Here is a 115,343-nt window from a genome sequence, read left to right on the forward strand (position 1 = left end):
TATAGAGGGTATCAAAATATTGGTTTTGTATTAGGTAATTGGCTTGGTGGCGAACTCCAAGAATTAGAAGCTTACCAAGATGTTGATGTGGTAATCCCGGTGCCATTACATAAAAAGAAATTGAGATCTAGAGGTTTTAATCAAGTTGAGAAGTTTGGGCAGCAAATAGCAGAAGCTTTAAATGCAGAATATTTGGATCAGGTTTTGGTGAAAATTTCTAATAATAAATCGCAAACCACAAAAGGGCGTATTGCACGCTTAGTTAATAGTGATGAGTTGTTTGCTCTAGAGCATAGCGAAGAGATAGAAAATAAGCATATTTTAATAGTTGATGATCTTATTACCACTGGCGCAACTTTAGAAGCTTGTATTTTAATTTTAAATCAAGCAAAAAATATAAAAATAAGTATTGCTACTATGGCAATTGCTTAGGGTTTTAAGCGTTATATCTTTAAAATTATGTAGGTTTGTGAAAATTTTTAATAGGTAATGAATAAAACACTTTCAAATTTTATTTTAGCTGCGGTTATTGGTCTTATTTTTATCAATTGTGCCAATCGAGGAACTCCAGATGGTGGTCCCAAAGACGTGACACCACCTGTTATTGTTAAAACAGAGCCTGCAAACTTAACAACTAATTTTAAGGGCAACGAAATAAAAATTTATTTTGATGAGTACGTCAAAATGAAAGATTTAAATAAACAGCTTATTATTTCGCCACCCATGAAAAACCAGCCGGAAATTACACCTATGGGAACGGCTAGTAAATACATTACTATTAAAATTCATGATACACTAAAGCCTAATACCACTTACGCTTTTAATTTCGGTAACAGTATTCAGGATAATAATGAAGGAAATCCATATCCTTATTATCGCTACGTGTTTTCTACAGGAAGCTATATTGATTCATTAAATGTAAAAGGAAGCGTTGTAGATGCTATAAAACCAAAACCGGACACCTTTGTGTCGGTTATGTTGTATGAGGTCGATTCTACTTTTACAGATTCTATTGTGTATAAGGAAACTCCAAAATATATCACCAATACTTTAGATAGTGTTACTACATTTTCTGTAGATAATATTAAGGCAGGTAAATACATGCTGTTGGCTTTAAAGGATGGTAATTCTGATAATAAATTTCAACAAAAAGTAGATCAAATTGCTTTTCATAAAAGCTTTATTACCGTGCCAAACGATTCGCTTTATACATTGAAATTATTTAATGAAGAGTTAGATTACAAAGCAACACGACCGATGATTGTTGCTGGAGAAAAAATTGCTTTTGGTTATGAGGGTAATTATGAAGGTATGAAGATTACCTTAAATTCCGATGTGCCGGAAGATTTTGAATATCGTATTTTGAAAGATACAAAAACCGATACGCTTAACTATTGGTATAAGCCGAAATTAGAAGTAGATTCTTTACTTTTTACAGTTTCGAATACGGACTACGAAAAAGATTACACCGTTAGAATAAGAAAGCTAGAGCGTGATAGTTTAGTAATACAATCAGCGCCTTCGGGAGCAGTTGGGTTTACCGAATCTTTTTATATTACTGGAAGTACGCCGTTTGTTGATTTCAATGCTGAAAAAATGACGGTTTTAGATAAAGATTCTACCAAGGTGGCATTTACAACTAAGTTTGATACTATAAACAATATGTATCAATTCGATTTTGAAAAAACAGCAGATAATAGTTATCAAATTCAAATACTACCAGAAGCATTTGTCGATTTATATGATGAGAAAAATGATACTTTAAATTACTCGTTTAAAACTAAAAAAGAGTCTGAATTCGGGTATGCCCGTTTTACTTTAATTAATGCAACCTACCCACTAATTATACAATTAACCGATGATAAAGGTGAGGTAAAAAGAGAGAAGTTGGCTAAAACCGAAGGTGTTGTCGACTTTTTTAACGTAGCGCCAGCAACGTATAAAATACGTGTAATTCATGATGCCAATGGTAACGGAAAATATGACTCGGGTAATTATTTAAAAAAGATACAACCGGAAAAAGTAAGTCATTTTAAAGCAATAGAAATTCGTGCCGATTGGGGTTATCCAGAAACGTTATCGTTTAAGGATTAATTGCTTCTTGTAGAGTGTTAACATCTGAATAATAAGCAAGAAAACTCAGGTGAAATAGCGTGACTTCGAATGCAATGAGAAGTCACATAATAAAAGTAACGCAAAATAAGCTTCTTTCTGCGGTTTCTCGCTTCGTTCGATATGACAGAACCAAACAGAACTAGCAACAAAAGAACGATATAAAAAAGTCTCTGATTAATTTTAATCAGAGACTTTTTTGTTTTTATAATTTACAATACGCTGGTTTTTTAAACCACACGCAATACAAAATAGTTCTTTTTACCACGTTGAAGTAGTACAAACTTATTGTTAATTAAATCGTCTTTAGTAATGCTGTAATCGTCTTTTACTTTCTCTTTGTTTACAGCAATAGAGTTTTCTTTTAAAGCACGGCGGGCTTCACCGTTCGATTTTAAAAAACCTCCTTTTTCTGCTAGAGCAGCTATAATGTCTAAACCATTATCAATATCGGCTTGAGATATTTCAGTTAATGGAACCCCATCAAAAACATCTAAAAATGTTTGTTCGTTTAAAGCTTTTAAATCGTCTCCAGTAGATTTTCCGAAAAGAATGTTACTTGCTTTCATAGCATTGTCTAAATCTTCTTTAGAATGCACCATAGTGGTTATTTCTTCAGCTAAGCGTTTTTGTAACACACGTAAATGTGGTGCTTCTTGATGCTCTTCTATTAGAGCTGCAATATCTTCTTTAGATAAAAATGTAAAAATCTTGATATATTTTTCTGCATCAATATCACTAGTGTTTAGCCAATATTGGTAGAATTTATAAGGTGAAGTTCTTTCGCTATCTAACCAAATATTTCCGCCTTCGGTTTTACCAAATTTAGTGCCATCTGCTTTTGTTATTAATGGCCAAGTTAAGGCATAACCTTTTCCTGCATCAACACGACGAATTAATTCTGTTCCCGTTGTAATGTTTCCCCATTGGTCGCTTCCGCCCATTTGAAGTGTACATTGCTTTTCTCTATATAAATGTAAAAAATCGTAACCTTGAACCAATTGATAAGTGAACTCTGTAAAGCTCATTCCTACAGAAGACTCTGAAGACAAACGTTTCTTTACAGAATCTTTCGCCATCATATAGTTTACGGTAATGTGTTTACCAACGTCTCTAATAAATTCTAAGAATGAAAACTCTTTCATCCAATCGTAATTATTTACAATAATAGCAGCGTTTGCTTCATCGCTGTCAAAATCTAAAAAGCGAGACAATTGTTCTTTTATAGCGTTTTGGTTATGTAGAAGAATATCTTCTGTAAGTAAATTACGTTCAGCAGATTTTCCAGAAGGATCACCAATCATTCCTGTTGCTCCACCTACTAAAGCAACTGGTTTATGTCCTGATAATTGAAAATGTTTTAATCCCATAACACCAACAAGATGACCAATATGTAAGGAATCTGCTGTAGGGTCAATACCTACATACGCCTTACGCATGGCTTCTAATAAATGTTCTTCCGTTCCTGGCATACTATCTTGTATCATGCCTCTCCACGTTAATTCTTCAACAAAATTCTTTATCATTATAATGTGTATTTAGTAATCTTAGGCAAATATAAAAATACGCTTAGAATTTGTTGGGTTTTATGTGGAATTCTTTGTTTGGGATTGTTTTTACTTTTTTTGTCTTTTTGGTGTGAGGAGAAATTGCATCCCGTTTGCATGAGATGAGCTTGATTATGTGATGTCTCTCTTCGATCGACATGACTGCCGAGAATAAAAAAAACGTTGCTTTTAGTCATTTCGACGTTAGGAGAAATCGCATCCTGATTGCGTGTGCTTAGTTTGATTATGTGATGTCTCTCTCCGATCGACATGACTACCGAGAATAAAAAACAAATGTTACTTTTTGTCATTTCGACGTGAGGAGAAATCGCATCCTGATTGCGTGTGCTTAGTTTGATTATGTGATGTCTCTCTCCGGTCGACATGACTGCCGAGAATAAAAAAATGTTGCTTTTAGTCATTTCGACGTTAGGAGAAATCACATCCTGTTTGCGTATGCTACATTTATTTATCCGTTTAGTTATACCGTTGTGGGATGGTAATTTCGCGATAGGGATTGCAGCGGCATCCTTTTTGTAAAGCTTTTAAATAGACTATGCTTTTATTTTTAACTGAAATTTCTTTGGAATTGAACAGATTCTGAAACAAGTTCAGGATTGCTTTGCAAAAAGATATAGCGGAAAGCCCGGTTTGTTTTGGGTTTTTCTCCCAAAACAAAATTGCCCAAATAAAAAAATCCCAAACATTGCTGCTTGGGATTTAATTTATTATTGAGATACTGAAACAAGTTCAGCATAAAAAAAACTATCGTTTTTTTAGTATCTGTAATGTTCTGGTTTGTATGGTCCGTCTACAGTTACACCAATATAGCTAGCTTGATCTTCACGAAGTTCAGTAAGCTCTACACCAATTTTTGCAAGGTGTAATTTAGCTACTTTTTCATCTAAAGCTTTTGGTAACATGTACACATCGTTTCCGTATGCTTCTGCGTTTGTCCAAAGTTCAATTTGAGCTAAAGTTTGGTTTGTGAATGAGTTAGACATTACGAAACTTGGGTGACCTGTAGCACAACCTAAGTTTACTAAACGACCTTCTGCAAGAACGATAATATCTTTACCGTTGATAGTATATTTATCAACTTGTGGTTTAATTGTGTTTTTAGTGTTACCGTGGTTTTTGTTTAACCAAGCCATATCGATTTCGTTATCGAAATGCCCAATGTTACACACGATAATTTTATCTTTCATAGCTTCGAAATGACGCCCTTGGATAATATCTTTATTTCCTGTAGTTGTAATAACGATGTCGGTATTTGCAATTACAGTTTCTAGTTTTTTAACTTCAAAACCGTCCATTGCTGCTTGAAGCGCACAAATTGGATCGATTTCTGTTACTGTTACAATAGATCCTGCACCTTTAAAAGAGGCAGCGGTACCTTTACCAACATCACCATAACCACAAACAGTTACACGTTTACCAGCAAGCATAAGGTCTGTTGCGCGACGAATGGCATCTACTGCAGATTCTTTACAACCGTATTTGTTATCGAATTTAGATTTTGTTACCGAATCGTTAACATTGATTGCAGGCATTGGTAATGTTCCGTTTTTTACACGCTCGTAAAGACGGTGAACACCTGTTGTAGTTTCTTCTGAAAGTCCGTTAATTCCTGCTGCTAATTCTGGGTATTTATCTAAAACCATGTTAGTTAAATCACCACCATCATCAAGAATCATGTTTAATGGTTTTCTGTCTTCACCAAAGAAAAGTGTTTGTTCGATACACCAATCAAATTCTTCTTCAGTCATATCTTTCCAAGCGTAAACTGCTGTTCCTGCTTCTGCAATGGCAGCTGCTGCTTGATCTTGCGTAGAAAAAATGTTACAAGAACTCCAAGTTACTTCTGCACCTAAAGATTGTAGCGTTTCAATTAAAACGGCTGTTTGTATCGTCATGTGTAAACATCCTGCAATACGCGCGCCTTTTAAAGGTTGCGAGTTACCGTATTCTTCACGAAGACTCATTAAACCTGGCATTTCGGCTTCGGCTAATTCTATTTCTTTTCGTCCCCATGCTGCAAGAGAAATATCTTTTACTTTGCTAGCTACGTAAGGAATTGTTTTTGTGCTCATATCAATATTCTTTTTTATTTAATAACTTAAACAGGATTGCGATTCGTGTTAAAATGGTTAAATTCGCTCGTCGAAATCGTATAATTTGCCTAAGATTGTGCAAAGATAATCAATAACATTCAGAATATTAAATGCCTCTTTATAAAACCATAACGCCAAATTCACAAACTGTTGTTAAAATGTGGAAGATTACTGAGTCTTTCGATGATTTAATGGCTGCCGTAACTTTAAAGCCAGAGACGTTAAAACGTGTGCTAGGCATGAAAAGTGAGCTGCACCAACGTGGGTTTTTAAGTGTGCGTAAATTATTAGCTGAGTTTGGTTATGCCGATGCCGATTTGATTTATGATGACAATGGAAAGCCCCATTTAAAAGATGGGAAACAGATTTCGATAACCCATTCTTTTAATTTTTCGGCTGTTATTGTTAGTGACCAAGTTATTGGTATTGATATTGAAAAGCAGCGCGATAAAATTACAATAATTGCTCATAAATTTATTGGTTACGAAGCCGATTACCTCGATAAAGAACAAAACGATTACATAAAAAAGTTAACAACCATTTGGTGTGTAAAAGAATCGCTTTACAAGCTTTTTGCAACGCCAGGCACTAGTTTTAAACAGTGTTTTTTAGTAATTCCTTTTGAATTGCAAGATGAAGAAACCATGGCTTGGATAGATTATGAAACTAAAAAACACCGCTACTTAGTGCAGTTTTTTGAGTTTGAAGGTTTTGTTTGTGCGTATGCCATAGGAGAATGAGACATGTTTATCAAAACATACAAAACAATACCAAGCAACTAGCGGTTTTAATCGATCCGGATAAATTTTTAGTTGAAAATACAGCGGAGTTTATAGAAAAGGTCAATCAATCTATTGCTACACATATTTTTGTAGGCGGTAGTATTGTAGATCTAGATGTTACCGATATTTTGGTTGAAGAGATTAAAAAACACACCCAACTGCCTATTGTTTTATTTCCAGGCGATGTTACTCAAATTACCGAAAAAGCAGATGCTATTTTGTTTCTATCTTTAATTTCGGGTAGAAATCCAGAGTATTTAATAGGAAAACATGTAGAAGCTGTTTCTAAATTAAGAAACACAACGTTAGAAGTAATTTCAACTGGTTATATTTTAATTGAAAGCGGCAAAGAAACAGCTGTGCAACAAGTTACCAAAACGTTGCCTATAGAGCGAAGCGATATCCAACAAATAGTAGATACAGCCAAGGCAGCAGAGTTGTTAGGTATGAAACTTATATATTTAGAAGCGGGCAGTGGCGCACGTTTTCCTGTTTCGAAAACTGTAATTTCAAAAGTGAAACAAGAAACAGAGTTGCCTTTAATAGTTGGCGGAGGTATTCGCAATTTGGAACAATTGGAAAACGCCTATACATCGGGAGCAGATTTAGTTGTTATTGGAACTGCTTTTGAGGAGGACGAACTGTTTTTTGAGGCGTTAAAAAAATAAACTTAAGCACAAATTTATTGTTATGGACAGCATTTTCGATTTTTTCTTCAAGCAATATTCCGAATACGAAGCTATTGATGTTTCTTTAGAGATTATCGCAACTATTTTTGGGTTGTTATCTGTATGGTATTCAAAACAAAATAAAATTTTAGTGTTTCCAACCGGTATGATAAGTACTGTTATTTTTGTGTACCTATTGTATAAATGGGAGCTTTTAGGAGATATGATGATTAATGCTTACTATTTTATAATGAGTGTTTATGGTTGGTATATTTGGACACGTAAAGTGGACGAAAGCGATGTGACTCCTATATCTAAAACAACGTTTAACGAGAAAAAACTTAGTTTGGCTATATTTTTAGCCACCTTGGTTTTTGTTTATTTAGTTTACCATGCATTTGGAAAATGGACCAGTTGGGTTGCTTATGTCGATACGCTTACAACCGGTATATTTTTTGTAGGAATGTGGCTTATGGCAAAGCGAAAAGTTGAAAACTGGTTATTTTGGATTGTTGGAGATATTATTTCGGTGCCGCTATATTTTTATAAAGGGTTTACGTTTACTAGTCTGCAATATTTTGTGTTTACAATAATAGCAGTTTATGGCTATTTAGCATGGAAGAAAAATATAAAAGAGTCGCTTCAAACAGCATAAACATGTTTTGTTTGCTTGAAGAATAAATGTAGTACAGAAGTGTTGAATTTAAGATGAAAAATTTGCTAGAGAAAATACTTGCGAATTGTGTTTTTTGACTTATCTTGAAATGCCTTAAAAAGCAAATGGTTAACATGAAAAATCAGAGAAAAGGTATGAAGTGTTTAACGCTTTTTAAAATAAAAAAATAATTAATAAACGACCATATGTGTTGTTGAAAGACGATAAATAAAACGTCTCGAAATAGCCATTTAAGCATATAGATCAATATTAAAAAAGAAATGATGTTTTCTGAACAAGATATTATACAGATTAAAAATAAAGGCATAACCGAAAAACAAGTTGAAGGACAGGTTTCTCGAATAAAAAACGGGATGTCTTATTCCAACTTAATTGCGGCAGCAAACATTGGAACAGGTATTGAAAGTTATTCCGCTGAAGAAACTCGTGATTTTATTGCTGGTTTTGAAGCGAAGAAAAACGATTTAAATATCGTAAAATTTGTTCCTGCTTCTGGTGCGGCAACACGAATGTTTAAATTCTTATTTCAGTTTTTAAAAAAATACGATCCTAATAGAGAATCTATTGAAGCTTATATCGAAAACACGAATGATACTTTAATTCATACGTTTGTTGCCGGTATTAGGCAATTTCCTTTTTATAATGAGGTTTTAGGGCAAATTAAATCTGTAAAAGCGAATGTAGAAAGTTTATCTACCGGAGAGCTTTGTTTAGAGTTTGTAAAAGCAATGCTTGATGAGTCTGGCTTAAATTACAGCTTTTTTCCAAAAGGTTTATTGCCATTTCATACTTATGAAACCGGTGTTGTAACAGCTTTTGAGGAGCATTTAATGGAGTCTACGCTATATGCATCGTCTAATAATAAAGCTAATTTACATTTTACGGTTTCTGAGAAGCATCATAAATATTTCAATACAGAGCTCGATAAAATTAAGAGTGCTTTAGAAGAAAAAACAAATACATCTTTTAATGTTTCCTTTTCATATCAAAAAGAAGAAACAGAAACATTAGCCTTAACAACAGCTAATGAAATTTATAGAAATGATGATGGTTCTATATTGTTTAGACCAGCAGGTCATGGTGCATTATTAGAAAACTTAAATGATTTAGATAGTGATATCCTTTTTATAAAAAACATCGATAATATTGTTGTTTTTGAGAAGAATAAAGAAGTTTCGGAATATAAAAAAATGCTTGCGGGTGTTTTAGTTGAAGTGCAAGAGCGTGCTTTTAAATTCTTAGAAGAGTTAGATAAAGATGAAGTTTCAGAAGCAGATTTGCTTGCTATAGCAATGTATGTTTCTAAAAAGATGAATGTGTCTTTAGTTGATGATTTTGATGATTTAGCTTCCGAAGAAAAGAAAAATTACTTAAAGAGTAAGTTAAATAGACCTATTCGTGTTTGCGGTATGGTTAAAAATGAAGGCGAACCTGGTGGTGGCCCGTTTTGGGTAAAAGATTATAATGGTGAAGTGTCTTTACAAATTGTAGAGTTTGCTCAAATTGATATAGCTAATGAGGCGCAAGCTAAAATTGTAGAAAACGCTACACATTTTAATCCAACCGACTTGGTTTGTGGTGTTAAAGACTATAAAGGTGAAAAATTTGATTTATTAGATTTTGTAGATCCTGAAGCTGCTTTTATTACCATGAAAACACAAAACGGAACCGATATTCAGGCGTTAGAACTTCCTGGTTTATGGAATGGAAGTATGGCCGATTGGGTTACTATTTTTGTAGAGGTGCCATTGCATACGTTTAGCCCTGTTAAAACGGTTAACGATTTATTAAAGCTGGAACACCAGGGGTAATATGTTTAGTGAAGCCGCGTTAATTCAAGAATTACAATTTAAAGCAGTAAGAAGTTCGGGTGCGGGCGGGCAACATGTAAATAAGGTGTCTTCTAAAATTGAACTTAGTTTCGATTTGGCGAATTCGTTGGTGTTTACCGAAAACCAAAAAGAGCGTTTGTTAGTTAAATTAAAGCATCGATTAACTAATAACGGGGTGCTTTTAATGCAATGTGGTGAAAGTAGAAGTCAGCATAAAAATAAAGACCTTATTATAAAACGGTTTTTTGCGCTTATAAAAGCATCGCTTGCGGTTCCTAAAAAACGTATTCGAACCAAAATTCCAAAATCAGTAATTAGAAAACGATTAAAAAACAAAAAGAACCTTTCTGATAAAAAAGCGAATAGACGTAAGCCAAATTTAGATTAGAAAAAGAATTATTTCATTCTGCACGGTTAATTCTAAATTCTTAATTACTTTTGCAGCGTTCTCAAAAAAGGGGTGCCTAATATCGGCTGAGATCATACCCATTGAACCTAGAACAGGTAATGCTGTTTAGGAAATGTTACATCATGCAAATGTTGTAAATAGTTATGCTAAGCTTGGCTTAGTATTTCGAAAACTAATTAATTTTTAAAGAATAATGACCTCTTTTTATTCGATTATAAATATAGTCGTAATGAAAAATATGTTTCTTTTTTTAGCACTTTTTGTGTTATCAATTTGTGCTAATGCGCAACAAAATCCAGTACAACAAGATTCTACTAAAACAGAAACTCTCGATGAGGTTTTGGTAAATGCAGTGCGTGTAAATGCCGATTCGCCAATTACACACTCTAATCTTTCTAAAGAGCAACTTGCAAAACGTAATTTGGGGCAAGATATCCCTACGCTTCTTAATTTTTTACCATCTGTAGTTACTACAAGTGATGCTGGTGCTGGCGTAGGTTACACGAGTATTCGTGTGCGTGGTACCGATGGAACACGCGTTAATGTTACTATTAACGGGATTCCTTATAATGATCCTGAAAGTCAAGGCACATTTTTTGTAAATCTAGGCGATTTTGCATCGTCTACAGAGAGTTTACAGTTGCAGCGTGGTGTTGGTACATCAACTAATGGTTCTGGTGCTTTTGGAGCGAGTTTAAACCTTTTAACTGATGCGTATTCTGATGAAGCTTCAGGTGAAATTTCTAATAGTTTTGGGAGTTTTGGGACCCGAAAGCATACCGTGAAATTAAGTACAGGATTGTTAAATGATCATTTTGAGATTTCTGGTCGTTTTTCAAAATTAAATTCTGATGGTTATGTAGATCGTGCTTTTACTGATCTAAAATCTTACTTTTTACAAGGAATTTATAAAGACGGCAATACATTAATAAAAGCGTTAACTTTTGGGAATGAAGAGCGTACTTACCAAGCTTGGTATGGTTTATCTGCCGATGAGCTTAAAGAAAATCGAAGACAAAACCCATATACTTACGATAATGAAACCGATAATTACTGGCAAGATCATTACCAGTTGCACTGGAATGAGCGCTTTGATAATAACTGGTCTACAAACTTAGGTTTAAACTACACCAAAGGAAAAGGGTATTTTGAGCAGTATAAAACAGAAGAATCTGCGGCCGATTTTAATAATTTAATTGAAGAAGATTCCGATGTTATTGTGCGTCGTTGGTTAGATAATAATTTTTATGTTGTTAATGCCAATGTTACTTACAAGAATAATGCAGTTGAGGTGATTACAGGATTGTCATACAGTTCTTATGATGGTGATCATTTTGGAGAAGTTATTTGGGGTAGTGATTTAGCTGCAAACGCAAATATTAGAGATCATTACTATGATGGTGATGCTACTAAAAACGATTTTAGTGTTTTCTCTAAAGCAACCGTTAAGTTAAGTGAACAACTTATTGGTTTTGTTGATTTACAAGGTCGTTTTGTTGATTATAAAACAAACGGATTAAATTCTGATAGAGTTGACTTTACTACCGATGCTAATTTTAGTTTTTTCAATCCTAAAGTTGGGTTAACCTATAAGAATTCTCAGTTTAGCAGTTTTTATACCTCTTTTGCTGTAGCGAATAGAGAACCAAATCGCGATGATTTTGAAGCAGGAGTTACCAAAAACGAAACACTTAGAGATATTGAGTTAGGGTGGCGTTTTAATAAAAATAAAGTAAGTGTAAATTCTAATTTATACTACATGTTTTATAAAAACCAATTGGTTTTAACAGGTGAGTTGGATGATGTTGGAAGCCCAATAAGAGCAACTAGCGGAAAAAGTTACCGTTTAGGTTTGGAGGTTGATGCGAATATTCAATTTAATAAAATGTTTAGTATAGCTACTAATTTTGCATTGAGTACAAATAAAAACAAGAATTTCAATTCGTCTATAAATGGTGAAGTTGTAGATTTAGGAAGCACAAATATTTCGTTTTCACCGGAAGTTGTTATTGGGAACGCTATTAATTTTTCACCTGTAGAAAATTTACAATTATCACTTTTAAGTAAGTTTGTTGGTGAACAGTATATGGGAAATATTGATAATGAAGATTCTGTTTTAGGCGATTATTTTGTAAACGACATTAGTATAAACTATCTTATAAAAACGAACAAAATATTTAAGTCGATTACTTTATCTGCTTTAGCAAACAACGTACTAAATAGAAAATATGTATCTAACGGCTATTTTGGCTCTTATGATTATGATGATTCTGGAAGCCAAACAGGGACAAGTACAGGTTATTACGCTGGATACTATCCGCAAGCAACGTCGAACTTTTTAGTAGGCGCTACATTAAAATTTTAAATATTCTTTATTTGAAATAGCATAAAAAAAAGCGACTCCTTCGAGTCGCTTTTTTTTAGTTGTTATATATTCTGATTAAAGATCCTGAAACCTCTACACGGTATCGGATTAATGGATAAGTGCCCGTAGTGCCTTCCATTTTAATACCATTCAGTAAATCATAGGAGTTGCCGTCGTCGCAATCACAAGTAGCAATAATGCCGTTAACACTTAAAGTGGAACAACTGCTTAATTGGTGGTTTGGGTCGGTAAGTTCAAAGGCGTTATAGTTGTCTCCACCGGCATAATAAAGTACCACACCATTAATGCCATATGGGCTTTGTAAAATAATGGAATTTGCCGCAAATTTTAGTTGGCTGTATTCGGGTAAGTTGGTGTTTATTAAGCTTCCAGTGTTAAAGCTGTAGTTAGGTAAGTACGGGTTTTCGGTTACCGTATCCGAGCTACAACATGTTAAAAAAATAATGCAAAAAAGTGATAATAATAATTTCATTTTTTAACTAAAAATTTGATTTGCAATTTACAACAAAAAGCAAATTGAGTTATTTATTTTGTATATTTGTTTTCGAATCTCGTGTGAACGGGATTTTTTTATTCCGAATGCTTTAATAAATGTTATTAAATCGTATTTCGGAATCTTTTTTTATTAAGTAAACGACGAAGTTATGAGTAAAGTATCTTACTATACACCTGAAGGACTAAAAAGATTAAGAGGAGAGCTTAAGCAATTAAAAGATGTAGAACGTGTAAAAGCTTCTAGAGCTATTGCAGAGGCTAGAGATAAAGGCGATTTAAGTGAAAATGCCGAATATGATGCAGCGAAAGAAGCTCAAGGGATGTTAGAAATGCGAATTTCTAAGCTTGAGGATGCTTTGGCTGGTGCACGTGTTATTGACGAATCGCAGATGGATAATACTAAAATTTTGGTGTTATCTAAGGTGAAAATAAAAAATCAAACCAATGGTATGGAAATGAATTATACTTTGGTTGCAGATGGTGAAGCAGATTTAGCTACCGGAAAAATATCGGTAAACTCACCTATTGGAAAAGGTTTATTAGGTAAATCGGTTGGAGATGTTGCCGAAATTCAAGTACCAAATGGTGTTATGAAGTTCGATATTATTGAAATTTCTAGATAGAAAATCCTCATGTTCTATTTCCGCGAAAGCGAGAATCTAAAAAAAATAAAGACACATATAAAAAATACAAACTATGGTATCTATTTTTACTAAAATTATAAACGGAGATATTCCATGTTACAAAGTAGCAGAGACCGAAGATTTTTTAGCGTTTTTAGATGTTAATCCAAATGCAAAAGGGCATACGCTTTGTATACCTAAGCAAGAGGTTGATAAAATTTTTGATTTAGATGAAGCGACTTATAATGGTTTAATGTCTTTTTCAAGAAAGGTAGCCTTAGCTCTTGAAAAGTCGGTGCCATGTAAACGTATTGGTGTTTCTGTAATTGGTTTAGAAGTGCCACATGCACATGTGCATTTAATTCCGTTACAATCTATGGAAGATGCCCGTTTTATTCAGAAACAAAAGTTATCTACAGAAGAATTTGTTGCTTTAGCCGAAGCTATTAAGGCAAATTTATAATCTTATTGTAAATTAGAAGTGTAACAATTACCGCTACAATCGCCACACCAAGTAGTGCGAAAATAAGGTAAGCTGGTTTTTTAAATTGACGTGATGTTTTTTTTGGAATAAAAGCTCTTTTTTGATATTCGAAAACACGCTCAATATGCTCATCCCATTGTACAGGGTAAATTATAGAATCGCAAGTTTTGCAGAATAGCACATGTTTAATGTCGTCGGTAATACGTTTGTAAAATGTGGTTTCAATAAAGCGCTGTTTAAAGGTGAGTTGCATGCCGTCGTTACTATAACATTCAGGACAGTAGTTTTTTAAAACAACTTCTTTTACGGTAATAAGCTTATCTTGTTTCGTCATGAGAAGCGCGTTTTAGGGTGATTAGAAACGTAGTGCCTACACCTTTTTCCGATTGTAATACTTTTATTTTTCCGTTATGGAAATCTTCAATAATACGTTTGGTAAGCGATAGCCCTAAACCCCAACCGCGTTTTTTTGTAGTGTAACCAGGTTCAAAAACTTTATTATAGTCTTTTTTAGCAATACCCTTTCCGGTATCGGTTATGCTTATTTTAACTTGCAGTTCTAATTGGGAAATTTCAATTTTAAGTTTACCACGGCCCTTCATGGCATCAATGGCATTTTTAACTAGATTTTCTATGGTCCAGCTGTAAAGTTGTTTGTTTAAGTTTACAGGAATTGGGTCTACAGGTGTTTTTATTTCGAACTCTATTAATTTGGATGATCGTGATTTTAAATAATCAAAAGATTCTAAGGTTTCTTTAATTATATCTGCTGGTTCTAAAGTTGGTAAAGAGCCAATTTTACTAAAACGCTCGGTTATGGTTTGTAATCTGTCTATATCTTTTTCAATTTCAAGAATATAATCGGGATCTACATTTTCAGTTTTTAAAATTTCAGTCCAACCAATTAAAGAGGATAGGGGTGTGCCAATTTGATGTGCGGTTTCTTTAGCCATGCCAGACCACAATTTGTTTTGTACAGCATTTTTATTACTGCTGTAAAAAAAGTAAATCACTGCCGAAAACAGAAAAATAATAAGCAATAATGCTAGTGGATAATATTTTAGTTTATTCAGTAAAGGCGAATTGCCGTAGTAAATGGTGCTAACAATAGTGCTGCCCATTTTTACGTGTTTTGGCGTGTTTTCTTCTTTAAATTTAGCTATTAATTTTTGAACATAAATGGAGTCGGTAATCTTTGTTTCGTCAATATTATTATAACTGCCAAGGCTGCCATCTTCATTAATAACAAGCATTGGTGTGGTTTTGTTACTGCTTAAAATTTTAAGGGTAAGTTCTAAATCGCCATTGGTTTCATCGTTTATAAAATCGGTTTGAGCAAACGACCAATTTTCCATTTTTATACTTTCCTCCTTTTTAAAATGCTGGAAAAACTCGTAGGTGTTCCACAGAATTAGGGAGACAATAATGAATGATGTCGCTATCATTACCCAACGGAATGCGGCATTATATTTGGTGAAAATCATGTTATTATTAATTATCAAGTAATATAATGCAAATCTGTTAATATTATTGTTCAAAGTTGTTAGTAAATCTGTTTTTAGTTCCAAAAGAGAATAGTTACCTTTGTCGAAATTAAAAACTTAATGGTATCTATAGACCCTAAAAGTGTTCCAACAAGTAAATTGCATAGCTATTTGTTAAGTGCCGTAGCGCCCAGACCAATAGCATTTGCAAGCACTCTGGATGCAGAAGGGAAGCCTAATTTGTCACCATTTAGTTTTTTTAATGTGTTTAGCGCAAAGCCGCCAATATTAATTTTTTCGCCTGCCAGACGTGTTAGAGATAATACAGAAAAGCATACGTTGCTAAATATTGAGGCAACAAAAGAGGTGGTAATTAATGTGGTTAATTTTGATTTAGTACATCAAATGTCATTATCGAGTACGGAGTATGCCGATGGTGTTAACGAATTTGATAAAGCTGGGTTAACCATGTTGAAATCTGATATTGTGAAGCCATTTCGAGTAGCCGAATCGCCTATACAGATAGAATGTAAGGTGAATGAGGTTATTAGGTTAGGGCATGAAGGTGGAGCTGGTAATTTGGTGATTTGTGAGGTTGTTAAATTGCATATTGATGATGCTGTTTTAAATGAAGATGATACCATAAACCAAGAAAAACTAGATTTAGTTGCCAGAGCAGGTGGTAGTTATTATAGCCGAGCTAAAGCTGGTTTTTTTGAAATACCAAAACCTATTGCAACTAAAGGGATTGGAGTGGATAGTTTTCCTGATGCGATTAAAAAAAGTATGATTTTAACAGGAAACGATTTAGGTATGTTGGGTAATGTGGAAGCTTTGCCAACAGCTGAAAGTGTTGATGCTTTTATTAGTAATTTAGAGACGAGTGCTCTAAATATTAATGCAGCAACAGACGAGCAAAAACATAAACTAGCTCAAGATTATTTGGGTTTAGGTGATGTTGAAAATGCTTGGAAAATATTACTGTCTTAAATAAAGGCATTTTAATTTTACGAATACTAATAAATTATATAAAATGGAAGTTCAAGGAAGAGTAAAAATGGTTGGAGAAACTCAAACGTTCGGTGGAAATGGGTTTAGAAAAAGAGAGATTGTAGTGACAACAGAAGAGCAATATCCACAACACATTATGGTGGAATTTGTACAAGATAAAACAGATTTATTAAATAGTTATAAAGAAGGCCAACAAGTTAAAATTAGCATTAACTTACGTGGTAGAGAATGGGTTAATCCACAAGGAGAAACTAAATATTTTAACTCAATTCAAGGTTGGAGAATTGAAGCAGTACAAGCAGAAGCTTCTGGAGCAGGTATGCCAGCTGTACCACCAGCAGATGCTTTTGAACCAGCAGGAGATTTAAAAGAAGAAGATCACGACGATTTACCTTTCTAAATAAAAATTTTTGCATATCCACGTTGTTGGATTTCAAATAAAAAAACCTCAATATTTTACTTAAAATGTTGAGGTTTTTTATTTTTACAATTAATAGAATCTCTTTTGGTTTGTTTAAAGAGGTTTGTGTTTTATAACAATTATTAAATGTATTATTTAAACGAAAACATACAATTTCCCGATGTCTCGGAAGCGTCTCCCGAAGGTGTACTTGCTATTGGTGGCGATTTATCTGCAGAGCGCTTAATATTGGCTTATAAGACGGGTGTATTTCCTTGGTTTGATGATGCCGAGCCTATTGTATGGTGGTCTCCAGATCCGCGTTTTGTTTTGTTTCCAGAGAAACTTAAAGTTTCTAAAAGTATGCGGCAGGTTTTAAGAAATTCCGATTTTGAAGTTACCGTAAATAAAGACTTTAAAGCCGTAATTACCGAATGTGCCAAAATGAAACGAGATGGCCAAGCTGGCACTTGGATTACACAACACATGATTGATGCTTACATAGAACTGCATAATCAAGGTTACGCAAAATCTATTGAGGTTTGGCAGAATGATAAACTTGTAGCCGGACTTTATGGTGTTGATTTAAAAAATGGCGTGTTTTGTGGAGAAAGTATGTTTACCAAAGTTAGCAATGCTAGTAAAGTTGGTTTTATTACGTTTATACAGCACACTAATTACAAATTAATAGATTGCCAAGTATATACTAACCATTTAGAAAGTTTAGGTGCAGAAGAAGTTGATCGAGAGGTTTTTCTATCATTTTTATAATTAGTAAGAAATCTTAATAACCGATTTTGAGAGGTTAACTAAATTTGGATTTGGATATTTAACTGGTAAAATATTTTTGTTTCTGGTGTTTGCTCTAGTTGCCTATTTCATCCGGAAAAAGAATGTTAAGGCTACTGCTTAAAAAACGAATAGCTTTTTTTATTCAGTGTTATACAAAAAAAAAGGCAGTAAATTAAATTACTACCTTTTATTGTGGAAAAACGTTTTGAGGATTCACATCCTTAAAACACTAACTAATTTACACCTTGAGCATCGCTAATAACACGATCTATAAAATCGGTGTTAATATATAATAGCCTTGCCAAATTGTGTAAAACATTAATTTCGCTATCATCTATTTCTCCATCGGCATACGATATAATAGATAAATCTCTAAGAATATTTAGTTTTTGCATTACAGATAGTACAATATCCAAATCTTTGGTAAGTTGTTTTACCTCGTCTATCATTTCATCTTCTGTAAGACCTTTGATAGTCATCATACAATTGGCGAAAATTTTAGGAGCAACAATACTACTTAATGCTTGTATTTCAGAATCGTCTACAACGCCATCTGCATTCGAAATTAAGTAACCACTTAAGAACATTAATCGTTGAATTTTTTCAGAATGTTCGCTTTCATCATCTAGGTTTTCAGGTTCCATTAACGACATAATACGTTTAATTTCAACCTCCATGGCTTCCTCTGTAATTTCACCGGTAATGTTCGGGTTAAATTTAGCATAGGTTTCACTTTTGTTAAAAAGCTCCAAAGCCTTAATTCGTAAAGGACTAAATGGATGACTGCTATACCAATCGGAAGGATCGTGATTGGCATCGTTTAAAACTTCTTCGAGATCTAAAAATTGTTCGATGTAAGCATTAAGTTGAAAATCTAAAGAATCTGTAGTAACTCCAGAAGATAACTTGAAGAATGTACGACCTACAGCTTCAAAATCTTGACAGCATAATAACCCGGCTCTATCTGCGCTTATTTCTGCATTTCTATTCCATGCATATAATTTCATGGCGTGTATTGGCGCTAAGTGGTTCTCACCTTCATCTAAAATTTGACGTACTGGATAATCAAAATGTTCGAAAAGTACATGTCCGATTTCGTGACCAACAACAAAAATTAATTCTTCTTTAGAAAAACGTTCTAAAATACCTGAAGATAAAATAATGTATAATTTATTATCGTCTGGCGGATAGCACGATGCGTTAAAGATGTCGCTTTGGTATACAAAAAACTCAATGTCAGCTTTTAATTTTAGAGTGTTTTTACAATGCTCTCCTATTTCGTGAAGCATTGGTGCCAAGGTTTTTGTAAGCCTTAAACTCGATTTTAATAAATGTTTTCTAGACTTAAACTTACCACTGTTTTCGTTTACACGTTTTAAAGTGTCTTGTATTAATTCGTCTTTTTGAAATTCAATAACAAAGTCTCTATCTCCATCATAAACCAGTAAGTTTAAATCGATGTTCGCACGGTTGTTAGTATAGATTTGTGGCTCGTTATCTGCCACAGCTTTATGGTTTAAAGCATTAATTTCTTCAATGCGTTTGGTGTATTCTTGAGCTAGCTCTGTTGTTATATTTTGAAATTCAACACTGGCTTCTTGTATTTTACTGTGATCTCCTGAAGTTTGTGCTTCATTTAAATCTGCCATCATTTTTTCTTGAGCTGTATTTAAAGCTGCTTGATGTTCTTTTTCTAGATCCGAAATAGTTTCTGATGTATAAGTCATAATATATTAAGCTTGAACTGTTATTTTAGAATTAGAAATTTTCATGAGTCTTCCTTTTAAATCAAAAATCCCAAGAATTTGATCAGCATCTTTTTTAGCAACAATATTATTTCCTGGTAGTTCTACTTCGTAACCTTTTGCTTTTAAGTAAAAGTATAAGCTGTATTTATGTGGAAACTTATAGCTTGCTGCAACTTGTGTAAAGTGAGAACAAATTAAAGCAGGTGCAGTTCTGGCCTTGTCATCGGCTTCTTTAGAGGTAATAGTAACATAAACGGTTAAGCCTTTAAAAGTTAATGGTACGTAGCAACTCTCTTTTAGCATAGAAGACGCTATAGTTGAAAAATAAGCACCTGGATCGGAGTCTAATTCTGTTTTAGGATTTATTAAATCGTCTATTTGGTAAGCTTCACCTATAGCTTTCATGGCTAAAGCTGTTTGTGTAAATTTTTCAGGAATGCCACTTTGCGTATTTGCCCATGCCCATAACCAGCTTTTTTCGTTTTCAGCATAAGTTCCTATTACTTGAATGTCAAAAACCTGATTGTCTCCATAAGTTAATTTGCCTTCAAGCATATCGCAGCTCCAGCCTAAACCTTCTACCATTTCACTAAAAATTTCTTGTTTTTCTAGAGAAAGCACAAGCGACTGGTTGTACAATTCTTGTATTGTCATTTTGTTAGGAGCTTCTGTTGCTTCTTGTTTCTTTTCGGTTGCAGGAGGAGAAGTTTCTGTAGTTGTTGCTTCAGGAGTTCCTTCTGCAAATTCTTCTAGTTTATCTTCTAATAAAGAGATAATACGTGCTGTTCTATCTTCAACCTTATCGGCATTAATAACTGGGCTGTGGTTTATTCTTAGAATACCATCTTCAAAAGTAATGGCACGTTCTATATTATGCTCGTCGTTTTCGTTTACAATAACCACTTCTTTTAACCCGGCTTGTAAAAGTTCTACACCCATCGTGTCTACGCAAATAGCTTTAAAAGCTTCTATTAATGGTAGAAAATATATTTTTGGAAATGTATCGTTGTATATATGAGAAAAGCGATCTTCCATAAGGGTGTTCCATGAAATATTTAAAGGTACAGTGTAACCTGCAGCTGTGTTAATTTCAGTTTCTAATGCTGGAAAAAGGTCGTTTTGAAAGGCTTGGATAATTCTTTTTTCTTTAAGTCCCATAATTTTATTTTTTAAGAGTGTATTTAATTTTTTTATAATATTTGAAGAAGCTTTTCTTCTAAAGTGTCGGCTAGATTTTCAGGCAAAGCCTTATCTATAGCTAGAGATATGGTTAATGTTTTAGATTGTATTTTAAGCTGAAGTGTTTCTGTTTGTTCGAATACAATGGTATCGAGTACTTGATAAGCTTCCTCGCCTAGAGCATCTGTGGTGATGTTGTTTACAGCCTTTTGCAATGCGGTAAATACATCTTGAACATTCAATCTATTATTTAATTCTTTTAAATTTAGCGTGTCTATTTTTAAATCATTTATTTGATTTCCTAACAACAATTTTTCATTGTTCAACCAGCGTTTAAGTTGTAAAACAGTCAATTCTTGATTGGCAGATGATAAAGGCCTACTGATAGCGCCTTTAGATAATTCTACAACCATTTTTTTAGGTTGTTTTACCGTTACAACAGTAATGTCGTGTATGTTGAAAAATGATACGTTATCGTTTTCTGAAAGTATACAAACCGATTTTTGATGCTTGTTTTCTTCTGAAATATCTAGAAGCGTACCTTCCATGTAACTGCCGTTGGTTAAAGAAATAGCTATTAAAATTGGTTCTTCTTTTTTTAAAATAGATTGCAGGATATCCTCGGGCGTTTGGGCTACAAACGCTTTATAATAAGATGGTTTTTCCATGATGTAAGTTGGTGTTATGGGTGTTCTATAAGAAATTGATAATCTTCTGGTAATTGATCCATAAGCGAATAGAAGATACCGTCTCTAGGAGTGGTTTTGTAGTCGTAATATTTTAAGGTTTTCATGTCTAGGTTTGGGTAGTTCATTTTTACCATGTACACGCCTACTGCTTCCGTTATGTGTCTGTTTCCTTCAGCTTCTTTTAAGGGCTCGTGTTTTTCAAAAGCGATATAGAAACTGTTTAATTTAGATTGGTTTACCCATATGCGATTTAAATAAATAGGAGAATCTGGTTTAGCGAATTCTTGTTTTATCACACGGTCAATATGTTCTGCCTTTTTAGATCCAGCATTATTTGCAACAATAGCATTGGAGTAATACCTGTACGTTAGGTTGCTGTCGTTATAAGTATTTGGCTTTACTATAAGTTCATAAAAACCTTTCTTTTCGTCTTTCAATTTGAAATCTACATGTGCTTCTTGAGTCCATGTGTTTGGGTAATCTTGCAAAACGTAACGTATTTTTCTTGAAAAAGCATCAAAATCCCTTTGCGTTGGTTCCTTTTCTAAAGTGATGCTAATGGTATGGTTAAACACATTTACTTCCATGTCTACAACATCAGCATCCAAAGTTTCGTGCATTTCTTCTCTTAAAACAATTTCTTGTTGTTGATACCGTGTTAACGATTCGATACTTAAGTCGTGTCTGTTGTGTGATGCTATGTATAATGCTTTGTTCTTCGCATTCCAATCAAAGTTTATAACAATATCCGGATTTTCTTTAAGCTTTAATTCTACCCAAAATAAATCGGGATTCATGCTAGCCGCATTAAAATCTCTTTTAAAAGTAAGTACCTCATACTTATCTTTATGGTGCATTTTTAAATAGGCTATTAGCCCTCTTTTTGCTTCAATTCCTGAAACACCGCAACTAACAAGCGATAAAAACAATCCGATTAAAAAAATATAAAAAATAGATTTAGACATATCAATAACTTTTACCAATTAAACAACAGATTAAAACGCTTACTTATAAATTGTTTTCTAATAAATCAACGAGCACTTTAGTGCGTCTATCCACATCGTCCGCATTAATAATTGGGCTATGGTCTAGAGTCAAAATTCCGTTAGAAAAACTAAAGGCGTTACTTGGATTGTGATGATCTTGAGTATTTGTAATGTGTATTTCTTTTAAGCTTTCAGCAAGTGCTTCTTTGCCCATATCGTCGGCAGTGATAGACGTTAAGGCTTCAATAAATGGTAAGAAATAAATTTTTGGGTAAGAGTCGTTGTAAAGGTGTAAAAAACGATCTTCGAATAAGTTTGCCCACTCAATATTTAAAGGTACATCGAAACCTGCCGCTTCAATTATTTGAGCTTTTAATTGTGGAAATTGTTCCTCTTGAAAAGTTTTAGTAAATCGGTTTTCTTTTAATCCCATGATTTTAAATTTTAAGGTTATTTGTTTATTTACCTCAAAACTAAGACTTGGATAGGATGATTTTAAAACCGTTTTACATTTGCCACTTTTCGTTTTGTATTTGCACTTATAGAGTGTCTAAAAGTTGTTTTAGATAAGATTTTTTTCGAGTAGCAACTGGTATTTTTTCGTCGTTTGTTAGGGACACTGTGTTGTTCGCGCTAATTGTTTTTATGTATTTAACGTTTACTAAATGCGATTGGTGTACTCTAACAAAAGTGTGTTCACTTAAAATGTTTTCGTAGTATTTAAGGTTGCGTGCACTCATTATTTTTTTATCGACTGTATGGAAAATGGTGTAACTACCATCGGACTGGCAACGGATAATATCTTTTATTTGAAGAAAATATTGCGCGTCGGCTGTTTTAATTAATAGGGTTTTTTGGTTTTCTTTTTCGTTAATTTCCGAAACCTTATCGATGGCACTTTTATAAACTTGTTCTTTTTTAAAGGCGACCCTAAAACGGTCAATACATTCTGATAATTCCTCAGAATCGATAGGTTTTAATAAGTAATCTATAGTGTCGAATTTAATGGCTTTTATTGCAAACTCATCATAAGCTGTTGTGAAAATTATTTTGAAAGCAATACTATCTAAAGCTTCTAAAATTTGAAACGCATTACCACCAATAAGCTCAATATCCATAAAAACCAAGTCTGGAGTTTGGCTTTTTAAAAAGGCGGTTGCTTCTGTGATGTTATCTATTTTTGCAATAACCTCAATATCTTTTTGAGTGTATTTAATAAGTTTGTCTAATGTATTTAGAGCATTAAACTCATCTTCTATTATAACGGCTTTTATCATTAGAATTTTAATTTAAAAAACACTTTTGTACCAATTGGAGTGTTGTTATTATCAAATAAATCTTCGATAGTAAATGTTTTCTCTTCGCCCTTTTTTCTCATTTTTAATCGTTCTATAAAAATGGATGTAGCGTGTAGCTCTTCGGTTATCTTTTCTTGTTTAGCTTTTGCCGATCGACCTATGCCATTGTCTTGAATTATAAACAATAAGCCTTGCTGTTCTTTTTCAATCTTTAAAAGTAGATTTCCGCCTTCCTTTTTCTCTTTTAAGCCGTATTCTATAGCGTTTTCAACAAAAGGTTGCAGTAACATTGGCGGTACTTTTATTTCAGAAGCATGTATAGAATCTTCAATGTCGATGGTATAGGTAAATATATTATTAAAGCGTAATTGTTGTGTTTCGATATAGTTAGAAATCATGGCGATTTCTTTATCTAGTGTAATAGATTCTTTTCTAACATAGTCGAAATTTTGACGAATAAGTTTAGAAAACTTCGCAATATGATTAGAAGATTTTACGGGATTACCCTCTAAAGTTATATTTTGAATCGCGGCTAAGGTGTTGAATATAAAATGCGGATTCATTTGCACACGCAACAAGCTTTGCTCTAATTTCGAGGCTTTGTTAGCAGCGCGCAACTTGGTGTTGTAAACATAAAATGCGGTTGCTATAAGTAGCATTACAGCCAATAATACAGTACTGATTAAAAGCCATTGGTTTCTAGAGTTTATTTCTTTTTGATGATTAATTTCTGTTTCCTTTTGTTTGACTTCATAATTAACATTAGCAAAATCTAAAAGGCGGTTTTTTTCTAAACGACTTACATCTAATTGTAAACTATCTCTAACTATTTGATTATCGAGAGCCTTTACATAATCGCCAGACATTATAGCTATTGCTATAAGTTTATCGCGTACTTCTATTTCTTCTTTTGCATTATTATTGGTTGCGTAGATCTTTAAAGCCTTGATGTAGTTAACTTCGGCCGAATCGTTCTTTTTAGATAATAAAAACATAGAACCAAGCCCTTTGTAAGGAGCGGCGTTAATTACTTTTATGTTTTTATTTAACTGAATGGCACCTCTCAAAAATGTTTCGGCCATATTATATTCTCCGGCTTCTATATAAGTGTAGCCAATATTATTTAAAACGCTAACTAATGTTTTTGGGTTTCTATTAGACTGGCTTAAGGACATAGCCTCAGAGTAGCTCGTTAGCGCCTTATTGTATTGTTTAAGTTGTAGATAAACACTAGCAACGTTACTCTTTATGGCAATAATAGATGTGGTATCTGTGGTTTTAGAATACAGGCTATCGGTTGCTTTTATATAAGTTAAAGCCTTATCGTAATCTTTCAATTTAAAATGTAAACTAAAAAGCTGATTATAAGCTTTTCCTTCTACACGTTTGTCTCCAATTAATTGCGCTAAATGCAGTGCTTTTAAGGCGTATGCTTGAGATGTTTCTATATCTCCCATGTGCAAAGCAGCACCACTTAGGGTAATTAATGATCGGCTTTCGTTGTACTTATCTTTTAATTCAGAAAATAATGCATATGCTTTTAAGTGCACATTAAATGCTTCGTGGTATTTATCGTTTAGGTATAAGGCTTCTCCTTTTTTAAACAATAACATGGCGCGTTCTAAGGTTGTTAAATCATCATTTATTAATAAGTGATCTAAATCTAAGAGTGATTGTTCAGGCTGTGTTAAAGTTAGCGTGTCGAATGCTGCTAACTGAGTTTTGATATTAGGACGAAGCGTATCTTGCCTAGAACAGGTAGAGAAAAGCATTAAAAAAGAAATGACAAAGCCAAGTTGCCAAAGGCTTTTGTTTTTTACAGTCATAAAAGCAAAAAGGGATATTATTTGGAAAGGTAAAAATAAGCAATCATCAATATTTAATGAAGAAATTCAGTAATATGTTTACCGCTTTAACATATACCTACTCAAACTCGATATGCTGTATTCTAAATGTTTATAACAGCTGTTGTTAAAACAAAAACGTAGTGTTGAGGTTCTATATTAAAAGTTTCCAATCGATGCTCTAAACCTGCTTGTAGTTTTAAAGTATCACTTAGTAGCCAACCAAGTTGGGCTGTAGAGCGTTCGTCTAATTCCAAAGTTGTTTGTTTAGTTAAACTTAATAAACCTTCTAGTGCTCCAATAAAATAAGTATCATTATTTATGGGTAGGTTTAACGAAAAGCGATAGCGTTCTCTAAAAATAGTTTTATTTTTAAAAAAGCGTTGTTCGGCTCTAAGTCTATGACTAAACCGCATATTGGGCTTTTTCTTTTTGTAAGTGAATTGCTGAGTAAAGCGTAACTCGTTGCTACCACTATCAAAGGGGTTTCTTGTTCTGTAGTAAATACCTAAACTTAAATCGTGACGTTTATCTAGTCTTAATTTTGAAAAGTGATAGAGGTCGACTTGTTGTTGGTTGTATTTTAATTGTTCCTCTTTATAAAGAAAATATCGAGATCTTAGCGTAAAATTGATTCCGTAAGTATCGGAAACCTTTTTATTTAAGCCAAAACTTGTTTCTCCTAAAGCGCTAAAATGTTCTTGAGAAAAAGCTTCAAAATTTATAAATATGAAAGTTAAAAGGAGGAGTGTTTTAATATGGGGCATGCTTAAAATTTGGAGATTCTTTTCTTAATAAAAATAATAAAAACGATGTTTAAAATTAAACTTCCGAGTACCTAAAACATTTTGTTTCGTGGTCGTTAACCATTCCTGTAGCCTGCATATGTGCATAAACAACCGTACTACCCACAAATTTAAAACCACGCTTTTTTAAATCTTTACTTAAGGCATCACTAAGTGGTGTGTTTGGTGGTGCATTTTTGTAAATATCAATACTGTTTTTAATAGGTTTACCATCTACAAATTCCCAAATGTATTTACTAAAACTCCCAAATTCTTCCTGAATTTTTAAAAAGGCTTGAGCATTTGTAACGGTAGCTTTAACTTTTAATTTATTACGAATTATGCCAGCATCTAAAAGTAAATCGTCCATTTTATCTTGACTGTATGTTGCAATTTTTTTATAGTCGAAATTATCAAAAGCTTTCCTGAAGTTTTCTCTTTTTCGTAATATGGTAATCCAACTTAATCCTGCTTGGAAAGTTTCTAAAATTAAAAATTCAAAAAGTGTAGCATCATCATAAACGGGAACACCCCATTCTTCGTCGTGGTAAGATTCATATAAAGCATCGCCCTCGCACCATCCGCATCGGTGTTTTGTCATTATTATTGTAATTTTAAAGGTTTAAGTTTTTCATCATTCTGCCTTATCCGCATCCTTAAAATTTTAAACCTATTTAAAATAGTGTAAGTTTTGTAATTAAAACATGACAAAAGTCAGCATAAATCAAGGTACAAGATACTAATTTTGTATAAGTTAAAAAAGAATATTATGAGTAACTCAATTATAAATTCCGGATTAAAAAACAGTGTAACTTACCAAGCTTACAGAGATTTGGTTAAAAACCTGGTAGAAGAAAATGCAAGTACAGGCCCTGTGCAAAATGAAGATTTGGCTAACTATACAAGGCTTAATGATAAGCGTATGAAACGTTGGGACAAAACGATAAAAATTACTGAAGACGATAGAAAACAAATAGAAGCTTTTGATAAAAAATCGACTTGGTTAGTTATTACCGAAAGTTGGTGTGGCGATGCTGCCCATGTTTTACCTGCTATTAATAAAATGGCAGAGTTGAATGATAATATTGATATGAAAGTGGTGCTTCGTGATGAAAATCCAGAGCTTATCGATGCGTTTTTAACTAATGGTGGACGTGCTATTCCTAAAGTTATCATGATTGATGATGCTACAGGTGAAGTTTTAAACACCTTTGGACCAAGACCAAGTGAAGCAACTAATTTAGTGAATAGATTTAAAGCTGAAAATGGTGGCTTAACACCAGAGTTTAAAGAAGATTTACAACACTGGTATAATAAAGATAAAGGACAAAATATTATTAAGGATGTCGCTAAAATACTTACGGAAGTAAGCTCAATTACTGTTGCTTAATGCTTCCCTACGAAATTAAAAGTAATACTTCCAATTTGAGATGCCTTGGAACCATCGCTACTAAATCTCGATTTTTTAGCGTATTCCAAGGCATGTTTGATTAAACAATCGTTCGATGAGTTGGACGATCTGTTTAAATATGCATCGGTAACATTTCCGCTAGAATTTACTTTAATATTTACAACTACCTTACCATCAACTTCACATAGATAAACAGGAATAGGGATGTAGATTTTTTCGCGATTAGAAAGTGAAAAACTTATGGTGCTTTTTGAGTTATTAGCTTCGTCTTTTTGTTTTTTAAGTAAGTCGTTTACTTTATTGAAAGATGATAGCTGGTCTTTATCAAGTTTAGAGTCTATAGCTTCATATTTTTTAATGTATGATTCATCAGCACTTTCCTCGTTACTTTGGCTTTGCGGTACATAATCTTCGGGTGGTGCAACCGTTGTATAAGCTTGCGCAAAATGTTTGCTCTTTTGCGTTTCATTAAAGGCGGAATTAGTCTCTGCTTTAGTTTTATTAAGCTTTTCGAGCGCTTCAAGTGTTTTAACGTCTTCTATAGTAAGTTCTTTTTCGGGTTCTAGTTCGTAGTAACTTTCGGCAGCTAATTCATTCTGTAGTTTAAGGCCCATATTGAATATAGTAAGCACTACGGTTCCTGAAATTAGGAGCGTAATAAGTAGGGCTTTATGTTGATCTGTTAGGTTCAAATCGATGGGTTTAATAGCAAATGTTTAATAAATATACGCAAAAGTATTGATACTAGACTTTTAAGGATGCAATGAAGTCTTCGATAGATTCTCCCTTTGCAACATTGAAGTCACCAATTTTGGTTCTGCGCAATGCCGATAAATGAGCGCCAGATTGCAATGCTTTTCCAAAGTCGTGAGCCAGAGAGCGTATATAAGTTCCTTTGCTGCAAACAATTCTGAAATCAATATTTAAACCATCAATTTTTGTAATTTCAAATTCAGAAACTTGCACTTTTCTCGATTTAATTTCAACCGTTTCTCCTGCACGAGCGTACTCGTATAGGCGTTTTCCGTCTTTTTTTAATGCTGAAAATATAGGAGGGAATTGCTCAATATCACCTGTAAATTGTGCAGTAGTACTGTGTATTAAATCTTCGGTAATATGTGTGGTTTCAAAGGTTTCGTTTATCTCGGTTTCTAAATCGTAAGATGGCGTAGTGCCACCTAAAACAAATGTACCTGTGTATTCTTTTATTTGACCTTGAAAGGTGTCAATTTGTTTAGTCATCTTTCCGGTGCAAATCACCAATAAACCTGTGGCCAAAGGATCTAAAGTGCCGGCATGACCAACTTTTATTTTTTTTATGTTGAAAGCTTGACGTATTTCCCAACGTAGTTTATTCACCACCTGAAAAGAAGTCCAGTTTAGAGGTTTATCAATTAATAGTACTTCTCCCGCTTGGTAATCGTCAACAGTTTTCATCTTAATTTAATAAAGCGTAAATAATAGCAATAACTCCTACCGCTAAGCAATAGATAGCAAAATATGATAATTTACTTTTCTTCACTAAAGAAATCATCCAAGTACAAGCAAATAACCCAGCAACAAATGCAGCTACAAAACCAATGGAAAGCGCAGTGAAGTTTCCGCTATCATAAGTTAAATCACCACTTAAAAGGTCTTTTGCTATTTTTCCAAAAATTAAAGGCACAACCATTAAAAATGAAAAACGAGCCGCTTTTGTTTTATCGTTTCCTAATAAAACCGATGTGGAAATTGTTGCTCCAGAACGTGAAATACCTGGTAACATGGCAATAGCTTGAGATATACCAATAATAAATGCGTTTTTAAAAGTTACGTTTTTGTCGGTGTCTTTAGCTTTATCGGCTAAGTATAATAAAATAGCGGTTACAATAAGCATGCAACCTACTAGTAAAATATTGCCTCCAAAAAGAGATTCTAATTGTTTTTCAAAAAACAAACCAACAATAACCGCTGGAATCATGGAAACTGCAATTTTAGAAATAAACTGTAAATCTTCGTTCCATTCAAATTTTAGAGCGCCTTTTATCAAGCTTAGAATATCTTTTCTAAAAATAACAATAGTACTTAGTGCTGTTGCAAAGTGAAGTACTACGGTAAAAAGTAAACTTTCTTCTGGAACCGAATGATCGCCCAAAATGGCCTTTCCTAGTTCTAAATGTCCACTTGACGAAACGGGTAAAAATTCGGTAAGTCCCTGAATAATACCGAGTATAATTGCATCTATTATTTCCATGGCGCAAAAATATTAAAATTGAGGTACTAAAGGGGTAATCTTTTATAAATTTTAAACTTTAAAAGTGGAAATACCAGGTTGGGTCATTATTTCGTATCTTTTATACTTCTATCTTTTTAGTAAAAGTAAAGGTTATGAAAATTGTACTCGCACCCGATAAATTTAAAAATTCTTTAACCGGTATGTAGTTTTGTCAAGCTGTTGAGGCTGGTATTCATGCTGTAAATCCAGGCATTGATATTTTAAAATTGCCACTTGCCGACGGTGGAGATGGTACTATTGAGGTGGTTAATTTTTATTTAAATGGACAGGTTGTTGAGGTGGATGTTAGTAATCCGTTTTTTGAACATATAAAAGCGAATTATCTCTATGCTGAAGCGTCTAAAACAGCTTTTATTGAAATGGCTGAAGCTTCGGGTTTAAAACTTCTAAAACGTAAAGATTTCGATTGTAAAAATGCCACCACACTCGGTACAGGAGATATGATTTTGGATGCTTTAAATAAAGGCGCTAGAACTATTATTTTAGGTATTGGAGGTAGTGCAACCAATGATTGTGGTATTGGTATGGCAACAGCTTTAGGCTATCGTTTTTTAGATGAAAAAGGAAAGGAAGTTGTACCAACAGGATTTAATTTATTAAATATTACGTCTATTGATGCTACCAATGTGCATCCTAATATTAGCGAAGTTAATTTTAAAATAGCCTGCGATGTTACCAATCCGTTGTACGGAGAAGATGGTGCGGCTTATATTTATGCAACTCAAAAAGGAGCCAAGGCGCGCGATGTTATTTTATTGGACGATGGCTTAAAATCTTTTGCTAAAATATTACAATCTGTTTTTGGTGTAGATGTTCAAAGCATTCAAGGTGCAGGTGCTGCCGGCGGCATGGGTATTGCTTCAAAAGTGTTTTTGAATGGTACTTTAGAGCGTGGTATTGAGCTTATAAAAGACTTGGCTCAGTTTGATGAGCAATTGCATGATGCCGATTGGATTATTACAGGAGAAGGCAAGCTAGATACACAAACCATGTCTGGAAAAACAATACAAGGCGTGCTATCTTCCGCGAAAGCGAAACAAATAAAAGTCGCTGCCTTTTGTGGATCTATAGATTTAGAAAATGAGAACGCTAAAGATTTCGGAATAGAATATACCGATGCCGTTATTAAGTATTCTAAAAATTTAAATGATGCTATGAAAAATAGCTATGGCTATGTAGAAAAAATAGCGACTACATTTGCTAAACAATTATAAAAGTGTGTTTGCTTTCGAAGGGCTAGTCATTTCGACGCAAGAAGAAATTGCATAAGAGTAAGTTAATCTAACTCGTCTTACTTTTTATTCGGATTTAATAAAATGGCATAAACCTGAAAACCAAACCCAATAAGAATAAGCATTGGTGCCAAACGGATACGTCTCCAGCTAAAAATTTCTGGATTAAAAACTGCAGGATCGTCACTGCCACCACCAGACATTAAAATAAAACCAAGAGCAATAATTGCTAAACCAATAAACATGAATTTATAGTTTTTCTTGCCAAATACAAAGGTGGCTTTTGTTGCTTCTTTTTGTTTTTTATTTTCCATAGTGTTTGTAAGTCATGCAAATTAACAGAATTAATTCAGAATTTCTGTTAATGTTGTTTTAAATTTCGTTCGCCTAATAATACAGCTCGTCTGTTTTTAAATTCAAGAAACGTTGTGTTGCAAAATGTGTGCTTATCCAAGTTATTAAAATACCTAGCGCGAAAATAACGCCAAATAAAATAGCGATTAAAATCGGGTTGCTTAGTAGTTCTAATTCGGCAAACGTTTTGTTTAAATAATACAATACAACAGCCATGCCTATTAAAGCTAATATAGCACCAATAATACCTAAACGTACGCTTTTCCAAACAAACGGACGACGAATAAAACGTTTTGTAGCGCCTACCATTTGCATGGTTTTTATTGTAAATCGTTTAGAATATACCGCCAAGCGAATGGAACTGTTTATTAATAATACCGCAATAAGTGTAAAAATACCACTGATAACTAAAACCCAAAAACTGATTTTTTTAACATTATCATTCATCAAGTTTACCAAGTCGTTATCGTAGGTAACTTCTTCTACAAAGTTTTTGTTTAACGCTTCCGCGGAAATTTTTTCAAGATGTTCTGATGTTACAAAGTCTGCTTTTAAGTGTACATCAATCGAGTTCTGTAATGGGTTATAGCCCACGAAATCCATAAAATCTTCACCATTTTCTGCTTTCATAAATTCGGCAGCTTGTTCTTTAGAAACGTATTCGGTAGATTTTACATAATCGGCCATAGCCAAACTCTTTTCAAGTTGTTTGGTTTCAACCTCTTTAGCCGAATCTTTCAAGTAAATAGTAAGTACTACTTGTTCCTTAAAATGATCGGATACTTTTTTAGCATTTAAAACCAACATACCCAACAGGCCTAGTAAAAATAAAACTAAGGCAATACTTAAAACCACCGAAAAGTACGATGATATTAGTCTGCGTTTTTGATGTTTTTCAAAAGATGAACTCATAAAGGGTGTCGATTAATGCTGTAAAAATAATAAAGAATAAGCAATCTTCATTTATATAAACAGAAACATATTGAAATTGTTATTTTTCAACCTAAAAATATTTCAAAGATTACTAAAAACAACTTGGTCCAATTTTACTATTATGCTAGTTTTTTAGGCGGTTTGCTAATAATGTAAACGCCAACAACAACCATAAAGCAACTTAGTATTTTAACCAGGTTAATATCTTGTGCGTATTCCTCTTTCATTAATACAAAAGCATAAATACTTACCATAGCAAAACTAATTACGGGTTGTAAATAAATATAGCTACTTGTTACCGATGGCATAACGTGGTTTAGCGCATACAAATTAAGCAAATAGGTAGTGAACGTGGTAAACAATACCACAAAACCAATAACTAAATACGTGTTGGTTGTAAAACCTGCAAAATCGGTTTCCATAATGGGGTGAATAGAAAACGGTGTAACAAAAAGTAAACCAAACAAAAACATCCAACAAATAACGGTTAGGGCATTATATTTTCGCATTAGGGTTTTTGCAACAACTAAGTAAAGGCCGTAAGAGGCAGCATTACAAAACACCAAAAAATTACCGAGTAGTGAGCTTGTGCCTTCCGATTTATTACCATAGGCAATAAGAAAAATGGCAGCAATACCAGCAATTACGGTACCTATAAATTTATTCTTCGTCATGCGTTCCTTCAAAATGAAAAAACTAAAAATAAAAACCAAAACAGGCGTAACCGTCATAATAATAGAGGCATCTATCGGCGAGGTTTTATTAATGCCATGAAAGAAAAACAGCATATTGGCTGCTGCACCAAGTAAACCACAAAGTGCCAAACGTAATAAATCTTTACGTTCAACTTTCTCTTTTACAAACATAAATTTAAGCGCCCAAAACAGCACAACACAGCAAGCCAAACGTATAAATACAAAAGCCGTTGGGCTAATTTTATGAGGCATAATGCCTTTGGCAATAATATAATTGAGGCCGTAAATAACATTTGCGCCAAAAAGTGCAAAATGGGCCTTGTAGATGTTCGCGTTCAAGGAGTCTTGTTTTAAGCGTGCAAAAGTAAAAGTATCTCGTTAAAACAGCATGTTTTTTAACGGTTTTAACTTATGAAAATAAAAGATTTTTAAGTTGATTTATAAAACGTAAATTTGCGCCGAATATGGCCGTTTTAAAAACGACCTTATAGTAATACGAAAACAAGATATAGGATGATATACGATTTCAATAAAATCGAAGAAAAGTGGCAGAAATATTGGGCAACAAACCAAACTTTTAAAGCCGAAAACCAAAGCGAAAAACCAAAATATTATGTGTTAGATATGTTTCCTTACCCAAGTGGAGCAGGCTTACACGTTGGGCATCCGTTAGGGTATATCGCATCCGATATTTATGCGCGTTACAAACGTCACCAAGGTTTTAATGTATTGCATCCGCAAGGGTATGATAGTTTTGGTTTGCCTGCCGAGCAATACGCGATCCAAACTGGGCAACATCCTGCAGTTACTACGGCTGATAATATTAAAACATACCGTCGCCAATTGGATCAAATCGGATTTTCTTTCGATTGGTCTCGTGAGGTACGTACGTCAGATCCGCAATATTACAAGTGGACCCAATGGGTTTTTATTCAATTATTCAACTCTTGGTACAATAACGATACTAATAAAGCTGAAGATATTTCTACTTTAGAAAACATTTTTGCAACAGAAGGTAATGCGAATGTAAATGCCGTTTGCGATGATAACATTGCGCCTTTTACAGCAGAAGCTTGGCAAGGATTTTCTTCGGAAGACAAACAAAAAGTATTACTACAATATAGATTAACCTATTTGGCCGAAACGGAAGTAAACTGGTGTCCAGCATTAGGAACCGTTTTAGCAAACGATGAAATAGTAAATGGCGTTTCTGAACGTGGTGGACATCCTGTGTTACGTAAAAAAATGACACAATGGAGTATGCGAATTTCTGCTTATGCAGAACGTTTACTTCAAGGTTTAGATACTATTGATTGGACCGATTCTTTAAAAGAAAGCCAACGTAACTGGATTGGAAAATCGGTTGGAGCCTCTGTTACTTTTAATGTGAAGGATAGCGATGCCGTTATTGATGTGTTTACAACAAGACCAGATACTATTTTTGGCGTAAGTTTCATGACGCTAGCTCCAGAACACGAACTAGTAGCACAATTAACAACGCCAGAGCAAAAAGCAGAGGTAGAGGCTTATATTTTAGCAACTGCCAAACGTAGCGAACGCGATAGAATGGCCGATGTAAAAACTATTTCTGGTGCATTTACTGGTGCGTATGCCGAGCATCCGTTTACAAAAGAGCCAATTCCGGTTTGGATTGGCGATTACGTTTTAGCGGGTTACGGTACAGGAGCTGTAATGTCTGTACCTTGTGGAGATGAGAGAGATTACGCTTTCGCGAATCATTTCAACATTCCAATTATTAATATTTTTGATGGTGCCGATATTTCGGAAGCAGCCTTTACAGATAAAGAAAAAACCGTTATTGGGAACAGTGATTTCCTTAACGGCATGAACTATAAAAAAGCAACCAAACGTGCTATTTTCGAATTAGAGAAAATTGGGCAAGGTGAAGGGAAAACCAATTACCGTTTGCGCGATGCTGTATTTAGCCGTCAACGTTATTGGGGAGAGCCATTCCCGGTGTATTATGTAAAAGGGATGCCTCAAATGATTGATGCTGCACATTTACCTATTAAATTACCAGAAGTAGAAAAATATTTACCAACCGAAACCGGAGAGCCACCATTAGGTAATGCTACCGTTTGGGCTTGGGATACTAATAAAAATGAAGTGGTTTCTAACGATTTAATCGATAATGAAACCATCCATCCGTTAGAATTAAACACCATGCCAGGTTGGGCGGGTAGTTCTTGGTATTTTAACCGCTACATGGATTCTACAAACACCGAAGAATTCGCGAGTAAAGAAGCAATGGATTACTGGAAAGATGTGGATTTATACATTGGAGGAAGCGAGCATGCTACAGGACATTTACTGTATTCTCGTTTTTGGCAAAAATTCTTATTCGACAAAGGTGTTGTACCTGTTGATGAGTTTGCTAAAAAACTGATTAACCAAGGAATGATATTGGGGACTAGTGCTTTTGTTTATTATACCTTTTATTCTCTGGTTGAAAAGCAAGAGGCTGGAGGAAATGTAATTATTAATAAGAAGAAGGTTTTTATTTCAAAGAAATTATATGAAGAAGCATGTGTTTCTGGTGAGAATAAGTCTATAATTAATTTGATAAAGTCTGATTTAGATAAAGAATTGTTAGGTAAGCTAGAGAATGAAGAATTAATTTTAATGTCTCCCGTTAGTAGATCTCATGTTCCTGTTAAGTATGTTGATTCTTCAGATAAGTTGGATTTAAACGGATTAAAGAATGATTCAGAATTTGGAAAGGAATATACAAACGCTGTCTTATCTGATGATAAAGAGATAATAACAGAAGGATATGTTGTTGCTCGCGAAGTAGAAAAAATGTCTAAATCGAAATACAACGTCGTAAATCCAGACGATATTGTTTCAGATTACGGTGCAGACAGTCTTCGTTTATACGAAATGTTCCTTGGGCCATTAGAGCAATACAAACCATGGAATACCGCTGGGATTACAGGTGTACACAACTTCCTTAAAAAACTTTGGAAATTGTATGTCGATGATAACGGATTAAAAGTTTCAGACCAAGCAGCAACAAAAGATGCTTTAAAAACACTTCATAAAACCATTAAAAAGGTTCAAGAAGATATTGAGAATTTTTCATTCAACACATCGGTTTCAACGTTTATGATTGCTGTAAACGAGTTAACAACTCAAAAATGTACATCTAAAGATATTTTAGAACCATTATTAGTTTTATTGTCTCCTTACGCGCCACATATAGCAGAAGAGTTATGGAACCAATTGGGGAATAGCGAATCTATTTCTACAGCGGCTTTTCCAGAATTCGATGCAAGCCACTTGGTAGAAAGCAGTAAAAACTATCCAATTTCCTTTAACGGAAAAATGCGTTTTACTTTAGAGTTACCAATGGATATGAGCAAAGACGAGATAGAAAAAACTGTTTTAGCTCACGAAAAAACACAAGAGCAACTTGCAGGCCGTACCCCTAAAAAGGTTATTGTTGTGCCAGGTAAAATTGTAAACATTGTTGGTTAAGGCCAAATAACATATAGAAATAAGCCATCTTATTTTATAAGGTGGCTTTTTTAGTTTAACCCCAATTTATATTATCAAATAAAATTATGTTCGAAATTCAACCCATGGAAATAGTAGGTTTGGTTGCAGCCACTTTAACTACAACATCGTTTGTTCCGCAGGTCTATAAAGCCTATAAAACTAAAGATGTAGAAGGTGTATCATTAACCATGTTTTTAGCCATGTTTGTTGGTGTATTGCTTTGGTTGGTTTACGGGTTTTACTTAAAAAGCTTGTCGATGGTTATCGCTAATATAATTACCTCGGTACTTTGTTTAATGATTTTAGTTCTTAAAATAAAACACAGAAAAAAATCATAACAAAAATAGGTCAAAAATAGCTGTAAATTACACTTTTAAAAACCTCGAAAAATTCCTATATTTTCATAAAAACAAGTGGTTTTTTATCAATACCAATTAAAAACCCGTGTTTTTCGAGCTGTTTTAACCAAAAAAGCGTTTTCCTATTAAATTGATGTGAATTATAGATTGTTTGGTGATATTGGGTTTTAGGTGAAAATAAATTAACAAAATCGCAATATTGGTTATAATGTTCAAATTTTTGTATTAATTTTGTTTCGATTTAAATCTATAAAAAAGCTTAATACATGAAAATTGGAGTTCCTATTGAGATAAAAAATAGCGAAAATAGAGTAGGTATGATACCTTCTGGAGTTTTCGAATTAACCAAAAGAAACCATGAGGTTTACGTACAAACAAACGCAGGTTTTAATAGTGGTTTTCTTGATGAAGAATATATAGAGGCAGGAGCAACTATTTTAGACAGCATAGAAGCTGTTTACGAAATTGCAGACATGATAGTGAAGGTAAAAGAACCTATCGAGGCAGAGTACGAATTAATTAGGGAAGACCAAGTGGTATTTACCTATTTCCACTTTGCATCTAGCGAGCCATTAACTATGGCTATGATTAAGAGTAAATCTATCTGTATCGCTTACGAAACCGTAGAAGATAACGACGGATCTTTACCGCTTTTAATTCCAATGTCTGAGGTTGCAGGTCGTATGTCTGTACAACAAGGTGCAAAATTCTTAGAGAAGCCAATTAAAGGTCGTGGTATTTTATTAGGTGGTATTCCAGGAGTTCCTCCAGCAAAAGTACTTATTCTAGGTGCTGGTATTGTAGGTTACCAAGCTGCAAAAATGGCATCAGGTTTAGGCGCACAAGTTACTATTATGGATATTAACATGAAGGCTTTACGTTATGTAAGTGATTCTATGCCAAACAATGTAATTAGTGAGTTTTCTAGTGAATATAACATACGTAAACATATTGTAGATGCCGATTTAATTATTGGTGGAGTATTATTAAAAGGAGCAAAAGCGCCAAAATTAATAACACGCGATATGTTAAAAGAAATGCGCCCAGGTACCGTTATGGTAGATGTTGCTGTAGATCAAGGCGGATGTTTTGAAACTACACACCCAACAACGCATCAAGATCCAACATACATTATAGACGAGGTTGTACATTACACCGTAGCAAATATGCCGGGTGCTGTACCATATACATCTACAATGGGTTTAACTAACGTAACCTTACCATACGTTATTAAATTAGCAAACGAAGGTTGGGAGCAAGCTTGTCAAAACAGCGCGCCACTAGCAAGAGGTTTAAATATTATAAAAGGAAAAATTGTGTACAAAGAAATAGCCGAAGCTTTCGATATGTCTTTAGAAACAGCTTAGTTTCTTAAAACACACAAACTATATATTAAATCTGGTTTTAGGCATTATGTCTAGAACCAGATTTTTTTTGTTTTAAATAATCATTTGGGCGTTACCCGAAAAGGGTCGGGCTATCACTACTCGCTCCCTTCCAAAAGGTCGGGGAGCTCAAACAGGCCGTTCTATCCCTAACGCGAGCTTTCGGCTGTGGTTGGTTTTTTATTAGAAAACAAGTGGTTTAGGCTACGTTATCAGACTTCTGTTTTATAATTTCTAGTATTTGGTTTCTATCATTTTCAGAAAGGACCTCAAGAAAAACTCTGTGACTTTCAGTTTCTCTAGATGTACTATTAACGATATCCAAATAATACCCTTTGTTAGTAAATGTGTCTTTCTGGTACACTCTAGAAATATCTCTATAATTAAACTCCAACATTCCTAACTGGTTCGAAGCTATTCTAATCAGGATCATTATTCTAAACATTCCAAAATTAACGGTAGGGTATTTAGGTAAAATAATTTTGGTTGGGTGTACTTCGGCTATTTTTCCAAAGTTCATTTTCTTAAGTATAAGCTTTATTAAAATAGATGCAATTATTGTCCATAGTATTAATTTAACACCACCACCAAATTGCGATTTAAATAAAAACAGAACAAGAAGTACTGCCAGTAAAATCGAAAAAATTGTAGTAATATCTCCTTTAACGTAATATGCTTTTCCGTTTTTTAAAATATGAGGTATTTCAAAAGAATTCATGAATGCAATATTCTCCTTTGTGAAAATTTTGTCTTCCTTTTTCTTTTTGGTGTTGGGTTCAGTATTAGATTTTACGTTTGTTTTTTCTTGTGCATCTGCTAATGAAATATTTCTTTTAAGTAATTCAGCCTCTAATATTGGTATTACTTCTTTTCTTAAAGATTGGATGTCTTTAGTAGCTATTTCAATTAACTTTTCATCATCAAAATTTTCGTAATTTCTTTTTATATCCTCTAAGTTCATGTTATAAAAATAATTTCTTTTATTGAGTAGGGGTTTGGGGTGTGTTATTCTGCTAAAGCCTTCAGCATACCTTTAAAAATAAAACCATGGAAAGGTAATACCGAATACCAATACAGCCTGCCGGCTAAACCAAGCGGTCTAAAAGTTGCGGTTTGAGTTAGTTTATTGTCAACCACTTTAAACTCCAACCAAGCTTCACCCGGAAGTTTCATTTCAGCAAATAAAAGTAAACGTCCTTCTTCTTTATCGGCATACAATACACGCCAAAAATCAATAGAATCACCAACATTAATGGTTGCCGGATTGGTGCGTCCGCGCCTCAAGCCAACACCGCCAAAAAGCTTGTCCATGTAGCCTCTAATTTTCCAAAGCCATGTGCCGTAATACCAACCGGTGTTTCCGCCAATAGCCCAAATTTTGTTTATAGAAGCTTCGCGGTTTTCAATAGCTTTCGTTCTACTATCTTTAAAACAACCAAAAGAGGGGACTTGTATAAATTCGGATATATTAAAGTTTAATCCGCTACTGGAGTAAGCATCTTTCCAACTCGACAGAATTTCGTTATTTTCAATTTTACTAAAAGCGCGTTTTAAGGCTTCTTCATAACTTAAAGGTGTAATGCCTAAAATGGTGTTTATTCTGTTATCACGGCAAACTACTTCAACCTTCATGCTATGTACTAGAGACGATGCTAATTTGTACGATGTTGAGGTTACAAAATAAAGCCAGTACGATGATAGTTTGGGTGTCATTACCGGAACCGTATAAATTCTACGTTTTAAGTTTCTGGCTTTACCAAAATTTAAAAGCATCTCTTTATAGGTTAAAACATCAGGACCTCCAATATCAAAATTCTCATTATAAGTTTCGGGGTTAAACATCGATTTAGAAAGAAAAGCCATAACATCGGAAATGCCGATAGGTTGGCATTTGGTGTTTAACCATCTTGGTGTAATCATAATCGGGAGTTTTTCAACTAAATCCCTAATAATTTCAAAAGAAGCACTTCCGGAGCCAATAATAATTCCGGCGCGTAAAGCTGTAAAGTTGTAATCGCCTTTCGCTAGTTCTATTTCTACATTTTTTCTTGAGCTTAAATGTTTAGAGAGTTCGGTTTCGTTAACAATACCACTTAAGTAAACCACATGATTTACGTTGGTGTTTTTTAGAGCGTTCCTAAAGTTTTTGGCAGATGTTTCTTCTAAAGATTTATAATCACCATCCGAAGACATGGAGTGTACCAAATAATAAGCACCATCAATATCTTTTGGAATATGTTCTAAAGAAGCCTGATCTAAAAGGTCTAATTGAAGCACCGTAATGCTTTTCGCTAAAGATTCTGGCGGATTAAACCGTTTGGGGTCTCGCACGCAGCAAATCACTTCGTGTCCGGCTTCAACTAAAACCGGAATTAAACGTTTGCCAATATAACCTGTGGAACCTGTTAGTAGTATTTTCATTATTTAGAATCAGAATGTCGCGATATTAAATCGTTTCATTAATTAATATGTGGGGTTAAACGAAGTTAACCATTTTTTTATAAAGCGCTATGCATCTAAAAATTAACTGACAAACTAGCACAATATGCAATTGGCTTTATTTTTGATATATTTACATTAGAAATTAAAAACTAAACAAAATGATTGGATATTATATATTATTAGGTGCCATAGCGCTTTTAAGTTGGATTGCGAGTAGTACCTTAAAGAAAAAGTTTGCCAAATACTCTAAAATACAACTGAGAAATGGCATGAGTGGCGCCGAAATTGCTACAAAAATGTTAGCAGATAACGGTATTACCGATGTTGAGGTTATTTCTACACCTGGGCAATTAACCGACCACTATAACCCAACAAATAAAACAGTAAACTTAAGTGAGTCTGTTTATAATCAAAGAAACGCAGCAGCTGCGGCTGTGGCAGCACACGAGTGTGGTCATGCCGTGCAACATGCGCAAGCGTATCAATGGTTAGGGTTGCGGTCTAAATTAGTGCCTGTTGTTAGTGTAACGTCAAATATGTCACAATGGGTTGTTATTGGTGGTTTAATGTTAGGTGCCGCTGCAGGTTTAGGTTTTGGATACTGGGTAGCTGTTGCCGGATTAGTGATGATGGGTTTTGCAACTCTATTCAGTTTTGTAACTTTACCGGTAGAATACGATGCTAGTAACCGTGCTTTGGCATGGTTGAAAAATAAAAACATGTTGTCTCAAGAAGAATATGCAGGATCGGAAGATGCCTTAAAATGGGCGGCTAGAACATATTTAGTTGCTGCAATTGGTTCTTTAGCATCTTTAGTATATTGGGCTTTTCAAGTATTTGGTGGCTCTAGAAATTAATACCTATTAATAATTTAAAAATCAATTAAATCCCAAATTATGAATCAAACATTTAATGGTAAGCTTATGGTAAGTCAACTATCTGAAGTTGATAGAGTGGCTTTTTATAAAAAAACATATTCGCATGTTGCGGGTGGTGTTTTGGTATTTATTCTTTTTGAATACCTATTATTACAAAGTGATACAGTTGTAGAGTTCGCTTTATCCATGACGCAAGGTTGGCGTTGGCTTATTATGCTTGGTGGTTTTATGTTTATTACAAACTATGCCGAAGGTATGGCACTTAAAACGCCAGACAAAAACAAACAATATTTAGCTTACGGACTTTACATTTTAGCCGAAGCTTTTATTTTTGTACCACTTATTTACATTGCAGCTTATGCCATGGAAACAGGGCCAGATATTTTAAAACAAGCCGGTATTGTTACATTGGCTTTATTTAGCGGGTTATCGGCTATTGTTTTTGTCACTAAAAAAGATTTTTCATTCTTAAAAGCAGGATTAACCGTTGGCTTTTTTATTGCTATTGGGTTAATTATCGCTGGAAGTATTTTTGGTTTCAATTTAGGGCTTTGGTTCTCGGTTGGTATGTGTCTTTTAGCTGCTGGTTCTATTTTATATCAAACATCAAATTTGGTAAATAAATATGGTGTTGAAGATTATATTCCTGCTGCTTTAGGCTTGTTTGCTTCGCTAATGCTGCTGTTTTGGTATGTGTTACGTATTTTTATGTCTAGAGATTAAGCATTATAAATAAATACCTTTTGAAGTTTAACATTCTAAGCCATGTTAAATTCAATGTAAAACTTAGTTAAAAACAAAGCTCTGAAAAACAGATTTCAGAGCTTTTTCGTTTCTTTACCATTTCAAATAAACAAAATGAGTGCACCTATAGATTATTACCAAGAACATCAAGCAACATACACTGCAGAAGCACAAAAGTTGCATAAGCAAATGATAACCTTAAGCATGCTAAGGTTGTTGGTTTTTGTTGCTACAGGCTTTGGTATATACTTCACTTTTCAAAACTGGCAAATTGCTTTAGGTATTGGTGTTTTGGGTATTGCAGGTTTTCTGTTTTTATTATCAAAATATAACGATATTAAACGTGAACGTCAGTTTAAAAAAGCACTGGTTGTTATAAATGAAGAGGAGATTAAAATTGCTTCGGGTAATTTTCATGATCGCGATCAAGGACTTAAATTTCAAGACCCAAATCATTTTTATAGTTTAGATATTGATTTATTTGGTAGAGGTTCATTTTTTCAATTTATAAATAGAACAACGATTACTGAAGGACAAGAACGATTGGCAGATTTACTAAAAGCGAACAATACTGAAAACATTGTTTCACGACAAAAAGCCATTGAAGAATTAAGTAGTAAGCCCGAATGGAGGCAGCATTATGATGCTAATTCGAGTTTGATTGAAACAGAAACGTCTGCAAAGCAAATTGTAACATGGTTAAAAAACTATAAAACCTTTTTGCCAAAAATGATGCAATGGTTACCAATAGGGTTTACTGTTATTTCGGTAGCATTATTTGGATTAACTATTTTGAATTTAATTAACTCTGAAATTGTTGGCTATTGGTTGCTTATTGGCTTAGGTTTTTCTGGTGTTTATGTCAAGCGTATCAATCAACTTTCAACAGGAGCCGATCAGGTTAAAGATACATTTCGTCAGTATGCTTTATTGTTAAATTTAATTGAAAATGAAAATTTTACTTCGGAATTGCTTCAGAAGAAACAAGAAAAAATTCAATCGGAACATAAAAAGGCGTCACTTATTTTTAAAGAGTTATCCAAAGGTTTGGATGCATTAGATAATCGCAATAATATTATCTCGGCTATATTTGGTAACGGCTTGTTCTTGTCGGATATTAAAAATAGCTACCGTATTGAAAAATGGATTAATCAATATGCTGATAAAGTTGAAGATTGGTTTGAGGTGGTTTCTTTTTTCGATGCGTATAACTCCTTAGGTGGTTTTAATTTTAATCATCCTGATTTTGTGTTTCCTAAAATAGTAAACAACGGTTCGGTTATAAAAGCTACAAATTTAGGGCATCCTTTGTTAAACGAGTCTAAGCGTGTAGATAGTAATGTCTCTATGGGTAACGAGGAGTTCTTTATTGTTACTGGGGCAAATATGGCAGGAAAAAGCACCTTTTTACGTACTATGTCTCTGCATATTGTTATGGCCAATGTTGGTTTGCCTATTTGTGCTGAAACGAGTGAATATTCGCCTGTAAAATTGATTACAAGTATGAGAACCACAGATTCGTTAACCGATGATAGCTCGTACTTCTTTTCTGAGTTAACACGATTAAAATACATTGTAGATGCTATTCAAAAAGAACCTTATTTTATTATTCTAGATGAAATTTTAAAAGGGACAAATAGTACCGATAAGGCTATTGGTTCTCGTAAGTTTGTTGAAAAATTAGTGGCTTCTAAGGCTACAGGAATTATTGCAACGCACGATTTAAGTTTGTGCGAAATTGAAAAAGAACTACCGCAAGTAAAAAACTATTACTTCGATGCCGAAATTATTAATGATGAACTTCATTTTGATTACACTCTTAAAACCGGAGTTTGTAAAAACATGAATGCATCTTTTCTATTGAAGAAAATGGAAATTGTATAATTAAGAGCTTTTTTTAAGGTGTTCTGAAGAAAAAATAATCGCCACTCTTTGATTATTGTGTCATTTTTCAGCTCTAATTTTAACATACGCGTTTTTCAATTAAATGGCTAATACGTTGTTTAACTTAGTTTTACGTTAATTTGAAGAGGTTGCGAACTTAGGCCTTTGTTAAAAGCGTGTTAAGCTAGTGACTAACCCTTAATTTTGTGTCTAAATAAATAGTGAATCTTAAAAAAAGATAAAGAATATGAAGATGATAAAAATATTACCCATAGCATTAATTGGTTTATGCATGTCTTGCGGAAGTGGAGAGCGTGTTATAATGGAAGAAGGTGCTGTGTATAAAGTGAAAAACGATAACTTTTATAGTAAAGGTAAAGATATTACAGAGCTGTTGTCCGAAAACGAGAAGAAAGACATTAAGGCCGTTTTAAATAAGCGCCTGGAAGCCGAGCGTCTTGCTGAAGATGAAAAAGAAAAGCTAGAAAAGGAGCAGGAAAAAGTTGAGAAAACCATAGAGAAAGCTAAGGAAAAACAAGAAGCCTTAGAGGAAAGTCAAAAACAATTAGAGGAAAAACAAGAAGCAATAGAAGATGCTCGAGACGATTTTTTAAAGGCTAAAGAAAAACTAGAGGGTAAAAAAGAGAAGTATAATAAACTAAAAGAAAAAGGTAAGCTATCGCCTAGTGATGAAGAGAAGTGGCAAGGCCGTTTTGAAGATTTAGAAGCTAAAATAAAAGAGTATAACACTATTTATAAAAACTTAAAATAAAATAATTATGAAAAATATATTTGCAACCCTAGTCTTATTTGTATTCTGTTTTGCAGTTAATGCACAAGAGGTAGTATTTAAAGAAGCGACATACCAAGTTAAAGGTAGTAAAATTCTTAAAGATGGAGCCGATGTTACAAAAACATTATCTATTGAAGATCAACAACAAATAAAGGATGCTTTTAGTGTTAAAAAAGCAGAATTAGACAAAGCTAAAGCAGCTGAAAAGGCAGAGCTTGAAAAGGTAAAAGCCAAAGAAAAGGCTGTTAAGAAAGAAGAGAAAGCGAAAAAGGATCAGGAGAAAGCATTAAAAAAAGCTCAGAAAGAACAAAAGAAGGCCGAAAAAGCATTGAAAGCTAAAGAGAAGGCTAAATCTAATTTTGAAAAAGCTGAAAAAAAACATAAAGATGCTATTTCGAAATACGAAAAGTTAAAAAATAAAGGTAAATTGTCTCCTGTGGATGAAAAGAAGTCACTAGAGAATATTGAGAAGCTAAAAGAAAAGCTAGATAAAGCAAAAAGTAAACTATAAAATAAAATCACGGTATGGAAAAAGAGCTTAAGGTTGCATTAATTCAGGCGAATTTAGTTTGGGAAAATCCTCAAAAAAACCGTGAACAGTTTACAGAAAAGATAGAACAAATTTCAGGCAGTATAAATCTAATTATACTGCCTGAAATGTTTACAAGTGGTTTTACCATGAATGCTGAAAAGGTAGCCGAAACCATGAATGGGGAAACTATTACATGGCTAAAAGATATGGCTGCTAAAAAAAATGCGGCTATTGTTGGTAGTTTGGTGATAACAGAAGCGGGTAAGTATTACAATCGCTTAGTATTTGTAGAACCTTCGGGTAAAATTACTATTTATAATAAACGCCATGCTTTTACCTTAGTTGGTGAAGAGAAAACATTTACGGCAGGTAATGAAAAGGTAATTATTGATTATCTAGGTTGGAAAATCTGTCCGTTAATTTGTTACGATTTACGTTTCCCGGTATGGGCAAGAAATACTGAAGATTACGAAGTCTTGATTTATGTGGCCAACTGGCCAAAACCACGAGTTACGGCTTGGGATACGCTTTTAAAAGCACGAGCTATCGAGAATATGAGTTATTGTATTGGGGTGAATAGAGTAGGTGTAGATGGTGTGAATAGTGAATATTCTGGTCACTCTGCTGTTTACGATGTTTTAGGAAATCAGTTATCTAATTTCGAACCGGATGAAGAAGGGACGCAAATAATTACTTTAGAGAAGCGCCATGTGGAAGCTTATAGAAATAAATTGAAGTTTTTAAACGATCGAGACACTTTTATAATTCATTAATAAAAAACAAAAAGCCCGACTTTTACATCGGGCCTAATAAATTAACCAAAATTTATTACTAATCATTCTTTTTCTTAGCAATGGTTTGGTCGTATATAGTTTCAATTACTTACATAATATTTTTTGCTATTATAGTACCATTAGGTTGCAACCTCGAATATCAGAGTTGTCAAAACGACCAATAACTTCAAAAGATCCATCTGGATTTACACGGCCTAAATCTTGAGTTGCAATAAAGGAGCAAGAGTTTATGTTTGCTAAATCAATAACATTAATTCCTCCTGCTTTTTTGCTGGTGTTTATGGTTAAAGCATCTTCGGTGTCACGAGTTAAAACTTTCATCCAACTTGGGCACTTAAAAACACCATGACCTTGCGAGTAGGCTTGGCTTAATAATTCCGTCATGCCATATTCACTATGGATTTCTTTTGTACCAAAACCAGTTTTTAATTGTTTGTGTAGTTCTTCGCGAATCAATTCTTTTCGGCGGCCCTTCATGCCTCCTGTTTCCATGATTACGGTGTTTTTTAAGTTGAATTGATGCATTTCAACTAAATCTAACAATGCAAAAGAAACACCTATAAGTAATATTTTTTTGCCTTCAGCATCTAGCTTTATTAAGGTGTCTTTTAATTCGGAGATGTTATCGAGATAAAAACCACTTTCAGCATGTTTCGATTTCGAAATCATGGCATCGACCATATATATTAATGATGAGCCTTCACGTTCTAGGTAAGACGGTAACAATCCAAGAATAACATAATCTTCAATCTTGCCATAAAAGTGTTCAAAACCTTTGTTAAAACTCTGTTCGTAGATCTTTAAATTGGTAACATGGTGTTTGCTCGTAGCGCTTCCAGTAGTTCCAGAACTGGTAAAGGTTGTTTCAACGGGATCTTTAGTACTTAAAACATCTCGCGTTTTAAAAAACTGAATAGGTAAAAAAGGAATATCACTACTTGTTTTTACATCTGTTGGATGGATGTAAAGTAGGTCGCAAAATGAACGATACACCCTATTGTTTTCAAACTGAAATTTAAAAACTTCTAATGCTAAGTTTTCAAATTCCGCGGGTGTTTTTATTTTGAAAATGGCGTTTTTATCGATCATAAATAGATTTCAATAGTCATTAAAGGCTTAAAAACGTTTTGCTGGTTTTTAGTGACCTTTATATTATAGTACAAAAGTAGATAAAATAAAAAAGCACTACCAATTGGCAGCGCTATTATATTTATAGATTCAAAAAAAATTATTTTATAATTAGTTTTCTAGTTTCACTTACTTGGTTTTCGGTAATATGTAAAATATAAACGCCTTTACTTAATTTTGAAATATTGAGTGTTTTACCAATAAGTCTTGTAAATAATACTTGTTTGCCTAATACATTAAAAACCTTAACTGTTTTGGTTAAGTTGCTTTTTGATGCTATAGAAACTTCATTATCATATGCGCTTACCGGGTTTGGGTAAATGGTTAGGCCTTCAATTTTGGGCATAGTCCGGCTAGGATTTTGCGCATCCATAGTCTGGACGGCAAAAAAAGAAATAATGGTAAAAAAGATTAAAAAGTATTGTTTCTTCATATCTACTCGTTTGTTATTTCAAAGTTAGATGAATACTACAATTTTAATGCCAAAAAATAGTTAACATTATTATAATTTGTTCTAAAGTTTATCAATTTGTTTCGCGATTGTTACCTTAGTGTTATTAATTTTTTAATTTTAATAAAATTATGTTATTAGCTTTATCTTTACTTCAAGAAACAGATTTTCTTTACAAATGAAAAAAAAAGACATTAAAATATTGTTGGTTGATGATGAGCCAGACATTTTAGAAATTGTAGGTTATAATTTATCAAGTGAAGGTTATCAGGTACTTAAAGCCGAGAATGGCGCCGAAGGTGTTAAAATAGCAAAGAAAGAATTACCTCAATTAATTATTCTAGATGTTATGATGCCAGAAATGGATGGTATTGAAGCTTGTGAATTAATTAGAAAGCATCCAGATTTATCCAACACCATCGTAACTTTTTTAACAGCTCGTGGTGAAGACTATTCTCAAGTAGCAGGATTTGATGCTGGTGCGGACGATTATATTACAAAGCCTATAAAACCAAAAGTTTTAGTGAGTAAAGTAAAAGCGCTTCTTCGTCGTTTTAAGGAAGAAGATGTTGCTGACACTTTGAAAATTGGGTCTTTAGTTATTAATAGAGATGAGTATAAAATTACTTCTAAAGGGAAAGAAATTATTTTACCAAGAAAGGAGTTTGAATTACTTTCTTTATTAGCTTCTAAACCCGGAAAAGTTTTTAAACGCGACGAAATATTAGATACCGTTTGGGGCAACGAAGTGGTTGTTGGCGGGCGTACTATTGATGTGCACATTAGAAAATTACGTGAAAAATTAGGAGATAAAAGCTTTAAAACCGTAAAAGGTGTAGGTTATAAGTTTGTAGATTAATTTGTAATGAAACAGACTAAATTTAAAAAATCGTATCGATTCGCGAGAGTTACTTCGTTTTATATTACCTTATATATAACGCTCTTATTGAGCGTTTTTTTATTTTACTTCTCTAATATCGAGTTATGGGAAATCCCCGTGCTTGCTATTAGTACCTATGTTTTCTGTTTTATTGTTATTCAATATCGAGTAGAGCGCTTTATATATCGTCGTGTTAAAAAAATATACGACGATCTAACTTTACTAGAATCGGCAAAGCTTACCAAAGGTGCTATTACTACCGATATGCACACGCTTACTCAAGAAATAGATAAATTTGCACGCGATAAAAAGTTAGAAATAGAAACTCTTAAAGTTAGAGAGCAATACCGAAAGGAGTTTTTGGGAAACGTGTCTCACGAGTTAAAAACGCCATTGTTTACAGTACAAGGTTACATTTTAACCTTACTCGATGGTGCAATGGACAACAAAGAAATTCGCGAAAAATACTTAGAGCGTGCCAGTAAAGGTATTGAACGCTTAAGTTATATTGTGGAAGATTTGGATATGATTACCAAATTGGAAGTTGGAGATTTAAGACTTAAAATAGAAACTTTTAATATTGTAGAGTTGGTAGAAACAATTTTCGATATGCTGGAAATGAAAGCCGCAAAGAAGAAAATTACGTTAACCTTCGATATGAATTACAAGAAGCCAATATTTGTTAAGGCAGATAAAGAGCGTATTCAGCAGGTTTTAATTAATCTTATTGTGAATTCTATTAAATACGGAAGTGAAAAAGGTACTACCGAAATTAGTATCGAAAATTTAATAAAAAATAAAGTTATTGTTCGGGTAACCGATAATGGCGAGGGCATTGCATCTGCACATTTACCACGATTGTTCGAGCGTTTTTATAGAGTTGATAAAACAGGGTCTAGAAAAGAAGGTGGTTCTGGGCTTGGGTTATCTATAGTAAAACATATTATTGAGGCACACCAAGAAAAAATATATGTTGAAAGTGAATACAGTGTGGGTAGCGAATTCTCATTCACCCTCGAAAAAGCTGAATAATTTTTTAAAGTCGACTTCAAAATCAAAAGCTTTTAACCCAGCATAACCGGTAATATTCTCTAACATTTTTATACTAAAATCGTCCTGGCTACAAGTTGGCACTAAGCGCATATCACTAAGGCGTTCTGCTAAGTACTCTTGTTCAAACTGGCCAGGTGTAGGTATAAAAAAAGCTTTTTTATTCAGTTTAGCTAAATCCATTACGGTGGTGTAACCCGATCTAGAAACAATCAATTCGCTTTCATTTATTGTTTTTTCTAGTAATGCGGATGTCATAAAATTATAAATGGTCATGTTGCCCTTTACCTCCTTGGTTTGCTCATCTTCCATAACACCTTTTACAAAAACTACTCGACCATTAAAAACTTCCAATTCATTTAAAAGACGTTCTTCTAGCATGGTGCGTTGCGGCTCTGGACCAGAGATTAGCACCATAACATCATTTTTAATTTCGGTCTCTCGTTTAGTAAAACGGCTTAATGGCCCAATGTAAGTAGTAGGAAGTTCAAAACGTTTCACATGGCCTAGTTTTCCGCTTAAATTAATATCGCCAGGTGTATCCGGAACCCAACAGGCATCAAATTTATTAATAATTTTCTGATGCATTTTAGTGCTTAGCCAAGTCGTGCTGCCACTCAAGACATTTAATTGATGTGTAATAAAAACAGATGGCACTTTTTTACTTCTAACACCCAATCGGTTGTCCGATATAATGCCGGAAATTTCTTCAGAAACTACAATGTCTTTAATTGCCTTTTTTTCAGCCTTAATAGCTTGCATCAATTTTGGCGAATCTTTAATAAGTTTCAACTTAAAATGCTTTCCATTTTTAGCATACGTTACGTTGTATACAGGTAATTCAATACATTTTAAGTCAGGGAATTCTTTTCTTAACAAAGCTAACGCCACGCCATCACTAGCAATTATAGGTTCGAAGTTGTTTAAAATTAATGCATTAATAATAGGTATACATCGCGTAGCATGCCCTAAACCCCAATTTAACGGCGCAACTAAAATTCGTTTTTTCATCAATTAAAATTCTAAATAAAAGCTTTTATTATGGCGTTACCGCAAGGGTCGGGCTTTCCGCTATATCTTTTTTTATGCAACTTTATAAAGTTGGTTTTATTAAATTATAGACAAACCAAGTGGTTATTGTCTGTTTTTTTAGTTTAATCTAGCAAAAAAAAGGATGCCGCATCAATCCCTAACGCACTTTTCGGCAAATTCAAAGGTAAGCATATAAACACTTGGGTATATTTCCGTAATTTTACCAATTCAAAACAAATAATAACAAATAGTTAATATACTGTGGGTAGTAAAAATAAACTGAAACGATTTAGAGAAAACGAAACTTTTTCCAACGTGTTTCAACCATCAAGAGAAGAATTGGTAGAGTCAACTTTTAGTCTAAAAGGTGAATGGCGTTCTAAGGTTTTTAAAAACGATAATCCGTTAGTTCTAGAATTAGGCTGTGGAAAAGGAGAATATTCGGTTGCATTAGCACAAAAATATCCAAACAAAAACTTTATTGGTGTCGATATAAAAGGTGCTAGATTCTGGAGAGGGGCAAAAACAGCCGTAGAAGAAAATATACCTAACGTGGCTTTTCTGCGTACGCAAATAGAACTTATCGATCATGCTTTTGCTAATAATGAAGTAGACGAAATTTGGATTACTTTCCCAGACCCACAAATAAAATATAAGCGAACCAAACACCGCATGACTAATGCTGTTTTCTTGGAACGTTACAAGCAAATTCTAAAACCAGATGGTGTTATGAATTTAAAAACCGATAGCGAATTTATGCACGGTTACACACTTGGTTTATTACATGGTGCAGGTCACGAAGTGTTGTATGCCAACCATAATGTTTACAAGCAAGAAGGTAGCCCAGAAGAGGTAACAAGTATTCAAACCTTTTACGAGTCGCAATACTTAGAGAAAAATAAGCCTATCACTTATATTAAATTTAAAATCAAATAGTTTTGAACATTACATTTATCTTCTTTTTAGGGTTGGTTTTTGCGCTTGTAGGTGTTATTCCGCCAGGATTACTAAACATGACGGCCGCAAAAATTAGTCTAAAAGAAGGTCATGTGCGCGGCATTATGTTTTCTATTGGTGCCTGTGTTGTTGTAATTATTCAGACTTCTATAGCAGCTATTTTTGCGCGCTATTTAAGTAAAAACCATGATGTAATAGATGTATTGCAGCGTGTAGCATTCGTTATTTTTGTTTTAATTACTATTTATTTCTTGTTTATAGCTAAGTCTGAACCTAAAGAACAAGTAGAGCCAAAAATTAGAAGTAAGGGAAGTCGTTTTTTTCAAGGTTTGTTTCTATCGGGTATAAATGTATTCCCGATACCTTACCAAGCTTACATGACTATTACTTTGGCATCTTTTGGATGGTTAGATTTTAGTCAAACAAGTATTATCTCTTATGTTGCTGGTGCAGCTATGGGTACTTTTGTTACCCTTTACATGTACATTTTCTTTTTTGATAAAATAAAGAGTAAAACATTAACGTCTCAAAAAAACATGAACCGCATTATCGGTAGTATTACCGGTATTATTGCGGTAGTAACTTTAATAAATATTATTAGAGAAATATAATCATGAAAGCGGAAACATTAAATTTTTTCGATAAAGTTTACCAAGTGGCTAAGCAAATTCCATTTGGTCGTGTTACTAGTTATGGAGCTATTGCCAAATATTTGGGAGCTGCAAGAAGTGCTAGAATGGTTGGTTATGCCATGAATGGCTCTCACGGAAAAGATGTTCCTGCCCACCGCGTGGTAAATAGAAAAGGTTTACTAACCGGTAAACATCATTTTGATGGAACCAACCTGATGCAACAACTTTTAGAAAGTGAGGGCATAAAGGTTGTCGAGAATCAAATTCAAGATTTAGATAAGGTTTATTGGGATCCTTCCGAACATTTGTAAAAGATTACTTCTTGTTATTTAAGTTCAATTATTCAAAAAAATCATTCTATTAATAACAGAAAACCAAGCAAATCAACTTTTAAGGATTTGGAATTGGCTTCATTTTATTCTATTTTTATCGGCAGAGAGTTTTATGGATACGTATCCATATGTAAATTATGCTATTAAATTTGTAGTGATTTCAATTTTAGTGTCTTCAAATGTTAAATTGTTGAAGTGCTTTAAAATCAATTGAAAAACATCAAAACTCAACTTATTCCAATATTTTTTTAGATTTGTTACACATTGTGTTTTTATAGAAAAACTTGGCATAGTTATGCTGTTTATGTAAGTAGTTAGGTTTTGTTGAGACTAGTTATAGTACAAGTTATTTTATTTAAACTCCGTAGAACCAGACCAATTTCACGTTAATAAAATTTATGACTATAAACGAAAGGTATCAAAGTATTAGACGGCAAACTATAGATTTTTGCAGTTATTTACAACCGGAAGATTATGCTATTCAGGTCGTTAAATTTGCGAGTCCAGCAAAATGGCATTTAGCACATACCACTTGGTTTTTCGAAACTTTTATTTTAAAAGCAGAATTGGATGGCTATGTGGAATATGATTCAAACTTCAATTTTTTATTCAATAGTTATTATAATAATGTTGGTAGTCGAGTATTGCAATCTAACCGAGGAAATATGTCTCGCCCAAGTACCGATGCTATTTTTGCCTACAGAGATTATGTAGATAAGCATATGTTGGATTTCTTTGAAACCAACCCCAAACAGAAACTATTAAATTTAGTGATTTTAGGTTTAAATCACGAACAGCAACATCAAGAATTATTAATAACCGATGTAAAATATATGCTTGGGCATAATGCATTGTTTCCTGTTTTTAATGCTGATTTCAATTTAATAAAAGATGAAAATACCACTACCGATAATGTGAAAATATCAGCTGGTGTTTATGAAATAGGGCATCAAGATTCCAAGTTTTGTTATGATAATGAATTAGGTGTGCATAAGGTGTATGTACGCGATTTTGAAATAAATAACTTTTTAGTAACCAATGGAGATTACATAGCTTTTATGGAAGCTGGTGGTTATTCCGATTTTAATCTTTGGTTAGATGAAGGTTGGGCTTGGGTAAATGCAGAGCAAATTAAAGCACCCCTGTATTGGCATAAAATAGATGGAGAGTGGCATGTTTATACCCTTGCCGGATTACAAAAAGTAGATAAAAATGCTATTTTAAGCCACATTAACTTTTACGAAGCTAATGCTTATGCTGAGTGGAAAGGTATGCGATTACCAACCGAGTTTGAGTGGGAAGTTGCTGCCCAAAAGTTAGATTGGGGTAAACGTTGGGAGTGGACTAGTAGTGCTTATTTACCATACCCTAATTTTATAAAGGAAAATGGAGCGGTTGGTGAGTATAATGGCAAGTTTATGAGTAATAAAATGGTATTAAGAGGTGCTTCGGTTGCGACATCTCAAAACCATAGTCGAAAGACGTATCGCAATTTTTTTCATCCTTCGGAACGCTGGCAGTTTACCGGAATAAGATTAGTAAAGTAATATGATAGAAGTTTTTAAGAATGAAGTTGATAAAGGGTTACAAGCAGATAGCAAAACGTTACCATCAAAGTATTTTTATGATAAAATAGGCGATGCCCTTTTTGTAGAAATCATGAATTTGCCTGAATACTATTTAACCCGTTGCGAGTTGGATATTTTTCAGAATAAAACCGAAGAACTTATTGAGGCTTTTGGAGTTTCTCCAGATTCTTATTTTGAATTGATAGAGTTGGGTGCCGGAGATGGTACAAAAACAAAAGAGTTATTGAGATCGTTAGATATTCAAAGTTATAATTTTGATTATTTTCCTATCGATATTTCTTCTAATGCATTGAATTTATTGGAAAAAGATTTAAAAAATGAGCTTCCAAATTTGTCTGTGCAAATTCAAGAAGGCGATTATTTTAAAGTTTTAGCGTCCTTAAAGGAGAGTAAGAAACCTAAAATAGTATTGTTTTTAGGGTCTAACATTGGTAATATGTCTGATGATATGGCTGCCGATTTTATATATAGTTTGGGGTCTAACTTACAGGCTGGAGATAAACTCTTGTTGGGTGTAGATTTAATAAAGGCGAGCCATGTTGTGCTTCCCGCGTATAATGATAGCCAGGGTGTCACAGAAAAGTTCAATCTTAATTTATTGGATAGAATTAACAATGAGTTAGGCGGGAATTTTAACCTTAATCAGTTTAAACATCAGCCAGAGTATGATGAGCATGAAGGCGTCGCTAAAAGCTATATAGTAAGTACGGCGAATCAGGCTGTTGAGATTAATGCCACCGGAAAAACCTATAAATTTACAGAAGGAGAAAAAATTCATACTGAAATATCTAGAAAGTATAACGATGCGTTAATTGAGAAAATTATCGAGAAAACCGATTTTAATCTTGAAACTAAAATACTTGATAGTAAAGCCTATTTTGCAGATTATATACTTAGAAGAGATTAAAATACTATGTTTTGAATAATAGAATTTAACAACTAAACCGATAACTATGAGCGAGAAAAGATTTAAAGACCTGAAAGCAATTTATGTAAATTGTACACTGAAGAAATCTCCAATGGAGAGTCATACATCTAAACTCATAGAGGTTTCAAAATCTATTATGAAGAGCGAAGGTGTTTCTGTAGAAGATATTAGATTTATTGATCATGATGTTGCAACTGGTGTTTATCCAGATATGACGGAGCATGGTTGGGAAAAAGATGAATGGCCTGAGCTATTTAAAAAAATTTTTGATGCCGACATTCTTATAGTTGGTACACCTATTTGGTTAGGAGAAAAATCGTCTATTGCTCAAAAATTAATTGAAAGACTGTATGGAATGAGCGGGCAAACAAACGATAAAGGACAATACAGCTTTTATGGGAAAGTTGGCGGATGCATGGTAACAGGTAATGAAGATGGTGTAAAACATTGCGCTATGGGTATATTGTACTCGCTTCAACATGTTGGGTATTCTATACCTCCACAAGCGGATTGTGGCTGGATTGGAGAAGTTGGGCCTGGCCCTAGCTATGGCGATACGGAATGGCAGGGTAAGAAGTTGGAAAAGCCATTAGGTTTCGATTCAGATTTTACTAATCGAAATACTACATTTATGACCTATAACTTATTGCATTTAGCGTCCATGTTAAAAAAACAAGGTGGATATCCTAGTTATGGAAATTCTAGAGAAGACTGGGACGATGGAACAAGATGGAATTTTGATAATCCTGAATACCGTTAAAAACTAGTTCGTTAAATCTATGTTTTTCAGAAGAAAACTAATTTTAATTCCTTTTAAATAAACTTAATATGGATAGTGTGAAACTTGCTGTTTTAGGTCTTGGAAGCCAAACGACCACGTTTTATATTAGTGAGTTGAATAGGCTATATAATGAAAAATATGGTGGTTATAGTACATGTCCATTTATTATGTGGAATGCGAATTTCGATGCTATAAATTCACTTTTACCAAATATATCAGACGAACTCAATGCACTAACTCAAGGTTGTATTAACGAAATAGAAAAATTAGATATATCACATATTTTGGTTCCTAATATCACCTTGCACGAAAGTATAGATCAAATAGAGGTTCAGAAAAATATTTTGCATCCGGTCTATTTAACGGTTACAAAAATTAAATCGCTAAAGCTTTCAAAAATTGTTTTAATGGCTTCGGAATACACCATGAATTCAGCATATATTCGTTCCGTGTTTACCGCAAATGGAATAGAAATAGAGATTCCTTCGGAAGAAGATCGAGTTCAAATTGATACATTTCGAAAAGAAGTTTATGCTAAACAAGAAAGCCAAGCCGGTATAGTCCGTTTTCAGAAAATTATTGAAAAATATACAATTAAAAACTCCGTTTTGTTGGCTTGTACGGAATTGTCTATTTTTAAACCGAAGAATAATACACGCCTTTTAGATATGGTGGAAATTCAAATAAGAGAATCAATAAGCCTTGTGTGAAATTTTAAAATATAATATTAATATGAAAATAGCAGTCACTTCGGCAAACGGAAAATTAGGTTCTACTATTGTGGAAAATTTAATTGAACTTTTAGGTAAAGAGAACGTTATAGGTATTGCCCGTTCACCAGAAAAGGCAAAACACCTTGGTATTGAAATACGAAAAGGCGATTATAATAGTCGTGCGGAATTTGATACGGCATTGCAAGGTATAGATGTTGTTATGTTGCTTTCAGGAATGGATGAGCCTGATAAAAGAATTCAGCAACATCGCAATGTTATTGATGCAGCGGTGAGTAATGGCGTTAAGAAAATAGTGTACACCAGTATTGTTGGCGATGAAAAAAACACGGCGTTTAGCCCCGTGGTGCAGAGTAATAGGCAAACAGAAAAGGATGTTCAGAACTCAGGTCTTGATTATGTTATTGGTAGAAATGGCATATATATTGAACCCGATTTAGAATATTTGGATACTTATATCGAAGAAGGTGAAATTAGAAATTGCGCAGGCACTGGTAAATGTGCTTATACAAGTAGAGCGGAGTTGGGGTTTGCTTATGCTAAAATGTTGATAGAAGATAAACATAGCGGAAAAACCTATAATCTAGTTGGTTATGCTATTTCACAGAGTGAATTAGCAGATTATATAAATCTAGTCTTTAATACTAAGCTTAAGTTTAATCCAGTATCGGTAGCTGCGTACTTATATGAAAGAAAAACGGCATTGGGTGATTTTCTTGGAACCGTAATTGCCGGAATATACGAAGGGATAAAAAACGGTTCTAATAATGTGCTTTCAGATTTTGAATTGGCTGCAGGTCGACCACATAAATCTGTTGAAGATATTATGAGAGCTTACAAGGAGGAGTAACCAACGTGGGCTGTTCCCTTTTTATCAGACTTTGGTAGATTTCAAAATAAAAAATGGTGGTTACAAGGCGTTTTAGTGTAAATAGCTATTTTCAATCCTAACATAAGTAAAACTTCTAACTTAGGTATTAAGACTTCCGTCGATATTATTTATCTTTGTAAATTATAATTATTCTCAATTAAGCGGTGGTCAAATATGCTGGCTGCCAATATTATTACACAAGCAATGAAATTAAATAAACAAGATATATTAAAAGCGCTTGAAACTATTACTGTTCCTGGCGAAGGACAAAATATGGTTGAAAGTGGTGCTGTAAAAAATGTAATGACTTTTGGAGACGAAGTTATTGTAGATATTACAATTAACAACCCCAGTTTACAAGCAAAAAAACGTACGGAAGTTGATGTATTAAAAACAATACACGAGCAAGTTTACGAAAAAGCGAAAATTACAGTTAATGTAAAAGTAGACGCACCTGCTAAGCCAAAGGCTAATGTAATTAAAGGGAAACCTGTTGCAGGAATTCAAAATATAGTTGCAATCGCATCTGGTAAAGGTGGTGTAGGGAAATCTACAGTAACCGCTAACTTAGCTGTTACTTTAGCTAAAATGGGATTCAATGTTGGTATTTTAGATGCTGATATTTACGGGCCATCTATTCCAATTATGTTCGATGTGGCTGATGCAAAACCTTTGGCCGTAAACATTGAGGGTAAATCTAAAATGAAACCTGTTGAAAACTACGGAGTTAAAGTGTTGTCTATTGGCTTTTTCACACAACCAGACCAAGCTGTTGTTTGGCGTGGACCTATGGCTGCAAAAGCACTGAATCAAATGATTTTTGATGCACATTGGGGTGAGTTAGATTTCTTACTATTAGACTTGCCTCCAGGAACTGGAGATATTCATTTAAGTTTAATGCAATCGCTACCTATTACAGGAGCTGTTGTTGTTAGTACACCACAAAACGTGGCTTTGGCCGATGCTAAAAAGGGTGTGGCTATGTTTCAACAAGAAAGCATTAATGTGCCTGTTTTAGGTATTATTGAAAATATGGCGTACTTTACTCCAGCAGAATTACCAGATCATAAATATTTTATCTTCGGAAAAGAAGGAGCTAAAAACTTGGCAGAAGATTTAAAAGTGCCATTTTTAGGAGAAATTCCTTTAGTACAAAGTATTCGTGAAGCCGGTGATGTTGGTCGTCCAGCAGCTATGCAAAAAGGAACACCTTTAGAGCAAGCTTTTGAAAAAATAACGCAAAATGTAGTGCAAGAGGTTGTTAGAAGAAATGACGATTTACCACCTACAGAAGCAATTAAAATTACAACAATGGCTGGATGTTCTGCCGTAAAAAAATAAGATATGACCAGCGAAGAAGTAAGATTGAATGTTGAAAAAGCATTAGAAGAAATTCGTCCGTTTTTACAAAGTGATGGCGGCGATATTTCGTTAATGTCGATTGAGGAGAACGATACTCTAGTAAAAGTACAATTGCAAGGTGCTTGTGTAGGGTGTTCGGTAAATCAAATGACATTGAAATCGGGTGTTGAAATGACTATTAAAAAGTATGCACCACAAATTGAAAAGGTGGTTAATATTGAAATTTAATAGATTAATATCATTATAATTTATAAATAAAGAATCTTCAATTTGAAATAAACGAAGATTCTTTATTTTTTTATAAAGGTTTCTATTTTCTGTTAGAAAAGTATTAAAATTAAAGCGACAAAACTTAAATTTGTGGCACGGCTTATGACGTATCACTAATTGAATTACAAAACAGTACTATGCAAGATATAAATATTAAAATTACCGATAGAGACGGTGTAAAACACGAAATTGTTGCCCCTACAGATATGGCAATGAATTTAATGGAAGTTGTTCGTTCTTACGAGTTGGCTCCAGAAGGAACTATTGGTATTTGCGGAGGTATGGCTATGTGTGCATCATGCCAATGTTATGTAACTAGCGATACAGAGTTGCCAGAGATGGGAGATGATGAAGAAGCAATGCTGTCTGAGGCTTTTGATGTTAAAGATAACAGTCGTTTAGGTTGTCAAATTCAAATGACGCCAGAAATGGAAGGTCTAGAAGTAGAATTAGCTCCAGAAAGTTAATATTTGGCACAGTTGTGCTTTAGTTTAAAAAAATAATATTACATACAGCATTCCTAATAATGGATAGTGAATACAATTTGAAATTTAATTTCTTAATGGGTTTGTTTCTTCTTTATTAGGAATGCTTTTTTTTGTTTTAAAAATTAGAGATGTAACGCAATTATCAACTTGTAATTACTCAAATTGAAACATGATTTTAGTTGTTTAAAGAAATGTATGTTTCAAAAATATTCAGTTTAAGTATGCTTTTTATAGCTATAGTGAATTGTAAACATCAGGTCTTCTTTACGTTTTATTCTAAAAAGAAGTTATTCCTATATTTAAATTCAAAAAAAGGTTTTCTCAAGAATTTGTTGGGTTGGGAGATTTGTTTTGAATTAGAAAGTGGGGATTTGAAAATTAGGTAAAATAAAAAAAGTTGTCGTATTCGTTAAAATAGACAACTTAGCTTATAGGGTTAAAAGCCAGAAATGGCTTTAGTTTTTTTCTTTCTTCGGCTTAAAAATGAAAGCACTAGGAAATTTTTTCTTAATTTTTTTAAGTGCACGATCGGCTTCTAAACGGGTGCTAAAATTCCCAGCCCAAATTTTAAAATTTGGTGTTTCATATTCTATAGATGGATTCCACTCAGAAAACGATTGGTTGAAATCTGCTTTCGCATTTTGTGCAGCAGAACGGTTTCCAGAGTAAATTTGGATTTTATAACGATCAGAATCATGTTCGTTTTTATTCATTTCCTTTTTCAAATCTAGCAAAACTGCTATGTTTTGATCTTGATTTAAAGAAACATGGCCTTCTTGCGAGAAACTTATTGTTGATGTTAACAATAGAGTTAATAGGGGTAACAAAGTTAATTTTGTTTTCAATGAGTTCATTTTCAAATTATTTTGTGCAAAGATATACGATGCAATTAAATTATTAGTTCTTTTATTTATTTAGAATCTCTCTAAATTACCAATTATACCTGTGCTATCATTTCTAAAATCGACTTTTAATATTACTTTTGCGAGAGATTTTTTTAACTGTATTTTTTTCAATTATTAGTAATGAAAAAATCATACCAAAGTTTAGAAGTTAATTTAACCAACAATATGAGACAGGTGATTCACCGTATATTAAGTAAAAACACTCTTAGTTTCAGCTTAATTATTTTATTAGCGTTTACATCAGTCCTTTCTGCACAGGAAGGCGATCCAGCGAAAGGAAAATCTTTATTCAATGCCAATTGTGCGGCTTGTCATCAATTAGACAAGAAAATGACCGGGCCGGCTTTACGTAATGTAGAGGCGCGTTTGTCTGACGAGCAAGGCTTAGATCGTGATTGGATTCACGCTTGGGTACGTAACAGTTCAGGACTTATTAAATCTGGCGATTCTTATGCCAATAAGGTTTACAATGAGTACGGTGGTGCTGCCATGACGGCTTTTCCTCAATTATCTGATGATGATATTAGCAATATTTTAGCATATACTGCTGAAGAAAAGAAAGCGCCAGTTGCACCTGCAGGTGGAGCGGTTGTTGCTCAAACATCTGAAACCTCAGGAGGAATTTCAAACGAAATTATTTTAGGAGCCTTAGCAATCTTGTTTATGCTTTTAGCTGCCGGATTGTATTTAGTAAATAAAACACTACGTCGTTTTGCAACAGCTCAAAATATAGAATTACCTGAAGATTCAAAAAGAACTCCAATTTGGAAAGCATTTGTACAAAACCAATTTTTAGTAATGGTTCTTACAATATTCTTTTTACTATCGAGTGCGTATTTTGTTTACGGGTATTTATCTCAAATTGGGGTAGATCAAGGTTATCAACCAGTACAGCCAATTCACTTTTCGCATAAAATACATGCTGGTGATAATGGAATAGATTGTAAATACTGTCACTCTTCTGCAAGAGTTAGTAAAACATCTGGTGTGCCGTCGTTAAATGTTTGTATGAACTGTCACAAATCAATTTACGAATACAACGGTGAAACATCTCCTGAGTACTCTAAAGATTTCTACGATGGTGAAATTAAAAAATTATATGCTGCTGCAGGATGGGATGATGCCGAGCAAAAATATACAGGTGAATCTAGTCCGGTAAAATGGGTTCGTATTCATAACTTGCCAGATTTTGCATACTTTAACCACTCGCAACACGTAACTGTTGCAGGAGTAGAGTGTCAAACATGTCACGGTCCTGTGCAAGAAATGGAAATTGCTTATCAACATGCTCCATTAACAATGGGATGGTGTATTAACTGTCACAGAGAAACAGATGTTAACGTAAAAGATAATGCTTACTATACTAAAATTCATGACGAATTATCTAAAAAGTATGGTGTAGATAAGTTGACAGCTGCTCAAATGGGTGGATTAGAATGTGGTAAGTGTCACTACTAAAAAAAATAGTTTTTCTTTTCTGCGAAAGCAGGGAACTTTTAAAAATTAATAAGAAGTAATTCAATTATATAATATGTCATCAAACAAGAAATACTGGAAAAGTGTTGAAGAGCTAAACGAAAATAGCTCTATTGTTGAGACGCTTAAACAAAACGAGTTTGTAGCTGAGATTCCTACCGATGAATTTTTAGGAGATAAAGATACATTAGAAGAAAGCTCTACAACGCGTCGCGATTTCTTAAAGTATGTTGGGTTTAGTACCGCTGCAGCCTCTTTAGCTGCTTGTGAGGGTCCTGTTAAAAAAGCGATTCCTTATGTAGTACAACCAACAGAAATTATTCCTGGTGTTGCTAACTATTACGCAACTACTATAGCGAATGGTTTTGATTTTGCTAGTGTTTTAGTAAAAACCCGTGAAGGTCGTCCAATTAAAATTCAGAACAATGTGATGGCAGCTACCAATGGTAGTGCTAACGCAAGAGTTAATGCTTCTGTATTAGGATTGTATGATAGTTTAAGAGTTCAAGGTCCAAAAAAGGCTGGAGATTCTATTACTTGGGATACTTTTGATAGTGAAACAACTAAGAAATTAACTGATTTAGCAGCAGCAAACAAGAGTATTGTGTTATTAACACAAACTTTTGCAAGTCCTTCTACTGATAAGTTAATTACTGAATTTAAAAATAAATATGGTAATGTAAGCCACGTGGTTTACGATGCTATATCAGAGTCTGCTGCTTTAGATGCTTACCAAGCTAAATATGGTGAGCGCGGATTAGCAAACTACGATTTCTCTAAAGCGATGACAATCGTTTCTATTGGAGCTGATTTCTTAGGGGATTGGCAAGGTGGCGGTTTCGATTCAGGATATGCGAAAAACAAAGTGCCTAACCATGGTAAAATGTCTCGTCATATTCAGTTTGAATCTAATATGTCCCTTACTGGTGCAAACGCTGATAAGCGTGTGCCTTTAACTCCATCAGAACAAAAAATAGCTTTAGCTAAATTATATAGCTACGTTGTAAATGGTTCTGTTTCTGGAACATTATCACCTAAAGTTGATGAAGCTGTTAAAAATGCAGCATCTCAAATTAAAAAAGCGGGAAGTAATGCAGTTATAGTTACTGGTATTCAAGATGTGAATGCTCAAACTATTGTTTTAGAAATAAATGCAGCATTACAAAGTAAAGCTTTCGATCCTAGTACTCCAATAAAGACTAGACAAGGTAGCGATAAAGCAGTGACTAAATTAGTTGCTGATATGAAAGCTGGGAAAGTTGGTGCGGTTATCATGAGCGGTGTTAATCCGGTTTATAGCTTAGCAAACGCTTCAGAGTTTTCAGAAGGATTAAAGAACGTTGAATTGTCGATCGCTTTTTCTTTAAAAGAAGATGAGACTTCAACTCAAACAGAATATATAGCAGCAGCACCACATTACTTAGAGTCTTGGGGTGATGTTGAAATCAAAAAAGGTCATTATTCTTTAATGCAACCTACTATCCGCCCATTATTTGATACGCGTCAGTTTCAAGATGCATTATTAAAATGGACAGGTAATGAAGATACTTTTCACGATTATATTAAGAACAATTGGAATTCTAGCGTATTAGGTGGGAATTCATTCAATCAAGCATTACACGATGGTGTTTATGTTTATGGTTCTTCGATTGGTGGATTAAATGCTACTTCAACTAAAACAGTAACAACTTCGACTACAGAATTAAAAGATAAGAAAGACCGAACTTTAGTGGGCGGACTTCTTCACGATGTTGCTGTAGGTGTTGGTATTAAGAAAGAAGATGAAGATGAGTTTACTACAAGCACATCTACTTCAACAGTAAGCGCTAGTAACGCAGTTGATGGTGCTTCTGTAATAGGAGGTGTTGCTGCAGCGAAAGCTTTGGTTTCGTCTGCTACTTCAAACGGATTAGAATTATCATTATATACCAAAGTAGGTATGGGAGATGGGCAACAAGCCAATAACCCATGGTTACAAGAGTTTCCAGATCCAATTACTAGAACATCTTGGGATAACTATTTAACAGTTTCTAAAGCTGATGCAGAAGCATTAGGTTTAATGAACAAGCACGTTGCAAACGGCGCATTAAATGGTAGTTATGCAAATGTTACTGTAAATGGTGTTAGTTTAACTATACCAGTTTTAATACAACCAGGACAAGCTAAAGGTTCTGTAGGATTATCTTTTGGTTACGGTAAAACAGAGGGATTAAAAGAAGAGATGCAAACAGGTGTAAATGCCTTTGCTTTCTACCATAACTTTAATACAGTACAGAACGTAACTGTTGAGGCTGCAGCTGGTGAGCATGAATTTGCTTCAGTACAATTGCACAATACCTTAATGGGACGTGGAGATATCATTAAAGAAACATCTTTAGAGATATTCAATACTAAAGATAAACAAGAGTGGAACCCTATGGCTATGGTTTCTTTAAATCATAAAGAAACTCCGGTTACAGATCCTAGTGTTGATTTATGGGATGAGTTTGATCGTTCTATTGGACATCACTTTAACTTATCTATCGACTTAAATTCTTGTACAGGTTGTGGGGCATGTGTTATAGCTTGTCATGCTGAAAATAATGTACCAGTAGTTGGTAAATCTGAAGTACGTAGAAGTCGCGATATGCACTGGTTACGTATTGACAGATATTATTCTTCGGAAGAATCTTTCGATGGTGATAATGAAAAGAAAGATAACATTTCTGGTTTAGGAAGTTCATTAAGTGAGTTTGGTGAAATGGAGCATGCTTCAGAAAATCCTCAAGTAGCGTTCCAACCAATCATGTGTCAACATTGTAACCACGCACCTTGTGAAACTGTATGTCCTGTGGCAGCAACATCACACGGTCGTCAAGGTCAAAACCACATGGCTTATAACCGCTGTGTAGGTACAAGATATTGTGCTAACAACTGTCCTTATAAGGTACGTCGTTTTAACTGGTTCTTATATAATGGAAACGATGAGTTCGATTATCATATGAATGATGATTTAGGACGTATGGTATTAAACCCAGACGTTGTAGTACGTTCTCGTGGTGTTATGGAAAAATGTTCTATGTGTATTCAAATGACACAAAAAACAATTCTTGATGCTAAACGTGATGGACGTGTTATTAAAGATGGTGAATTCCAAACAGCATGTTCTGCAGCTTGTAGCAGTGGCGCAATGGTATTTGGAGATATCAATGATGAAGAAAGTAAAGTTGCGAAACTTAAAGAAGATAACCGTATGTATCACTTGTTAGAACACGTGGGAACAAAACCCAACGTACAGTATCAAACAAAAGTGAGAAATACAACAGAAGCATAAATCTAATTAAAGAATCAATTATATAATTATGGCGTCTCATTACGAAGCACCTATTAGAAGACCTTTAGTTACAGGCGAAAAATCATACCACGATGTTACTGTGGATGTGGCCAAACCTGTAGAAGGAAAAGCGAATAAGCAATGGTGGATAGTTTTTTCTATAGCATTAGCAGCTTTCCTTTGGGGTATAGGATGTATTATTTATACCATTTCAACAGGTATTGGAACTTGGGGTTTGAACAAAACCGTAGGTTGGGCTTGGGATATTACTAACTTCGTTTGGTGGGTTGGTATTGGTCACGCAGGAACACTTATTTCTGCAGTACTATTATTATTCCGTCAAAAATGGAGAATGGCTATTAACCGTTCTGCGGAAGCCATGACAATTTTCTCTGTTGTTCAAGCTGGTTTATTCCCTGTAATTCACATGGGTCGTCCATGGTTAGGATATTGGGTATTACCTATTCCGAATCAATTTGGTTCACTATGGGTAAACTTTAACTCTCCATTACTTTGGGATGTATTTGCAATCTCAACGTATTTATCAGTATCATTAGTTTTCTGGTGGACAGGTTTACTTCCTGATTTCGCTATGCTAAGAGATCGTGCTGTAAAGCCTTTTCAAAAGAAAATTTATGCTTTATTAAGTTTCGGTTGGTCTGGTCGTGCTAAAGATTGGCAACGTTTTGAAGAAGTATCTTTGGTACTTGCTGGTTTAGCAACACCATTAGTACTTTCTGTACACACGATCGTATCTTTCGATTTCGCCACATCGGTTATACCAGGATGGCATACCACGATTTTCCCTCCATACTTTGTTGCTGGTGCGGTATTCTCAGGGTTTGCTATGGTAAACACGCTTCTTATCATTATGAGAAAAGTGTGTAACCTTGAAGATTATATTACAGTACAACATATCGAATTAATGAACATTGTAATCATGATTACGGGTTCTATAGTTGGTGTAGCATATATTACTGAGTTATTTATTGCATGGTATTCTGGTGTAGAGTACGAACAATATGCGTTCTTAAACAGAGCAACTGGTCCTTATTGGTGGGCATATTGGGCAATGATGTCTTGTAACGTATTTTCTCCTCAGTTTATGTGGTTCAAGAAACTAAGAACAAGTATCATGTTCTCTTTCTTTATCTCTATTGTTGTAAACATAGGAATGTGGTTCGAGCGTTTTGTAATTATTGTAACATCGTTACATCGAGATTACTTACCTTCATCATGGACAATGTTTTCACCTACATTTGTCGATATTGGAATATTTGTTGGAACTATTGGATTCTTCTTTGTATTATTCTTATTATATTCAAGAACGTTCCCAGTAATTGCGCAAGCAGAGGTTAAAACTATTTTGAAATCTTCTGGTCAACGTTACAAAAATATCAGAGAAAGAGGAGATAGTTTAGCAGGTACAGGAGCAGACGCAAGAACGACTGTAGATAAAGTAACTAACAAAAAAAACGAAGCGTAGATAATGGAAGCATCTAAAGTAATTCACGCTATTTATACGGATGATGACGTTTTAATGTCGGCTGTTAAAAAGGTTAAGGCAGAACGATTTCATATCGAAGAAATATATACACCATTTCCAGTTCACGGACTAGACAAAGCGATGGGTTTAGCACCTACTCGTATTGCTATTACGGCGTTCATTTATGGTTTAATAGGTTTAACTGTAGCAACTGTTATGATGAATTTCATAATGATTGAAGACTGGCCGCAAAACATCGGTGGTAAGCCAAGTTTTAGTTATATTGAAAACATGCCTGCCTTCGTTCCAATTATGTTCGAGCTTACGGTATTTTTCTCAGCTCACTTAATGGTTCTTACTTTTTACTTAAGAAGTAGAATGTGGCCATTTAAAAATGCTGAAAATCCAGATCCAAGAACAACGGATGATCATTTCTTAATGGAAATTGCTGTTAATGGAAATGAAAAGGAACTAGAGGAGTTATTAGCAGGAACAGGAGCAGTAGAAATTAATTTAGTTGATAAAGCACATTAATTTAAAGTATGAAAAGCTTAATTAAAATATTAGTAATTGCAGTTGTTTTAGTAGCTGTTTCTTGTAAAAAGGATACAGCACCTAACTACCAGTTTATGCCTAACATGTATGAGTCTGCTGGTTATGAAACTTACGGTGAAGCAGCTTTCAAAGATGGAGTAGAGGCTCAAATACCTGCTGAAGGTTCTGTAGCAAGAGGTCATGTGCCTTTTGATATTGAAAACTCTACTGCAGGATATGAATTAGCAAAGGCCACTTTAATGAGTCCGCTTAGCGCCGATGATATTGATACTGAAAGAGGAAAGGAGTTATACAATATTTACTGTGGAATCTGTCACGGGACTAAAGGTAACGGACAAGGAAACTTAGTAAAGCGTGAAAAGATCTTGGGTATTCCAAGTTACGATGACGCTGGTAGAGCTATTACCGCTGGAAGTATTTATCATACTATTTACTATGGTAAGAATGCTATGGGATCGTATGCTAACCAAATAAACGAAGAAGAACGCTGGCAAGTTGTTAGTTATGTTTTAACGTTGAAGGCAGATTTAGAAAAGTAAGATTGATAAGATTATTATAGATATGTACACATTTTCAAATAAATTAAAGACATTCTCTTTCATTCTAATGCTTTTAGGAGCAATAGGCGTTGGTTATGGTTTTTTTACATCTCATTTATCTTTTGAAGAGGTTGAAACCTTACTTGCAGAAGAAGCGCATCACGGTGGTGGTCATGGTGAAGATGTAGCTCATGCGGCACCGGCTCATGATGCACATGCAGAAGAAAACGCTCATGGCGACACAGCTCATGCTAAATCTGGAGAACATCATGTAGATGCTCATAAAGAACACGTTGAGCACGTACAACATCAAATAGCGAATAGACCTTGGTCGGCGTTATATGTTGCGGCATTTTTCTTTATGATGATAGCTTTAGGGGTTTTAGCATTTTATGCTATTCAGATTGCTGCTCAAGCAGGATGGTCACCAGTGTTATTTAGAGTAATGGAAGGTATTACAGCTTACTTATTACCTGGAGCATTAATTGTTCTTGCAATTGCAGTAGCTTCTGGTACAATAGGGCATTATAATATTTTTATGTGGATGAATCCTGAGGTAACTAACCCAGAAAGTCATCACTACGATAAATTAATTGATGGTAAATCTAGCTGGTTAAATATTGGTTGGTTTGCTGTAAGAGGTTTAATTTTCATTGCTGGATGGAGTTTATACCGTCACTTTGCACGTAAATTTTCTATCGCGCAAGATACAGCCGAAGATAACAGTAACTTTAAAAAGTCTTTCCGTATTTCTGCGGCATTCTTAGTATTCTTTATTTATTCAGAATCTATTATGTCTTGGGATTGGATTATGAGTGTAGATCCACACTGGTTCTCTACTTTATTTGGATGGTATGTATTCGCAAGTATGTTTGTAAGTGGAATTACAGTAATTGCTTTAGTTACTATTTATTTAAAGTCTAAAAATTATTTAGAGTTTGTTAATGAAAACCACTTGCATGATGTAGCTAAGTTTATGTTTGCAATTAGTATTTTCTGGACATACTTATGGTTCTCACAGTTCATGCTTATATGGTACTCTAATATACCAGAAGAGGTAACTTACTTCGTAACACGTTTCCAAGATTATCAATTACCTTTCTTAGGAATGGTTGTTATGAACTTTGTATTCCCACTGTTATTATTAATGAACGCTGAATACAAACGTATTCCTTGGTTTGTGGTTATGGCTGGATTGGTTATTTTATTCGGACATTACGTAGATATTTTTAACATGATCATGCCAGCAACCGTTGGAGATAGATGGTTTATTGGAATTCCTGAAATAGCTTCTGTTTTACTTTTCGCAGGCTTATTCATATTTGTAGTGTTCACCGCTTTAACAAAAGCACCACTATTAGTAAAAGGTTATCCTTTTAGAAAAGAAAGTGAAGATTTTCATTATTAATTAAGATATAAATAAAGACGAACGATACCAATGACTGCTTTATTAACAATTATAGTTTTAGTATTTATTTTAGTTGCCATATGGCAAATGGTTAAAATTTTCGATTTAGCTCAGGCTAAAGGAGAAAACAGTGCTGTTGCTACAGACAAAGACAACACAATGAATGCATATTTAATGATGGGCTTCTTAGCCTTCATTTATATCATTACCATTGTATGTTTTGTTAAATGGGGAGATTTGCCATTAATGTCAAATTCTGCTTCTGCTCATGGCCCAATCATTGATAACTTAATGGTTATCTCAATGGTGCTTATTTTCTTTGTACAGACTGTAACTCAGTTTTTACTACATTATTTCGCTTTTAAATATAAAGGTGAAAAAGGTAAGAAAGCATTGTTCTTCGCTGATAATAACAAGTTAGAGTTCATTTGGACTATTATACCTGTAATTGTATTAGCTGGTTTAATTATATACGGTTTAAGTACTTGGATTAACATTACTAGTGTTGACGAAAGTGATGATCCGTTAGTAATTGAATTGTATGCACAACAGTTTAACTGGAAAGCTAGATATTCTGGAGCAGATAATACTTTAGGAAAAGCTAACGTACGTTTAATTGATATAGACCGAGCTAATATTTTAGGTTTAGATGAAGCTGATCCTAATGCTCAAGATGATATCATTACTACAGAATTACACCTACCTGTTGGGAAGCCAGTATTATTCAAAATGCGTTCTCAAGATGTATTACACTCAGCTTATATGCCTCATTTTAGAGCGCAAATGAACTGTGTACCTGGTATGATTACTCAATTTGGATTTACGCCTACTGTAACTACAGTAGATATGCGCCAAACGCAACAAATGCAAGAGAAGGTTACAAATATTAATGAGATAAGAGTTGAAAAAAGTAAGGCGTTAGTTGCTAAAGGTGAAGAGGCTTTAGAACGTTACGAATTTGACTACTTGTTACTTTGTAATAAAATTTGTGGAAAATCGCACTACAATATGCAAATGAAGATTATTGTAGAAACACAAGAAGAATATGATGCTTGGATTAAGGAGCAAAAAGAATTCAAAAACTCTCTAATTAACTAATTAAAAAGATAAAAACGATATAAGATTATGTCAGCACACGCAGATACTCACGCTCACGACGACGACCACGGACATCATCATAAAGAAACGTTTGTAACTAAATATATATTTAGTCAAGACCATAAAATGATCGCTAAGCAGTACCTTGTAACTGGTACGTTTATGGGGATTATTGGAATTCTGATGTCTTTAATGTTTCGTATGCAAATTGCATGGCCAGAAGAGCCTAATGTATTATTTGAAGCGTTATTAGGTAAATGGGCTCCAGGAGGCGTTATGGATGCAGATATTTATTTAGCATTAGTAACTATTCACGGTACCATTATGGTATTCTTTGTACTAACGGCCGGATTAAGTGGTACGTTTAGTAACTTGCTAATTCCATTGCAAATTGGTGCACGTGATATGGCATCTGGTTTCTTAAATATGGTTTCTTATTGGTTATTCTTTTTATCAAGTGTAATCATGGTAATTTCATTATTTGTTGAAGCAGGACCTGCAGCAGCTGGTTGGACAATTTATCCTCCATTAAGTGCTTTACCAATGGCTCAAGGTGGTTCTGGTATGGGAATGACACTTTGGTTAGTTGCCATGGCGATATTCATCGCTTCTTCATTGTTAGGATCTCTTAACTATGTTGTAACGGTTATTAACTTACGTACAAAAGGAATGTCAATGACAAGATTGCCATTAACAATTTGGGCGTTCTTTATTACGGCGGTAATCGGGATTATTTCTTTCCCTGTATTATTATCTGCAGCGTTATTATTGATCATGGATAGAAGTTTTGGAACATCATTCTTCTTATCAGATATATTTATTCAAGGTGAAGTATTACACTATCAAGGTGGATCACCTGTATTATTCGAACATTTATTTTGGTTCTTAGGTCACCCAGAGGTATATATTGTAATTTTACCTGCAATGGGATTAGTATCTGAAATTATGGCGTCTAACTCACGTAAACCTATTTTTGGATACCGTGCCATGATTGCTTCAATTTTAGCTATTGCTTTCCTTTCAACAATTGTATGGGGTCACCATATGTTTATCTCAGGTATGAATCCTTTCTTAGGTTCTGTGTTTACTTTCACAACCTTATTAATTGCAATTCCATCTGCGGTAAAAGCATTCAACTGGATTACAACTCTATGGAAAGGTAATTTACAGATGAATCCTGCCATGTTATTCTCAATCGGTTTTGTATCAACATTCATCACTGGTGGTTTAACAGGAATTATTTTAGGAGATAGTGCTTTAGATATTAACGTTCACGATACATATTTTGTAGTAGCTCACTTCCACTTAGTAATGGGTATATCTGCTCTTTATGGTATGTTTGCTGGTATCTACCATTGGTACCCAAAAATGTACGGTCGTATGTTAAACAAGAACTTAGGTTATATTCACTTCTGGATAACAGCAGTTTGTGCTTATGGAGTATTTTTTCCAATGCACTTTATTGGTATGGCAGGTTTACCTCGTCGTTACTATACAAACTCTAACTTTCCGTTATTTGATGATTTAGCTAATGTTAACGTTATCATTACTATTTTCGCTTTAGTTGGTGGTGTTGTTCAGTTAATTTACTTATACAACTTCTTCGCAAGTATGTACTATGGTAAGAAAGCAACACAAAACCCATGGAGATCTACTACTTTAGAATGGACTACTCCTGTAGAGCATATCCACGGTAACTGGCCAGGAGAGATTCCTCACGTACACCGTTGGGCTTACGATTACAGTAAACCAGGTCACGATGTAGATTTTGTACCTCAAGATGTTCCTTTAATGGAAGGTGAAGAGGAATTACAACACTAATAATTGAGGCCTTATTAAAAGGCATCTTGTAAAAGAGAAATTGATATAAATAAAAGCCTTTCCATTTTGGAGAGGCTTTTTATTTATATTTGCTATATAGTTTAATCACGTTTGAATGCTTTAAGTAGCTTTAAAATATATTTGTTGAATGAATGAAAATTTAGATCCTAGCGACGAGCATTTTTCACCTGAAGAATTAGATGTTGAAAAACAATTAAGACCCCTATCATTTGATGATTTTACGGGACAGGATCAGGTTTTAGAAAATCTCCAAATATTTGTTCAAGCAGCAAATCAACGAGGTGAAGCTCTAGACCATGCTTTATTTCATGGACCTCCAGGACTTGGTAAAACAACCTTAGCAAATATTTTAGCTAATGAATTAAACGTTGGCATTAAAATCACTTCAGGTCCCGTATTAGATAAACCAGGGGATTTGGCTGGATTACTTACTAATCTGGACGAACGTGATGTTTTATTTATAGATGAAATTCACAGGTTAAGCCCAATAGTCGAAGAATATTTGTACTCGGCTATGGAAGATTACAAAATTGATATCATGATTGAAACTGGGCCCAATGCGCGCTCGGTTCAAATTAATCTAAACCCATTTACTTTGGTTGGTGCTACAACGCGCTCAGGGCTTCTTACAGCACCAATGAGAGCACGTTTTGGTATACAAAGTAGATTACAGTATTATAAAACAGACTTACTTACCAATATAGTGCAAAGAAGTGCTACTATTTTAGACGTTCCAATCTCCATGGAGGCTGCCATTGAAATAGCAGGTCGTAGTCGTGGTACACCTAGAATCGCTAACGCATTGTTACGTCGTGTTCGAGATTTTGCTCAGATAAAGGGTAACGGTAGTATTGATATCTCCATTGCTAAATATGCGTTAGAAGCATTACATGTCGATGCACATGGTTTAGATGAAATGGATAATAAAATACTTACTACCATTATTGATAAATTTAAAGGTGGCCCAGTTGGAATTTCTACAATTGCAACGGCAGTAAGTGAAAGTTCTGAAACAATTGAAGAAGTTTATGAACCTTTTCTAATTCAGCAAGGTTTTATTATGCGTACACCTCGTGGTAGAGAAGTTACAGAACAAGCTTATAAACATTTAGGTCGTGTAAAAGGCCCAACTCAAGGCGGACTTTTTTAAGAAATAACGTGAACAAAGAAGATTATACCCTTTTAATTAAAACCGAAGCCAAACGCCTCGGTTTTTTGTCTTGTGGTATAAGCAAAGCTCAATTTCTAGAAGAAGAAGCGCCACGTTTAGAAAACTATCTGAACAAAAACATGAATGGGCAAATGCGCTACATGGAAAATCACTTTGATAAGCGCTTAAACCCAACTTTACTCGTAGAAGATTCTAAAAGTGTGGTATCATTATTATTAAATTATTTTCCTTCGGAAGTACAACAAGACTCTAACGCACCTAAATTAAGTAAGTATGCCTACGGACATGATTATCATCATATCATAAAGGATAAATTAAAACACCTGTTACATTTTATTCAAGATGAAATTGGCGAGGTTAGTGGTAGAGCATTTGTAGATTCAGCACCTGTTTTAGATAAGGCATGGGCGGCTAAGTCGGGTTTAGGTTGGGTAGGTAAGCACAGTAATTTAATAACGCAGCAAGTTGGATCATTTTATTTTATAGCCGAACTTATTATTGATTTAGAGTTGGAATACGATTCGGCCACTACCGACCATTGTGGTAGTTGCACAGCCTGTATTGATGCTTGCCCTACAGAAGCTATTGTAGAACCTTATGTTGTAGATGGGAGTAAGTGTATTTCTTATTTAACTATTGAGTTAAAGGAAAATTTGCCAAGTTCATTTAAAGGGAAAATGGACGATTGGATGTTTGGTTGTGATGTTTGTCAAGATGTTTGTCCTTGGAATAGATTTTCCAAAGCACATAGTGAGCCGTTATTCAATCCGCATCCCGAATTACTTTCAATGAATAAAAAAGATTGGGAAGAAATTACTGAAGACACTTTCAAAAAAGTGTTTCAGAAATCGGCAGTTAAACGCACTAAATTTGCTGGTTTAAAAAGAAATATTAATTTCTTAAAATAACTTATTAATAATAGATAACTCTCACTAATTATGCGTTTTAAGATTTGTTAACTAAAGAATTTTAATTACCATTGCAGATGGTTTTGTGGTTAAATTTAACAATTCATTGTGGGATTATTTCATCAATATAAAGTAATTTGCTATAATATTAAATTTAATTATTATGGTTACCCCAGATATACCAGAAAATGAAGCTGAAAGGCTTAAAAACCTAGAGTCTTATAATATACTAGATACGCTTCCAGAAACAGATTATGATAATATTACGGCCATTGCTGCCGAAATATGCGGTACCCCAATTGCTTTAATTAGCCTATTGGATAATAAACGCCAATGGTTTAAATCGCACCATGGTGTAGATACTACCGAAACTCCTAAAGAACAGTCTTTCTGTGCTCATGCTATAAATAATACCGATGGTGTTTTTATTGTTCCCGATACCCGAGAAGATTTTCGTTTTCATGATAACCCTCTAGTAACTGGGGATTCTAATGCTATTTTCTATGCAGGTGCGCAACTTACAAGTAAAAACGGATTACCATTGGGTACTTTGTGCGTTATGGACCATAAACCAAATGTTTTAAATGAAGGACAAATAAAGTCTTTGTCTGCGCTTTCAAATCAGGTTATGAATTTGTTAGAACTCCGTAAAAATAAATTTTTATTAGAGAAAACACTAACGGATTTAGAAGAGAAAAATAATGAGTTAGAGCGTTTCGCATACATTGCGGCTCACGATTTAAAATCACCTTTAATCAATATTTCTAGTTTAGCAGAAATATTTATTGAAGATTATAAGCTAAATATTGATGAAGAAGGTTTAAAACTTTTAGAGTTAATAATAAGTTCTGCAGATAGTCTTCGAGATTTAGTTGATGGATTGCTTAGTTATAGTAAAAGTGACGGGCTTTTAAAAGAAGGTAAATCAAATATTAATTTGCAGGAATTAATTACTGAAATTGCTCAGCTATTTAATTCAGATCACCATGTAAAAATGATTTTAAAGTCATCTTTAGAGTCTGTACGTGTTTATAAAACAGCTATTCATCATATTCTAATGAATTTAGTAAGTAACGCTATTAAGTATAGTGATAAGGATGATGTACTTATTGAAATGGATGTACAAGAAACCAATACACATTATAAGTTTTTTATAAAAGATAATGGACCAGGTATCGAGCTTAGTGATCAAACTAAAATATTTAAATTATTTACAAAGGTTGCCGATCAGGATAAATTTGGTCAAGTAGGTCATGGTATAGGCTTAGCTACAGTAAAAAAGATCGTTGAAAAACTAGGAGGGAAAATAAGTGTAACTTCGGAATTAGGACAAGGTGCTACATTTAATTTTTCGATTAAAAAGTAGTAGTAACCAGTAATATTTCCTTTAGAAATAATGTTTTTTTGAAATGTTCGAGGTTTAGTCTCGACTAAGATAGATTAATCAATAAAAGAAAATAATACAATGAGAACATCTTATAAACTTCTAGGTTTATTTTTAGTATTAACTATTGTTGCTTGTAAGCAAACAAATAAAGTAGAAGCTGTTGCTAACGCAGAGGTTGAAAGTGTCGAAGCAAAATATGATATTCCAGCCTCTTGGATAGAAAAAAGAGTAGAGGCTGCACATAAAAAACTGAATGCTACGGAAGCAGGTAAAGTGCTTTGGAGCGCTATGGAAGCTCATGGCGGATTAGATAAATGGTTTTCAAACGGGTACCTTTCATTTCATTTTAACTACCAACCATTAAATGGAAAAGGTATTAGAGATTCTTATCAAACTATTGATACTTGGAGTAATAAAGCAAGGCATAATAGCATTGAAGATCCAACATCTATCTATGGTTGGGATGGTGAAGAAGCTTGGTTAAAAGCTAAGGATAGTACTTCGTTTGCTTACGATACTCAGTTTTGGGCCTTAACACCATTATATTTTTCTGGTCAGCCGTTTGTTTTAGATGGTGAAGGTGTAAATCTTGAATTATTACCAGAACAAGAATTTCAAGGCGCTACTCAAAAAGTTTTAAAAGCAACTTACGATGCTGGTATTGGAGCTGCGCCAGATGATTATTACATTTTATATATAAATGCAGAAACAAACTTGGTAGATGCTTTTAAATATATTGTGTCTTATCCGCAGTATTTTCCAAACGGAGGGCATGCACCAGAGAAAATTACAGTAACTCAAGGTACCACTACTGTGGATGGTATTGTATTTGCAACTGGATTTAAAACATACTGGTCTACAACAGATAAAGAAGATGGGTTAGGTGAGTATATCACTAAAATAGATGTTAGTGATATTAGTTTTTCTCCAACGGTAGAAGATAATTTCTTTTCTAAACCAGAAGGAGCAGAAGTATTGAATAAATAATTGAACAATAAATAATATTAAAAAGCCTTAGTTGTCACTAGTTGATAATTAAGGCTTTTTTGTTTTTTGTAATCAACTTAAAAGAAGATTAAATAGCAAGAGTAAAATAAAAATCAATTTTTTAAAAGAATAGCAGTTTGCTTGGCAGGATTATTATATTTGTAAGTTAGAAGCAAATCCTTTTAAGTTATTAAAATACTTCGTCTAAAACGGAGGGTTTTTAAACCTTAAAAGGCTAACAATAAATAAAATATCCATCTATATGAGTGAAGAAAGCAAGCGTAGAGAAGCCCTTATTTATCACGCAAAACCAACTCCAGGTAAAATAGCAGTTGTTCCAACTAAAAAATATGCCACCCAACGCGATTTGTCTTTAGCCTATTCGCCAGGCGTTGCTGCACCATGTCTAGAAATTGAAAAAGATAAAGAAGCAGCTTATAAATATACAGCTAAAGGAAATTTAGTTGCCGTAATATCTAACGGAACGGCCGTTTTAGGTTTAGGAAATATTGGTCCTGAAGCCTCGAAACCCGTAATGGAAGGTAAAGGTTTATTATTTAAAATTTTCGCAGATATTGATGTATTCGATATTGAAGTTGATACAGAAGATGTTGATGCTTTTATTGAAACCGTAAAAAATATAGCGCCAACTTTTGGAGGTATTAACCTTGAAGATATAAAAGCTCCTGAGGCTTTTGAAATTGAACGTCGTTTAAAGGAGGAATTAGATATTCCTGTAATGCACGATGATCAGCACGGAACTGCAATTATTTCGGCAGCAGCTTTGTTAAATGCAGTTGAAATTGCAGGTAAAAAGCTAGAAGAAGTTAAAATAGTAATTAGTGGTGCCGGAGCAGCAGCTATTTCATGTTCACGTTTGTACCAAGCTTGTGGTGCAAAGCGCGAAAACATGGTAATGCTAGATAGTAAAGGTGTTATTCGTGATGATAGAGAAGTGCTTTCTGATGAAAAGGCAGAATTTGCAACACACAGAAAAATTGATACTTTACTAGAGGCTATGGAAAATGCCGATGTATTTATCGGTTTATCTATGGCAGATATTGTAACGCCAGAGATGCTATTGGTAATGGCAGAAAACCCTATTGTTTTTGCTATGGCAAACCCTAATCCGGAAATAAAATACCAATTAGCGGTAGATACTAGAAAAGATATTATAATGGCAACCGGTCGTAGCGATCATCCTAACCAAGTTAATAATGTACTTGGTTTTCCTTTTATTTTTAGAGGCGCTTTAGATGTACGCGCAACTAAAATTAACGAAGCCATGAAAATGGCAGCGGTAAGAGCTTTAGCTAAATTGGCTAAAGAACCAGTGCCAGAACAAGTAAATATTGCTTACGGAGAAACACGATTAACTTTTGGTAAAAATTATATTATTCCAAAACCATTCGATCCAAGGTTAATTGCAGAAGTACCACCAGCAGTAGCAAAAGCAGCTATGGAAAGTGGTGTAGCAAAACAACCTATTACAGATTGGGAACGTTATAAAGATAGTTTACTACAACGTTTAGGATCTGATAATAAATTAGTTCGTTTATTATTAAACAGAGCTAAATTAGCGCCAAAACGTATTGTTTTTGCAGAAGCAGATCAATTAGATGTTTTAAAAGCAGCTCAAATTGTATATGATGAAGGTATTGCTATTCCTATTTTATTAGGAAGGAAAGAAACTATTTTATCTTTAATGAAAGATATTGAGTTCGATGCAGATATTTTAATTGTAGACCCAAAAGAAGAAGAAGAAAATGAGCGTAAAAATAAATACGCAAAAGTATATTGGGAGCAACGCAAACGTCGTGGTGTAACGTATTATGCTGCGCAACGTTTAATGCGCGAGCGTAATTATTTTGCTGCCATGATGGTGAACGAAGGTGATGCCGATGGATTAATTTCTGGATATTCTAGAAACTACCCATCTGTTGTAAAACCGATGTTAGAATTAATTGGTTTAGCAAAAGGTATCTCACGTGCTGCAACAACCAACTTAATGATGACTAAACGTGGTCCTTTATTTTTAAGTGATACCTCAATAAACATCGATCCAACGGCGAAAGATTTGGCTAAAATTACTCAAATGACCTCGAAAGTGGTTCAAATGTTTGGTTTAGAGCCTGTAATGGCTATGGTGTCTTATTCAAACTTTGGTTCGTCTATAAACGATCGTGCTTCGAAAGTAAGAGAAGCAGTATCTTTTTTACATAGACATTATCCAGAAATGATTGTTGATGGTGAGTTACAAACAGATTTTGCTTTAAACGATGAAATGCTTCGTGAAAAGTTTCCGTTCTCTAAATTAGTAGGTAAAAAAGTAAACACTTTAATTTTTCCGAATTTAGATTCAGCAAACATTACTTATAAGTTATTAAAAGAATTAAATGAAGCCGAGTCTATAGGGCCGATTATGATGGGGATGCGCAAACCAGTGCATATTCTTCAGCTTGGTGCTAATGTTGACGAGATTGTAAATATGGCTGCTATTGCTGTAATTGACGCTCAACATAAAGAGAAGTGGGAAGTAGAACATGCCGAGCTAAAATAATTTTATTACATTTGGAAGGGACCAATATCCGGTTATGATAACACACATTCAAGGTAAATTAGTAGAAAAAAACCCAACACATGTTGTAATAGACTGCAACGGTGTTGGTTATATGTTAAATATATCATTACATACATTTTCAAACATACCAGATGCGGAACAATTAAAATTGTTTACGCATCTTCAGGTTAAAGAGGATTCGCATACATTGTATGGGTTTTCGTCTGTGGCCGAGCGAGAAATGTTTAGATTGTTATTATCTGTTAGTGGTATTGGAGCAAGCATTGCTCGTACCATGTTGTCTTCGTTAACACCAAAGCAGGTGCGAGAAGGTATTGCAACTGGCGATGTGGCACTTATTCAATCTATAAAAGGGATTGGAGCTAAAACAGCACAGCGCGTTATACTCGATTTGAAAGATAAAGTATTGAAAATTTATGATATAGATGAAGTTTCTGTTTCTCAAGGCAATACCAATAAGGATGAAGCGTTATCTGCTTTAGAAGTGCTTGGTTTTGTTAAAAAACAAGCCGAACGTGTTGTGGAAAAAATTGTAATGGCCGAACCCGATGCATCGGTAGAATCTATTATAAAACAAGCTCTAAAAAAATTATAGTCCATTTTGAGAAGAACTAACCTCTATTTTTATAAATCAATAAAACACGTGGCTTTTTTATTGGCCATGCTGTGTTTTTCAGTAATATCTTGGGGACAAGAAAAAGAGCAAGATTCTGTAAAAAAAGGGTATCAGCAAGGTGAAATAAAAACATCGAGACCAAATAGTATTGAGTCTAAATACACTTATGATGCTTTAACTGATAGGTATATTTACACCGAAAAAATAGGTAAATTCAATATTAATTATCCTGTAATTTTAACACCAAAGGAGTACTATGCTTTGGTTTCAAAACAAAATTTAAGTAGTTATTATAAAGAAAAAGTCGATGCGTTTTCTGGTAAAAAAGAGGGAGCAGACGAAGCTCAAAAAAACCTATTACCAGAGTTTTATGTAAAGTCCGATTTTTTTGAATCTATTTTTGGAGGTAGTACCATCGAGGTTATTCCGCAAGGTTCTGTAGAAATGGATTTGGGTGTTTTATTCTCAAAACAAGATAATCCATCATTTTCACCAAGAAATAGAAGTAATTTTACATTCGATTTCGATCAACGTATCAGTTTAAGTTTATTAGGAAAAGTGGGAACACGTCTTCAAATAAATGCGAATTATGATACACAATCTACTTTCGATTTTCAAAATCTTATAAAATTAGAGTACACGCCAACCGAGGATGATATCCTTCAAAAAATAGAAGTTGGTAACGTAAGTATGCCATTAAATAGTTCTTTAATAACGGGAGCACAAAGTTTATTTGGTGTAAAAGCACAATTGCAATTTGGTAAAACTACTATTACAGGTGTGTTTTCTGAACAGCGTTCTGAATCTAATACCGTTGTAGCGCAAAGTGGTGGAACACTTGAGGATTTCGAATTGTTTATTAGAGATTATGACGAAAATAGACACTTTTTCTTAGCGCAGTATTTTAGAGATAATTATGATAAGGCCTTAAAAACTTACCCATATTTAGATACAAGAGGTTTACAAATTACTAGAATTGAAGTTTGGATTACTAACAGAAGTAATAGAACAGATAATGTTAGAAATATTGTGGCACTTCAGGATTTAGGTGAAAGTGATAAAGTATATTCTGGAGTTAATGTTTTTGGCGGGCCGGGCGCGCTTCCTAAAAATAGTAACAATGCATTCGATCCAACTAAAATAACGCAGTCTGGGCCAACATCTCAATTAAATGCTAGCATTAGAGATGTGGCAACCATTAAGTCGGGTATAGAAGTATCGGGAACTAATGAGGGTTTCGATTATTCAACTTTAGAAAATGCAAGAAAATTAACTGAAAGTTCGGAATATAATTTAAATACAGAGTTAGGTTATATTTCATTAAACCAACGTTTAAACAGTGATGAAGTATTAGCCGTTGCCTTCCAATATACTATAGGTGGCGAGGTGTATCAGGTTGGTGAATTTGCCAACGATGGTGTTTCTGCTACCGATGTTACTACAAATACAAATGGCGATGTTACTCAGGTTGTAAATAGTAATTTAGTAGTAAAATTATTAAAAAGTAGTATTACCAATGTCGATCTTCCTATCTGGGATTTAATGATGAAAAACATCTACGACACGGGTGCTTATAATTTAAGTTCGGAAGATTTTAAATTGAATATTTTCTATAATGAAGCTTCTCCTTTAAACTATATTACACCAGTTGGAACAACAGATTTTCCTGATCCATTACCTGGAGAGAAACCTTTAAATGAACAACCACTTTTACGTGTGTTCAATTTAGATAAATTAAACTACAACAACGATCCACAAACAAGTGGTGATGGTTTTTTCGACTTTGTTGAAGGTATTACGGTACTATCGCAAAACGGACAAATTATTTTTCCGAATGCAGAACCTTTTGGAGAGTATTTATTTGATGTTTTAGGTGGTGGTGATTATGAAAATGACGGATCATACAACGAAAATCAAGAAAAATATGTTTACGATGTGCTGTATAAAAGTACAAAAACAAAAGCTTTAGACGAAAACGAAAAGAATAAATTCAAACTAAAAGGACGTTATAAATCATCGGGTGGCGATGGTATTTCGATTGGTGGTTTTAATCTTTCACCAGGGTCTGTGAGAGTTACTGCTGGCGGACGTGTTTTGGTTGAAGGTATAGATTATACTGTAAATTATCAGTTAGGTCAGGTTCAAATTTTAGATGAATCTTTAAAAGCTTCGAATACACCAATTGAAGTTTCAACAGAAAATAATGCTGTTTTTGGTCAGCAAACTAAACGTTTTACAGGTATAAATGTAGAACATAAGTTTAATGAGAATTTTGTTTTAGGCGGAACGTTTTTAAATTTAAATGAACGGCCAATTACTCAAAAAGCAAATTATGGTACCGAGCCTATAAACAATACTATTGTAGGGTTTAATGGAAATTACGCAACGCAAGTTCCGTTTTTAACACGTTTGGTTAATAAGTTGCCAAATATAGATACCGATGCCGAATCTAATTTTTCTGTTCGAGGAGAGGTGGCCTATTTACTGCCGGGTTCTCCAAGCGGAACTAACTTAAATGGCGAGGCTACATCTTATATAGACGATTTTGAAGGATCGCAAAATTCAATAGATTTACGTTCGCAACAATCTTGGTTTTTATCTAGTAGACCTGTTGGTTTAAATACGCCTACCAATGGTAATGAGGATGATAATGGTATCCAAAATGGTTATCAACGTGCCATGTTAAACTGGTATTCTATAGATCCTGTTTTTTATACAAGCCAAAGACCAGAGGATATTACAGATGAGGATATGTCTAGCCTTTATACAAGTCGTGTTTTTATAAACGAGTTGTTTCCAGATCGAGATTTAGTTCAAGGACAAAATTCTGTAATTTACACGTTAGATTTAGCATATTATCCACAAGAGCGTGGACCTTATAATTACGATCCTGCTGCTGCCGATGGTATTGATAATGTAGAAGCTAGAGATAGTTGGGCGGGTATTACGCGCCAGTTAACTTCAACAGATTTTGAACAGCAAAACGTGGAGTATATCGAGTTTTGGTTACAAGATCCTTTTCAAGAAAACCAAGCTAATCCCGGTGGTAAACTAGTTTTTAACCTGGGGAATATCTCGGAAGATATTATAAAAGATGGTAGAAAGTTATATGAAAACGGATTACCTGATGATGGTAATATCGATTTGCTTCAAAAAACAGCTTGGGGAACGGTAGTGCCTCAAAACCAATCTTTAATTTATGCATTCGATTCTACGGGAGATGAGCGCACCAATCAAGATGTTGGTTACGATGGATATCCAGATTCTGGAGAAACACCGGTAATTGCCGACGATCCAGAGCTTACCGCAATTTATAATAACTACAGTGGTTTAGATGATCCTGCAAATGACAACTACGAGTATTTTTTAAACGCCGAAGGAGATATTTTTGATCGTTATAAAAAATATAATGGGGTTGAAGGCAACACACCAGATACATTTAGTGATACCGACCGTGGTGCTAACACTCAACCTGATGTAGAAGATATTAATCGTGATAATACCATGAACACGATTGATAGTTATTATGAATATGAATTAGATATTCAGCCACAATATTTGCCAAAATCAATTGCGGAATTTGATAATATTTCAGATGCCAATCCTTTAAAAGAATATTTAAGAGATTTTAAAGATCAACCTAGAACGTTGCCAAACGGAGAAAGTGTTAATGTAAGATGGTACCAAATTAGAATTCCTGTTGAAGGGAATGATAGAGTTGCTGTTGGAGGTATTAGTGATTTACGTTCTGTACGTTTTTCAAGAATATATCTAAAAGACTTTGTTCAGCCTACTATTTTTCGTTTTGGAACTTTAGATTTAGTGAGAAGCGATTGGCGTCGATACGCACAGACTTTGAACGATGATATACCTTATGACTCGGGTGTTGATTTTTCTGTTGAAATTATTGGCACCATTGATAACGATGAAAGTTACGAAAGTCCTCCAGGAATTGAACCTGAAGAACTTTATAATAACAATACGGTAGTTGAGCAAAATGAACAGTCGTTGGTGCTTAAGGCTTGTGGTTTAGAAGCAGAAGACTCAAGGGGAGTTTATAAAAATGTTAGTTTCGATATGCGTCAGTATAAACGTTTAAGAATGTTTATGCATGCGGATAACGATGATTCTGGTAATTTAGATGATGAAGAGCTAGTCGGGTTTATTAGAATGGGTAATGATTTAACAGAGAATTACTATCAAATAGAAATACCATTACAAGTTTCTCAATCTACAACAAGAGATGGCTTGTGGCCAGATGTGAATGAAATTAATATTCCTATTGAAATTTTAGGGAAAGTTAAAGCTCAGGGAATTTCAGATATGTCTTTGGCTAACGAAGATCCAACATTCTATGATGTTATTGGAGATGATATTCAAATAGTGTCCGATGAATTTAGTGGTTATACACTAGGGCAACATCGTGTAGGTATTAAAGGAAATCCAAATTTTGGAGACATTAGAACCCTTATGGTTGGTGTTAAAAATATTTCTAGTGATAAAGGTGATGTTTGTGGAGCTGTTTGGTTTAACGAAATGCGATTATCTGATATGGATAATGAAGGTGGTTGGGCTGCTGTAGTAAGTATGGATACCAACTTTGCAGATTTTGCTAGTATTAGTGCTACAGGAAGTCAAAGTACCTCTGGTTTTGGTGCATTAGAGCAAGGACCAAGTCAACGTAGTTTAGAAGACGTTAAGCAATACGATGTTGTTACTAATGTTAACGTGGGGCAGTTGTTACCTAAAAAATGGGGCATTCAAATACCATTTAATTACGGGCAAAGTGAAGAATTAATTACGCCAAAATACGATCAATTCTACGAAGATTTAACTTTAGATTCTAGATTAGACGCTGCTGAAACAGAAGTGGATAAAGATAAAATTAAAAAACAATCTGAAGATTATACCAAACGCCAAAGTATTAATTTAATTGGTGTTCGAAAGAATAGAACAGGTGAAGCAAAACCACGTTTTTACGATGTAGAGAATGTTACTTTAAATTATTCTTACAATAAAGTAGAACATCGCGATTTCGAAATAGAAAATTCAGTTAGTAAAACAGTTCGTGTTGGTGCAAATTATGCGCATAACTTCAACCCGGTAACTATTCAACCCTTTAAAAAGAACGATTCTTTATTTACCGGAAAATATTGGAAGATTTTAAAAGATTTCAACTTAAACCTGTTGCCTTCTAGTTTTACAATTAATACAGATTTAAATCGTCAGTTTAATAGACAAAAATTTAGAGATGCCGATTTATCAGGAGGTTCAAATATTGAAATTGAAGAATTGTTTAGAAGAAATTATACTTTCGATTTTCAGTATACTGTAAATTACAATTTAACCGAGTCGCTTCAGTTTAACTTTACAGCTTCTAATAATAACATTGTTCGTAATTATTTTCAAGATAATATTATTAATGGTGAGCAAGATCCAACGCTTGATGTTTGGGATGGCTTTTTAGATTTTGGAGATCCAAACAGGCAAATGCAAAATCTTGGATTAACCTATCAATTACCACTTAATAAAATTCCAGTATTTAGTTTTGTTAATGCTACTTACCAATATACGGGTAACTTTCAATGGCAAAAAGGATCAGATTTATATGGTAGTCTTGAACTAGATGGCGAAACTTACGATTTGGGTAACACTATTCAAAATGCCAATACGCATAATATTAATACATCTTTTGATATGAATAAGTTGTATAAATATATTGGGTTAGTTAAAAAGCCAATTAGACGTGTGCGAACAAGAACAACGGGACCACCAACTGGTAAATCATCCGCAAAAGATAAAAAACAACCTAAAGTTAAAAGTCAATCGACTACCAAGTTATTAAATGCAGGTATAGATATACTAACATCGGTTAAAAGGGTACAATTTAATTACTCTGAAAATAATGGTACATATTTACCGGGTTACACGCAGACACCTGGTTTCTTAGGGACACTTAAACCTACTTTTGGTTATACCTTTGGTAGCCAAGCTGACATTAGAAGTTTAGCTGCAAGAAACGGTTGGCTTACGGTTTATCAAGATTTTAATCAACAATTTACATCTACCAATACAAAACAATTAGATGTCTCTGCAAGTTTAGAGCCTGTTAAGGATTTAAAAATTGATATTGTAGGTAATAGAACTTACTATAAAAACTTCACAGAAAATTATAGAGTAGATGTTAATAACGATAACCAATACATTGGCTTAACACCAAACACATTCGGGAATTTTAATATATCTACACTTTTAATTAAAACAGCTTTTAGTAAAAGTGATGAAACAGTATCTGATGCTTTTAACGATTTTAGAAGTAACCGACTTATTATTGCACGCCGTTTAGCGGCTCAAAATGGAGCAGATGTAAATGATTTAGATGACGAAGGTTATCCAAAAGGTTTTGGTAAAAATAGTCAAAACGTATTGCTGCCAGCATTTTTAGCGGCATATGCAGGTACAGATGCAAACAAAGTAAACATGAGCGCTTTTAGAGATGTTCCAATACCTAACTGGGATTTAAAATATTCTGGTTTCATGAAAATGGCATGGTTTAAAAAGCGTTTTAAACGTTTTTCATTAACACATGGTTACCGCTCTACATATACTATTAACCAGTTTCAAACTAATTTGGATTACAATGAAGTAGATTTCTCTCTGCCTTATGATGATCAGCCAGATGATACTAAAGATCAGTCTGGGAATTATAAAAACGAGCGTTTGTTTAGTAATATAAACCTAACAGAAATGTTTAGTCCTTTAGTAAGAATAGATATGGAAATGAAAAACTCTGTAAAAATTCTAGCCGAAATTAAAAAGGACCGTTTGATATCCTTAAGTTTCGATAATAATTTAATGACGGAGATTATTGGTAACGAATTCATTTTAGGTTTAGGGTATAGAATAAAAGATTTAAGAATTAGATCTAATCTAGCAGGACCGCAAAAGCGTATTGTTAGCGATTTAAACATGAAAGCAGATATATCTATTCGTGATAATAAAACAATTATTCGTTATTTAGATTTAGAAAATAATCAGGTTACTTCAGGTCAAACCATGTGGGGTTTAAAATATTCCGCCGATTATGCCTTCAGTAAAAACCTAACAGGTATCTTTTATTTCGACTATTCTTTCTCTGAATATGCTATTTCTACTGCGTTTCCATTAACAACTATTCGTTCTGGTTTTACCATTAGATATAATTTTGGGAATTAACAACTAATCTATTTGAAAATCAATCTTGAATAAATACATTTGTGAAAACTTATAAAAATTAGTTTTACATATTAAACGTATTTAATAAATAAAAATAAAATGAATATTCCATCAGAATTAAAGTACACAAAAGACCACGAGTGGATAAAGGTTGACGGCGATGTTGTAACAATTGGTATTACCGATTTTGCACAAAGTGAGCTAGGCGATATTGTTTATGTTGAAGTAGAAACTCTTGACGAAACTTTAGAAGCTGAAGAAGTTTTTGGAACGGTAGAAGCTGTAAAAACAGTTTCAGATTTATTTTTACCAGTTTCAGGTGAAATTATAGAGTTTAATGAAGCTTTAGAAGATGAGCCAGAAAAGGTAAATACAGATCCTTACGGAGATGGATGGATGATTAAAGTAAAATGTTCTGATGTTTCTCAAATCGAAGGGTTAATGTCTGCAGACGATTATAAAGCATTAATTGGTGCTTAAAAAGTCGGCAATAGTCTTAGCTGTATTATATACTGTTGCTTTGGCGGCAGCTTGTTTAATGTCTCTTAAAGATATGCCAAAAGTAAATGTTTCTAATGGAGATAAAATTTTCCATTTTGGAGCCTATGTAGTTTTTACTATTTTGTGGTATGCTGCTTTTATTTTCAACTTTAAGTTGGAAAAAATGAAAGCTTTATTATTTGCAACTGTATTTGCTGTGGTTTTTGGTATAGTTATTGAGGTGTTACAAGATACTATGACGGACTATCGCGCCATGGATATCTATGATGTAGTAGCAAACTCCTTGGGAGCATTACTCACAGCTTTGATATTGTGGCGAATAAACAAATTACAAGTTAAAAAGCAATAAAGACTTGTTTTTTTGACAAATAAATAGTTATTTTAGCAATCTTGATAAACTAATTAAATTTATGGAACCTAAAAAAAATCCTAAAGCAAATGTTGGACGTAACAGTTCACTGTACTTTGCAATCGGCTTAGCGTTAATGTTATTCTTAACGAACTATGCTATTAATTTCAAAACTTATGATGACGTAATTACCGATATAGGAGTGGTAAGTATGGACGAAATAGAAGAGGAAGAAATTCCAATTACTAATCTAATGCAAACGCCACCACCTCCACCACCGCCACCAGCAGCTCCAGATGTTATTGAGATTGTTGAAGATGAAGTGGAAATCGAAGAAACTATTATAGAATCTACTGAGGTTGATCAAGAAACAGAAATTGTTGAGGTTGAAGAAATAGAAGTTGTAGAGGTTGATGAAGATATTGAAGTACCTTTTGCTGTTATTGAAAACGTGCCTGTTTTTCCAGGTTGCGAAAAAGGTAACAACGCAGCTAAGAAGGCTTGTATGTCTGAAAAAATTCAAAAATTCGTTACTAAAAAGTTCAATACTGAATTAGCTAGTGAATTAGGTTTATCAGGAAGACAACGTATCAACGTAATCTTCAAAATCGACAAAACAGGAAATGTTGTTGGAGTTCGCTCAAGAGCACCACACCCAGGTTTAGAAAAAGAAGCAGCACGTGTTATCAATATGTTGCCTAAAATGAAACCAGGTATGCAACGTGGAAAAGCAGTAACAGTACCTTACTCTTTACCTATTGTATTCCAAGTTCAAGATTAAATTTCTTTATAGCTGTTAAACAACAGCACAATAAATATAAAATCCCGTTACATTTCTGTAGCGGGATTTCTTTTTTGGTATGCTTATTGCAACTTTATCATAATATTAACATTTAAATTTTAATAATTATGAGTAATCCAAAGAAAACTCACGAACTCATTCGGCAAAATGAGCAAATCGTGAAAAAATCGCAAAAGCATGATGCAAATTTACAAAAAAACTCTACGCTTTACTTTCAAGTGGGCTTAATCATCTGTTTATTTATGGTGTATGGTCTTTTTGAAATGAAGTTTGAGTCGGAAATTCCCAAAGAAAGTAGTTTTAATTTTGATCCCGAACCTGAGGAGATTCGAATTGAAAACTTCAAAATTTATGTCGAACCGGTAAAAGAGGTTCAACCAGAACCTAAAAAATCGACTAAATTAATTGATAAGGTAGAAGAAATTGATAATGATGCGCCGCTTGAAGAAGCTATGAATATTAAAACGGCCGATCAGAACACAACGTCTAAGCCTATTGCTATTGGTGATATTGTTGTTGAAGGCCCTCCAGCCGATGAGCCTCCAGTAGATTTTGTTAGCGTTGAAGAAGTGCCTGTTTATCCGGGATGCGAAAACCAAAAAACAAACTTAGATAAACGTAAATGTATGTCTGAGAAAATAACAAAGTTGGTTCAGAGAAAATTTGATACTAATCTAGGTAGCGAGCTTGGTTTATCTGGAAAACAAGTGATTAGAACTCAGTTTAAAATTGATAAAACAGGCCGTGTTACCGATATTAAAACTCGAGGAACACATCCTGATTTAGAGAAAGAAGCGGAACGTGTTATTAATAACATTCCAGAAATGACACCGGGAAAGCAACGTGACAAAAATGTAGGTGTTATTTATACCTTACCAATAGTGTTTAGTGTGCAGTAATAAAATACTCAATAAAATGATCTAAAAGCCGTTAACCTATATAGGTTAACGGCTTTGTAGTTTAAAAGGAACTCTTTGAGTTGACGTGAAGAGTATAAAAAATATAGTATCTTTCGAGCTTAAATATATTTTATACTATTTATCAATCCCCAATTAAGTGATGAAGCAATTTCTTTTCCTAGTTTTCATTTTGGCCCAATGTTTTAGCTATGCTCAAGGCAATTCCTATTCGGAAAAGCCTCCTGTGTTTCCAGCTTGTGATAGTATTTCATTCAGTAAACAACAAAAATGTTTCGATAATCAAGTTCATGCACACATCTATAATAGTTTTAAGGTGCCTTTAAGGGTTGAAAACGAAAAATATAAAGGAGAAGTTGTGGTTCTTTTTGAAGTGGATACAGCAGGTCAGTTTCAGGTGATGTATGTTGATGCTGTCTATAATGAATTGAAGGAAGAGGCTAAGCGTGTGTTTTTAAGTCTTCCAAAAATTAAACCAGCCACTTATAATGGTCGTGCTACGTTTAAGCAATATTCACTTCAAATTAAAATTCCTTTAGTTGATGCTAGTTTTGAGAGCGTAGAAGATGAAACTGTTAATCCAATTTCTAAGTTAGAGCAACAAGCTAAGCAAGAATTTGATAAGGTTAATAAAGATTTAAAGGATTTTGAAAATAAAGCTTATAACAGTCAATTAAATATTCAGTTTACCCATAGCGATTATGCTAAGTTTGATAGACAAATGAATGCTGTAGGTACCAATAGCCACACGGCATCAAAACCTTTTGTTTATGATGATGTGGCAAGTTATTACGATTTTGAAGCAGAAAAAGAAGCTCTACAACGTGAAACTGCAACTTGGGCCGGACAAAAACTTTGGAACGAGCATTTGGTGCAATTGCAAAGTGACGATTATTGGTTTACAATAGATCCTATTTTCGATTTAGAAGTTGGTAAAGATACCGATGCCGAGTTTAGTTCTACATATAATAATACCCGAGGATTTTTGGTTCAAGGTGGTTTGGGAGAAAAGTTTAATTTCTATGCGGCAGTTTTTGAAAGTCAAGGGCGTTTTGCAGATTATGTTAATAGATATGCTGAAAGTTTAAAAGCCTTCGGACCCGATCCAGCTATTATTCCTGGGCGTGGTATTGCTAAAAGATTTAAAACCGATTCTTACGATTATCCTGTTGCGGAGGCATACATGTCTTATGCGCCTGCAAAATTTGTAAATATTCAATTTGGGCATGGTAAAAATTTTATAGGTGATGGTTATCGTTCGTTATTATTGAGTGATGTTGCTAGTCCGCACCCATTCCTTAAATTAAACACTAAGTTTTGGAAAATAAAATATACTAACACCTGGATGTGGTTAAAAGATGTACGCCCAGAAGTTACTGAAGATGGAGCGTTTCTAACGAAATATATGGCTAATCATTATTTAAGCTGGAATGTTTCGAAGCGATTTAACTTAGGTTTATTTGAATCGGTAATTTGGAGTAACACTAATAATCGCGGCTTTGATGTTAATTATTTAAACCCTATTATTTTTTATAGAGCTATAGAGTTTGAAACGGGTCAAGATGCGGGAAATGCTGTTATAGGTGCTACCGCAAAATATAAGTGGAATGATAATGTTAATTTATATAGCCAATTTGTATTAGATGAATTTTCTTTAGCTGATGTAAAAGCCGGAGAGAGAAGCTGGAAAAACAAGTTTGGGTATCAATTAGGTGTTAAGTATTTTAATGCTTTTAAGGTTGAAAATTTATTGCTTCAATTTGAATATAATCGCATTCGTCCTTACACATATTCGCATAACACGATAGCCACAAATTACGGGCATAATAATCAGTCTATGGCGCATTTATGGGGAGCTAATTTTAGTGAAGCTATATTTATAGGGCGTTATCATTATAAACGCTGGTTTGCCGATGCTAAGTTAATTTTTGGTGTTCGTGGTTTAGATTTTAATGATGATACAGATGGGTTTAGTTATGGCTCTGATATCTATAAAAACTACAACGATCGTCCATTCGATTCTGGAGTAGAAGTAGGGCAGGGAATTAAAACCAACGTTTTTAACGGGAACTTACAAGCTGGTTATGTTATTAATCCGGCATCGAACATGAAGGTGTTTACGGATATTACAGTTAGAAATTTTAATCCAGAGGCAACTACAGCCACCACGTTTAAAAATAGTACAGTTTGGTTTAACTTCGGAATTAGAACAGATTTGTTTAATTGGTATTTCGATTATTAATCTTCTTCAGAAATAAGTAGTATTCTTTTCTTTTTATCGATAATCTAAATTTTCGATGTCTTTTCTTGCAGTTTATTTTATCGCGAGGCTCTTTGTTAGGTATTGAATTTTGGTATTTTTGATAGTTAAATCGCACTGCATGAGTACTTTGTTTTTCTATGAGTGATTGTTTTTTATGTAAATGAAATCTGGTTTTCGGACTTGTATGTGTGGGATTTTAACCATAAAAGATGTTTAATTATCAAACTTTCTGTTAAAATAATTTGCTCACCTCGAAATAATGCATATATTTGGAAAACCAATCTGGTTAACCAATTTGGTTTTCCAAGATGTTATTCACTAAGATTAAGTATGAAAATAAAGCGATTTTTCATTTTATCTTTTAAGTTCTTGGCATTTATACGTGCAGTTGTAGAAATGTATAACATAGTTAATGGAAAATTAATTTTAAAGAAGAATTTAGTAAAAAATAGATTAGATATTTCAAGTTTAGATAATGATGTTTATCTCTTAAGAATAAATGTATTTGAAGAAAACTTGATTAAAAGTAATTATAGTTGAGTAGTTAGTTGTTTTAAAAAGAAGGTCTTTGTTGTAATTGGCCTTCTTTTTTGTTATTTTAAATTTATCAAAACCCTTTTTATGAATAAGTTGTTTAGCCTTTTATTGGTTGTTGTTTTATGTTTTTCTTGTAATGGAAAAGTTGAAGACTCAGGTGCTTTAGTGAGCACAAATAAGGAATTGTATGAGGCTATTAAAAATGCCAAAGCAGGAGATAATATTGTTTTAGCAAACGGTATTTGGGAAAATGTAGAGATAAAATTTATAGGTGAAGGAACAGAGAATGCTCCAATTACATTAAAAGCAGAAACGTCTGGCCAAGTATTTATTGAAGGTGTTTCTAATTTAGAAATTGCTGGAAATTACTTAATTGTTGAAGGCTTATTTTTTAGAAACGGGTATACACCAACAAGCAATGTTATTGCGTTTAGAACTAGTGAAGAAGAAGTTGCTAACTATTCTAGAGTTACCAACTGTGTGATTCTAGATTACAACCAAAAACAACGTGATAAAGATGACCTTTGGATTCAACTTTTCGGAAAACATAATAAAGTAGATCATTGTTATATTGCAGGTAAAACTAATGGTGGCCCAACACTTAGAGTCGATTTAAAAGGAAACCAAAGTATTAGAAATTATCATCAAATTGTAAATAATCATTTTGGTCCAAGACCGAGAAAAGGTGGTGCTCGAGGAGAATCTATTCAATTAGGTAGTAGTTTTACGTCTATGTCTCCGAGTAATACAACTATTGCAAATAATTTATTTGAAGAATGTAATGGAGAGGTTGAAGTTATTTCGAGTAAAACAAATTTCAACGAAATTAGAAATAATGTGTTCTATAAAAGTGAAGGTTCTGTAGTAACACGCCATGGTAACTATGCTGTTATTGATGGTAATTATTTTATTGGAGATGGTGTTAATAAAAACTACGGAGGCATTAGACTTGTAAACACTGGGCATTGGGTTATTAATAATTATTTCTATAATATTATTGGTGAAAACTTCAGAAGCCCATTGGCTGTTATGAATGGTATACCAAAATCACCATTAAATAGATACAATCAAGTTACAGATGTTGTGGTTGCATATAATACTTATGTAAATTGTAAATCACCTTGGCAGTTTGGAGTTGGTACAAATATCGCTCAATCTGATGTGTTGCCAAAGTCGGAAATTCGTTCTGCACGACCTATTAGAACTGTTGTTGCCAACAATGTTATTTATAACACAGAAGGAGATTTATTACCGGTTGTTGAACATGATAAAGCAGATGGTGTTCTTTTTAAAAGCAACGTTATTAATAATAACGATGTAAAATTTAAGGATTACAACGGGGGTTTACAAAATGCTAAGTTAGAGTTGAAAAAAGTTTCTGAAAACATATCAATTCCGGTAGGTGTACCAGGTGAAGTAACACCTTATATAGGTTTTGAGTTTAATACAATAACGACAGATTTAGCAGGAAATTCAAGAGCGGATCAAAATAAAATTGGTGCTTTTGTTAATGCTGATATGCCAGATCCTAATATTTTAGATAAATCTAAATATGGAGCAAGTTGGTATTCTAACGAGGTAGAAGCAAAGGAAGCTAATACTTTTGCGGTTGCTAATGTAGAGGAGCTTCAGTCTAAAATTAATGAAGCTCAAAATGGTGATGTTATAGCGTTAAATCCTGGGGTTTATCAAATTTCAAAATCAATAGAAATCAATAAAAGCATTACCATACAGTCTCAAGAAAAAGCGAAAGCACAAATTGTTTTTTCTGGAGAAGGTAATTCATCTCTATTTTCGTTAAACCCTAAAGGCATATTAACGCTTAAAGATGTCAGTTTAAAAGGAAATAACTCAAATTATGCTTTTGCTAGTTTAAAAGAGAATATGTCTAATCATTTTGGATTAACGGTTTTGGGTTGCGATATCAGTGATTTCAATTATGTTTTAAAGGTCTACAAAGAATCTTTTTCAGAAAAAATCACTTTTGAAAATACTTCTATTTTAAACTGTGAAAATGGTTTAGAGTTATCTGAAGAAATAAACGATAAAGGCGATTATAATACAGAATACTTAACCATAAACAACTGTACATTCGATAATGTAAAACAAAACGTTGTGGATTATTACCGTGGTGGTTATGATGAGTCTACTATTGGTGGAAATTTAAATATAACAAACAGTACTTTTACTAATTGTGGTGCCAATGAGCCTAATAAAATGTTGCTAAACCATAGAGGTATTGTTTATGTGAATATTACAAAAAACACTTTTAAAAACAATAGAGTTGATTATGTTGCTATTTTATGGGGGGCTAAAGAAAACTACGCTTCTGATAACGATATTAGTAATTCTGGAGAAATTAAAACCGAAGAAAATTTAAAAATGAAGTTGATGTATTAGTTGTTGATTTTATAACCGAAATAATAAAAAAGGCATTGAAAATTAATTTTCAATGCCTTTTTTATTGAGTCAATTTTTGTGGTTGATGATTAAAATTTACCGATGGATATTGTCCGCTTTATTAAAATAGACAGAGATTTATTTGTAGAATAATGAGCTTAACAGAAAGAAATAAACATCGGGTAAAGTATGAGTTTTTAATGGTGCCCTTGAATAATGTTTCTTTCAGCGTAGTAGCTCAGGTATTATTTGAAACTTAATCTATTATAATTTATTTTGTTCTATAAATCGCTTGTGTTTTGTTTACTAATAGTTAAAGTTTTAATATCATAACGATTTAAGTCTAATTAATGTTTCTAAAAAATAATAATCTCCATAGACAATAGGTTCGTCTATTTCGTCTTTTTTAGGCCAATTACCTGTGCTGTGATTTAAAATAAAAGGTGCTGCAATATTTTCATCTAAAAGATAGTCTTTTGATTGCAGGTTGCGTATTACTTTTTTACTGTAGTTTAAGTATGTTTCATTTTTTGTAAAACTAAATAATTCTACTAATGCAGAAGCAACAACTGTTCCTGCCGAAACATCTCTAGGTGCATTGGGAATAGCAGGATCGTTAAAATCCCAATAAGGAATACCGTCTTCAGGTAGGTTTTTATGATTTAAAAAGAAATTAGCTGTAGCTTCTGCTCTATCTAGATAGCGTTTATCTTTAGTATATCGATAAGCCATAGTGTAGCCGTAAATCGCCCAGCCTTGACCCCGAGCCCAAGAAGACCCATCATTAAAACCTTGATGAGTGACCTTCATTCTTGGTTGGTTAGAAGTAGTATCGTAGTCTACCACATGATAGCAGCTGTTGTTTGGTCTAAAGTGATTTTTAAGCGTGGTATTAGCGTGTTTAACGGCTAATTTATAATAAGAGCTGTCTGTAGAGATTTTAGTCGCTTCAAAGAGCAGTTCTAGGTTCATCATGTTATCTATAATTACAGGGAATTGCCATTCATCTGCATTAAAATCCCATGAGCGAATACTGCCTATGTTTTCATTAAAACGCGTGCTAAGGGTTTTTGCGCTCTCAATAATTATTTGTTTATAGTCTTCATTGTCTTCATTGTCTTCATTGTCTTCATTGTCTTCATGTTTTAATCCGTTGCCAAAGCTGCAAAATATTTTAAAGCCCATATCATGTGTGCGATTGTTGTGTTTTTCTTTTTCAACAAAATCAGTCCAAGATTCTGCTTTATGCATATAAGCTTCGTTACCAGTTAAGGCATAGATTTGCCATAAGTTTCCAGGAAAAAAACCACTACACCAATCTTTAGATTTTACTTTTTTTATGGTGTTAGTTTTAAAGTTTATACTTCTAGGGAATGCCATGGAGTCTGCTGGGTATGCTAGTAGTTTTTCATAGCGAGCGTTTAGTTGCTCTGTAGGGGTTTTGGTTATTTTAGTTATGTTTTTTTCTTTGTTTTTACAGCTTAGAATTGTTGCTATTATTGCTATAAATAGAATTTGTTTTTTCATCATAATTAAAATTTAACCTATATTTTATTAAAAAAAAACTGAATATAATAAAAAAACCTCAGACCATTTTTTGGTCTGAGGTTTTAAGTTGTGTCAATCTTGTTTTATTTATATCAAGATTAGTAAACTATAGATTATTAATTAGTACCCAGGGTTTTGAGTTAAATTAGGGTTTCTACCTATTTCATCGATTGGAATAGGAAATAAGTAATCACGACTTGCATCGAAAGATTTCGGCCCTGGTCCAACTCCAGATTCTGTAGATACTTCCGATTCTAATCCGTCAGCACCAAATGCTGTAGCACCTAGTTTTCTTCTAGCAATATCGTACCATCTTTTCATCTCATAAGCGAATTCCATTCTGCGCTCTTCTAGTATACGAGTTCTAAAGTCATCTTGTGATAATCCTGAAAAATCAGCAGGAACAGTACTAGGAGCTATTAAAGCTTCAGCGCCATTGGCCCATGATATTCCACCTGCTCTAGCTCTAGCCATAACTCTATTTACCCATGCTTCCGCATCACTAGTTTGTCCTATTTCATTAGCTGCTTCTGCTCCAATCATTAAAACTTCCGCGTAACGCATCATCATATAATTAGAATGTGAAGATCTACCATTACCATCTTGTTGAGGCAGTTTGCTAGCCATACGTGTATATTTGGCAACGTGTGGACGATTTACTGCTCTACCATCAGCATCAGTAAAATTTGTATAAGGAACAACTATACCACCTTGAACAGCCGTTGCATCAAAAGTAACTGCTCTTCTATAATCAGCAGCATCCCAAGATGTAAAAACTTTAAGCGCAGGTACTTCTACAGACCATCCGCCTCCCATGTCATATTGGTCATCAGATCTAATACCTGTAAATGCAACTTGATAATCTCGACCTTGATCTCCATCAGAAGTACCAGTAAAATCGAGTACAAATAATGGTTCTAATGAATTATCAATTTTTGCAGCGTCATATAAATCTTGAAAATTTGCTTCTAAAGCTAAATTATAAGTTCCTTCATTATTGATTACTTCTTTAGCTGCATCGTATGATTTTTGCCACTCTTCCAAAGTTAAATATACTAAGGCTAAATATGCGCTTGCTGCTGCTTTAGCAGGCATCGCTCTTGAGCTTTGAGTGTTTGGTAAATTAGCTTGTGCATATTCAAAGTCTGCAATAATATTTGTGTACACTTCCGCTGCTGGAGTTCTTGGTGCAACTACTGCGTCAGACAACAATGTTGTATCATCTAAATAAGGAATATCTCCAAACTGTCTTACTAAGTGAAAATAAGCAAATGCTCTTGCAAAACGAGCTCTAGCAATTACTTCGTTTTTTACAGCTTCATCATCAACAGTAATTAAATCTCCTGCTTTAATAGCATCATTAGCGGCACGAATAATTTGATAAACTTTAGGCCAGTAAACGTTAGAACCACCTGAGATTAATCCATTATCTGCAGAAACAGTAAAGTTATCATGATCAATTCTTTCTTGTGCACCTGTTCTACCTATTGCCATCATGTCGCTACGAAACATTAATGCTTGAGTCATTTCTCTTGACATGAAGTTTCTGTGAACCATGTGGCCATAAGAACCTGCAACGAACCCCTCAACTTGTTCTAGACTTAAATTACTGAAGTAACTATCTGGGCTTAATTCGGTAATTGGGTTTTCTTCTAAGTCTGAACATCCCATTATTGATAAGCCTACCAACAGGAATAAATATTTATATGTTTTCATATTTTTTTATTTGTATTATATGATTAAAATTTTAAATTAAGACTGAAATTAACAGACCTAAGTGTTGGGTAGTTTCCAAAGTCATGACCTTGAACAACATTAGCAGAACCGCTATCTCCACCACCATTACCAAAATAACTTACTTCAGGATCTAAACCAGAGTAGTTCGTAATAGTAAATAAGTTTTGAGCACTAACTGTAAATCTTAATTTGTCAATACCTAATTTTTCAGTTACATCCGTAGGGAAGCTATAGCCTAAAGCTATATTTTTTAATCTAATATAACTACCATCTTCTACAAACCTTGAAGAAATTTCTCTATCTCTAATTTTATTAGAAGGTATGTTTGAGTCTGTGTTTGTTGGCGTCCAAGCATTAAAAACATTTGATACAGAATTTGAATCTCCGTTATATAATTGAACATTGGTAAGGTTTAAAACTTCACCACCTTGAGAACCTTGGAAAAATATATTTAAGTCCAAGTTTTTGAAAGAAAAGTTGTTTGTAAGCCCCCAAGTAAAATCTGGATTAGGATCACCTATTATCTTTTGGTCGTTCGAGTCGATAGCACCATCATTGTTTACATCTAAAAACAAAGGATCTCCAGCTTCATTAAAACCTCCTTTAAGAGCTGTTCCTGCAGGTAAATCTCCACCTTGGTAAACGCCTTGGTAATCATGACCCCAAAAAAGGCCAATTGCTTCTCCTTCTCTTAATATGTAAGTGTCTTTTCCTGAAAAATAACCAGGAGCTGCACTATCAATAATATCGGCACCATTAATTAACTTAACAACTTCGTTTTTATTAGTAGATATATTGAAATCCGTAGTCCAGCTAAAGTTATCATTTGTAATGTTTCTAGTATTTACAGAAAACTCAAAACCTTTGTTGTTGATTTCTCCAATATTTTGGAAAACAGTAAGATTAGTAGCTCCACTATATAAAGGAGTTGTAGTCGCTTCTAGTAAAAGATCTTTGGTATCGATATTATAATAATCTAATGAAAGTGAGATTTTATTGTTTAATAACCCTAAATCTAAACCTATGTTTGTTTGATAAGAAGATTCCCATTTTAAATCTGGGTTAGCTTCTTGCGCTACCGAAACAGATGGATCTGTCTCTATTGCAGTTGCAGGTGTTACACTTAATTCTGCTAACGATTGGTAAGCAGAAATTGCTTGGTTACCAGTTACACCATAACTTGCTCTTAATTTTAAATTAGATATAGTTTCACTATCTTTTAAGAAATCCTCATTAGATATTTTCCATCCAATAGCTCCTGAAGGGAATATGGCATATTTTTCATTTTCAGCAAAGTTAGATGCTCCATCACGTCTTACTGTAGCTGTTAAAAGATATTTATCATCATAATCATAATTTAATCTTCCGAATTGAGATTGGATTTCTGATTCCGAGATAGATGATGTAACTCTTCTTGTTTGAACTTGGCCAGCTGCTAAGTTGTAAAAAGAAAAGTCATCAGATAAAAGTTCTTGAGTAAGTGCTCCAAATCTAACTGTATTTGTTTTTTGGTAAGAATAACCTGCTAATAAAGTTAAACTTCCTTTACCTATTTCTTCTTTGTAAGTTAAGTAGTTTTCACTTAAAAGGTTAGTCCTTCTTCTATTGTTTAAGCTCGCATACCCTGTTGAAAGTTGGAATGTTTGTGGCTTAAAAGCTCCTACAGTTTCGTTAATTGTACTAAAACCAAATGTAGTTTTAAAAGCAAGGTTTTCTAAGATATCATAGTTCGCATATAAATTTGTTCTATAATTATCTGTTTTAGTTTCGTTTACTAATTCATTAGCAACGGCCCAAGGGTTTTCAACACCATCACCTACAGAGTTTTGGGTGAAATTACCTTCGTCGTCATATATACCTCTGTCTGGAGTAAATCTAAATGCTAATGATATAACATCATCACCACCACCATTTGCAGTTGCACCTGTAGATTGTGTAAGAACACCGTTCTTAGTACCTCTACTACCAAAAAGGTTCATACCTAATTTTAATTTATCAGTAACTTGAGCATCTACATTAGATAAGAATGTAAGTTTTTCAAAATCAGAGTTTACAATAATTCCATCTTGATTAAAATAGTTTGCAGAAGCATAAAAGTTTATGTTATCTGATCCTCCAGAGAAAGAAAATTGGTGATTAGCAGTATTACCTGTTGTGTAAATTTCATCTTGCCAATCGGTATCTTCAGATCCTTGTACGTAAGCAGGATTTATAATTTGTTGGTATCTTGCAAATTCGCTAGCGTTTAATAAATCTAACCTGTTAGCGGTAGTTTGAACAGAGTAGTTCGAATTAATTTCTATAGATAATTTACCACTTCTACCTTTTTTAGTTGTTACTAATACAACACCTCCAGAACCTCTAGAACCATAAATAGCTGTTGCAGAAGCATCTTTTAAAACTTCCATAGATTGAATATCACTTGGTTGTGGCATTGAAGCACCAACAAAACCATCTACAACAATTAGCGGCCCACTACTAGCGCCGATAGAAGTATTACCCCTTACTTTTATGTTTATTGGAGCTCCTGGCTCACCACCATTGTTAGATTGAACCACTACACCGGCAGCACGACCTTGTAAAGCTTGGGTTGCATCTAAAACAGGGAAAGCATTTAACTCTTCCGATTTTACAGAAGATACAGCTCCTGTGATATCACTCTTTTTACGAGCACCATATCCAACAACAACTACTTCATCTAGGGCTGCTAGATCTTCTGCTAAAGCAACGTTTACTTTAGTATTGTTTCCAACTTTTATTTCTTTAGTTGCAAACCCAACATAACTAAAAGATAATACAGCCTGACTATCACTTACATTAATGGTGTAGTTACCATCAAAATCGGTTGAGGCTCCTGTACTAGTTCCTTTAACAAGTACGTTAACACCTGGTAGAGGCGTATTGTCTGTTTCCGAGGTTACTGTACCTGTTATTGTTTTTTGTTGAGCGTTTACTGTAAATGCAAAACAAAAGGCTAATAGTAAAAGGTAGACCTTTTTAAATCGTTTGTGTTTTTTCATTAGTTTAATAAATTAGATTAGTTTGGAATAATTTTCAAGATATCGACTGTTTCTAGTGGTGATTCAGGCTGTATCTTAGATTGCTTTTTCGTTTTCTTGTTTTTGTTTTCTTTTTTAGTTTTTCATTTTTGTCTTTCGTAGGTTTTTAGTATTAGTTTGAATTTTTTTTTGGTCAAAAAAACCTGAGTTTAAAACTGCCAAACCACTTTGGTTTACCACTTTGGTTTACCAAATATAGTTAAATATTTCTTAAAAACAAGAGTGGTTAGTTTTGTTTTAGAGGGCTAATGTTACGAAATTGTTAAGAAAGCTAGGTTACTCGTGGGATTTGACGGTTTTGTGTACATGATAAATTATGTGTTAATTTTTTATGAAATTGAAATAATTAACATGTGTTTTTTGGTTTTTTGATTAAATCAAAGGCTTTGCGGTTCTTGTGTTTTGTTTCTTTAATTTGTTTGTTCTTGGCTTTGGTTAATGTCTTTTTTGATAGTTGTTGCTTTTTAATAAAACGTTAGGTGCTACGTTTTAGATAGGTCTTGAGTCTAGATGATTAGTAGTTCTCTGAAATTTTTGTGATTACTGAAAACTCATTTCAACTAAAGTAAGAAAATATTTATAAAACGCGATCATAACGTAAGGGTTTTTATATAAATATAGTCTTCATGTTTTAAAAGTTTGATGTTATGGTTTTGTTTTCTAAAATAAATATTAGGTATCCGCTCTTAATTTTGACTGGTTATGGTGCGTTTTTGTTGCTGTAATAAATGTTTGAAACTATTGATTTTTTTAATATAACTTATTGTATATTAGTTTGGTGTGTATATTCTTTTTTAGGTAAATGGGTTTTTTAAGATTGTTGAAATCTAGAATTTATACAGCATTCTTTTGTGCAAGTAATAATTATACTTATATTTGGTAAACCAATTTGGTAAACCAATTAAACTTTTTTCGAAAAAATATGAAAAATCTAGGAGTCAATTTACTCAGTATCATGCTTGTTTTAATGTTAGTTTTTTCTTGTAAAGAGCAAGTCGCGAATACCAGTGAAGAAGTCGCTACTACTGAAGCGGAAAGTGGACACCCAAGTTTGGTTTTAACCAAAAAAGGAGTAAAAGATATTCGTGCAAATTTAGGTAATATCCCGATTTTTGATAAGAGTTTGGCTGAAACGAAAGCTGAGGTCGACGCCGAAATTGAGATTGGAATCCTAGTTCCGGTTCCCAAAGATTTTTCTGGAGGATATACGCACCAACGACACAAGCAGAACTTCTATATGATGCAAAAGGCAGGGGTTTTGTATCAAATTTTAGATAATGAAAAATATGCTACGTACGTAAAAGATATGTTAATGGCTTATGCTAAGCTTTATCCAACACTGCCTGTGCATCCACAAACTCGATCTTATGCAAGAGGGAAGTTGTTTTGGCAATGCTTAAACGATGCTAACTGGTTAGTCTATTCAGCGCAAGCTTATGATTGTGTTTACGATTGGTTGAGCCAAGAAGATCGTAATGTTTTAGAAAATGATTTATTTATTCCTTTTGCGAAATTTATTTCGGAAGGAAATCCACAGTTTTTTAATCGTGTGCACAACCATAGTACTTGGGGAAATGTAGCTGTTGGTATGATAGCTTTAGCTATGGATAATGATGCTTTACTAGAAGATGCTTTAAATGGTTTGAAAACTGACAATTTAAAAGTTGGAATGAAAGATAATGATGGCGGATTTATAAAAGTAGAAGGACAGAAATTAGGGTTTTACGGTAATTTAGATGAACCATTTTCACCAGATGGATATTATACCGAAGGACCATACTACCAACGTTATGCTATGTATCCTTTTTTAATATTTGCTGAAGCGCTTCAGAATGTAAAACCTGAACTAAATATTTTTGAATATAAAGATGATGTGCTCGTTAAAGCAGTCGATGCGCTTATAAATTTGAGTGATGCTGATGGCGATTTTTTCCCATTAAATGATGGGCAAAAAGGAATGAGTTATTATACGAGTGCTGTGGTAACTGCTGTAGATATCGCTTATCATTTTGGAGGTAAAAATCCAGAATTGTTAAGTATTGCAGAAAAGCAGGATCGTGTTGTTTTAGATGATACAGGTTTAAGTATTGCTCTAGGTATTAAGGAAGGTTTAGGTAAACCTTTTGATAAAAAATCTATTGAACTAAGTGATGGGCAAAACGGAGATGAGGGTGCTGTTGGTATTTTAAGAAGCGAAGATTTAGAACTTGTTTTTAAATATGCAGCACAAGGGTTAAGTCATGGGCATTACGATAAATTATCATACTCGCTATATGAAGATGGTGATGAGGTACTTCAGGATTATGGTTTAGCACGTTATGTAAATATTGAGCAAAAAGGTGGCGGAAACTACTTAAAAGAAAACAAAACATGGGCTAAGCAATCTATAGCGCATAATACGTTGGTCCAGAATGAAACGTCTCATTTTATGGGTAAATATGAAATTGGAAGTATACATCACTCAAATAAGTATGTGTTTGATGTTTCTAATAAAAACCTGCAAGTTGCAAGTGCTAAAGAAAGCAACGCATACCCTGGTACAGAAATGCAACGTACAGTGGTGTTTATAAATGATGAAAGTTATGCTAAGCCGTACCTTTTAGACTTCATGAAAGTAGTATCTAATACATCTAATAAATACGATTTTCCATTTTACTATTTGGGACAATTAATGCAAACCAATTTTGAATATAATAAGTTAAATACCCCAACGGTTTTTGGTAAGGATAACGGTTACCAACATTTGTACAAAGAGGCAGAAGGTGTTTCTGTTGGAGATAATGCTAAATTAACCTGGTTATCGAACGGTAAATTTTATTCTATAACATCTGCAACTGCTAAAGGTGATAAAATGATATTAGCAAAAATAGGTGCTAACGATCCAGATTATAATTTACGTAACGAACCTGCTTTTATTCTTCGTAAAACAAACACTAAAAATACTGTTTTTGCATCGGTTGTAGAATCTCATGGAACTTATACTGCTAGGTCTGAGTTTGCCGAAAATGCATATAGCCATGTAAAGCATGTTGAAGTTGTTTATGATGTTGCGGAATACACGGCTGTAAAAGTTGAAACAGATAATAATAAAACAAAGCTATTTGTAATCTCTAACTTGGATAATAAAGCAGGTTCGGAGCATAAAGTAACTATTGGAGGTGAAGTTGTTTCATGGACAGGAGCTTTTACTTTAAAGGAATTAAATTAATAAACCAGAATAAACAACAAGAATTATATTTTGATATGCTCTTGTTTTAGTACGATTAAATAAATTATAAAAACAAAAAAAAATGAATCGATTTAGTGAAAAGTACGTCATCACAAAAGACATGAAATGGGAAGAACTTGGTGGAGGAGTATCAAGAAAATTCTTAGGTTACGATAATCAAATCATGATGGTAAGAGTGAAATTCGAGAAAGGAGCATTAGGTTCTCCGCATCAACATTTTCATACGCAAGCTACTTTTTGTGCTTCGGGGAAATTTGAATTTGAAATTGATGGAGTAAAGCAAATTGTAGAAGCCGGAGATGGTGTATATATTGAGCCTAATTTATTGCATAGTGCCGTTTGTTTGGAAGCAGGTGAGCTAATTGATACGTTTAGCCCCGTAAGAGAAGATTTTTTAAGTGGTGGTGAAGTATCATATTTTGGAGATAAAGCATAATTAGATAATTTTTAGAACCATTCGGTAAGTTTAAAAGGCTATAAAATTTATGCTTTTTAAACTCGCTTCGAATGGTTTTACAGAAATGCTTCGATATAGTTTTAACATTTTTTTTAGTTAAAATATATCAAAAGGCTAGAATTAACAAAATTTTGTATATATTTGGTAAACCAATCTGGTCAACCAGATTTTATTATTAAAAACAAAAATTTAAAGTTCTATAGCTTTAAAGGAGATAATAAAAAAAAGGACGGGTGTGCGCCCATCCTTTTTTAATTGATTTACTTCTTTTAGGAGGGAAGTAAATTAAAACATGCCATTACAGTAATAAAAACATGTGTTCTACAAAATTACTAAGATTATAGTTAGTTCATATTGTTTTTTGGATTGCTTTAAGAGTTAAATATCTCTTAAAATAATCAAGTTTTTTGAACATTAAATGGTTCAATTAATTTTGGAGTAAAAATTCCAAACCAAATAAAAATTAAACTAAATTGATTATGAATTTAAAGTCTAAACTAATTTTAGTAGTGATGTTGGTATTCAATATTACTTTATTTGCGCAGGGCAGCATACAACTTAAAGGTGTTGTTGTTTCGGCGACAGATGGCATTCCTATTCCAGGGGTAAATGTTATCATTAAAAACTCATCAAAAGGGGCTTCTACCGATTTTGATGGTGCTTTCGAGATAAAAGTTGAAGAAGGTGATATTCTACAAATTTCTTATATAGGGTTTGTGTCTCAAACTATTATTATCGCAAACCAGAAAACTTTAAATATTTCACTTCAAGAAGACGTTGCTCAATTAAACGAAGTTGTTATTATTGGGTATGGAGATCAAAAACAAAAAACAATAACAAGTGCTTTATCAAAGGTTTCAGGAAAAGATCTTGAAAATGTTTCTGTTGCGCGTGTAGAAGATGCGCTTCAAGGTAAAGTAGCTGGTTTAAGAATTCAAGTTGCATCATCTGAAGCTGGTGGTGATCCTAAAATTACATTAAGAGGTCCAGGATCTATTACAGGTTCATCGGCACCTTTAATTGTTGTTGATGGTATTGTTTTAGGTACAGATGCTGATATTTTAAGTTCTATTGATAATAATGATATTGAATCAATAAGTGTTTTAAAAGATGCATCATCTGTTGCAATCTACGGTTCTCGTGGTGCAAATGGTGTGATTTTGGTAACGCTTAAAAAAGGTGTTGCAGGGAAAACAAAATTCTCTTATAACACGTTTATGGGGTATAAGTATGCTAATAAAAACGATAACTTTAACACAACAATTGCTGATGAAAGAGCAAGGTTAAATGGGTTACAGGGTGTTATTGATGGTATAGCTACAGATAGTCCGAACTATGATAGAATTCTAGGGGATTACAACACGGCTTATGCCGAACTTGAAGCCATGGATTTTATTGCTTCTCTTGGAGAAGGTGAAAAAAACTGGCAAGATGAAGTTTTTAATGGTGGTGTAATTACTAGTCACTCTTTAGCTGTAAGAGGTGGGACTGAATTAACGAGTTATACCGCATCTCTAGGTTATCTTGAAGATGAAGGAATTGCATTAACTGATAATTTCAAAAAATACAATGCAAGAATAAAGGTTGATAGTAAATCTAAAAATAAGAAAATTAGGTTTGGAGCTAACTTAAATGTTAACTACAACGATCAAAATAAATTACCAGCGCGTTTTACAGATCCATTAAGGCAAATGGGGCATGTGCCACTTTACTTAAATGAAGAGCATTTGAAGTATGTTACTAATTTTTCTACAGATGTAGGCACATCTACAGATGCAGGTAAACTATTTGAAAACCTTCAAGAAGGAAGTTATGGGTTTTCTAGAGCTTTTGATCATGTTTTTACACAAGACCCAAATAATCCTAGACAAATTCTTAGAGACCCTAATACAGGGCTACCAGTGGCTAGCGATTTAACTTCGGGTGGCTTAACTTTATCTACAACTAAAAACGTACATCCTTTAGTGCATTTCTTAGAGAGATCTAGAAAAAAGAGAAAATTAAGTTTAAATGCATCATCTTATATTGATTTTGAATTAGCTAAAGGTCTTAATTTTAGACAAACTGTTTCTGGTGTTTTTAGACATAATAAGTCTAATGAGGCCGATTATTTATACGGACAAGAAAATAGAGATCAAGAATCTTACCGTGCAGAAGGTAGAGACGAGTTAAATCAATTTGCTTTTGAGTCACTTCTTAAGTATAAAAAGAATTTTGGTAAACATAATTTAAATTCTATTCTTGGTTTTGAGTATACACAACGTGATTTCTTCGTACAAGAAACGGAAGCTGTTGGTTATACAAATGATTTCAATAATAATATAGCACTTGCGGATGGCGGTACTACTTATACAGATAATGGAACCGATAAGTTAGTATCTTATTTTGGTAGAATAGATTATAACTATAATGAAAAATACTTATTACAAGTATCAGCAAGGGGAGATGGTAGTACAAGGTTTGGTCCAAATACAAGATTTGGTTTCTTTCCAGCAGCTTCTGCAGGTTGGGTAATGTCAAAAGAAAATTTCTTATCATCTAGTGAGTTTGTAACATTTTTAAAGTTAAGAGCGAGTTACGGTGTTTCAGGTTCTAATGAAATTTCAAACAATATCTTTCAGTCGCTTTACAGATTTGAAGAGACTTTTGGTACTGTTGGTTACAACGGTCAAACAGGTGTTAAAGGCTTAACTTTAGCAAATCAAGATTTAGGATGGGAAAAATTAATAGAATTTAACCCTGGTATCGATATTACTTTTGGTAGAAGCCTATTAAATTTAACCTTAGATTACTATACAAGAACAAGTGAAGATTTAATTCTTTTTGCCCCAGTACCTAGTTCTTACGGTACAGATAATTGGTTACAGAATATAGGTGAAGTTAAAAATGAGGGTATTGAAATAGAATTGAATTCTAGACTTATTACTACTGAAGATTTTAGCTGGTCGGCATCTGGTCAATTTTCTTTAAACAGAAATACGGTTGAGAGCTTAGGTAAAAGTGATCAGATTATTTCTGAAATAGCACAAGATACTAGAGCAACGCAATTTATTGCTCGAGTAGGACAGCCAATAACTTCTTTTTACGGTTGGGTTTACGAAAAGGAAATCCCGTTAGAATGGGTAGATAATCCTTTCAATAGGTTCAATAATGATTTTGCTGATGTTTATGTTAAAGATTTAAACAATGATGGTATTATTGATGATGAAGATAGAACGGAACTAGGAAGCCCTTATCCTGATTTTACATGGGGATTCAATTCTGATTTCAGATATCAAGATTTCGATTTTTCTTTCCAATGGCAAGGATCTCACGGTGCGGAAGTAAGAGTTGCCGATTTAGATCAATTGTATTATGCTAGTGAGTCTGCAGTAAATGAGTTAGCTAGTTTTCCGGATAGAGATTTAACGGTACATAGAAGGTTTACAGATGATCATATTCAAGATGCATCTTTTGTAACTCTAAGAAATGTAACATTTGGTTATTCATTACCAGAATCATTTACATCAAAAAATAAGATTGATAGATTAAGGTTTTATATCACTGGTGAGAATTTATTATTCTTTACTGCTAAAGGGTATGAAGGATTTAATCCGGATGCTTCAGGTCAAACATCTGATAACGCAAATACGCCATTAACATCAGGTTACCAAAGAGGAGATGGTCCTTTAGTTAGAACAATTTCAGCAGGGGTTAACTTTCAATTTTAATTAGTTATGAAAAATATATATAAAAAAATATTAGTAAGTTTTTCTGTAGTAGCTTTAGTTACAAGTTGCGAGAAAGAACTTGATCTTAGTAACCCTACAGCACTTTCAATAGAGGAGTTACTACAAACCAATAACGGTTTTCAATTACTATCTAATGGAGTTTTAGATGCATATCAAAAAGTTCCGGCAAATGAGTTTTTGTTAATCGAGTTAAGATCGGATAATGTTAGAGCAAATTCAGAAAACGGAAATTTTCCTGCAATTAACGCTTATAATGTAGATCCTAATAACGGCGATGTTGCAACATATTATTCTAATAATATGGCTACAATAAAACACGCCAATACTATTATCGACAATCGCTTTTTAGCACCAGAAGACCAGCAGTATACTGTAGGCGAAGCTTATTTCATGCGTGCCTTATGTCATTTTAATTTAGTAAGAGCATATCAAAATGTACCTTATATTGATAAAGTTTTAGATATCACTAAGGATGAAGCTTTAGATTATCCACAATTACCAGAAGCAGATGTTTATGCTAAAATCATTAATGATTTTAAAACTTCTATTGCTTATTTAGATGGTGGTGTGCAAAACAGATACCGCCCTTCTAAAGGTGCTGCTATTTGTTTAGCTGCAAAAGCGTATTTGAGTCAACCTAACCCTAATTATGGTGAGGCTGAACTTTTATTAGCTTCTGTTATCGAAAACAATACAAGTTATAATTACGATTTAATTTTTACCGAAAGAAATAACGCTGATCAGTTTGAGTTTAATGCAGATCCTTTAAACCCTACTACAGATGTTTTAACTGATGCTGAATATTATGCCAACCTAGTAATCGATTATGGGCATGTGTTAGGAAATACAATTTCTGATGGTTATACTGACGGTGCTCTTGACGGATCTTGGTCAAATAGTTCAGCTCTAGAGATTAATGATGAAGTTATTTTTTCAATAGCTTACGATTTAGTGAGTAGTGATAATTATGTAACTAGTGATAGTGGTTTAGATGATCAAGTACAAACGGATTCAGAATCACATAGTTTTGCTATGACGCTACAAGGACCGTCAAATGGTGTAAACATTGCAACTCTTGATTTTTTAGAGGTTATGACGCCTGAATTACAACCTGTAAGATTCTATGCTAGTGTTAATGCATTAGATTACAGTGCAACATTAATAGATAATACAAAAGATACTTTTAATGTTAAGTTCCCAACAAATGGGGAGATTGGAGACAATGACTGGATTGTTTTAAGATATGCCGATGTGTTATTGTTATATGCAGAAGCTATTTTAGGAAACGATGATAGTACTACAGATTCTAGAGCTATTGATGCTTTCAATAAAGTAAGATTAAGAGCAGGTCTAGAAGAAGTAGTTAACTTAACAAAGGCTGATTTATTGGCCGAGAGACGTGTTGAGTTTGTTTACGAGAATCAACGTTTGTACGATTTAATTAGATTTGGTAAAGCTGATGATGTTTTAACAACATTTTCAAATGAAAACAGTTTGTTCTTTACAAACGAAAAGAAATATCTTCCTTTTCCACAAAGAGAAATAGATAATTTACCAAACTTCTATAAACAAAATAACGGATACTAAAACCTGATAATTATGAATAAATATTTGTATAATATAAAGTATATAGTTTTAGGTGCTATGGTATCTATAACTTCTTGTGTCAGCGATGACTTAGCCAATGTAGGAGATTTAGAGGATATTACAGGTCCAACGCCGTTTTACAATTTAACAGATGTTACATCTTCTGAATTCAACTGTGAAAAAGTAGAACAATGGGCTAATTATGATTTTAATTTCCAAGCCGGTTCTAATTTAGCAGTAAATGGAACAATGTATGAGTGGTCAATAACTCCGGCAGAAGGAGTTACTTTTATTAATAAAGATTTACCAATTCTAAAACTTAAAATAGAAGCAGAAAGAGCTGCGGTTGTGGCTCTTGAAAAAGAGATCGCTAAGCGTGAGTTTAAATTACCATGCGAAACTAATCAAGCAAAGATAGATGTCTTAAATGCAGAAATTGTAGACTTTGAAGCACAATTAATAGCAGCCGAGGCAGCGCTTTCAGGCGAGGTATTACAAAATATTTCTGATTTAGAAAATCAAATTAATGAGTTAAGTGATGCCACATTGCAAGATCAAGAATTAATTTTTTCTTTCCCTGGTCCTGGAGACTATACAGTTGGTTTAACAGTAACAGATAATCTTGGTAAATCTAACTATACAGAAAAAATAGTTACGGTAAATCAAGCTGTACCAACAATACCACAACCAGAAATTGGAGAACCTGGTTTTGAGGATAATAGTTTGTTTGACGGCACTGGAGATGGTAGAGATTCTTGGAGAGCACCTAGTAGCAGTGCTTGGGGTAGTGTATTTCAAATTAATTCAAAAGCAGAAGGTGTTTTACCTGATGGATTGCAAGCATCGAAATTTCCAGCAGATGGAACTAGAATAGGTTATCAAGAAATTGAGGTTACTCCAGGGGCAACCTATGTGTTAACTTACTTTAGTGCCTTTGAAGAAAATGCTTTTGGAGATGTTACTGTATCTATAGTAAGTACAAATGCAACAAGTTTAGATGAGGCTAAGTTAGCCGCAAATATTATTGCTTCAAGAACAGATAATAATGTAGGTAGAGTAGGTGATGTTTTCAAAAAGCATGCAATAACTTTTGAAGCAGGAGAAAATGAAAAAGTAATCATTTTACTTACCAATTCTGGTGTTGAAAGTAGATTAGATGCATTTGATATAACAGTTAAACAATAAACCTTCTAAAATTTAATATTATGAATTACAAAATATTTAAAAAATTCAATAGGAGTGTTTTTATGCTCTGCGCTATGTTTTTAGGTCTTACCTCATGTTATGATAGTGGTTATGATGAGTTTATACCACCAACCGGAAATGTAAATAATATTCAACCAAATACTTTGTTTACAACAAGTACAAGTGCTGATGATACGATGTCATTTGTGTTTAGAAGTTATTCAACAGACGCAGCTTCTTATTTATGGGATTTTGGAGATGGTAATACATCAACTGAAGCAAACCCTGATTACACTTATACTGTAGGTGGTGAATATACAGTAACATTAACGACAAAAAGTTCTGATGGTTTAGTTGCTACAGATTCGTCAAATGTAGCACCTATTTTTGTTGATTTTAACCTGGCTACGATAGACTCGGAAGTTACTTTTGAAAATTTAACCTCTGGTGCTAAATCATTAGTTTGGGATTTTGGTGATGGAGAAACTTTAGAATGGGATTTGGAAGATTCAGAAGAAGACGCTGATTTTAATCCTGTACATATATATAAAACAGCTGAAACATTTACAGCAACACTTACAGCAACTACTTTTTTGGGTGTTGAAGTTTCTGCGTCTAAAAGTGTTGAAGGATTAGTGTTATCAACAATTCCTGATTTTACATTTGCCGTTTCAGGTTTTAGCGTACAATTTACAGATGCATCAATATTAGCAGTTTCTCATAGTTGGGATTTTGGAGACGGTACTACCTCAACAGAGGTTAACCCAATACATGTTTATGCTGGCGAAGGTAGTTATGAAGTTACATTAACCACAACAAATGATGCCGGTGTATCTAAAACTATTACACAAGGTGTTCCTGTAGGAGGTGTTCAAGCAACTTTTGCTGCAAAAATTTTGAATGGTTCAATTGATGAGTTTACAGGAAATAAGGATGATAATAATGATGCATGGGAACTAGATCCTCCAAATACATTAAAAGATGGTTCTGATAGTCCTTATTCATGGGCTAATGCCGGTCTTAAGTCTTTAGGAAAGAAAGCGGGAGGGATTACTTCAACTAAGAATTCCGGTACGTATGCTTTAAAATTTGATAGTAGTGATCGTAGAGCGTATCAGCCTTTTGCTGTGGAAGTTGGCGTAGAATATACTATTTCAATGTTTGTTAGAACTAAAGGAACAGAAAATTTTACAGTGTATATCTTAAATAATGAAGTTCAGGATGAGACTGATTTAACAGGAAATAGCGATGCTGTTTATATTGTTTCAGATGTTGATGATTCATATAAGGAATATACGTTTACTTTTACTGCGAGTTCAACAACTGCTGTGTTTTATGGGGTTCCTGATGATAATTCTTCAGCTAATAATCAGTTTTTAGACGATGTATCGATTCAAACACCTGGGTTCGATCAAGATGGGAACGCAACAGGAGTTAATGCAACTTTTGCTGCAGAGATTCTAAATGGTTCAATTGATGAGTTTACAGAGAATAAAGATGATAATAATGATGCTTGGGAATTAGATCCTCCTAATGTATTAAAAGACGGAATAACAGATAGTCCATATACATGGGCTAACGCAGGTCTGAAGGCTTTAGGAAAGAAAGCAGGAGGGATTACTTCAACTAAGAATTCCGGTACTTATGCTTTAAAATTTGATAGTGATGATCGTAGAGCTTATCAGCCTTTTGCTGTCGAAATTGGTGTAGAATATACTATTTCAATGTTTGTTAGAACTAAAGGAACGGAAGATTTTACCGTGTACATATTAAATAATGAAGTTCAGGATGAGACTGATTTAACAGGAAATAGTGATGCCGTTTATGTTGTTTCAGATGAAGAGGATTCATACAAGGAATATACTTTTACTTTTACTGCTAGTTCAACAACTGCTGTTTTTTATGCGGTTCCGGATGCTGGTTCTTCATCAAATAATCAGTTTTTAGATGATGTTTCAATTCAAACTCCAGGGTTTTAATCAATAGATATAAAATGAAAAACATCCGAAAAGAACTATTAGTACTATTATTATCAATAATTCTATCTGGAAACGTTGCTTGTCAAGCACAGAAAAGCAACGTTTCAGATTCGGATATTAAAGTTGAAAATAAAAAGAAGAAGAAAAAAAGGAAAAAGGTAAAGCTTCCGAATATAGATTTGAGTCATTGGAGTGTTACAACACCTGAGCTAAACAAAAAAGGAGGAGCAATGAATATTGAGCCACCTGAAATTTTGAATTACGCTACAGATGAGCGGTTAATACCTTATATGTATAACGATTCTACTAGTGGAGCATTAGTGTTTTATTCTTTTCCTAGTAATGCCACAACGGCAAATACAAAGTACACAAGGTCTGAATTAAGAGAGCAAATGGTTCCTGGTGATAATAACACAAACTGGACCTTTGCAGATGGTGCTAACATGAAAGGGAAACTTGCCATGGGAGAAACTACGAAAGATTCAGAAGGGAAATACCATAGAACTATTATCATGCAAATCCATGGACGTTTAACAAATGAACAAAGAGATTTAATTGGTCAAAAAGATAATAATGCACCTCCAATTTTGAAAATATATTGGGATAAAGGTAAAATTAGAGTGAAAACTAAAGTGCTTAAAGATTTAAGTGCAACCGGTGAAGCTTTATTGCATGAAGACGCTTGGGATGACGATGATGGATTTAATTTTGAACAAGAAGTAGGTTTTAGAAAATTTACGTTAGAAGTTAAAGTATCCGAAGGTAAAATGGTTATTGTTTTAAACAATAACGAGTACAAGGTTTACGAAGATGTTCATATGAGAAAGTGGGGTGTTTTCGAAAACTATTTTAAGGCAGGAAATTATTTCCAATCAAGAGATGAAGGCTCTTATTCTAAAATTAAGTACTACGAATTAGAAGTAAGTCATTAAAAAATAATAAAAAATCTATTTTGATCAGATTAGAAAAAAGATACTAGATAAAACAAGATTAAGAACTTAATCGTTTTGTTTAAATTTAGCACCGTTGTTTGGTTAATTAAAAGAAATATTAACCAATTGGTAGTCATTAAATTGAAAAACATATGAAGTTAGAAGTAGTTACAATAAGCGAAAGTCAGAGAGTTCAAAACGATATAATTGGTAAAATTAGAGATCTTATCAATTTTAAAAACTTGGAGCCTGGAGATAAATTACCTGCAGAGCGAACCTTATCTGAAAAGTTTGAAGTAACACGCTCTAATGTTCGTGATGCTATTCAGAAATTAGAATTCTATGGCTTATTAAAATCTATTCCTCAAAGCGGAACTTTTGTAGCAAACATTGGTGTAATTGCTATGAATGGAATGATTGATGATATTTTAAGATTAGAATCATCAGATTTCAAATCTTTAGTAGAAACAAGAATTTTGTTGGAGTTAAAAACAGTAAGGCTAGCGTCTTTACGAAGAACAGAAGAAGATTTAGAAAATATAAAGGAGGCCTTAGATGCTTATAAAGAAAAAGCTTTGTCTGGAGAA

The 115,343-nt window shown here is 33.8% G+C and carries 94 protein-coding genes and 1 pseudogene (2 of these 95 only partly in view); 66 read left to right on the forward strand and 29 right to left on the reverse strand.

The annotated features are described in order from the left end of the window. Positions 1–432, forward strand: the 3' portion of a protein-coding gene (locus V6246_RS11350; RefSeq protein ID WP_341560622.1) for a ComF family protein. 246 nt of this gene lie to the left of the window's left edge; the window shows 432 of its 678 coding nt (coding positions 247–678); its start codon lies beyond the left edge, outside the window; it ends in the stop codon at positions 430–432. A 57-nt stretch (positions 433–489) separates the two neighbouring features. Next, on the forward strand, positions 490–2,094 hold the full coding sequence (locus V6246_RS11355) for an Ig-like domain-containing protein (protein WP_341560623.1): 1,605 nt from the start codon (positions 490–492) through the stop codon (positions 2,092–2,094). Between the two features lie 248 nt (positions 2,095–2,342). Here the strand turns inward: V6246_RS11355 and tyrS are convergent, their stop codons facing one another. Together tyrS and ahcY are read right to left on the reverse strand one after the other, a co-directional pair. Next, positions 2,343–3,638 (reverse strand): tyrosine--tRNA ligase, encoded by a 1,296-nt coding sequence (gene tyrS / locus V6246_RS11360; RefSeq protein ID WP_341560624.1) that lies wholly within the window; start codon positions 3,636–3,638, stop codon positions 2,343–2,345. 797 nt (positions 3,639–4,435) lie between these two features. After that, positions 4,436–5,752 (reverse strand): adenosylhomocysteinase, encoded by a 1,317-nt coding sequence (ahcY, locus tag V6246_RS11365; protein ID WP_341560625.1) that lies wholly within the window; start codon positions 5,750–5,752, stop codon positions 4,436–4,438. A 131-nt stretch (positions 5,753–5,883) separates the two neighbouring features. Here ahcY and V6246_RS11370 point away from each other — a divergent pair, with 131 nt between their 5' ends. The 6 genes from V6246_RS11370 (at position 5,884) to V6246_RS11395 (ending at position 12,505) form a co-directional block, all read left to right on the forward strand. Continuing rightward, positions 5,884–6,513: a 4'-phosphopantetheinyl transferase family protein gene (locus V6246_RS11370; protein ID WP_341560626.1), complete on the forward strand. Its 630-nt coding sequence runs from the start codon at positions 5,884–5,886 to the stop codon at positions 6,511–6,513. Further along, positions 6,510–7,223 (forward strand): geranylgeranylglyceryl/heptaprenylglyceryl phosphate synthase, encoded by a 714-nt coding sequence (locus V6246_RS11375; RefSeq protein ID WP_341560627.1) that lies wholly within the window; start codon positions 6,510–6,512, stop codon positions 7,221–7,223. The genes V6246_RS11370 and V6246_RS11375 overlap by 4 nt, the downstream gene beginning before the upstream one ends. A 22-nt stretch (positions 7,224–7,245) precedes the next feature. Continuing rightward, positions 7,246–7,878, forward strand: coding sequence for a nicotinamide riboside transporter PnuC (pnuC, locus tag V6246_RS11380; RefSeq protein ID WP_341560628.1), 633 nt, complete (start codon positions 7,246–7,248; stop codon positions 7,876–7,878). 281 nt (positions 7,879–8,159) lie between these two features. After that, complete coding sequence (locus tag V6246_RS11385; RefSeq protein WP_341560629.1) at positions 8,160–9,710, forward strand: DUF4301 family protein; 1,551 nt, start codon at positions 8,160–8,162, stop codon at positions 9,708–9,710. A 1-nt stretch (position 9,711) separates the two neighbouring features. Next, positions 9,712–10,119 carry an alternative ribosome rescue aminoacyl-tRNA hydrolase ArfB gene (arfB, locus tag V6246_RS11390; protein ID WP_341560630.1) on the forward strand — a complete coding sequence of 136 codons (408 nt, stop codon included), beginning with the start codon at positions 9,712–9,714 and terminating at the stop codon, positions 10,117–10,119. A gap of 250 nt (positions 10,120–10,369) precedes the next feature. Continuing rightward, on the forward strand, positions 10,370–12,505 hold the full coding sequence (locus V6246_RS11395) for a TonB-dependent receptor (RefSeq protein WP_341560631.1): 2,136 nt from the start codon (positions 10,370–10,372) through the stop codon (positions 12,503–12,505). A gap of 55 nt (positions 12,506–12,560) precedes the next feature. On the opposite strand, the gene V6246_RS11400 is transcribed toward V6246_RS11395, so the two are convergent. Beyond that, complete coding sequence (locus V6246_RS11400; protein WP_341560632.1) at positions 12,561–12,998, reverse strand: hypothetical protein; 438 nt, start codon at positions 12,996–12,998, stop codon at positions 12,561–12,563. Between the two features lie 172 nt (positions 12,999–13,170). Between V6246_RS11400 and greA the strand changes: the two genes are divergently transcribed. Then, the gene (gene greA / locus V6246_RS11405; protein ID WP_159019013.1) at positions 13,171–13,644 is read left to right on the forward strand and encodes a transcription elongation factor GreA; all 474 of its coding nucleotides are present in this window, start codon (positions 13,171–13,173) and stop codon (positions 13,642–13,644) included. A gap of 73 nt (positions 13,645–13,717) precedes the next feature. Next, positions 13,718–14,107, forward strand: coding sequence for an HIT family protein (locus V6246_RS11410; protein ID WP_341560633.1), 390 nt, complete (start codon positions 13,718–13,720; stop codon positions 14,105–14,107). Here V6246_RS11410 and V6246_RS11415 read toward each other — a convergent pair. Both V6246_RS11415 and V6246_RS11420 read right to left on the reverse strand, forming a co-directional pair. Next, positions 14,091–14,462 (reverse strand): hypothetical protein, encoded by a 372-nt coding sequence (locus tag V6246_RS11415; RefSeq protein ID WP_159019014.1) that lies wholly within the window; start codon positions 14,460–14,462, stop codon positions 14,091–14,093. The two genes, V6246_RS11410 and V6246_RS11415, sit on opposite strands and share 17 nt — an antisense overlap. Further along, the gene (locus tag V6246_RS11420; RefSeq protein ID WP_341560634.1) at positions 14,446–15,612 is read right to left on the reverse strand and encodes a sensor histidine kinase; all 1,167 of its coding nucleotides are present in this window, start codon (positions 15,610–15,612) and stop codon (positions 14,446–14,448) included. Before V6246_RS11420 ends, V6246_RS11415 begins: the two co-directional genes overlap by 17 nt. Before the next feature lie 120 nt (positions 15,613–15,732). Between V6246_RS11420 and V6246_RS11425 the strand changes: the two genes are divergently transcribed. The 3 genes from V6246_RS11425 to aat all read left to right on the forward strand — a co-directional run bounded on the left by V6246_RS11425 (position 15,733) and on the right by aat (position 17,794). After that, complete coding sequence (locus V6246_RS11425; protein ID WP_341560635.1) at positions 15,733–16,602, forward strand: flavin reductase family protein; 870 nt, start codon at positions 15,733–15,735, stop codon at positions 16,600–16,602. A 43-nt stretch (positions 16,603–16,645) separates the two neighbouring features. Beyond that, positions 16,646–17,023 carry a DUF3127 domain-containing protein gene (locus V6246_RS11430; RefSeq protein ID WP_042497659.1) on the forward strand — a complete coding sequence of 126 codons (378 nt, stop codon included), beginning with the start codon at positions 16,646–16,648 and terminating at the stop codon, positions 17,021–17,023. A gap of 147 nt (positions 17,024–17,170) precedes the next feature. Then, complete coding sequence (gene aat, locus V6246_RS11435) at positions 17,171–17,794, forward strand: leucyl/phenylalanyl-tRNA--protein transferase (RefSeq protein ID WP_341560636.1); 624 nt, start codon at positions 17,171–17,173, stop codon at positions 17,792–17,794. 254 nt (positions 17,795–18,048) lie between these two features. Here the strand turns inward: aat and V6246_RS11440 are convergent, their stop codons facing one another. From V6246_RS11440 to V6246_RS11480, 9 genes are all read right to left on the reverse strand, one after another. Continuing rightward, entirely contained in the window at positions 18,049–19,542 is a 1,494-nt protein-coding gene (locus V6246_RS11440) for a M48 family metallopeptidase (RefSeq protein ID WP_341560637.1), read from the reverse strand. Between the two features lie 6 nt (positions 19,543–19,548). Then, on the reverse strand, positions 19,549–20,721 hold the full coding sequence (locus V6246_RS11445) for a DUF6882 domain-containing protein (RefSeq protein WP_341560638.1): 1,173 nt from the start codon (positions 20,719–20,721) through the stop codon (positions 19,549–19,551). A gap of 32 nt (positions 20,722–20,753) precedes the next feature. Beyond that, on the reverse strand, positions 20,754–21,410 hold the full coding sequence (locus V6246_RS11450; protein WP_341560639.1) for a hypothetical protein: 657 nt from the start codon (positions 21,408–21,410) through the stop codon (positions 20,754–20,756). A 14-nt stretch (positions 21,411–21,424) separates the two neighbouring features. Next, complete coding sequence (locus V6246_RS11455; RefSeq protein WP_159019020.1) at positions 21,425–22,396, reverse strand: hypothetical protein; 972 nt, start codon at positions 22,394–22,396, stop codon at positions 21,425–21,427. Between the two features lie 43 nt (positions 22,397–22,439). After that, complete coding sequence (locus V6246_RS11460) at positions 22,440–22,850, reverse strand: hypothetical protein (protein WP_341560640.1); 411 nt, start codon at positions 22,848–22,850, stop codon at positions 22,440–22,442. Between the two features lie 106 nt (positions 22,851–22,956). Continuing rightward, positions 22,957–23,694, reverse strand: a complete 738-nt coding sequence (locus tag V6246_RS11465; protein WP_341560641.1) for a LytR/AlgR family response regulator transcription factor — start codon at positions 23,692–23,694, stop codon at positions 22,957–22,959. Continuing rightward, on the reverse strand, positions 23,694–25,541 hold the full coding sequence (locus V6246_RS11470; protein WP_341560642.1) for a tetratricopeptide repeat-containing sensor histidine kinase: 1,848 nt from the start codon (positions 25,539–25,541) through the stop codon (positions 23,694–23,696). Before V6246_RS11470 ends, V6246_RS11465 begins: the two co-directional genes overlap by 1 nt. Positions 25,542–25,663: 122 nt before the next feature. Next, complete coding sequence (locus V6246_RS11475; protein WP_341560643.1) at positions 25,664–26,326, reverse strand: DUF2490 domain-containing protein; 663 nt, start codon at positions 26,324–26,326, stop codon at positions 25,664–25,666. A gap of 55 nt (positions 26,327–26,381) precedes the next feature. Beyond that, the gene (locus tag V6246_RS11480) at positions 26,382–26,945 is read right to left on the reverse strand and encodes a DNA-3-methyladenine glycosylase I (RefSeq protein ID WP_341560644.1); all 564 of its coding nucleotides are present in this window, start codon (positions 26,943–26,945) and stop codon (positions 26,382–26,384) included. Between the two features lie 168 nt (positions 26,946–27,113). Here V6246_RS11480 and V6246_RS11485 point away from each other — a divergent pair, with 168 nt between their 5' ends. Continuing rightward, the gene (locus tag V6246_RS11485; protein ID WP_341560645.1) at positions 27,114–27,734 is read left to right on the forward strand and encodes a thioredoxin family protein; all 621 of its coding nucleotides are present in this window, start codon (positions 27,114–27,116) and stop codon (positions 27,732–27,734) included. Here V6246_RS11485 and V6246_RS11490 read toward each other — a convergent pair. The 3 genes from V6246_RS11490 to uppP are packed head-to-tail and all read right to left on the reverse strand — an operon-like array spanning position 27,731 to position 29,988. Continuing rightward, positions 27,731–28,447 carry a hypothetical protein gene (locus tag V6246_RS11490; RefSeq protein WP_341560646.1) on the reverse strand — a complete coding sequence of 239 codons (717 nt, stop codon included), beginning with the start codon at positions 28,445–28,447 and terminating at the stop codon, positions 27,731–27,733. The two genes, V6246_RS11485 and V6246_RS11490, sit on opposite strands and share 4 nt — an antisense overlap. 52 nt (positions 28,448–28,499) lie before the next feature. Then, on the reverse strand, positions 28,500–29,192 hold the full coding sequence (gene truB / locus V6246_RS11495) for a tRNA pseudouridine(55) synthase TruB (protein WP_341560647.1): 693 nt from the start codon (positions 29,190–29,192) through the stop codon (positions 28,500–28,502). Position 29,193: 1 nt separating this feature from the next. Further along, positions 29,194–29,988 (reverse strand): undecaprenyl-diphosphatase UppP, encoded by a 795-nt coding sequence (gene uppP, locus V6246_RS11500; protein WP_341560648.1) that lies wholly within the window; start codon positions 29,986–29,988, stop codon positions 29,194–29,196. 203 nt (positions 29,989–30,191) lie between these two features. Between uppP and V6246_RS11505 the strand changes: the two are divergent. Next, positions 30,192–31,244, forward strand: a pseudogene (locus V6246_RS11505) (glycerate kinase); the annotation flags it as partial. A gap of 77 nt (positions 31,245–31,321) precedes the next feature. Here the strand turns inward: V6246_RS11505 and V6246_RS11510 are convergent. From V6246_RS11510 to V6246_RS11520, 3 genes are all read right to left on the reverse strand, one after another. Beyond that, complete coding sequence (locus tag V6246_RS11510) at positions 31,322–31,576, reverse strand: DUF3098 domain-containing protein (RefSeq protein WP_042497616.1); 255 nt, start codon at positions 31,574–31,576, stop codon at positions 31,322–31,324. 73 nt (positions 31,577–31,649) lie between these two features. After that, positions 31,650–32,528 (reverse strand): cell division protein FtsX, encoded by an 879-nt coding sequence (locus V6246_RS11515; protein ID WP_341560649.1) that lies wholly within the window; start codon positions 32,526–32,528, stop codon positions 31,650–31,652. A 140-nt stretch (positions 32,529–32,668) separates the two neighbouring features. Further along, positions 32,669–33,583: a DMT family transporter gene (locus V6246_RS11520; protein ID WP_341560650.1), complete on the reverse strand. Its 915-nt coding sequence runs from the start codon at positions 33,581–33,583 to the stop codon at positions 32,669–32,671. A gap of 174 nt (positions 33,584–33,757) precedes the next feature. Between V6246_RS11520 and V6246_RS11525 the strand changes: the two genes are divergently transcribed. The 3 genes from V6246_RS11525 to ald all read left to right on the forward strand — a co-directional run bounded on the left by V6246_RS11525 (position 33,758) and on the right by ald (position 38,489). Then, the gene (locus tag V6246_RS11525; RefSeq protein ID WP_341560651.1) at positions 33,758–36,742 is read left to right on the forward strand and encodes a leucine--tRNA ligase; all 2,985 of its coding nucleotides are present in this window, start codon (positions 33,758–33,760) and stop codon (positions 36,740–36,742) included. Positions 36,743–36,828: 86 nt separating this feature from the next. Further along, positions 36,829–37,101, forward strand: a complete 273-nt coding sequence (locus V6246_RS11530) for a SemiSWEET family sugar transporter (RefSeq protein ID WP_341560652.1) — start codon at positions 36,829–36,831, stop codon at positions 37,099–37,101. A gap of 287 nt (positions 37,102–37,388) precedes the next feature. Next, the gene (ald, locus tag V6246_RS11535) at positions 37,389–38,489 is read left to right on the forward strand and encodes an alanine dehydrogenase (protein ID WP_159019034.1); all 1,101 of its coding nucleotides are present in this window, start codon (positions 37,389–37,391) and stop codon (positions 38,487–38,489) included. A 217-nt stretch (positions 38,490–38,706) separates the two neighbouring features. Here ald and V6246_RS11540 read toward each other — a convergent pair whose 3' ends face one another. Both V6246_RS11540 and V6246_RS11545 read right to left on the reverse strand, forming a co-directional pair. Then, complete coding sequence (locus V6246_RS11540) at positions 38,707–39,468, reverse strand: hypothetical protein (RefSeq protein ID WP_341560653.1); 762 nt, start codon at positions 39,466–39,468, stop codon at positions 38,707–38,709. 44 nt (positions 39,469–39,512) lie between these two features. Then, positions 39,513–40,928 carry an SDR family oxidoreductase gene (locus V6246_RS11545; RefSeq protein ID WP_341560654.1) on the reverse strand — a complete coding sequence of 472 codons (1,416 nt, stop codon included), beginning with the start codon at positions 40,926–40,928 and terminating at the stop codon, positions 39,513–39,515. 179 nt (positions 40,929–41,107) lie between these two features. On the opposite strand from V6246_RS11545, the gene V6246_RS11550 reads away from it, so the two are divergent. The 6 genes from V6246_RS11550 to V6246_RS11575 all read left to right on the forward strand — a co-directional run bounded on the left by V6246_RS11550 (position 41,108) and on the right by V6246_RS11575 (position 46,553). Then, entirely contained in the window at positions 41,108–41,806 is a 699-nt protein-coding gene (locus V6246_RS11550; protein WP_159019037.1) for a zinc metallopeptidase, read from the forward strand. Positions 41,807–41,845: 39 nt separating this feature from the next. After that, the gene (locus tag V6246_RS11555) at positions 41,846–42,550 is read left to right on the forward strand and encodes a Bax inhibitor-1/YccA family protein (protein ID WP_304405000.1); all 705 of its coding nucleotides are present in this window, start codon (positions 41,846–41,848) and stop codon (positions 42,548–42,550) included. Between the two features lie 135 nt (positions 42,551–42,685). Continuing rightward, positions 42,686–44,455 carry a MutS-related protein gene (locus V6246_RS11560; protein WP_341560655.1) on the forward strand — a complete coding sequence of 590 codons (1,770 nt, stop codon included), beginning with the start codon at positions 42,686–42,688 and terminating at the stop codon, positions 44,453–44,455. 253 nt (positions 44,456–44,708) lie between these two features. Then, positions 44,709–45,227, forward strand: a complete 519-nt coding sequence (locus V6246_RS11565; protein WP_341560656.1) for a hypothetical protein — start codon at positions 44,709–44,711, stop codon at positions 45,225–45,227. A 7-nt stretch (positions 45,228–45,234) separates the two neighbouring features. Further along, on the forward strand, positions 45,235–45,759 hold the full coding sequence (locus V6246_RS11570) for a hypothetical protein (protein WP_341560657.1): 525 nt from the start codon (positions 45,235–45,237) through the stop codon (positions 45,757–45,759). A 14-nt stretch (positions 45,760–45,773) separates the two neighbouring features. Beyond that, on the forward strand, positions 45,774–46,553 hold the full coding sequence (locus V6246_RS11575) for an amidohydrolase (RefSeq protein WP_341560658.1): 780 nt from the start codon (positions 45,774–45,776) through the stop codon (positions 46,551–46,553). A 129-nt stretch (positions 46,554–46,682) separates the two neighbouring features. On the opposite strand, the gene V6246_RS11580 is transcribed toward V6246_RS11575, so the two are convergent. Together V6246_RS11580 and V6246_RS11585 are read right to left on the reverse strand one after the other, a co-directional pair. Next, a complete protein-coding gene (locus V6246_RS11580; protein ID WP_341560659.1) occupies positions 46,683–47,663 on the reverse strand; it encodes a LuxE/PaaK family acyltransferase in 981 nt (326 codons plus the stop codon). 139 nt (positions 47,664–47,802) lie between these two features. Then, positions 47,803–48,135, reverse strand: a complete 333-nt coding sequence (locus tag V6246_RS11585; RefSeq protein ID WP_341560660.1) for a T9SS type A sorting domain-containing protein — start codon at positions 48,133–48,135, stop codon at positions 47,803–47,805. A gap of 196 nt (positions 48,136–48,331) precedes the next feature. On the opposite strand from V6246_RS11585, the gene V6246_RS11590 reads away from it, so the two are divergent. Beyond that, positions 48,332–49,012, forward strand: a complete 681-nt coding sequence (locus V6246_RS11590) for a response regulator transcription factor (protein ID WP_341560661.1) — start codon at positions 48,332–48,334, stop codon at positions 49,010–49,012. A 6-nt stretch (positions 49,013–49,018) separates the two neighbouring features. Beyond that, on the forward strand, positions 49,019–50,065 hold the full coding sequence (locus V6246_RS11595) for a sensor histidine kinase (protein WP_341560662.1): 1,047 nt from the start codon (positions 49,019–49,021) through the stop codon (positions 50,063–50,065). Here the strand turns inward: V6246_RS11595 and V6246_RS11600 are convergent. Further along, the gene (locus V6246_RS11600) at positions 50,039–51,094 is read right to left on the reverse strand and encodes a glycosyltransferase (RefSeq protein WP_341560663.1); all 1,056 of its coding nucleotides are present in this window, start codon (positions 51,092–51,094) and stop codon (positions 50,039–50,041) included. The two genes, V6246_RS11595 and V6246_RS11600, sit on opposite strands and share 27 nt — an antisense overlap. Positions 51,095–51,376: 282 nt before the next feature. Here V6246_RS11600 and trmB point away from each other — a divergent pair, with 282 nt between their 5' ends. The 11 genes from trmB to V6246_RS11655 all read left to right on the forward strand — a co-directional run bounded on the left by trmB (position 51,377) and on the right by V6246_RS11655 (position 60,035). Then, positions 51,377–52,051 carry a tRNA (guanosine(46)-N7)-methyltransferase TrmB gene (gene trmB / locus V6246_RS11605; protein WP_304404993.1) on the forward strand — a complete coding sequence of 225 codons (675 nt, stop codon included), beginning with the start codon at positions 51,377–51,379 and terminating at the stop codon, positions 52,049–52,051. 2 nt (positions 52,052–52,053) lie between these two features. After that, a complete protein-coding gene (locus V6246_RS11610) occupies positions 52,054–52,683 on the forward strand; it encodes a LysE family translocator (RefSeq protein ID WP_341560664.1) in 630 nt (209 codons plus the stop codon). A gap of 2 nt (positions 52,684–52,685) precedes the next feature. Then, positions 52,686–53,015 (forward strand): MGMT family protein, encoded by a 330-nt coding sequence (locus V6246_RS11615; protein WP_341560665.1) that lies wholly within the window; start codon positions 52,686–52,688, stop codon positions 53,013–53,015. Between the two features lie 419 nt (positions 53,016–53,434). Then, positions 53,435–54,583, forward strand: a complete 1,149-nt coding sequence (gene egtB / locus V6246_RS11620) for an ergothioneine biosynthesis protein EgtB (protein ID WP_341560666.1) — start codon at positions 53,435–53,437, stop codon at positions 54,581–54,583. Position 54,584: 1 nt separating this feature from the next. Next, complete coding sequence (locus V6246_RS11625; protein ID WP_341560667.1) at positions 54,585–55,532, forward strand: L-histidine N(alpha)-methyltransferase; 948 nt, start codon at positions 54,585–54,587, stop codon at positions 55,530–55,532. 46 nt (positions 55,533–55,578) lie between these two features. Then, entirely contained in the window at positions 55,579–56,313 is a 735-nt protein-coding gene (locus tag V6246_RS11630; RefSeq protein WP_341560668.1) for a flavodoxin family protein, read from the forward strand. A gap of 68 nt (positions 56,314–56,381) precedes the next feature. Next, the gene (locus V6246_RS11635; protein WP_341560669.1) at positions 56,382–57,044 is read left to right on the forward strand and encodes an aspartate/glutamate racemase family protein; all 663 of its coding nucleotides are present in this window, start codon (positions 56,382–56,384) and stop codon (positions 57,042–57,044) included. 22 nt (positions 57,045–57,066) lie between these two features. Beyond that, a complete protein-coding gene (locus tag V6246_RS11640; protein ID WP_341560670.1) occupies positions 57,067–57,915 on the forward strand; it encodes an SDR family oxidoreductase in 849 nt (282 codons plus the stop codon). A gap of 225 nt (positions 57,916–58,140) precedes the next feature. Then, the gene (locus V6246_RS11645) at positions 58,141–59,277 is read left to right on the forward strand and encodes an Mrp/NBP35 family ATP-binding protein (protein WP_341560671.1); all 1,137 of its coding nucleotides are present in this window, start codon (positions 58,141–58,143) and stop codon (positions 59,275–59,277) included. A 3-nt stretch (positions 59,278–59,280) separates the two neighbouring features. After that, positions 59,281–59,526: a NifU family protein gene (locus tag V6246_RS11650; protein WP_341560672.1), complete on the forward strand. Its 246-nt coding sequence runs from the start codon at positions 59,281–59,283 to the stop codon at positions 59,524–59,526. Between the two features lie 179 nt (positions 59,527–59,705). Next, positions 59,706–60,035, forward strand: a complete 330-nt coding sequence (locus V6246_RS11655) for a 2Fe-2S iron-sulfur cluster-binding protein (protein ID WP_159019056.1) — start codon at positions 59,706–59,708, stop codon at positions 60,033–60,035. Between the two features lie 476 nt (positions 60,036–60,511). Here V6246_RS11655 and V6246_RS11660 read toward each other — a convergent pair whose 3' ends face one another. Next, a complete protein-coding gene (locus V6246_RS11660) occupies positions 60,512–60,910 on the reverse strand; it encodes an SPOR domain-containing protein (RefSeq protein WP_159019057.1) in 399 nt (132 codons plus the stop codon). A 216-nt stretch (positions 60,911–61,126) separates the two neighbouring features. Between V6246_RS11660 and V6246_RS11665 the strand changes: the two genes are divergently transcribed. The 21 genes from V6246_RS11665 (at position 61,127) to V6246_RS11765 (ending at position 95,312) form a co-directional block, all read left to right on the forward strand. Beyond that, the gene (locus V6246_RS11665; protein ID WP_341560712.1) at positions 61,127–62,419 is read left to right on the forward strand and encodes a cytochrome c3 family protein; all 1,293 of its coding nucleotides are present in this window, start codon (positions 61,127–61,129) and stop codon (positions 62,417–62,419) included. Positions 62,420–62,492: 73 nt separating this feature from the next. After that, positions 62,493–65,750, forward strand: coding sequence for a TAT-variant-translocated molybdopterin oxidoreductase (locus V6246_RS11670; RefSeq protein ID WP_341560673.1), 3,258 nt, complete (start codon positions 62,493–62,495; stop codon positions 65,748–65,750). Between the two features lie 28 nt (positions 65,751–65,778). Beyond that, positions 65,779–67,236, forward strand: coding sequence for an NrfD/PsrC family molybdoenzyme membrane anchor subunit (nrfD, locus tag V6246_RS11675; protein WP_341560674.1), 1,458 nt, complete (start codon positions 65,779–65,781; stop codon positions 67,234–67,236). Positions 67,237–67,239: 3 nt separating this feature from the next. Further along, positions 67,240–67,770, forward strand: a complete 531-nt coding sequence (locus V6246_RS11680; protein WP_341560675.1) for a DUF3341 domain-containing protein — start codon at positions 67,240–67,242, stop codon at positions 67,768–67,770. Between the two features lie 8 nt (positions 67,771–67,778). Beyond that, on the forward strand, positions 67,779–68,330 hold the full coding sequence (locus V6246_RS11685; protein WP_304404985.1) for a c-type cytochrome: 552 nt from the start codon (positions 67,779–67,781) through the stop codon (positions 68,328–68,330). A gap of 22 nt (positions 68,331–68,352) precedes the next feature. Then, positions 68,353–69,738, forward strand: a complete 1,386-nt coding sequence (locus tag V6246_RS11690) for a quinol:cytochrome C oxidoreductase (protein ID WP_159019060.1) — start codon at positions 68,353–68,355, stop codon at positions 69,736–69,738. Positions 69,739–69,768: 30 nt separating this feature from the next. After that, on the forward strand, positions 69,769–70,836 hold the full coding sequence (locus V6246_RS11695) for a cytochrome c oxidase subunit II (protein ID WP_159019061.1): 1,068 nt from the start codon (positions 69,769–69,771) through the stop codon (positions 70,834–70,836). A gap of 27 nt (positions 70,837–70,863) precedes the next feature. Continuing rightward, a complete protein-coding gene (locus tag V6246_RS11700; protein ID WP_042497561.1) occupies positions 70,864–72,657 on the forward strand; it encodes a cytochrome c oxidase subunit I in 1,794 nt (597 codons plus the stop codon). A gap of 148 nt (positions 72,658–72,805) precedes the next feature. Continuing rightward, positions 72,806–73,828, forward strand: a complete 1,023-nt coding sequence (gene ruvB / locus V6246_RS11705) for a Holliday junction branch migration DNA helicase RuvB (RefSeq protein WP_341560676.1) — start codon at positions 72,806–72,808, stop codon at positions 73,826–73,828. Positions 73,829–73,836: 8 nt separating this feature from the next. Next, positions 73,837–74,757: a tRNA epoxyqueuosine(34) reductase QueG gene (queG, locus tag V6246_RS11710; RefSeq protein WP_341560677.1), complete on the forward strand. Its 921-nt coding sequence runs from the start codon at positions 73,837–73,839 to the stop codon at positions 74,755–74,757. Between the two features lie 163 nt (positions 74,758–74,920). After that, entirely contained in the window at positions 74,921–76,123 is a 1,203-nt protein-coding gene (locus V6246_RS11715; RefSeq protein WP_341560678.1) for a sensor histidine kinase, read from the forward strand. 99 nt (positions 76,124–76,222) lie between these two features. Further along, positions 76,223–77,131, forward strand: coding sequence for a hypothetical protein (locus V6246_RS11720; protein WP_341560679.1), 909 nt, complete (start codon positions 76,223–76,225; stop codon positions 77,129–77,131). A gap of 262 nt (positions 77,132–77,393) precedes the next feature. After that, positions 77,394–79,691 (forward strand): NADP-dependent malic enzyme, encoded by a 2,298-nt coding sequence (locus tag V6246_RS11725; protein ID WP_341560680.1) that lies wholly within the window; start codon positions 77,394–77,396, stop codon positions 79,689–79,691. A 34-nt stretch (positions 79,692–79,725) separates the two neighbouring features. Further along, positions 79,726–80,307, forward strand: coding sequence for a Holliday junction branch migration protein RuvA (gene ruvA, locus V6246_RS11730; protein WP_042504722.1), 582 nt, complete (start codon positions 79,726–79,728; stop codon positions 80,305–80,307). Positions 80,308–80,313: 6 nt separating this feature from the next. Continuing rightward, a complete protein-coding gene (gene sov, locus V6246_RS11735; protein ID WP_445818995.1) occupies positions 80,314–87,543 on the forward strand; it encodes a T9SS outer membrane translocon Sov/SprA in 7,230 nt (2,409 codons plus the stop codon). A 99-nt stretch (positions 87,544–87,642) separates the two neighbouring features. Then, entirely contained in the window at positions 87,643–88,023 is a 381-nt protein-coding gene (gene gcvH, locus V6246_RS11740) for a glycine cleavage system protein GcvH (RefSeq protein WP_341560682.1), read from the forward strand. Continuing rightward, positions 88,016–88,393: a VanZ family protein gene (locus V6246_RS11745; protein ID WP_341560683.1), complete on the forward strand. Its 378-nt coding sequence runs from the start codon at positions 88,016–88,018 to the stop codon at positions 88,391–88,393. Before gcvH ends, V6246_RS11745 begins: the two co-directional genes overlap by 8 nt. A 61-nt stretch (positions 88,394–88,454) precedes the next feature. Further along, a complete protein-coding gene (locus V6246_RS11750) occupies positions 88,455–89,174 on the forward strand; it encodes an energy transducer TonB (protein WP_341560684.1) in 720 nt (239 codons plus the stop codon). A 128-nt stretch (positions 89,175–89,302) separates the two neighbouring features. Next, positions 89,303–90,094 (forward strand): energy transducer TonB, encoded by a 792-nt coding sequence (locus V6246_RS11755; protein WP_341560685.1) that lies wholly within the window; start codon positions 89,303–89,305, stop codon positions 90,092–90,094. Between the two features lie 160 nt (positions 90,095–90,254). Beyond that, on the forward strand, positions 90,255–92,354 hold the full coding sequence (locus tag V6246_RS11760; RefSeq protein WP_341560686.1) for a gliding motility protein RemB: 2,100 nt from the start codon (positions 90,255–90,257) through the stop codon (positions 92,352–92,354). Positions 92,355–92,996: 642 nt separating this feature from the next. Continuing rightward, positions 92,997–95,312, forward strand: coding sequence for a chondroitinase-B domain-containing protein (locus V6246_RS11765; RefSeq protein ID WP_341560687.1), 2,316 nt, complete (start codon positions 92,997–92,999; stop codon positions 95,310–95,312). Positions 95,313–95,639: 327 nt separating this feature from the next. Here V6246_RS11765 and V6246_RS11770 read toward each other — a convergent pair whose 3' ends face one another. The 3 genes from V6246_RS11770 to V6246_RS11780 form a co-directional block, all read right to left on the reverse strand. Then, the gene (locus V6246_RS11770) at positions 95,640–96,842 is read right to left on the reverse strand and encodes a glycoside hydrolase family 88 protein (protein ID WP_341560688.1); all 1,203 of its coding nucleotides are present in this window, start codon (positions 96,840–96,842) and stop codon (positions 95,640–95,642) included. A 138-nt stretch (positions 96,843–96,980) separates the two neighbouring features. Next, positions 96,981–98,576, reverse strand: coding sequence for a RagB/SusD family nutrient uptake outer membrane protein (locus V6246_RS11775; RefSeq protein ID WP_341560689.1), 1,596 nt, complete (start codon positions 98,574–98,576; stop codon positions 96,981–96,983). Positions 98,577–98,599: 23 nt separating this feature from the next. Next, positions 98,600–101,617, reverse strand: a complete 3,018-nt coding sequence (locus tag V6246_RS11780) for a SusC/RagA family TonB-linked outer membrane protein (protein WP_341560690.1) — start codon at positions 101,615–101,617, stop codon at positions 98,600–98,602. A 961-nt stretch (positions 101,618–102,578) separates the two neighbouring features. Here V6246_RS11780 and V6246_RS11785 point away from each other — a divergent pair. The 8 genes from V6246_RS11785 to V6246_RS11820 all read left to right on the forward strand — a co-directional run. Continuing rightward, a complete protein-coding gene (locus tag V6246_RS11785; RefSeq protein WP_341560691.1) occupies positions 102,579–104,864 on the forward strand; it encodes an alginate lyase family protein in 2,286 nt (761 codons plus the stop codon). An 82-nt stretch (positions 104,865–104,946) separates the two neighbouring features. Next, complete coding sequence (locus tag V6246_RS11790) at positions 104,947–105,321, forward strand: cupin domain-containing protein (RefSeq protein ID WP_341560692.1); 375 nt, start codon at positions 104,947–104,949, stop codon at positions 105,319–105,321. 500 nt (positions 105,322–105,821) lie between these two features. After that, entirely contained in the window at positions 105,822–109,052 is a 3,231-nt protein-coding gene (locus V6246_RS11795) for a SusC/RagA family TonB-linked outer membrane protein (RefSeq protein WP_341560693.1), read from the forward strand. A gap of 6 nt (positions 109,053–109,058) precedes the next feature. Further along, entirely contained in the window at positions 109,059–110,660 is a 1,602-nt protein-coding gene (locus V6246_RS11800) for a RagB/SusD family nutrient uptake outer membrane protein (protein WP_341560694.1), read from the forward strand. A gap of 12 nt (positions 110,661–110,672) precedes the next feature. Continuing rightward, the gene (locus V6246_RS11805) at positions 110,673–111,845 is read left to right on the forward strand and encodes a hypothetical protein (protein WP_341560695.1); all 1,173 of its coding nucleotides are present in this window, start codon (positions 110,673–110,675) and stop codon (positions 111,843–111,845) included. Between the two features lie 20 nt (positions 111,846–111,865). After that, the gene (locus V6246_RS11810) at positions 111,866–113,824 is read left to right on the forward strand and encodes a PKD domain-containing protein (protein ID WP_341560696.1); all 1,959 of its coding nucleotides are present in this window, start codon (positions 111,866–111,868) and stop codon (positions 113,822–113,824) included. Between the two features lie 14 nt (positions 113,825–113,838). Then, a complete protein-coding gene (locus tag V6246_RS11815) occupies positions 113,839–114,756 on the forward strand; it encodes a polysaccharide lyase family 7 protein (RefSeq protein ID WP_341560697.1) in 918 nt (305 codons plus the stop codon). Positions 114,757–114,908: 152 nt separating this feature from the next. Then, positions 114,909–115,343 carry the 5' portion of a FadR/GntR family transcriptional regulator gene (locus V6246_RS11820; protein WP_159019082.1) on the forward strand. Its footprint extends 270 nt past the window's final position, so only the first 435 of its 705 coding nucleotides appear in the window; it begins with the start codon at positions 114,909–114,911; its stop codon lies beyond the right edge, outside the window.

The sequence above is a fragment of the Algibacter sp. TI.3.09 genome, assembly GCF_038154905.1.
In the GTDB taxonomy this organism is placed as follows: domain Bacteria; phylum Bacteroidota; class Bacteroidia; order Flavobacteriales; family Flavobacteriaceae; genus Algibacter.

What these genes read in the sequence shown, in the direction of transcription:
- V6246_RS11355 (WP_341560623.1), top strand. Translation starts at nt 490, where the DNA reads ATGAATAAAACACTTTCAAATTTTATTTTAGCTGCGGTTATTGGTCTT.
- tyrS (WP_341560624.1), bottom strand. Translation starts at nt 3,638, where the DNA reads ATGATAAAGAATTTTGTTGAAGAATTAACGTGGAGAGGCATGATACAA.
- ahcY (WP_341560625.1), bottom strand. Translation starts at nt 5,752, where the DNA reads ATGAGCACAAAAACAATTCCTTACGTAGCTAGCAAAGTAAAAGATATT.
- V6246_RS11370 (WP_341560626.1), top strand. Translation starts at nt 5,884, where the DNA reads ATGCCTCTTTATAAAACCATAACGCCAAATTCACAAACTGTTGTTAAA.
- V6246_RS11375 (WP_341560627.1), top strand. Translation starts at nt 6,510, where the DNA reads ATGAGACATGTTTATCAAAACATACAAAACAATACCAAGCAACTAGCG.
- pnuC (WP_341560628.1), top strand. Translation starts at nt 7,246, where the DNA reads ATGGACAGCATTTTCGATTTTTTCTTCAAGCAATATTCCGAATACGAA.
- V6246_RS11385 (WP_341560629.1), top strand. Translation starts at nt 8,160, where the DNA reads ATGATGTTTTCTGAACAAGATATTATACAGATTAAAAATAAAGGCATA.
- arfB (WP_341560630.1), top strand. Translation starts at nt 9,712, where the DNA reads ATGTTTAGTGAAGCCGCGTTAATTCAAGAATTACAATTTAAAGCAGTA.
- V6246_RS11395 (WP_341560631.1), top strand. Translation starts at nt 10,370, where the DNA reads ATGAAAAATATGTTTCTTTTTTTAGCACTTTTTGTGTTATCAATTTGT.
- V6246_RS11400 (WP_341560632.1), bottom strand. Translation starts at nt 12,998, where the DNA reads ATGAAATTATTATTATCACTTTTTTGCATTATTTTTTTAACATGTTGT.
- greA (WP_159019013.1), top strand. Translation starts at nt 13,171, where the DNA reads ATGAGTAAAGTATCTTACTATACACCTGAAGGACTAAAAAGATTAAGA.
- V6246_RS11410 (WP_341560633.1), top strand. Translation starts at nt 13,718, where the DNA reads ATGGTATCTATTTTTACTAAAATTATAAACGGAGATATTCCATGTTAC.
- V6246_RS11415 (WP_159019014.1), bottom strand. Translation starts at nt 14,462, where the DNA reads ATGACGAAACAAGATAAGCTTATTACCGTAAAAGAAGTTGTTTTAAAA.
- V6246_RS11420 (WP_341560634.1), bottom strand. Translation starts at nt 15,612, where the DNA reads ATGATTTTCACCAAATATAATGCCGCATTCCGTTGGGTAATGATAGCG.
- V6246_RS11425 (WP_341560635.1), top strand. Translation starts at nt 15,733, where the DNA reads ATGGTATCTATAGACCCTAAAAGTGTTCCAACAAGTAAATTGCATAGC.
- V6246_RS11430 (WP_042497659.1), top strand. Translation starts at nt 16,646, where the DNA reads ATGGAAGTTCAAGGAAGAGTAAAAATGGTTGGAGAAACTCAAACGTTC.
- aat (WP_341560636.1), top strand. Translation starts at nt 17,171, where the DNA reads ATGTATTATTTAAACGAAAACATACAATTTCCCGATGTCTCGGAAGCG.
- V6246_RS11440 (WP_341560637.1), bottom strand. Translation starts at nt 19,542, where the DNA reads ATGACTTATACATCAGAAACTATTTCGGATCTAGAAAAAGAACATCAA.
- V6246_RS11445 (WP_341560638.1), bottom strand. Translation starts at nt 20,721, where the DNA reads ATGGGACTTAAAGAAAAAAGAATTATCCAAGCCTTTCAAAACGACCTT.
- V6246_RS11450 (WP_341560639.1), bottom strand. Translation starts at nt 21,410, where the DNA reads ATGGAAAAACCATCTTATTATAAAGCGTTTGTAGCCCAAACGCCCGAG.
- V6246_RS11455 (WP_159019020.1), bottom strand. Translation starts at nt 22,396, where the DNA reads ATGTCTAAATCTATTTTTTATATTTTTTTAATCGGATTGTTTTTATCG.
- V6246_RS11460 (WP_341560640.1), bottom strand. Translation starts at nt 22,850, where the DNA reads ATGGGATTAAAAGAAAACCGATTTACTAAAACTTTTCAAGAGGAACAA.
- V6246_RS11465 (WP_341560641.1), bottom strand. Translation starts at nt 23,694, where the DNA reads ATGATAAAAGCCGTTATAATAGAAGATGAGTTTAATGCTCTAAATACA.
- V6246_RS11470 (WP_341560642.1), bottom strand. Translation starts at nt 25,541, where the DNA reads ATGACTGTAAAAAACAAAAGCCTTTGGCAACTTGGCTTTGTCATTTCT.
- V6246_RS11475 (WP_341560643.1), bottom strand. Translation starts at nt 26,326, where the DNA reads ATGCCCCATATTAAAACACTCCTCCTTTTAACTTTCATATTTATAAAT.
- V6246_RS11480 (WP_341560644.1), bottom strand. Translation starts at nt 26,945, where the DNA reads ATGACAAAACACCGATGCGGATGGTGCGAGGGCGATGCTTTATATGAA.
- V6246_RS11485 (WP_341560645.1), top strand. Translation starts at nt 27,114, where the DNA reads ATGAGTAACTCAATTATAAATTCCGGATTAAAAAACAGTGTAACTTAC.
- truB (WP_341560647.1), bottom strand. Translation starts at nt 29,192, where the DNA reads ATGAAAACTGTTGACGATTACCAAGCGGGAGAAGTACTATTAATTGAT.
- uppP (WP_341560648.1), bottom strand. Translation starts at nt 29,988, where the DNA reads ATGGAAATAATAGATGCAATTATACTCGGTATTATTCAGGGACTTACC.
- V6246_RS11510 (WP_042497616.1), bottom strand. Translation starts at nt 31,576, where the DNA reads ATGGAAAATAAAAAACAAAAAGAAGCAACAAAAGCCACCTTTGTATTT.
- V6246_RS11515 (WP_341560649.1), bottom strand. Translation starts at nt 32,528, where the DNA reads ATGAGTTCATCTTTTGAAAAACATCAAAAACGCAGACTAATATCATCG.
- V6246_RS11525 (WP_341560651.1), top strand. Translation starts at nt 33,758, where the DNA reads ATGATATACGATTTCAATAAAATCGAAGAAAAGTGGCAGAAATATTGG.
- V6246_RS11530 (WP_341560652.1), top strand. Translation starts at nt 36,829, where the DNA reads ATGTTCGAAATTCAACCCATGGAAATAGTAGGTTTGGTTGCAGCCACT.
- ald (WP_159019034.1), top strand. Translation starts at nt 37,389, where the DNA reads ATGAAAATTGGAGTTCCTATTGAGATAAAAAATAGCGAAAATAGAGTA.
- V6246_RS11540 (WP_341560653.1), bottom strand. Translation starts at nt 39,468, where the DNA reads ATGAACTTAGAGGATATAAAAAGAAATTACGAAAATTTTGATGATGAA.
- V6246_RS11545 (WP_341560654.1), bottom strand. Translation starts at nt 40,928, where the DNA reads ATGAAAATACTACTAACAGGTTCCACAGGTTATATTGGCAAACGTTTA.
- V6246_RS11550 (WP_159019037.1), top strand. Translation starts at nt 41,108, where the DNA reads ATGATTGGATATTATATATTATTAGGTGCCATAGCGCTTTTAAGTTGG.
- V6246_RS11555 (WP_304405000.1), top strand. Translation starts at nt 41,846, where the DNA reads ATGAATCAAACATTTAATGGTAAGCTTATGGTAAGTCAACTATCTGAA.
- V6246_RS11560 (WP_341560655.1), top strand. Translation starts at nt 42,686, where the DNA reads ATGAGTGCACCTATAGATTATTACCAAGAACATCAAGCAACATACACT.
- V6246_RS11565 (WP_341560656.1), top strand. Translation starts at nt 44,709, where the DNA reads ATGATAAAAATATTACCCATAGCATTAATTGGTTTATGCATGTCTTGC.
- V6246_RS11570 (WP_341560657.1), top strand. Translation starts at nt 45,235, where the DNA reads ATGAAAAATATATTTGCAACCCTAGTCTTATTTGTATTCTGTTTTGCA.
- V6246_RS11575 (WP_341560658.1), top strand. Translation starts at nt 45,774, where the DNA reads ATGGAAAAAGAGCTTAAGGTTGCATTAATTCAGGCGAATTTAGTTTGG.
- V6246_RS11580 (WP_341560659.1), bottom strand. Translation starts at nt 47,663, where the DNA reads ATGATCGATAAAAACGCCATTTTCAAAATAAAAACACCCGCGGAATTT.
- V6246_RS11585 (WP_341560660.1), bottom strand. Translation starts at nt 48,135, where the DNA reads ATGAAGAAACAATACTTTTTAATCTTTTTTACCATTATTTCTTTTTTT.
- V6246_RS11590 (WP_341560661.1), top strand. Translation starts at nt 48,332, where the DNA reads ATGAAAAAAAAAGACATTAAAATATTGTTGGTTGATGATGAGCCAGAC.
- V6246_RS11595 (WP_341560662.1), top strand. Translation starts at nt 49,019, where the DNA reads ATGAAACAGACTAAATTTAAAAAATCGTATCGATTCGCGAGAGTTACT.
- V6246_RS11600 (WP_341560663.1), bottom strand. Translation starts at nt 51,094, where the DNA reads ATGAAAAAACGAATTTTAGTTGCGCCGTTAAATTGGGGTTTAGGGCAT.
- V6246_RS11615 (WP_341560665.1), top strand. Translation starts at nt 52,686, where the DNA reads ATGAAAGCGGAAACATTAAATTTTTTCGATAAAGTTTACCAAGTGGCT.
- egtB (WP_341560666.1), top strand. Translation starts at nt 53,435, where the DNA reads ATGACTATAAACGAAAGGTATCAAAGTATTAGACGGCAAACTATAGAT.
- V6246_RS11625 (WP_341560667.1), top strand. Translation starts at nt 54,585, where the DNA reads ATGATAGAAGTTTTTAAGAATGAAGTTGATAAAGGGTTACAAGCAGAT.
- V6246_RS11630 (WP_341560668.1), top strand. Translation starts at nt 55,579, where the DNA reads ATGAGCGAGAAAAGATTTAAAGACCTGAAAGCAATTTATGTAAATTGT.
- V6246_RS11635 (WP_341560669.1), top strand. Translation starts at nt 56,382, where the DNA reads ATGGATAGTGTGAAACTTGCTGTTTTAGGTCTTGGAAGCCAAACGACC.
- V6246_RS11640 (WP_341560670.1), top strand. Translation starts at nt 57,067, where the DNA reads ATGAAAATAGCAGTCACTTCGGCAAACGGAAAATTAGGTTCTACTATT.
- V6246_RS11645 (WP_341560671.1), top strand. Translation starts at nt 58,141, where the DNA reads ATGAAATTAAATAAACAAGATATATTAAAAGCGCTTGAAACTATTACT.
- V6246_RS11650 (WP_341560672.1), top strand. Translation starts at nt 59,281, where the DNA reads ATGACCAGCGAAGAAGTAAGATTGAATGTTGAAAAAGCATTAGAAGAA.
- V6246_RS11655 (WP_159019056.1), top strand. Translation starts at nt 59,706, where the DNA reads ATGCAAGATATAAATATTAAAATTACCGATAGAGACGGTGTAAAACAC.
- V6246_RS11660 (WP_159019057.1), bottom strand. Translation starts at nt 60,910, where the DNA reads ATGAACTCATTGAAAACAAAATTAACTTTGTTACCCCTATTAACTCTA.
- V6246_RS11665 (WP_341560712.1), top strand. Translation starts at nt 61,127, where the DNA reads ATGAGACAGGTGATTCACCGTATATTAAGTAAAAACACTCTTAGTTTC.
- V6246_RS11670 (WP_341560673.1), top strand. Translation starts at nt 62,493, where the DNA reads ATGTCATCAAACAAGAAATACTGGAAAAGTGTTGAAGAGCTAAACGAA.
- nrfD (WP_341560674.1), top strand. Translation starts at nt 65,779, where the DNA reads ATGGCGTCTCATTACGAAGCACCTATTAGAAGACCTTTAGTTACAGGC.
- V6246_RS11680 (WP_341560675.1), top strand. Translation starts at nt 67,240, where the DNA reads ATGGAAGCATCTAAAGTAATTCACGCTATTTATACGGATGATGACGTT.
- V6246_RS11685 (WP_304404985.1), top strand. Translation starts at nt 67,779, where the DNA reads ATGAAAAGCTTAATTAAAATATTAGTAATTGCAGTTGTTTTAGTAGCT.
- V6246_RS11690 (WP_159019060.1), top strand. Translation starts at nt 68,353, where the DNA reads ATGTACACATTTTCAAATAAATTAAAGACATTCTCTTTCATTCTAATG.
- V6246_RS11695 (WP_159019061.1), top strand. Translation starts at nt 69,769, where the DNA reads ATGACTGCTTTATTAACAATTATAGTTTTAGTATTTATTTTAGTTGCC.
- V6246_RS11700 (WP_042497561.1), top strand. Translation starts at nt 70,864, where the DNA reads ATGTCAGCACACGCAGATACTCACGCTCACGACGACGACCACGGACAT.
- ruvB (WP_341560676.1), top strand. Translation starts at nt 72,806, where the DNA reads ATGAATGAAAATTTAGATCCTAGCGACGAGCATTTTTCACCTGAAGAA.
- V6246_RS11715 (WP_341560678.1), top strand. Translation starts at nt 74,921, where the DNA reads ATGGTTACCCCAGATATACCAGAAAATGAAGCTGAAAGGCTTAAAAAC.
- V6246_RS11720 (WP_341560679.1), top strand. Translation starts at nt 76,223, where the DNA reads ATGAGAACATCTTATAAACTTCTAGGTTTATTTTTAGTATTAACTATT.
- V6246_RS11725 (WP_341560680.1), top strand. Translation starts at nt 77,394, where the DNA reads ATGAGTGAAGAAAGCAAGCGTAGAGAAGCCCTTATTTATCACGCAAAA.
- ruvA (WP_042504722.1), top strand. Translation starts at nt 79,726, where the DNA reads ATGATAACACACATTCAAGGTAAATTAGTAGAAAAAAACCCAACACAT.
- gcvH (WP_341560682.1), top strand. Translation starts at nt 87,643, where the DNA reads ATGAATATTCCATCAGAATTAAAGTACACAAAAGACCACGAGTGGATA.
- V6246_RS11750 (WP_341560684.1), top strand. Translation starts at nt 88,455, where the DNA reads ATGGAACCTAAAAAAAATCCTAAAGCAAATGTTGGACGTAACAGTTCA.
- V6246_RS11755 (WP_341560685.1), top strand. Translation starts at nt 89,303, where the DNA reads ATGAGTAATCCAAAGAAAACTCACGAACTCATTCGGCAAAATGAGCAA.
- V6246_RS11760 (WP_341560686.1), top strand. Translation starts at nt 90,255, where the DNA reads ATGAAGCAATTTCTTTTCCTAGTTTTCATTTTGGCCCAATGTTTTAGC.
- V6246_RS11765 (WP_341560687.1), top strand. Translation starts at nt 92,997, where the DNA reads ATGAATAAGTTGTTTAGCCTTTTATTGGTTGTTGTTTTATGTTTTTCT.
- V6246_RS11770 (WP_341560688.1), bottom strand. Translation starts at nt 96,842, where the DNA reads ATGATGAAAAAACAAATTCTATTTATAGCAATAATAGCAACAATTCTA.
- V6246_RS11775 (WP_341560689.1), bottom strand. Translation starts at nt 98,576, where the DNA reads ATGAAAACATATAAATATTTATTCCTGTTGGTAGGCTTATCAATAATG.
- V6246_RS11780 (WP_341560690.1), bottom strand. Translation starts at nt 101,617, where the DNA reads ATGAAAAAACACAAACGATTTAAAAAGGTCTACCTTTTACTATTAGCC.
- V6246_RS11785 (WP_341560691.1), top strand. Translation starts at nt 102,579, where the DNA reads ATGAAAAATCTAGGAGTCAATTTACTCAGTATCATGCTTGTTTTAATG.
- V6246_RS11790 (WP_341560692.1), top strand. Translation starts at nt 104,947, where the DNA reads ATGAATCGATTTAGTGAAAAGTACGTCATCACAAAAGACATGAAATGG.
- V6246_RS11795 (WP_341560693.1), top strand. Translation starts at nt 105,822, where the DNA reads ATGAATTTAAAGTCTAAACTAATTTTAGTAGTGATGTTGGTATTCAAT.
- V6246_RS11800 (WP_341560694.1), top strand. Translation starts at nt 109,059, where the DNA reads ATGAAAAATATATATAAAAAAATATTAGTAAGTTTTTCTGTAGTAGCT.
- V6246_RS11805 (WP_341560695.1), top strand. Translation starts at nt 110,673, where the DNA reads ATGAATAAATATTTGTATAATATAAAGTATATAGTTTTAGGTGCTATG.
- V6246_RS11810 (WP_341560696.1), top strand. Translation starts at nt 111,866, where the DNA reads ATGAATTACAAAATATTTAAAAAATTCAATAGGAGTGTTTTTATGCTC.
- V6246_RS11815 (WP_341560697.1), top strand. Translation starts at nt 113,839, where the DNA reads ATGAAAAACATCCGAAAAGAACTATTAGTACTATTATTATCAATAATT.